The sequence below is a fragment of the Micromonospora aurantiaca ATCC 27029 genome, assembly GCF_000145235.1.
Classification (GTDB): domain Bacteria; phylum Actinomycetota; class Actinomycetes; order Mycobacteriales; family Micromonosporaceae; genus Micromonospora; species Micromonospora aurantiaca.
The window spans coordinates 3,971,105-4,085,350 of record NC_014391.1; the positions used below are offsets into that span (position 1 = coordinate 3,971,105).

At 73.8% G+C, this 114,246-nt stretch carries 108 protein-coding genes and 1 riboswitch (2 of these 109 only partly in view); of the genes, 41 read left to right on the forward strand and 67 right to left on the reverse strand.

Features of this window, described 5'->3' with window-relative positions:
• The 7 genes from uxaC to MICAU_RS17680 all read left to right on the forward strand — a co-directional run.
• Positions 1–694 carry the end of a glucuronate isomerase gene (uxaC, locus tag MICAU_RS17650; protein WP_013286699.1) on the forward strand. Its footprint begins 740 nt before the window's first position, so the window shows 694 of its 1,434 coding nt (coding positions 741–1,434); its start codon lies off the left edge, out of view; its stop codon occupies positions 692–694.
• Complete coding sequence (locus MICAU_RS17655) at positions 691–1,992, forward strand: enolase C-terminal domain-like protein (protein ID WP_013286700.1); 1,302 nt, start codon at positions 691–693, stop codon at positions 1,990–1,992. The genes uxaC and MICAU_RS17655 overlap by 4 nt, the downstream gene beginning before the upstream one ends.
• Positions 1,983–3,467, forward strand: a complete 1,485-nt coding sequence (locus tag MICAU_RS17660) for a mannitol dehydrogenase family protein (RefSeq protein WP_013286701.1) — start codon at positions 1,983–1,985, stop codon at positions 3,465–3,467. Before MICAU_RS17655 ends, MICAU_RS17660 begins: the two co-directional genes overlap by 10 nt.
• A 52-nt stretch (positions 3,468–3,519) precedes the next feature.
• Positions 3,520–4,686 (forward strand): Gfo/Idh/MocA family protein, encoded by a 1,167-nt coding sequence (locus MICAU_RS17665; protein WP_013286702.1) that lies wholly within the window; start codon positions 3,520–3,522, stop codon positions 4,684–4,686.
• Positions 4,687–4,715: 29 nt separating this feature from the next.
• Positions 4,716–6,059 carry a pectate lyase family protein gene (locus MICAU_RS17670; protein WP_013286703.1) on the forward strand — a complete coding sequence of 448 codons (1,344 nt, stop codon included), beginning with the start codon at positions 4,716–4,718 and terminating at the stop codon, positions 6,057–6,059.
• Between the two features lie 286 nt (positions 6,060–6,345).
• Entirely contained in the window at positions 6,346–6,804 is a 459-nt protein-coding gene (locus MICAU_RS17675) for an ATP-binding protein (RefSeq protein WP_041799039.1), read from the forward strand.
• 7 nt (positions 6,805–6,811) lie between these two features.
• A complete protein-coding gene (locus tag MICAU_RS17680; protein WP_013286704.1) occupies positions 6,812–7,537 on the forward strand; it encodes an HD domain-containing protein in 726 nt (241 codons plus the stop codon).
• A 514-nt stretch (positions 7,538–8,051) separates the two neighbouring features.
• Here MICAU_RS17680 and MICAU_RS17685 read toward each other — a convergent pair.
• From MICAU_RS17685 to MICAU_RS17720, 8 genes are all read right to left on the reverse strand, one after another.
• Positions 8,052–8,480, reverse strand: coding sequence for a barstar family protein (locus tag MICAU_RS17685; RefSeq protein WP_013286705.1), 429 nt, complete (start codon positions 8,478–8,480; stop codon positions 8,052–8,054).
• Positions 8,481–8,541: 61 nt separating this feature from the next.
• The gene (locus tag MICAU_RS17690) at positions 8,542–8,982 is read right to left on the reverse strand and encodes a ribonuclease domain-containing protein (RefSeq protein WP_013286706.1); all 441 of its coding nucleotides are present in this window, start codon (positions 8,980–8,982) and stop codon (positions 8,542–8,544) included.
• Positions 8,983–9,168: 186 nt separating this feature from the next.
• The gene (locus MICAU_RS17695) at positions 9,169–12,078 is read right to left on the reverse strand and encodes a M36 family metallopeptidase (RefSeq protein ID WP_240638059.1); all 2,910 of its coding nucleotides are present in this window, start codon (positions 12,076–12,078) and stop codon (positions 9,169–9,171) included.
• A gap of 276 nt (positions 12,079–12,354) precedes the next feature.
• Positions 12,355–12,753, reverse strand: a complete 399-nt coding sequence (locus MICAU_RS17700; RefSeq protein ID WP_013286708.1) for a hypothetical protein — start codon at positions 12,751–12,753, stop codon at positions 12,355–12,357.
• A complete protein-coding gene (locus MICAU_RS17705) occupies positions 12,746–13,744 on the reverse strand; it encodes a hypothetical protein (protein WP_013286709.1) in 999 nt (332 codons plus the stop codon). The genes MICAU_RS17700 and MICAU_RS17705 overlap by 8 nt, the downstream gene beginning before the upstream one ends.
• A 41-nt stretch (positions 13,745–13,785) precedes the next feature.
• The gene (locus MICAU_RS17710) at positions 13,786–14,964 is read right to left on the reverse strand and encodes a hypothetical protein (RefSeq protein ID WP_157547413.1); all 1,179 of its coding nucleotides are present in this window, start codon (positions 14,962–14,964) and stop codon (positions 13,786–13,788) included.
• Between the two features lie 172 nt (positions 14,965–15,136).
• Complete coding sequence (locus MICAU_RS17715) at positions 15,137–15,982, reverse strand: alpha/beta fold hydrolase (protein ID WP_013286711.1); 846 nt, start codon at positions 15,980–15,982, stop codon at positions 15,137–15,139.
• Between the two features lie 56 nt (positions 15,983–16,038).
• Complete coding sequence (locus MICAU_RS17720; protein ID WP_013286712.1) at positions 16,039–16,278, reverse strand: winged helix-turn-helix domain-containing protein; 240 nt, start codon at positions 16,276–16,278, stop codon at positions 16,039–16,041.
• A 294-nt stretch (positions 16,279–16,572) separates the two neighbouring features.
• On the opposite strand from MICAU_RS17720, the gene MICAU_RS17725 reads away from it, so the two are divergent.
• Positions 16,573–16,848 (forward strand): DivIVA domain-containing protein, encoded by a 276-nt coding sequence (locus MICAU_RS17725; protein WP_013286713.1) that lies wholly within the window; start codon positions 16,573–16,575, stop codon positions 16,846–16,848.
• Positions 16,849–16,850: 2 nt separating this feature from the next.
• A complete protein-coding gene (locus MICAU_RS17730; RefSeq protein WP_013286714.1) occupies positions 16,851–17,156 on the forward strand; it encodes a hypothetical protein in 306 nt (101 codons plus the stop codon).
• Here the strand turns inward: MICAU_RS17730 and MICAU_RS17735 are convergent.
• Positions 17,084–17,629 (reverse strand): hypothetical protein, encoded by a 546-nt coding sequence (locus MICAU_RS17735; protein ID WP_013286715.1) that lies wholly within the window; start codon positions 17,627–17,629, stop codon positions 17,084–17,086. The genes MICAU_RS17730 and MICAU_RS17735 overlap by 73 nt on opposite strands.
• 339 nt (positions 17,630–17,968) lie before the next feature.
• Here MICAU_RS17735 and MICAU_RS17740 point away from each other — a divergent pair, with 339 nt between their 5' ends.
• A complete protein-coding gene (locus MICAU_RS17740; RefSeq protein WP_013286716.1) occupies positions 17,969–18,871 on the forward strand; it encodes a hypothetical protein in 903 nt (300 codons plus the stop codon).
• 181 nt (positions 18,872–19,052) lie between these two features.
• On the opposite strand, the gene MICAU_RS17745 is transcribed toward MICAU_RS17740, so the two are convergent.
• Positions 19,053–20,843: an ABC transporter ATP-binding protein gene (locus MICAU_RS17745; protein WP_013286717.1), complete on the reverse strand. Its 1,791-nt coding sequence runs from the start codon at positions 20,841–20,843 to the stop codon at positions 19,053–19,055.
• Between the two features lie 80 nt (positions 20,844–20,923).
• Between MICAU_RS17745 and MICAU_RS17750 the strand changes: the two genes are divergently transcribed.
• Positions 20,924–21,340 (forward strand): MarR family winged helix-turn-helix transcriptional regulator, encoded by a 417-nt coding sequence (locus MICAU_RS17750; protein WP_013286718.1) that lies wholly within the window; start codon positions 20,924–20,926, stop codon positions 21,338–21,340.
• 78 nt (positions 21,341–21,418) lie between these two features.
• Here MICAU_RS17750 and MICAU_RS17755 read toward each other — a convergent pair whose 3' ends face one another.
• From MICAU_RS17755 to MICAU_RS17790, 8 genes are all read right to left on the reverse strand, one after another.
• Positions 21,419–22,045, reverse strand: a complete 627-nt coding sequence (locus MICAU_RS17755; protein WP_013286719.1) for a TetR/AcrR family transcriptional regulator — start codon at positions 22,043–22,045, stop codon at positions 21,419–21,421.
• A gap of 95 nt (positions 22,046–22,140) precedes the next feature.
• Complete coding sequence (locus MICAU_RS17760; RefSeq protein ID WP_013286720.1) at positions 22,141–23,412, reverse strand: ABC transporter substrate-binding protein; 1,272 nt, start codon at positions 23,410–23,412, stop codon at positions 22,141–22,143.
• 50 nt (positions 23,413–23,462) lie between these two features.
• Positions 23,463–24,608, reverse strand: a complete 1,146-nt coding sequence (locus MICAU_RS17765; protein WP_013286721.1) for a branched-chain amino acid ABC transporter permease — start codon at positions 24,606–24,608, stop codon at positions 23,463–23,465.
• On the reverse strand, positions 24,605–25,483 hold the full coding sequence (locus tag MICAU_RS17770) for a branched-chain amino acid ABC transporter permease (protein WP_013286722.1): 879 nt from the start codon (positions 25,481–25,483) through the stop codon (positions 24,605–24,607). The genes MICAU_RS17765 and MICAU_RS17770 overlap by 4 nt, the downstream gene beginning before the upstream one ends.
• 13 nt (positions 25,484–25,496) lie before the next feature.
• A complete protein-coding gene (locus tag MICAU_RS17775) occupies positions 25,497–26,213 on the reverse strand; it encodes an ABC transporter ATP-binding protein (RefSeq protein WP_013286723.1) in 717 nt (238 codons plus the stop codon).
• Entirely contained in the window at positions 26,210–27,028 is an 819-nt protein-coding gene (locus MICAU_RS17780) for an ABC transporter ATP-binding protein (protein WP_013286724.1), read from the reverse strand. Before MICAU_RS17780 ends, MICAU_RS17775 begins: the two co-directional genes overlap by 4 nt.
• Before the next feature lie 140 nt (positions 27,029–27,168).
• The gene (locus MICAU_RS17785) at positions 27,169–28,374 is read right to left on the reverse strand and encodes an RNA polymerase sigma factor (RefSeq protein ID WP_013286725.1); all 1,206 of its coding nucleotides are present in this window, start codon (positions 28,372–28,374) and stop codon (positions 27,169–27,171) included.
• On the reverse strand, positions 28,371–28,721 hold the full coding sequence (locus MICAU_RS17790; RefSeq protein ID WP_013286726.1) for a YciI family protein: 351 nt from the start codon (positions 28,719–28,721) through the stop codon (positions 28,371–28,373). Before MICAU_RS17790 ends, MICAU_RS17785 begins: the two co-directional genes overlap by 4 nt.
• Here MICAU_RS17790 and MICAU_RS17795 point away from each other — a divergent pair.
• The 7 genes from MICAU_RS17795 (at position 28,713) to MICAU_RS17825 (ending at position 34,458) form a co-directional block, all read left to right on the forward strand.
• A complete protein-coding gene (locus tag MICAU_RS17795; RefSeq protein ID WP_342341507.1) occupies positions 28,713–30,167 on the forward strand; it encodes a flavin monoamine oxidase family protein in 1,455 nt (484 codons plus the stop codon). The two genes, MICAU_RS17790 and MICAU_RS17795, sit on opposite strands and share 9 nt — an antisense overlap.
• Positions 30,168–30,293: 126 nt before the next feature.
• A complete protein-coding gene (locus MICAU_RS17800; RefSeq protein ID WP_013286728.1) occupies positions 30,294–31,040 on the forward strand; it encodes a lysozyme in 747 nt (248 codons plus the stop codon).
• A gap of 88 nt (positions 31,041–31,128) precedes the next feature.
• Positions 31,129–31,803, forward strand: coding sequence for a peptidoglycan recognition protein family protein (locus MICAU_RS17805; protein WP_013286729.1), 675 nt, complete (start codon positions 31,129–31,131; stop codon positions 31,801–31,803).
• Between the two features lie 104 nt (positions 31,804–31,907).
• Complete coding sequence (locus MICAU_RS17810) at positions 31,908–32,273, forward strand: ArsR/SmtB family transcription factor (protein WP_013286730.1); 366 nt, start codon at positions 31,908–31,910, stop codon at positions 32,271–32,273.
• A complete protein-coding gene (locus tag MICAU_RS17815; protein ID WP_013286731.1) occupies positions 32,270–32,911 on the forward strand; it encodes an SRPBCC family protein in 642 nt (213 codons plus the stop codon). The genes MICAU_RS17810 and MICAU_RS17815 overlap by 4 nt, the downstream gene beginning before the upstream one ends.
• Positions 32,912–33,317: 406 nt before the next feature.
• Complete coding sequence (gene ybiA / locus MICAU_RS17820; RefSeq protein ID WP_013286732.1) at positions 33,318–33,914, forward strand: riboflavin biosynthesis intermediates N-glycosidase; 597 nt, start codon at positions 33,318–33,320, stop codon at positions 33,912–33,914.
• Between the two features lie 34 nt (positions 33,915–33,948).
• The gene (locus MICAU_RS17825; protein ID WP_013286733.1) at positions 33,949–34,458 is read left to right on the forward strand and encodes an NUDIX domain-containing protein; all 510 of its coding nucleotides are present in this window, start codon (positions 33,949–33,951) and stop codon (positions 34,456–34,458) included.
• Positions 34,459–34,608: 150 nt separating this feature from the next.
• Here MICAU_RS17825 and MICAU_RS17830 read toward each other — a convergent pair whose 3' ends face one another.
• On the reverse strand, positions 34,609–35,775 hold the full coding sequence (locus tag MICAU_RS17830) for an LLM class flavin-dependent oxidoreductase (protein WP_013286734.1): 1,167 nt from the start codon (positions 35,773–35,775) through the stop codon (positions 34,609–34,611).
• A gap of 143 nt (positions 35,776–35,918) precedes the next feature.
• Between MICAU_RS17830 and MICAU_RS17835 the strand changes: the two genes are divergently transcribed.
• The 6 genes from MICAU_RS17835 to MICAU_RS17860 all read left to right on the forward strand — a co-directional run bounded on the left by MICAU_RS17835 (position 35,919) and on the right by MICAU_RS17860 (position 41,846).
• Positions 35,919–36,890, forward strand: a complete 972-nt coding sequence (locus MICAU_RS17835) for a sulfonate ABC transporter substrate-binding protein (RefSeq protein ID WP_013286735.1) — start codon at positions 35,919–35,921, stop codon at positions 36,888–36,890.
• The gene (locus tag MICAU_RS17840; protein WP_013286736.1) at positions 36,887–37,723 is read left to right on the forward strand and encodes an ABC transporter permease; all 837 of its coding nucleotides are present in this window, start codon (positions 36,887–36,889) and stop codon (positions 37,721–37,723) included. The genes MICAU_RS17835 and MICAU_RS17840 overlap by 4 nt, the downstream gene beginning before the upstream one ends.
• Positions 37,696–38,421, forward strand: a complete 726-nt coding sequence (locus MICAU_RS17845; protein WP_013286737.1) for an ABC transporter ATP-binding protein — start codon at positions 37,696–37,698, stop codon at positions 38,419–38,421. Before MICAU_RS17840 ends, MICAU_RS17845 begins: the two co-directional genes overlap by 28 nt.
• A gap of 16 nt (positions 38,422–38,437) precedes the next feature.
• Positions 38,438–39,844, forward strand: a complete 1,407-nt coding sequence (locus MICAU_RS17850; protein ID WP_013286738.1) for a selenium-binding protein SBP56-related protein — start codon at positions 38,438–38,440, stop codon at positions 39,842–39,844.
• Positions 39,841–40,479, forward strand: coding sequence for a hypothetical protein (locus MICAU_RS17855; protein WP_013286739.1), 639 nt, complete (start codon positions 39,841–39,843; stop codon positions 40,477–40,479). The genes MICAU_RS17850 and MICAU_RS17855 overlap by 4 nt, the downstream gene beginning before the upstream one ends.
• A gap of 83 nt (positions 40,480–40,562) precedes the next feature.
• Positions 40,563–41,846 carry a sulfite oxidase gene (locus tag MICAU_RS17860; RefSeq protein WP_013286740.1) on the forward strand — a complete coding sequence of 428 codons (1,284 nt, stop codon included), beginning with the start codon at positions 40,563–40,565 and terminating at the stop codon, positions 41,844–41,846.
• Positions 41,847–41,853: 7 nt separating this feature from the next.
• Here MICAU_RS17860 and MICAU_RS17865 read toward each other — a convergent pair whose 3' ends face one another.
• From MICAU_RS17865 to MICAU_RS17875, 3 genes are all read right to left on the reverse strand, one after another.
• Positions 41,854–42,396: an RNA 2'-phosphotransferase gene (locus MICAU_RS17865; protein ID WP_013286741.1), complete on the reverse strand. Its 543-nt coding sequence runs from the start codon at positions 42,394–42,396 to the stop codon at positions 41,854–41,856.
• Positions 42,397–42,680: 284 nt separating this feature from the next.
• Positions 42,681–43,730: an aldo/keto reductase gene (locus MICAU_RS17870; RefSeq protein ID WP_013286742.1), complete on the reverse strand. Its 1,050-nt coding sequence runs from the start codon at positions 43,728–43,730 to the stop codon at positions 42,681–42,683.
• 77 nt (positions 43,731–43,807) lie between these two features.
• Positions 43,808–45,748 (reverse strand): ABC transporter ATP-binding protein, encoded by a 1,941-nt coding sequence (locus MICAU_RS17875; RefSeq protein WP_013286743.1) that lies wholly within the window; start codon positions 45,746–45,748, stop codon positions 43,808–43,810.
• Between the two features lie 247 nt (positions 45,749–45,995).
• Here MICAU_RS17875 and pgi point away from each other — a divergent pair, with 247 nt between their 5' ends.
• On the forward strand, positions 45,996–47,630 hold the full coding sequence (gene pgi, locus MICAU_RS17880) for a glucose-6-phosphate isomerase (protein ID WP_041799264.1): 1,635 nt from the start codon (positions 45,996–45,998) through the stop codon (positions 47,628–47,630).
• Between the two features lie 46 nt (positions 47,631–47,676).
• Here the strand turns inward: pgi and MICAU_RS17885 are convergent, their stop codons facing one another.
• Positions 47,677–48,087 carry a hypothetical protein gene (locus MICAU_RS17885; RefSeq protein WP_013286745.1) on the reverse strand — a complete coding sequence of 137 codons (411 nt, stop codon included), beginning with the start codon at positions 48,085–48,087 and terminating at the stop codon, positions 47,677–47,679.
• Between the two features lie 37 nt (positions 48,088–48,124).
• Positions 48,125–48,667, reverse strand: coding sequence for a GNAT family N-acetyltransferase (locus tag MICAU_RS17890; protein WP_013286746.1), 543 nt, complete (start codon positions 48,665–48,667; stop codon positions 48,125–48,127).
• A 59-nt stretch (positions 48,668–48,726) separates the two neighbouring features.
• Between MICAU_RS17890 and MICAU_RS17895 the strand changes: the two genes are divergently transcribed.
• Positions 48,727–50,061, forward strand: a complete 1,335-nt coding sequence (locus tag MICAU_RS17895; RefSeq protein ID WP_013286747.1) for an SWIM zinc finger family protein — start codon at positions 48,727–48,729, stop codon at positions 50,059–50,061.
• Positions 50,058–52,607, forward strand: coding sequence for a hypothetical protein (locus tag MICAU_RS17900; RefSeq protein ID WP_013286748.1), 2,550 nt, complete (start codon positions 50,058–50,060; stop codon positions 52,605–52,607). The genes MICAU_RS17895 and MICAU_RS17900 overlap by 4 nt, the downstream gene beginning before the upstream one ends.
• A 76-nt stretch (positions 52,608–52,683) precedes the next feature.
• On the opposite strand, the gene MICAU_RS17905 is transcribed toward MICAU_RS17900, so the two are convergent.
• Positions 52,684–53,928 carry a hypothetical protein gene (locus MICAU_RS17905; protein WP_013286749.1) on the reverse strand — a complete coding sequence of 415 codons (1,245 nt, stop codon included), beginning with the start codon at positions 53,926–53,928 and terminating at the stop codon, positions 52,684–52,686.
• Positions 53,929–54,109: 181 nt separating this feature from the next.
• Between MICAU_RS17905 and MICAU_RS17910 the strand changes: the two genes are divergently transcribed.
• From MICAU_RS17910 to MICAU_RS17930, 6 genes are all read left to right on the forward strand, one after another.
• Positions 54,110–55,585 (forward strand): NAD(P)/FAD-dependent oxidoreductase, encoded by a 1,476-nt coding sequence (locus MICAU_RS17910; RefSeq protein ID WP_013286750.1) that lies wholly within the window; start codon positions 54,110–54,112, stop codon positions 55,583–55,585.
• 108 nt (positions 55,586–55,693) lie between these two features.
• Entirely contained in the window at positions 55,694–56,344 is a 651-nt protein-coding gene (locus MICAU_RS17915; RefSeq protein ID WP_013286751.1) for a hypothetical protein, read from the forward strand.
• 55 nt (positions 56,345–56,399) lie between these two features.
• A riboswitch (SAM riboswitch) is annotated at positions 56,400–56,510 on the forward strand.
• Positions 56,511–56,543: 33 nt separating this feature from the next.
• Positions 56,544–56,669: a hypothetical protein gene (locus MICAU_RS33480; protein ID WP_013286752.1), complete on the forward strand. Its 126-nt coding sequence runs from the start codon at positions 56,544–56,546 to the stop codon at positions 56,667–56,669.
• Between the two features lie 109 nt (positions 56,670–56,778).
• Positions 56,779–57,633: an ABC transporter substrate-binding protein gene (locus MICAU_RS17920; RefSeq protein ID WP_013286753.1), complete on the forward strand. Its 855-nt coding sequence runs from the start codon at positions 56,779–56,781 to the stop codon at positions 57,631–57,633.
• A 38-nt stretch (positions 57,634–57,671) separates the two neighbouring features.
• Positions 57,672–58,442, forward strand: coding sequence for an amino acid ABC transporter permease (locus MICAU_RS17925; protein WP_013286754.1), 771 nt, complete (start codon positions 57,672–57,674; stop codon positions 58,440–58,442).
• Positions 58,439–59,176: an amino acid ABC transporter ATP-binding protein gene (locus MICAU_RS17930; protein WP_013286755.1), complete on the forward strand. Its 738-nt coding sequence runs from the start codon at positions 58,439–58,441 to the stop codon at positions 59,174–59,176. Before MICAU_RS17925 ends, MICAU_RS17930 begins: the two co-directional genes overlap by 4 nt.
• Positions 59,177–59,189: 13 nt before the next feature.
• Here MICAU_RS17930 and MICAU_RS17935 read toward each other — a convergent pair whose 3' ends face one another.
• The 24 genes from MICAU_RS17935 to MICAU_RS18050 form a co-directional block, all read right to left on the reverse strand.
• Positions 59,190–60,110, reverse strand: a complete 921-nt coding sequence (locus MICAU_RS17935; protein WP_013286756.1) for a carbohydrate ABC transporter permease — start codon at positions 60,108–60,110, stop codon at positions 59,190–59,192.
• Positions 60,107–61,132, reverse strand: coding sequence for an ABC transporter permease (locus MICAU_RS17940; RefSeq protein ID WP_013286757.1), 1,026 nt, complete (start codon positions 61,130–61,132; stop codon positions 60,107–60,109). Before MICAU_RS17940 ends, MICAU_RS17935 begins: the two co-directional genes overlap by 4 nt.
• Positions 61,129–62,808, reverse strand: a complete 1,680-nt coding sequence (locus MICAU_RS17945) for an extracellular solute-binding protein (protein ID WP_013286758.1) — start codon at positions 62,806–62,808, stop codon at positions 61,129–61,131. The genes MICAU_RS17940 and MICAU_RS17945 overlap by 4 nt, the downstream gene beginning before the upstream one ends.
• Before the next feature lie 107 nt (positions 62,809–62,915).
• Positions 62,916–63,605 (reverse strand): RibD family protein, encoded by a 690-nt coding sequence (locus MICAU_RS17950; protein WP_013286759.1) that lies wholly within the window; start codon positions 63,603–63,605, stop codon positions 62,916–62,918.
• Positions 63,602–64,231: a GTP cyclohydrolase II gene (locus tag MICAU_RS17955; RefSeq protein WP_013286760.1), complete on the reverse strand. Its 630-nt coding sequence runs from the start codon at positions 64,229–64,231 to the stop codon at positions 63,602–63,604. Before MICAU_RS17955 ends, MICAU_RS17950 begins: the two co-directional genes overlap by 4 nt.
• Positions 64,232–64,300: 69 nt before the next feature.
• Positions 64,301–65,242, reverse strand: a complete 942-nt coding sequence (locus MICAU_RS17960) for a lysylphosphatidylglycerol synthase transmembrane domain-containing protein (protein WP_174361799.1) — start codon at positions 65,240–65,242, stop codon at positions 64,301–64,303.
• Between the two features lie 102 nt (positions 65,243–65,344).
• Positions 65,345–66,154, reverse strand: a complete 810-nt coding sequence (locus MICAU_RS17965; protein ID WP_013286762.1) for a small ribosomal subunit Rsm22 family protein — start codon at positions 66,152–66,154, stop codon at positions 65,345–65,347.
• Entirely contained in the window at positions 66,151–67,188 is a 1,038-nt protein-coding gene (locus tag MICAU_RS17970) for a glycosyltransferase family 4 protein (protein WP_013286763.1), read from the reverse strand. The genes MICAU_RS17965 and MICAU_RS17970 overlap by 4 nt, the downstream gene beginning before the upstream one ends.
• 4 nt (positions 67,189–67,192) lie before the next feature.
• Positions 67,193–67,591 carry a 6-pyruvoyl trahydropterin synthase family protein gene (locus tag MICAU_RS17975; RefSeq protein ID WP_013286764.1) on the reverse strand — a complete coding sequence of 133 codons (399 nt, stop codon included), beginning with the start codon at positions 67,589–67,591 and terminating at the stop codon, positions 67,193–67,195.
• A gap of 2 nt (positions 67,592–67,593) precedes the next feature.
• Positions 67,594–68,613, reverse strand: a complete 1,020-nt coding sequence (locus MICAU_RS17980; protein WP_377625499.1) for a zinc-dependent alcohol dehydrogenase — start codon at positions 68,611–68,613, stop codon at positions 67,594–67,596.
• A 49-nt stretch (positions 68,614–68,662) separates the two neighbouring features.
• On the reverse strand, positions 68,663–68,935 hold the full coding sequence (locus tag MICAU_RS17985; RefSeq protein WP_013286766.1) for a hypothetical protein: 273 nt from the start codon (positions 68,933–68,935) through the stop codon (positions 68,663–68,665).
• 95 nt (positions 68,936–69,030) lie between these two features.
• Positions 69,031–70,083 carry an ABC transporter ATP-binding protein gene (locus tag MICAU_RS17990; protein WP_013286767.1) on the reverse strand — a complete coding sequence of 351 codons (1,053 nt, stop codon included), beginning with the start codon at positions 70,081–70,083 and terminating at the stop codon, positions 69,031–69,033.
• Positions 70,080–70,877: an ABC transporter permease gene (locus MICAU_RS17995; protein WP_013286768.1), complete on the reverse strand. Its 798-nt coding sequence runs from the start codon at positions 70,875–70,877 to the stop codon at positions 70,080–70,082. Before MICAU_RS17995 ends, MICAU_RS17990 begins: the two co-directional genes overlap by 4 nt.
• Entirely contained in the window at positions 70,874–71,656 is a 783-nt protein-coding gene (modA, locus tag MICAU_RS18000) for a molybdate ABC transporter substrate-binding protein (RefSeq protein ID WP_013286769.1), read from the reverse strand. The genes MICAU_RS17995 and modA overlap by 4 nt, the downstream gene beginning before the upstream one ends.
• Positions 71,653–72,060 carry a TOBE domain-containing protein gene (locus MICAU_RS18005; RefSeq protein WP_013286770.1) on the reverse strand — a complete coding sequence of 136 codons (408 nt, stop codon included), beginning with the start codon at positions 72,058–72,060 and terminating at the stop codon, positions 71,653–71,655. Before MICAU_RS18005 ends, modA begins: the two co-directional genes overlap by 4 nt.
• Positions 72,061–72,154: 94 nt before the next feature.
• Complete coding sequence (locus MICAU_RS18010) at positions 72,155–74,236, reverse strand: heavy metal translocating P-type ATPase (RefSeq protein WP_013286771.1); 2,082 nt, start codon at positions 74,234–74,236, stop codon at positions 72,155–72,157.
• Positions 74,237–74,303: 67 nt separating this feature from the next.
• On the reverse strand, positions 74,304–74,687 hold the full coding sequence (locus MICAU_RS18015) for a DUF1622 domain-containing protein (RefSeq protein ID WP_013286772.1): 384 nt from the start codon (positions 74,685–74,687) through the stop codon (positions 74,304–74,306).
• Positions 74,688–74,813: 126 nt separating this feature from the next.
• Positions 74,814–76,184 (reverse strand): cellulose binding domain-containing protein, encoded by a 1,371-nt coding sequence (locus tag MICAU_RS18020; RefSeq protein WP_013286773.1) that lies wholly within the window; start codon positions 76,182–76,184, stop codon positions 74,814–74,816.
• Positions 76,185–76,204: 20 nt separating this feature from the next.
• Positions 76,205–77,563 carry a pectinesterase family protein gene (locus MICAU_RS18025; protein ID WP_013286774.1) on the reverse strand — a complete coding sequence of 453 codons (1,359 nt, stop codon included), beginning with the start codon at positions 77,561–77,563 and terminating at the stop codon, positions 76,205–76,207.
• Between the two features lie 186 nt (positions 77,564–77,749).
• Positions 77,750–79,900: a sigma-70 family RNA polymerase sigma factor gene (locus MICAU_RS18030; protein WP_013286775.1), complete on the reverse strand. Its 2,151-nt coding sequence runs from the start codon at positions 79,898–79,900 to the stop codon at positions 77,750–77,752.
• A 120-nt stretch (positions 79,901–80,020) separates the two neighbouring features.
• Complete coding sequence (locus tag MICAU_RS18035) at positions 80,021–80,686, reverse strand: TcmI family type II polyketide cyclase (protein ID WP_013286776.1); 666 nt, start codon at positions 80,684–80,686, stop codon at positions 80,021–80,023.
• Positions 80,687–80,724: 38 nt separating this feature from the next.
• On the reverse strand, positions 80,725–81,951 hold the full coding sequence (locus MICAU_RS18040; protein ID WP_013286777.1) for a cytochrome P450 family protein: 1,227 nt from the start codon (positions 81,949–81,951) through the stop codon (positions 80,725–80,727).
• Positions 81,948–82,268 (reverse strand): putative quinol monooxygenase, encoded by a 321-nt coding sequence (locus tag MICAU_RS18045; protein WP_013286778.1) that lies wholly within the window; start codon positions 82,266–82,268, stop codon positions 81,948–81,950. Before MICAU_RS18045 ends, MICAU_RS18040 begins: the two co-directional genes overlap by 4 nt.
• Positions 82,265–84,544 (reverse strand): FAD-dependent oxidoreductase, encoded by a 2,280-nt coding sequence (locus MICAU_RS18050; protein WP_013286779.1) that lies wholly within the window; start codon positions 84,542–84,544, stop codon positions 82,265–82,267. Before MICAU_RS18050 ends, MICAU_RS18045 begins: the two co-directional genes overlap by 4 nt.
• A gap of 181 nt (positions 84,545–84,725) precedes the next feature.
• Here MICAU_RS18050 and MICAU_RS18055 point away from each other — a divergent pair, with 181 nt between their 5' ends.
• Complete coding sequence (locus MICAU_RS18055) at positions 84,726–85,484, forward strand: class I SAM-dependent methyltransferase (RefSeq protein WP_013286780.1); 759 nt, start codon at positions 84,726–84,728, stop codon at positions 85,482–85,484.
• A gap of 64 nt (positions 85,485–85,548) precedes the next feature.
• Here MICAU_RS18055 and MICAU_RS18060 read toward each other — a convergent pair whose 3' ends face one another.
• Positions 85,549–88,236: a helix-turn-helix transcriptional regulator gene (locus MICAU_RS18060; protein WP_244879617.1), complete on the reverse strand. Its 2,688-nt coding sequence runs from the start codon at positions 88,234–88,236 to the stop codon at positions 85,549–85,551.
• A 123-nt stretch (positions 88,237–88,359) separates the two neighbouring features.
• Positions 88,360–89,250 (reverse strand): alpha/beta hydrolase family protein, encoded by an 891-nt coding sequence (locus MICAU_RS18065; protein ID WP_013286782.1) that lies wholly within the window; start codon positions 89,248–89,250, stop codon positions 88,360–88,362.
• Positions 89,251–89,390: 140 nt separating this feature from the next.
• On the opposite strand from MICAU_RS18065, the gene MICAU_RS18070 reads away from it, so the two are divergent.
• A complete protein-coding gene (locus tag MICAU_RS18070; protein WP_013286783.1) occupies positions 89,391–90,716 on the forward strand; it encodes an aminotransferase class V-fold PLP-dependent enzyme in 1,326 nt (441 codons plus the stop codon).
• Between the two features lie 13 nt (positions 90,717–90,729).
• On the opposite strand, the gene MICAU_RS18075 is transcribed toward MICAU_RS18070, so the two are convergent.
• Together MICAU_RS18075 and MICAU_RS18080 are read right to left on the reverse strand one after the other, a co-directional pair.
• Complete coding sequence (locus MICAU_RS18075; RefSeq protein WP_225319552.1) at positions 90,730–90,897, reverse strand: YwqG family protein; 168 nt, start codon at positions 90,895–90,897, stop codon at positions 90,730–90,732.
• Positions 90,898–90,998: 101 nt separating this feature from the next.
• Positions 90,999–92,231, reverse strand: a complete 1,233-nt coding sequence (locus MICAU_RS18080) for an RNA-guided endonuclease InsQ/TnpB family protein (RefSeq protein ID WP_145753481.1) — start codon at positions 92,229–92,231, stop codon at positions 90,999–91,001.
• Positions 92,232–92,265: 34 nt separating this feature from the next.
• On the opposite strand from MICAU_RS18080, the gene MICAU_RS18085 reads away from it, so the two are divergent.
• Positions 92,266–92,442, forward strand: a complete 177-nt coding sequence (locus MICAU_RS18085) for a hypothetical protein (protein ID WP_225319553.1) — start codon at positions 92,266–92,268, stop codon at positions 92,440–92,442.
• Positions 92,443–92,729: 287 nt separating this feature from the next.
• On the opposite strand, the gene MICAU_RS18090 is transcribed toward MICAU_RS18085, so the two are convergent.
• The 7 genes from MICAU_RS18090 to MICAU_RS18120 form a co-directional block, all read right to left on the reverse strand.
• Entirely contained in the window at positions 92,730–93,884 is a 1,155-nt protein-coding gene (locus MICAU_RS18090; RefSeq protein ID WP_013286787.1) for a glycoside hydrolase family 26 protein, read from the reverse strand.
• On the reverse strand, positions 93,878–95,746 hold the full coding sequence (locus tag MICAU_RS18095) for a glycosyltransferase family 2 protein (RefSeq protein ID WP_013286788.1): 1,869 nt from the start codon (positions 95,744–95,746) through the stop codon (positions 93,878–93,880). The genes MICAU_RS18090 and MICAU_RS18095 overlap by 7 nt, the downstream gene beginning before the upstream one ends.
• Positions 95,747–95,859: 113 nt before the next feature.
• Entirely contained in the window at positions 95,860–96,966 is a 1,107-nt protein-coding gene (locus MICAU_RS18100) for a glycosyltransferase family 39 protein (RefSeq protein WP_013286789.1), read from the reverse strand.
• A 206-nt stretch (positions 96,967–97,172) separates the two neighbouring features.
• A complete protein-coding gene (locus MICAU_RS18105) occupies positions 97,173–99,497 on the reverse strand; it encodes a beta-xylosidase/alpha-l-arabinosidase (protein ID WP_013286790.1) in 2,325 nt (774 codons plus the stop codon).
• 39 nt (positions 99,498–99,536) lie between these two features.
• A complete protein-coding gene (locus tag MICAU_RS18110) occupies positions 99,537–100,403 on the reverse strand; it encodes a carbohydrate ABC transporter permease (protein ID WP_013286791.1) in 867 nt (288 codons plus the stop codon).
• The gene (locus tag MICAU_RS18115) at positions 100,400–101,398 is read right to left on the reverse strand and encodes a carbohydrate ABC transporter permease (protein ID WP_013286792.1); all 999 of its coding nucleotides are present in this window, start codon (positions 101,396–101,398) and stop codon (positions 100,400–100,402) included. Before MICAU_RS18115 ends, MICAU_RS18110 begins: the two co-directional genes overlap by 4 nt.
• The gene (locus MICAU_RS18120; protein WP_013286793.1) at positions 101,395–102,705 is read right to left on the reverse strand and encodes an ABC transporter substrate-binding protein; all 1,311 of its coding nucleotides are present in this window, start codon (positions 102,703–102,705) and stop codon (positions 101,395–101,397) included. The genes MICAU_RS18115 and MICAU_RS18120 overlap by 4 nt, the downstream gene beginning before the upstream one ends.
• A gap of 135 nt (positions 102,706–102,840) precedes the next feature.
• Here MICAU_RS18120 and MICAU_RS18125 point away from each other — a divergent pair, with 135 nt between their 5' ends.
• A complete protein-coding gene (locus MICAU_RS18125; RefSeq protein ID WP_013286794.1) occupies positions 102,841–103,845 on the forward strand; it encodes a LacI family DNA-binding transcriptional regulator in 1,005 nt (334 codons plus the stop codon).
• A gap of 210 nt (positions 103,846–104,055) precedes the next feature.
• Complete coding sequence (locus tag MICAU_RS18130; protein WP_013286795.1) at positions 104,056–105,249, forward strand: endo-1,4-beta-xylanase; 1,194 nt, start codon at positions 104,056–104,058, stop codon at positions 105,247–105,249.
• A 69-nt stretch (positions 105,250–105,318) separates the two neighbouring features.
• Here the strand turns inward: MICAU_RS18130 and MICAU_RS18135 are convergent, their stop codons facing one another.
• The 4 genes from MICAU_RS18135 to MICAU_RS18150 form a co-directional block, all read right to left on the reverse strand.
• Positions 105,319–105,879, reverse strand: a complete 561-nt coding sequence (locus tag MICAU_RS18135) for a DUF5872 domain-containing protein (RefSeq protein ID WP_013286796.1) — start codon at positions 105,877–105,879, stop codon at positions 105,319–105,321.
• Between the two features lie 37 nt (positions 105,880–105,916).
• Positions 105,917–106,435: a hypothetical protein gene (locus MICAU_RS18140; protein WP_013286797.1), complete on the reverse strand. Its 519-nt coding sequence runs from the start codon at positions 106,433–106,435 to the stop codon at positions 105,917–105,919.
• 67 nt (positions 106,436–106,502) lie between these two features.
• On the reverse strand, positions 106,503–107,216 hold the full coding sequence (locus MICAU_RS18145) for a hypothetical protein (RefSeq protein WP_013286798.1): 714 nt from the start codon (positions 107,214–107,216) through the stop codon (positions 106,503–106,505).
• Positions 107,209–107,820 carry an RNA polymerase sigma factor gene (locus tag MICAU_RS18150; RefSeq protein ID WP_013286799.1) on the reverse strand — a complete coding sequence of 204 codons (612 nt, stop codon included), beginning with the start codon at positions 107,818–107,820 and terminating at the stop codon, positions 107,209–107,211. The genes MICAU_RS18145 and MICAU_RS18150 overlap by 8 nt, the downstream gene beginning before the upstream one ends.
• A 40-nt stretch (positions 107,821–107,860) precedes the next feature.
• Here MICAU_RS18150 and MICAU_RS18155 point away from each other — a divergent pair, with 40 nt between their 5' ends.
• On the forward strand, positions 107,861–109,435 hold the full coding sequence (locus tag MICAU_RS18155) for an FMN-binding glutamate synthase family protein (protein ID WP_013286800.1): 1,575 nt from the start codon (positions 107,861–107,863) through the stop codon (positions 109,433–109,435).
• Here the strand turns inward: MICAU_RS18155 and MICAU_RS18160 are convergent.
• The 3 genes from MICAU_RS18160 to MICAU_RS18170 form a co-directional block, all read right to left on the reverse strand.
• Complete coding sequence (locus MICAU_RS18160) at positions 109,432–110,334, reverse strand: hypothetical protein (RefSeq protein ID WP_013286801.1); 903 nt, start codon at positions 110,332–110,334, stop codon at positions 109,432–109,434. The two genes, MICAU_RS18155 and MICAU_RS18160, sit on opposite strands and share 4 nt — an antisense overlap.
• A complete protein-coding gene (locus MICAU_RS33485; protein WP_013286802.1) occupies positions 110,331–111,446 on the reverse strand; it encodes a WxL protein peptidoglycan domain-containing protein in 1,116 nt (371 codons plus the stop codon). The genes MICAU_RS18160 and MICAU_RS33485 overlap by 4 nt, the downstream gene beginning before the upstream one ends.
• 92 nt (positions 111,447–111,538) lie before the next feature.
• Positions 111,539–113,032: an HtaA domain-containing protein gene (locus MICAU_RS18170; protein ID WP_013286803.1), complete on the reverse strand. Its 1,494-nt coding sequence runs from the start codon at positions 113,030–113,032 to the stop codon at positions 111,539–111,541.
• A gap of 193 nt (positions 113,033–113,225) precedes the next feature.
• Between MICAU_RS18170 and MICAU_RS18175 the strand changes: the two genes are divergently transcribed.
• A complete protein-coding gene (locus MICAU_RS18175; RefSeq protein ID WP_013286804.1) occupies positions 113,226–114,053 on the forward strand; it encodes a neocarzinostatin apoprotein domain-containing protein in 828 nt (275 codons plus the stop codon).
• A protein-coding gene (locus tag MICAU_RS18180; protein WP_244879618.1) for a heme/hemin ABC transporter substrate-binding protein crosses the window boundary here: on the forward strand, positions 114,050–114,246 show its 5' end (the start). Its footprint extends 838 nt past the window's final position; 197 of the gene's 1,035 nt are visible here — the first part of the coding sequence; its start codon is at positions 114,050–114,052; its stop codon lies beyond the right edge, outside the window. The genes MICAU_RS18175 and MICAU_RS18180 overlap by 4 nt, the downstream gene beginning before the upstream one ends.

Consider the following 114,246-nt stretch of genomic DNA (forward strand, 5'->3'; position numbering starts at 1 on the left):
CACCTCGTCCGACCACGGGCACCCCACCGCCCGTACCCTCGATCTCAGTCCCGCGCAGGCCGCGGCGCTGTACGACAAGGGCCGGCGCGGCCTGGCCGACGCCGCCGACGCCGAGGCGTTCCGGGCGCACATGCTGCTGGAGTTCGCCCGGATGTCGCTCGACGACGGCCTGGTCATGCAGCTGCACCCCGGCGCGGTCCGCAACCACAACCGCTGGCTGCACGCCCGGCACGGCCGCGACGTGGGCGGCGACGTGCCGCAGGCCACCGAGTACGTGCACGGCCTCGCGCCGCTGCTCGACGCGCACGGCAACGACCCCCGGCTCACAGTGGTGCTCTACACGCTCGACGAGGACACGTTCACCAGGGAACTCGCCCCGCTCGCCGGCGGGTACGCGGCGCTGCGCCTCGGCGCGCCCTGGTGGTTCCTGGACTCCCCCGAGGTGCTGCGCCGGTTCCGCGAGGCGGTCACCGAGACCGCGGGCTTCTACAACACCGCCGGGTTCGTCGACGACACCCGCGCGTTCTGTTCCATCCCGGTACGCCACGACGTGGCCCGCCGGGTCGACGCCGGATTCCTCGCCCGCCTCGTCGCCGAGCACCGGCTGACCGAGAACGAGGCCGCCGAGACCATCGTCGACCTGGCGTACCGGCTGCCGAAGCAGGTCTTCAAGTTCGGAGGTGGGCCCGCATGACCACAATCGTCGACGTCGAGGTGCACGACGTGCGCTTCCCCACCGCCGCCAGCGGCGACGGCTCGGACGCGATCAACAGGGGCGACTACTCGGCCACGTACGTGGAGCTGACCACCGACGGCGGGCCGACCGGCACCGGGTTCACGTTCACCAACGGCCGGGGCAACGAGATCACCTGCGCGGCGGTCCGCGCACTCGCCCACCACGTCCGGGGGCGCACCGTCGCCGAGATCGCCGCCGAACCCGTGGCGTTCTGGCGCTCGCTCACCGCCGACGTGCAACTGCGCTGGCTCGGCCCGGAGAAGGGCGTGATCCACATGGCCACCGGCGCGCTCGTCAACGCCGTGTGGGACCTGCGCGCCAAGCTCGCCGGCAAGCCGATGTGGCGGTTCCTCGCCGAGGCGCCCACCGACGAACTGGTCGCGACAGTCGACTTCCACCACATCACCGACGCGCTCACCCCCGACGAGGCGGCGGCCATCCTGGACAAGGGACGCGACGGGCTCACCGACCGGCTGGCCGCGCTGGAACGCGACGGGTTCCCCTCGTACACCACGTCGGTGGGCTGGCTCGGCTACCCGGACGAGCAGGTGCGCGCGCTGACCCGCGACGCGTACGCGCAGGGGTGGCGCGCGATGAAGATGAAGGTCGGCGGGCGGATCGAGGACGACCTGCGGCGGGCCCGGATCATCCGGGCCGAGATCGGCCCGGACGCGCTGCTCATGATGGACGCCAACCAGGTGTGGGACGTGGACGAGGCGATCGCCGCGATGGGCGTGCTCGCCGAGGTCGACCCGTACTGGATCGAGGAGCCCACGCACGCCGACGACGTCCTCGGGCACGCCCGGATCGCCCGCGCGGTCACCGAGCTGACCGGCGGCCGCTGCCGGGTCGCCACCGGCGAGGTCGCCGCCAACAAGGTGATCTTCAAGCAGCTGCTCCAGGCCGAGGCGATCGGCGTCATGCAGGTCGACGCCTGCCGGGTCGGCGGGGTGGACGAGGTGCTCGCCGAACTGCTGCTGGCCGCGAAGTTCGGCGTGCCGGTGTGCCCGCACGCCGGCGGCGTCGGCCTGTGCGAGTACGTGCAGCACCTCGCGATCTTCGACTACCTGCGGGTCGGCACGAGCCTGGACGGCCGGATGGTCGAGTACGTCGACCACCTGCACGAACACTTCACCGACCCGGTCCGCACCCGGGGCGGGCGCTACCTGCTGCCCACAGCGCCCGGATACAGCGCCACCATGCGTCCGGAGTCGATCGCGGAGTTCCGCTTCCCGGAGGGACCGGCATGGCGCTGACCCCCGACCGGCTCGGCCTGGCCACGCTGCGCCACCTGCCGCCGGAGTCCCGGCCGCTGGTGCGCCCCGGCACCGTGCCGGCCGGCATCGTCCACCTCGGTCTCGGCGCGTTCCACCGCGCCCACCAGGCCGTGCACACCGAGGCGGCGGTCGGCGCGGCCGGCGGCGACTGGGGCATCATCGGCGTCGCGCCGCGCAGCACCGACGTGGTCGAGGCCCTCGACGCACAGGACTGCCTGTTCAGCGTCACCACGCTCGCCGCCGAAGGCGCGGCCACGCGGGTGGTCGGCGCGCTCGCCGGGGTACGGCACGCCGCGAGCGACCCGGACGCGGTGGTCGGCCTGCTCGCCGACCCGGCGATCCGGGTGGTCACGCTGACGGTGACCGAGAAGGCGTACCGGCTGGACCCGGTGACCGCCGCGCTGACAGTGGACGCGGACCTGACCGCCGACCTGACCACCGGCCGTCCCCCGCGTACCGTGCCGGGTCTGCTGGTCCGCGGGCTGCTCGCCCGCGCCGCCGCCGACGCCGGGCCGATCGCGCTCGTGAGCTGCGACAACCTGCCCGCCAACGGACGGCGGCTGCGCGGTCTGGTCGAGCAGTGCCTTGCGCTGGCCCGGGTGCCGGACGCGACAGCCGAGCGGGTGCTGGCGGCGGTGACCTGCCCCGGCACCATGGTGGACCGGATCGTGCCGGCCAGCACCGACGAGACCCGGGACACCGCCCGGCAGGCGCTCGGCGTGACCGACCTCGCGGCGGTCGCCGCCGAACCGTGGTCGCAGTGGGTGATCGAGGACGACTTCCCCGGCGGCCGTCCGGCCTGGGAACGCTCCGGTGCGATCCTCACCGGCGACGCCGGGCCGTGGGAGCGGCTGAAACTGCGGGCGCTCAACGGCGTGCACTCCGCCACCGCGTACCTCGGTGCGCTCGCCGGCGCGGAGACGGTGGCCGAGGCGCTGACGCTGCCGCACCTGGACGCGGTGCTGCGGCGGCTGCTCGCCGAGGAGATCGCGCCGAGCTTCACCCCGCCGCCCGGCGCCGACGTGGCCGACTACGGGGAACAGGTACTGGCCCGTTTCGCCAACCCGGCGATCCGGTACCGGACGACGCAGGTCGCCATGGACGGCTCGCAGAAGCTGCCGCAGCGGGTGCTGCACACCGTCGCCGACCTGCGGGCCGCGGGCCGGTCGGCGCGGTGGAGCGCGCTCGTGGTGGCCGCGTGGCTGCGGTTCCTGCTCGGGTACGCCGACGACGGGCGGCCGCTGCCGCTGGACGACCCGCTCGCGGACCGGCTGCGCGCCGCGCTGGCCGCCGGAGCGCACACCCCGGCCGGGGTGGTGGACGCGGTCTTCGCACTGCGCGAGGTGTTCCCGGCCGACCTGGCCGCCGACGACGAGTTCCGCGCCGACGTGACCGGCTGGCTCACCGCGCTGGAACGCCACGGCGTCCGGGCCACGCTGGCGGGCGCCCGGTGACCGGCGGCGTGCCGGGGACGCCCGGCGGGCGGCGACCGGGCGGGGGCCGCTGGTGAGCGCCGGCGGCCCGCCGCGGGTGGCGCTGATCGGGGCGAACGGGCACGGCCGCTGGCACCGCCGGGCCATCGCCGAACTGCACGCGGCCGGGCGTGCGCGCCTTGTCGCGCTGGTCGACGTCCGCCCGCTGGAGGCCGAACCGGACGCGCCGGTCCCACCGGAGGCGGCCGTCCTCACCGATCACCGGGTCATGCTCGCCCAGTCCCGGCCCGACGTGGTGGTGATCTGCACGCCGCCGCACACCCACCTGCCGATCGCGCTCGACGTACTCGCCGCCGGGGCGGACCTGCTGCTGGAGAAGCCGCCGGTGCTCGACCTGGTCGAACACCGGACGCTCGCCGAAGCCGCCGCCGCTGCCGGCCGGGCCGTGCAGGTCAACTTCCAGGCGCTCGGCTCGGCCGCGCTGACCGAACTGACCGGCGCGCTCGGACGGCTCGGTCCGGTCACCGGCATCGCCACGCTCGCCGCCTGGCAACGCCCGGACGCCTACTACGCCCGCTCCCCCTGGGCCGGGCGACTGTCGGTCGACGGCCGCCCGGCGCTGGACGGCGCACTCGCCAACCCGCTCGCCCACGCGCTGATGCAGTGCCTCGCCGTCGCCGAATCGGTCACCGGCGCGCCGGTCCGCCCGGCCCGGATCGAAGTGGAGCGCTACCGCGTCCGCCCGATCGAGGTGGACGACACCAGTGTGCTGCGGCTGACCCCGCACGCCGGGCCGCCGGTGCTGGCCGCGCTCACCCTCGCCGCCGAGGAACACGTCCCCGGGGAGGTGCTGGTCACCGGCGAGCGGGGCCGGGCGGTGCTGGAGTACCCGACCGACCGGCTGCGGCTACCCGGCGACGACGCGCCACGCCCGGTGCCCGGCCGCCGCGGGCTGCTGGCGAACCTGCTCGACCACCGCACCGACGGCACGCCGCTGATCGCGCCGCTGGCGCGCACCGAGCCGTTCACCGCGGTGCTGGACGCGCTGCGGGACGCACCCGTTCCGACGCTGCTCGACGGGGACCTGGTGCGCGAGGCGGGCGACGGCCCGCAGCGGGTGCGGATGGTGCGGGGCGTCGGCGCGGTGCTGCGGACCGCCGCGGAGACCGGTGCGCTGCCGTCGGAGGCGGGCGTGCCGTGGGCGGTCAAGCCCTATGTGGTGGATCTACCCGTGCAGTGAATGTCCCTCCAGGAGAACGGAAACGAGTCATGCGTACCCGAACCGCAGCCGTCGCGGCGCTGGCCGCCGCGCTCGTCCTCACCACCGCCGCGCCCGCGCCGGCCGCACCTGGTAAGCCGTCCCGGGCCGCCGAGCTGATCGGCCGCCAGACCCTCCCGGCGAACGACGGCTGGGCCGCCGCGGGCACCGGCACCACCGGCGGGTCGGCCGCCGCGCCGGACCGGGTACACGTCGTGCGTACCCGCGCCGAGCTGGTCGCCGCGCTCGGCGGCGACAACGCCACGAACGCCGCCGACGCCACCCCCAAGATCGTGTACGTGGCCGGGACAGTCGACGGTTTCGAAGGACCGGACGGCACCCTGCTGGACTGCGCCGACCTGGCCGACCCGGAGTACTCGCTGCCCGCCTACCTGGCCGCGTACGACCCGGCGACCTGGGGCCGGGTCAACCCGAGCGGACCGCTGGAGGCCGCCCGGGTGCGTTCGGTGGCCGAGCAGACCCGGCAGACGCAGATCAACGTCGGCTCGAACACCACTATCGTCGGGCTGCGCGGCGCGCGGCTCACCGGCCTGACGCTGATGATCGACCGGGTGGCCAACGTGATCGTGCGCAACATCGAGTTCGCCGACGCCCGGGACTGCTTCCCGGCCTGGTCCCCTGCCGACGGCGACACGGGCAACTGGAACTCCCAGTACGACCAGATCTCGGTGCGCCGCAGCGAGCACGTCTGGATCGACCACAACACGTTCACCGACGGCGACAACCCGGACAGCGCCCAGCCCGTCTACTTCGGGCGGCCCTGGCAGGTGCACGACGGCTCGGTGGACGTCACGCACACCGCCAGCCTGGTCACCGTGTCGTGGAACCGGTTCACCGGCCGGGACAAGGTGATGCTCATCGGCTCGTCGAACACGGTCGGCCCGGACGTGGGCCGGCTCAACGTCACCGTGCGGCACAACCTGTTCGACGGCACGCTGCAACGGCTGCCCCGGGTCCGGTTCGGCCAGGTCGACGTGCACGAGAACCACTACCGGCTCGGCGGGCCCGGCTTCGCGTACGCCCTCGGCGTCGGCGTGCAGTCCGCGCTGTACGCGGAGAACAACTTCTTCACGCTCACCGGCGACACCGGCCCCGCCGACCTGCTGTACGACTGGGGCGGCACCGCGCTCACCGAGCGGGGCAGCTGGGTCCGGCAGGGTGACCGCCTGCCCCGGCCGGTGGACCTGCGCGCCGCGTACAACGCCGCCCACGACCCCGACCTCGGCGGCGACGCCGGGTGGACGCCCACGCTGCGCGCCGCCCGGCCGCTGCCGGCCCCGCTGGTCCCGTTCGTCGTCGACGCCTTCGCCGGCGCCGGGCGGCTGCCGCTCTGACCTGCGCCCGAGCCCGCACGCGCACCAGCTCGACGCCGTCGGGGCAACCGCGACCGCTCGTCCCGGGCCGGCGTCCCCTCGGGGGGGGTCGCCGGCCCGCCGCGTTGCCGCCTCTGCCGGGCCGCAGGCTGACACGCCGCCCCCGATGCGCAATGATCACGTTTGACGGACACCGCCGCCGGGGGAATGAATCGGCGGCCACCGGGGACAACAGGGTGAGAATCAGGCGGTGACAGCGCGAGTGGGCGCCCAGGTCCGGGGACGGGCACGGGACGGAGGGCCGGACGTGACGGGTGGGACATCCGGCGACGTCGGCCCGGTCCTCACCATCGACCTGCCGGCCGACCCGGCCCGGCTCGCCGCCACCCGGGAACGGTTGCGCGGCTGGCTGCACGACCGGGGCGTGAGTGAGTGGGACGTCGACACCGTCCTCATCGCCACCGGTGAGGCGTGCGCCAACGCCATCGAGCACGGCTACCGCTTCGCCCGGGAGGGCATCACCACGCTGCGGGCCGAGCTGCGCGGCGACCGGCTGGAGATCGAGGTACGCGACCGGGGCGGCTGGCGCGCGGCCGACGGCGACGACACCGGCGACCGCGGCCGGGGACGGCTGATCATGGCGCGGGTGATGGACGAGGCCACCATCGTCGGCACGCCGGAGGGCACCTGCGTACGCCTGGTCAAGCGTCTCACCGGCGACGTGAGCGGCCCGGCGGACGCCGGATCTAGCGAAGATCAGCTATAAGGGACGCATGGAGTTCCCCGCGTACCTCGCCACCATGCCGATGCACGCGATCACCGAGATCCACGGTGAGCCCGGGCTGCTGGCCCGGTTCCGGCTGGAGATCGAGGCGTTCGACGAGGCCGCCCGCGACCGGCTGACCGAGGCGCTCGACCTGGCTGCCGACCTGCACCGCGACGACCGCCGGGTACGCGAGCCGTACCTCAACCACCTGCTGCGGGTGGCGATCCGGCTGATGCACCACTACCAGGTGCGGGACGTGGACGTGATCGTCGCCGGGCTGCTGCACGACGCGGTCGAGGACCACCCCGCCGAACTCGCAGGGCTCGACCCCGAGTCGGCAGCGGACGCCACGCCGGCGGCGCTAGACGCGCTGTCCGACCGGTTCGGCGCGCGGGTCGCCCGGCTGGTCGCGGCGGTCACCAACCCGGCGTACGACCCGGGGCGGGACCGCGACGAGCAGTACCGGGAGCACGTGGCGGCCAGCCTGGAACGGGAACCCTGGGCCCGCGTGATCAAGGTGTCCGACTTCACCGACAACGGCGTGGGCGTGATCCACACGATCGGGCCGAAGGTGACCCGCGCCGCCACCAAGTACCGCCCGCTGGTGCCGGTCTTCCGCGACCTGGTCGCCCGGCCTGACACGCCGCTGTCGGCACCGGTCAAGCAGCACATCCTCGCCCAGCTGGACCTGGCCGAGGAGCGCTTCAGCGCCATCCTCGACCAGCCCGCCTGACCCCACCCGGTCCGGCGTGTCCCGCCCAGGCCGCCGACGCGACCCGCGCCCTCACCACCCGGCTCGCACTCACCCTCACCTTCGCCACTTCCCCGAACCGGCGCCCGGCCCACCACCACCGCGAAGTGGCGACAACCTCACCCAGCGGACCCCGCCACTCCCCCGAACTGGCGACCGCCCACGCCACCACCCCGAACTGGCTGCATCCCCACCGACCGGACCTCACCACCACCCCGAACTGGCGCCCGGCCCGCCACTACGGCGAAGTGGCGGCATCCCTCCCCACCGAACCCCACCACCTCCCCGAACTGGCGATCGGCCCACCACCTCCCCGAAGTGGCCGCATCCCCACCCACCAGACCCCCACCACCACCCCGAACTGGCACCCGGCCCGCCACTACGGCGAAGTGGCCGCATCCCCACCCACCAGACCCCCACCACCTCGCCGAGCTGGCGGCCATGCTCACCGCACGAGGTCGCCGCTTCGGGGAGGTGGCGGCGAAACGGCACCCGGTCAGCCGGTTGCGGGAGGCGGGGCGCCCACCCGCCCGCCGAGCACGGCGGCCACGCGGTCACGCAGGGCGCGCAGTCGGTCCGGGTCGTCGCGCAGGACCACCCGCAGCGTCTCGTGCCCACCGGCGGCGACCGCGCCGAGCACGTCCAGCAGCGTGCCGAGCTGGGCGGGCGGCTCGTCGGCGAGCAGGTCCGCCGCGTCGGTCACGACCAGCGTCAGCGGACCGGAGTCGAGGCGGTCTGCGAGCGCGTCGGCGAGGGCGTCCCAGTTGCGGCCGTACCAGCCGGGCAGCGCCAGTGACCCGGCCAGCGTCTCGTGCAGCCCGGCGCGGGTGCGGCTGGCCGCGCCGGAGACCGGCACCCCGTGCGGCTCGGGCGGCGCGCCGTCGTACACGAGCCAGGCCGGCGGCTGCGGGGACGCTGCGCCCATGATCCGTCCTTTCCCGACGGCGCCGACCGGGCGTAGCGGGCCCGGCCGGCGCCGAGGCTGCTCAGAGCCGGTAGAAGTTGGCGTAGTGGTCGGGCGAGAACCAGGTCGCCCCGGTGCTCTTGTTGACCACGATCCGGTACGCGTCCCGGGAGGCGTTGCAGGCGCGCGGGTAGACGTCGTACTCGTAGTAGGTGGCGCCGGCGGGCAGCTGACCCTCGTAGTTGTAGAACCGGCCGCCGGCGAAGTTGCACTGGCCGCCGCTCCACGAGTACCAGCCACGGCTGGTCGGGAAGCTCTTCGCGGACCAGCCGGACCGCGCGGTGCGCGCGTCGGCGCAGCGGGACTGCGTGCAGGAGCCGTAGACGGCGGCCGCGGCGGGTTCGGCGAGGCGGGTGGAGACAGTGGACGGTGCGACGAGCGCCGCGGCGGCCACGGCGGTGACCAGGGCGGACGCGGCGAGGGCGCGGCGCACGCGGGTGACGGCGGCACGGAACGGGGTCAAGGGATCCTCCTTGAGCGAGCCGGCAGGGCATCGACCAACGTCGTTCGCTGGTCGCCGCTCAGTCTGTCGAGGATCCTGCCCGCGGTACAGCCCCGATCCGGCGACGGCGCCCCGAACCCCGGGTGAACACACGATGGCGGGTGCGGACGGACGACCCGAGCCGCCCGTCCGCACCCGCCGTGTGGGTCAGCGCGTGAACGCCTGGAACTCGGCGATCCGCACGTTCTGCGCCTGCGGGCTGGCGGTGGCGCAGTCGGTCGCCGCCCGCGGGTCGTCGTCCTGCTCACCGGCGTAGTCCGGCGCGCCCGTGCACTGGTTGGTCAGCACCTCGACGCGCAGGTGCGTGGCCTTGGTACGCGGAATGTCGAACGACCGCATGATCAGCTCGGGCGCCCGGGGACGCGGCGCCACAGCCGGGAACGCGTCCGGCCGGCTGGTGTAGACCGGGCGGAAGTCCGCCGCGTCCGCGCAGGTCACCGGCCCGGTCGCGGTGCACGCGAGGACCCGGAACTGCCGCACCGCGGAGTACCGGCTCTGGGTGCCGGCGTCCGCGTCACCGGCGACCGCCGGACGCAGCATGGCGCTGACCTGCACCCGGCGTACCTGCTGGACGTCGCCGGCCAGGTCGACTGTGACCTGCCGGCCGGCGACCGGCGCGCCCAGCGAGGCCCAGTTCGTGGCCTCGTCGTCGTCGGCGATCTGCGGCAGGTTGATCCCGTCGCCGGTGACCGCCGCACCCGCGGTGGCCGAGGCCAGGTTGGGTCGCAACGACACCGCCAGCGTCCGGTTCTGGCCCGCCTTGACCTTCACCGGGCCGATCCGGGTGTGCCCGTAGCCGGGTGCCCGCACCACGAACTCGTACGTGCCGGGCACCAGATCCACCCGGTCGGTGAGCGGGGTGGCCGCGTCGGTGTCCGCCACCGGCACCGCCCGGGCCTGGTAGCGCCCGACGAACAGCTGCGCGCCCGCCACCGGCCCGCGCTCGCCGACCGGGAGGAACCGCAGCGAGCCCTCCCGCGCGTACGGCGAGGTGAAGCCCGGCGTGGGGTTGGCGTCGGTGTGGCCGACGCTGGCCGCGGTCTCGCCGAGGCCGCGCCCGGCGAACGCGTTCCAGAGCAGGTCCTGGTTGGCGCCGCCGAAGCGGATCCGGTCGGCGGCGAGCATCGCGTCTCGGGCGTCGACCATGCTGACCTGGCTGACCGACATCAGCAGGAACGAGTCGAAGACCAGTTGGATCCAGCGCCGGTTACCCGGGCAGGCGGTCACGTCGCGGGCGCCGGTGGCGCACGCCTTCTGCACGGCCGGGGTGCCGCTGCCCCACCGGCGCATCATGGCCGCGCGGATGTCGGTGTTGGTGGCGCTCCACACCTCACCGGAGGCGTGCACCTGGAGGCCGACGAAGTCGTAGTCGACCGAGCTGTAGTTGAGCGGGCTGTCACTCATGTTGTAGTTGCGGATACCCGCGTTCGGGTCCTGGGTGGTGTACTCGCCGATGGTGAACCCGCGCCGGCCGGGCGCGGCGTATCCGTGCTCGAACAGGTACTCCATGGCGAGCTGGTCGGACCAGCTCTCGCTCATGCCCTGCGGCGAGCTGACCCCGGCGCTCGGGCCGGCGATCATGCGGTTGGTGACCGCGTGGCCGTACTCGTGGGCGATCACCGACATGTCGAAGTCGCCGTCGACGCACGGCGCGTAGAACGAGCCCGCCATGGGCTGCCACAGGTACATGTTGGTGGTCGGCGCGACGCCGTCCGGCGGGGTGATCTGGTTGGCGTTGTTGCGGGCCGCGAAGTTGGGCGGGCCGCCGCTGGCCCCGCCGGCCTGGGCGTTGCCCTGCTCGGGGTCGTTACCGAGCCCGCCGCGGCCGAGGTTGTCCTGCTGCATGTTCCAGGTCTCCTCGGTGAACCCGAGGTGATAGGTCCAGTCGTGCATCCGGTTGTGCATGGCGAACAGGTTCGCCCGCGCCGCGTCGATGTCGTTCGCCTGCGGCGACGTGAACACCTCCGGGTTGCAGCGCTGCTCCTGCCACTGGTTCGTCCACGGGTAGTCGTACCGGCGGTCCGGGCGGGGCGTCGCGGTCTCGGTGCCGACGCTGAACGGGTCGTTGCTGAACCAGTTCTGCACCGCGATCGCGTTGTTGCCCTTGGTCGTGGTGGTGGACTGGCCGGTGGCCGGGTCCACGTCCCACGCCGGGTGCCCGGGCACACCCACCACCTCGGCGCAGCCGCGCGCCGGCACGGCGCACCACCGCTTGCGGGTGTCGACCGAGGACCTGTCGACCCGCGGCGAGTTCGGGAAGACCTCCCACGAGGGGTGGTCGGCGTCGTGGTCGATCAGGTCCTCACGGACCAGCACGGCGCTGTCGCGGGCGTCCACGTAGGTGGCGTAGGCGGCCGGGTCCGCGCCGGTGGTGTCCGCCCCGAGGACCACCTCCCACGCCGCGCGCGGCCCCCGGTCCGCGGTGGGCACCGCGACCAACGAGGTACGCACGACCTGCGCGTCGGAGCGGCCGGCGTCGGCGACGGCGGCCTTGCGGGCCTGCTCGGCGCTGATCGTGGCCGGGGCCGGCGTACCGGCGTCGCGGGCGAGCGAGGAGCTGACGTGCCACACCGCTCCGTCGCGTACGCCGATCGACAGCATGCCGTCGACGGCAGCCGGCAGGTCACCGAAGCGCTGCCGGAACAGGACGGTCGCGCCCTGCCCCATCGGCGCCACTGTGAGCAGTTCCAGCGCGGCGGCGCCCTCGGCGGTCAGGCCCAGCACGTCCCGGTTGGCGGCCACGTACGCGCGCGCGGCGGCGGCCGGGTCGGCGGGCAGGCCGGTGGCGAGGGGCTTGCCGGTCGACGTGAGCGTGGCGGGCGTACCGAAGTCGGTCCAGCGCACGCGCGCGCCGAGCGCGGCGGCCCGGTCCCGCTGCCGGTCGCTGGCGGCGACGCGGCCCTTGCGGTTGTCCTTGGCCTTGGTGTCGTGCCGGTCGCCCGGCAGGTGGTCGGGTGGCGCCTGGGTACGGGTCTGTTCCCGGGGTGCCGCCTGGCCGCCGCCAGCGGCGGTCAGGACCAGCCCGGCTGCCAGCAGCAGCGCGGTGGTCCCCGTCAACGCACGGGATGGTGTGCGCACGGTCCCTCCTGTCATCGTCGAACGGCGATGTCCGTTCCGCCATCCGACCAGGACGATCAACCGTCCGACACCATCCGAACATCCATAAATGTTGCTGCGTCGATTTCTTTGCGACTCAGAGGAGGTGCGTCACGCGGACGGGCTCCGCGAGGATCGCTTCTGCTCCCGGAAGGTCGGCGAGACGAGAGGCCAGGTGACCAGGGTCAGCCGGTGCGGCAGGGTGGCGCGAGGCCACACGCTCCGGGCATTCGAGTGCTAGATCTCGATCACGGCGTCCGGGTCCGCCCAGACGGAGCGCAGTTCCACGATGTCGTTGAGCGGCGAGTGCTTGGCGACCTCGACGATCCCGGTCACACAGGCGCGGATGGTTTCCGGGTCGCGGTCCTCGATGGCCTTGTCGAGCCGGGCGAAGAAGCCCTGATGCAGTTCCCGGCGCTCGGCGAAAACGCGATCCAGATAATCCCGCAGGCCCTGACTCGCGGCGCTGATCCTGGCGATCTCCTTGTCGCGTTCCGCCACGATTCGGGCGCGTTCGGTCAGGTTCGCGTCGACGCGCTTCGCCACGTCGACGATCGCCATGAGGAATTGTGCGGCGTCCGGCGTCGTGGCCAACCAATCGACCTTTTCGTCGGCACTCCTGCGGGTGTCAGGCATGGGCGCTCTCCGGGTCGTAGTCGCGGTACTTGATGACGAGGAATTCGCCACTGGGGTCGAGCGTCAGATCGTCGTTCACGACGGGCGCCGCGCTGACCTCGGCGACGCCCTTGACGACGAGCAGCGCGGTCTGGAGGAGGTGCGCGTGGTCGTCACGGGCGAGATCGAACCCGCCGGGCTCGCGTTCGACCTGCTCCAGGCTGTCGATCGTCTCGCCTGCGCGCCGCACGAGATCGGCCAGCACGTCCCGCATCTCGTCGACCCGGTCGTCGATGCCGCGAAGAAGTTCATCCTGGTGGTGGTATTTGGCGATTGCCGTCTTGACGTCCGCGTCGTACTTGGCGATCGCCGTGTCGGCGTCGGACTTTGACTTGATCATCAAGCCGATACTGAGCGCGACCGCCGGGACCGCGGTGATGATGTTGAGCCGGAGCGCGCCCGCCGCGATCCCCCCACCTCCGGCGACCTTGGCACCGCCTCCGATCGCCGCGAGGGTGGCGTTTTTCGCCGCCGCGCCGCTCAACGCGTTGATCGCAGTGCCGGTGGACGCCGTGGCCACTTTCGCCACTGTGGTGTAAGCGGCGACGCTGAGGCCGTTGCCCGCGGCGGCGGACACGATGCCGGCCATCGCGGCTGCGACTTCGCCGGGACCGGAGACCTCGGGGGACGCCTCGATCTCGCGATTCTCGGGCGCCTCACCGTCCTCGACGATCTGGCGCCCACGCATCCGCAACTGGCGCTCGTTGCGCTCGGCGAACGCCTTCATGCGGGGGATCACGGAGTCGAGGGCCGCCTGCTGGCACTCGCCCAGCCCTCTCAGCTTCTCCGAGGTGGAATCGGCGGCTGCCCGGTGCTTCGCGTACTCCTCGTCGTGCTCGCTGGTTATTTCTTCCAGCTTTTTCTTGGCCTGATTCTCAATGATCTTATTTCCGATAAAGCTGACCGCCGTCGTTCCCGCGGCGACGGCGACCAGGACTATGGGGAACGGCACGGCCCACCTCGAAATTCATAGTTGCTTCCGCGAGCGACACCCTAGCAAGCACTTTCCCCTAAGCGCACCGGCCAACGGTCCCGGCAAATTTGTCCGACTGCCGCCGTCATGAGCTTCGCGCGCCAGGCCGGCTCGTCCTCGCCGGTCAGCAGCAGCACTCCGCTACCGGCGCAGACGGCCGGCCAGACCGGGTCCGTGCACCGCGAGACCAGCAGGACCGCGGCGACGGCGACACCCCGGGCGGCCAGCCGGTGCCGGTACTCCAGCACCTGCCCGAGGCCGAGCCGGAGCTGCTCGACCTCGTTGCCGCCGACCACGCTCTTCACCTCGGCGATGAAGCGGCGTCCGTCCGCGTCCCGCCACGCCACGTCGACGTTCACCCCGGCCAGCCCGGCTCCCGCTGTCAGGTCCGAGCGGGACAGGTGGGCGATCAGCGCCCGGCAGAGGCGGTCGTGCTCGTCCACGCCGGCCCGGTAGGCGTCGGCGTCGAACGACCGCTGCGCCGACAGGTCGCCCGCCGTCGTCACACCGGTGTACGGCCGGTCGAAGCCATCTCCGCCACCGGTCAGCGCATCCAGGCCGTCGCCGTCCAGCAACTGCGACGCCTGCCACGCTCGTGCGACGACCTCCGGTCGATACCGGCCCTCGAACGAGTACGGTCCGGCGGCCACCCAGCAGGACAACAGTCGTACACCGGCGATGACCGGCGGCTGCCGCAGCAGCCAGTGCGCCGTGGCGAGATCGGGGCAGGTGAGGAGGACCTTGTCTTCCGCGAGGGTCCTGGTGCGGTCGTCCGCCACGTCGATCCCGCGGCGCTCCCACTCCTGCAGATCGATCGCACCGGCCTCGATCGCCGAGAGGATCGGCGCGGCGTGGGAACGGAGCCAGACCTCCTCCCCTGTCTCGTGCAGGCCGAGGATCTCCAGCACGCCGACCGTCAGCCGCAACACGGCGGGTGCGGCATCATCGAGGTGGGACAGGATCCAGTACCTGCCGGCGGTGCCGGTGGCTTCCGGTACGACAGTGCGGGCCACCCAGCCGGCGAGCGCCCAGGCCTGACGGCCCGTCTCGTCGAGGCCGGCCGTCCAGTCACCGTCGACGGCACCGGGCACCGGGTCGAGCGGCGACGGCGCGGGAGCCTGGAAGACCCAGGCGGCCAGGTCGGCGGGAGTCGTGACCTGCCAGAGACGGGAACGGCGCGCGGCTAGCATCTCGGTCACGTCCGCCACATCGTCCGCGTTCCACCACCTCCCGCCCGCATCGGGCTCGGCCAGGTCGGACACGTGCAACCTCCAGTTCTCGTCGCAGAGAGGCTTCCTCAGCGCGTTTCTCGTGCGGCCCCACGTAGGTGTGCGTTCGGGTAACTTGCGCTCCACGATCTGAAAGGAGCGCTCATGCCGGCCCGTCGAGGAAGACGGCCACGGCCCGATGGAAGTCGTGTGGATTCTCGACCCACGGCAGGTGGCCGGATCCGGGGAGGCTGACCCGCTCACAATTGGGCAGCGCCTTCTCCAGCGAGTCGACGCCCCAGCGGGGACGGATGTCATCGGGGCCGTCGATGATCAGCACGGGCAGGTCGAGCGTCCGGCACCGCGCCGCGATCCCGGAGGTACGGAGTTCCCGCTTGACCTCGGCGTTGACGGCCCGGTTGCAGTCGTGGTTGATGCCCAGCCACGGCGTGGCCATGTCCTCGGCGTGCGTCATGGCGGCGTCGGGGTCGGCGTAGTCAGCCGACCACTGCAGAACCGCCCGTTCCCGTTCCTCCGCCGGGTTGAGCGCTCGTGCCCCAAGCGCCTCCCACCGGTGCAGATGGGGCCCGAGCCGCCGCCGGAGATTCCGTTCGTAGTGCGGATGCCAGCCGCGTTCGGGGTCGATGCCGGTGCCGGAGACGTAGATCAGGTGACTGACCCGCTCCGGGTGTTCGATCGCGTACCGCAGCGCCAGGTGCGCGCCCCACGAGTGGCCCAGCAGTGCCGTCCGCGGTCCGGCCAGGTGTTCGCGTACCGCGTCGAGGTCGGCGACGAAACGGCCGATCGTGTACGGGCCGCGCCGCTCGGAGCGCCCGCAACCACGCTGGTCCCACCGGATGACACGGGCGTGCCCGTCGAGCAGCCGGGCGACCGGGCCGAGGTAGTCCCAGATGCCCGGACCGCCGTGACAGAGCACCAGCGGCGCCCCGGCGCCGACCTGGTCGGCCCACAGGCGACAACCGTCTTCGGTACGCACGTCCGCAGTCATCTCCGACAGTATGGCGAGTCGGACGACGACCGATGGGCCTGCTGGACTGACGCCGGTTACGGCTCTCTCATCCAGGTCTTCGGATCGGTCACGAAGACACCCTTGCCCTGCTGCCGCCGGATCACCCGCAACGCTTCGAGACGCGCATACGCCATCTGCACGGTGCCGTGACTCACGCCGTAGCGATCGCGCAGCGCAGCGATCGAGGGCAGCTTGTCCCCCGGCTTCAGCTTCTTTCCTCTGACGTCGGCGATCACATCGTCGGCGATGCGCCAGTAATCCGGCACTTCTCGCATGGCACTCCTCGCGTGGCGACCCGATTCGATCACACCGCGACGCGCCTAACAAGCAGCGTTGACTCATCTGACATGTCTAGATAAGTTGATTCCGGGCCGCTCCTCGCGTGGCAACGAGTTCGGCCCCTCCCCCGGTCGGGGCGGGTGCGCGTACCCGTCCCGACCCTCCGGACTGCTCCGCCTCCGTACCGCCGATCCGGGCTGCGGTGGGCGGAGCGGGCGGGTCGGCCGCGGCCGACGTGCGGACGGCCCGCCCTTCCACCGCACCTGTCCCCTGCTCCTGGAAGGACCGAAGTGACGCTGCATCGATCCGGCCGCCTCTACCTGAGCGGCCTGCCGGCCCGGCCGACCCCGCACGAGGTGCGCACGCACGCCTTCGACGCCCGCAGGAGCGGCGTCGACCCTGATCAGGTACGCGAGTTCCAGGCCCGGGTCGCCGACGAACTGGCCGAACTGCACCGCCGGGTACGCCTGCTCGCGCAGGAGAACGACAGGCTGAAGCGCGCCCTGCGGGACTGGCAGGCCATGCACGCCCGGGAGTGCCGCCCACCGAACGACGGCCACTGGTAGCGGTGCGCCCGCAACCCGGTGACCTGCTACGGGTCGACGGCCGCGCGTCGGTGCAGTTCGGCGGCGGTCGGGCGCTCACGTTCCGGGTCGTATCGGTCGGGCCCGAGGTGACGTACACCGGGTGGATCTGGCTGACCGGGTACGTGGTCAACAGTCGCGGCACCGCCACTGCGAAGCGGGAGATCTTCGTGCAGCTCGCCGGGCTGCGCCGAGCCGGCGAACCGTTGCCGCCCGATCAGTCCTGGGTGCCGGCGAACAGCGTCCAGGCGTCGATCTCGGTCGGCGCCAGCGGCCGCGCCGGCAGATAGGACGCCAGATCGCGGAAGTCCGCCACGGCGTTGTGGACGCACACCGCGAGCGAGAAGTGCAGCAGTTCCCGCACCGCCTGCGCGTCGGGGGCCGTGACGTCGTCGAGCAGCGGGCTGCGGACATCCAGCGCGAACACCACGTGGCAGGCGCTCTGGTCGGCCTTCACGACGCAGTAGTAGCGCCCGGCCTCGGCCAGCCGGTTGCGGATGTTCGCCCAGGCCATCGCCCCGGAGATGTCCGGCACGTCGGCGCCGGCCACGCAGGCCATCCGGAACACCCAGCGGGCCGGATCGTCCGGCGACACCGCGCCGTAGACCAGCACCAGGCCGCCGCGGTGGAACACGGCGAAGCCCTGCACGTCCGGGCTGAGGTGCAGGAAGTCCGGGGTCCAGACCCGGTCGTACTGCCGTTCGGCCAGGGACCGCAGGAAATTCACGGTCTGGCCGGCGGCCTGACGAGCGTCTACGCCCATGCGTTCTGGTCCTCCCCGAAGGATCGCGGAGCCTCACGCTACGAAGCGCTTCGATCACGGATCAAGGCGCGCCGATCGACTCTGGATGGTCGGTCCCGTGAACGGGACCGAAACCGCCCGAGTCCCACGGATAGGACTACGGGACGGCTCGTCCGATCGGTCAGCGCCCGCCCCTGGGCCGGGCGGAACCGCCGCGCGCGGCTGCGCACGTACACCGGCCCGGGTTGTTAGCGTGGATCGCGGACCGCCACGGCGGTCCGGCCACCCCTCGCCCGACGGCCCGCGCGTCCCGGTGACGCCGCGGGACGCGGTGCTGCGATCCGGCATGGAGGGGGTGCGATGACCGCGGTGCCGGAAGGGCCCGAGCCGGGCGGCGGCCGGCCGAAGCCCGGCGCGCCGGTGGACAGCAGGCGGCGGCGGTGGGCCGGACGGGCGCGGGCGCTGGGCGAGGCGGCGCGCGTGCGGACCCGGCGCTTCTGGGACGGCGCGCAGCCGACGCTGCGGCAGCTCTGGTGGACCGAGGAGCCGGTGACGCCGGTGACCACAGTCGACCGGCGCGTCCCGGAGCCGCTCGCGGTGCCGGCGCAGGGCCAGGTGTACGTGTTCCTGGTCCGCGCCACCTACACCTGGTCGTCGGAGACGGCCCGGCCGGAGCTGTTCGGCTGGTACGTCGACTACTTCCAGCAGCAGGCCACGCAGCGCCTGCACCGGCTCGCGGTCCGGCACGCGGTGGAGGTGCCGCCGCACCGCCCGCGCGACCTGCACGCCGCGTTGACCGCGGCGCTCGCCGACGACGACCCGCCGCCCTGGACGTACGCGCGCGGCGAGGTGACGTTCGCCTGCGAGCCGGACGTCACGGTGCACCTGGACGAGCGGGTGCGCAAGCTGCTCCAGCCGTACTGGGAGCAGCGCATCGCGCTGGAGTGCGAGCGCGACCTGGCCCGCCGCCGCGCCGAGTACGCGGAGGAACGCGACCGCCGTGATCGGCCGACGGCGGCGCGAGCCGGGAAGGACGGCGAGCCGGCCGCCACGGCACCGCCGGCCGACGGGCGCGGGCCGGCGGGCGCGGCACGGGACGCGCGAAAGATGCCCGGCGGGCCGGGGCGGGCGCGGCGTGGATCGCGGCCGGACGGACCGGTGGAGTCGTTCACCCCGCTGGAGCCGCTGCTCCCCCCGCCCGCGCCGCGCCCGGCCCCGGGACAGCGGCCCCGCCGGGGCGAGCCGGAGCCGCCCCAGGTCTGAGCCGGGACGGGCCCAGGTCTGAGCCGGGACGGTCAGCCCGGGACGGCGGCCTTCTCGGGCGGGCGTTTCTGCCCGGGCGGCCTGCGCGGGCTGCTGCACGCCCAGCATCGCCCCGGCGACGACAGCGGTCGTGCGCAGCGCCGGCACGCGCCACCGGGCGGCGGTGGTCACTTTCCTACGCTCAGCCGACCAGGGCGGCGTAGCGGCCGCGCCGGTCCAGCAGTGCGTCGTGGGTGCCGGATTCGACGATGCGGCCGTGGTCGAGCACGGCGATACGGTCGGCGTCGCGAACAGTGGAGAGCCGGTGCGCGATGGTCACCACGGTGCGACCCCGGGCCAGTTCGTCCAGCGCCCGCTGGACCGCGCGCTCGGTCTCGGTGTCCAGCGCGCTCGTCGCCTCGTCCAGCACCAGGATCCGCGGGTCGCGCAGCAGGGTCCGGGCGATCGCCAGGCGCTGCTGCTCGCCGCCGGAGAACCGGTGGCCGCGCGAGCCGACCATGGTGTCGTACCCGTCGGGCAGCGCGGTGACGAGGTCGTGGATGCGGGCGGCGCGGGCGGCGGCCTCGATCTCGGTGTCGGTGGCGTCCGGGCGCGCGTACCGGAGGTTGTCCCGCACGGTGCCGTGCAGCAGGTACGTCTCCTGGCTGACCACGCCCACGACGGCGGCCAGGTCGGCCGGGCGCAGGTCGCGCAGGTCGATCCCGTCGATCGTGATGCGGCCGGCGTCCGGGTCGTGCAGCCGGCTGATCAGCGCGGCGAGCGTGCTCTTGCCGGAGCCGGTCTCCCCCACCAGGGCGAGGCTGGTGCCGGCCGGGACGTCCAGGCTGACGCCGGCGAGGGCGGCGGTGTCGCTGCCCGGGTAGCTGAAGGTGACGTCCTCGACGCGCAGGTGGCCGCGGGCGGTGGCCGGGTCGAGCGGGACCGGGCGGGCCGGCTCGGCGACCTCGACGGGCAGGTCGAGGTATTCGAAGATGCGGGCGAACAGCGCCAGCGACGCGGTGAGCGTGACGCCGACGTTGAGCAGGCCCATCAGCGGCCGGAACAGGTTGCCCTGGAGCGCGGTGAACGCGACGAGCGTGCCGATGGTGAGCGTGCCGGCGGTGCCGGGCAGGCCGGCGCTCAGGTAGATCACCGCGGGGATGGCGGCGAAGACGATGCTCATGGCGGCCATCCGCCAGCGGCCGGCGAGTTCCGAGCGCAGTTCCAGGTCGACCAGGCGGGCCGAGGAGGCGGTGAACCGGTCGACCAGGGCCGGGCCGGTGCCGAGCGTCTTGGCCAGCCGTACGCCGCTGACCGACAGCCCTTCCTCGATGGTCACTGTGAGGTCGGCCAGTTCGCGCTGGCGCTGGGCGGTGATCTCCCGGCGTAGCCGGGCGACCCGGCGGGTGAGCCAGAGCGCGGGCGGCAGCACGACCGCCGAGACGAGGGTGAGGCGCCAGCTCAGCGCCAGCATGGCGATGGTGGTGGCGACCACTGTGGTGAGGTTGGCGGCGATCGAGGTGGCGGTGGAGGTGACCACCGCCTGCATGCCGCCGATGTCGTTGGTGATGCGCGACTGGACCTCGCCGGTGCGGGTGCGCACGAAGAAGCCGATCGACTGGCGCTGGAGGTGGGCGAAGACGTCGGCGCGCAGCCGGTGCATGACCTCCTGGCCGACGCGGGTGGAGATCCAGGTCTGCGCGACGCCGAGCACCGCGGTGACCGCTGCGACCGCGACCATGCCCGCGACCAGCCAGGCCAGCAGGGTCAGGTCACGCTCGGGCAGGGCCCTGTCGATCACAGTACGCAGCAGGAACGGTGTGGCCATCGCGATGATCGAGGACGCCACGATGATCGCCACCACTGTGGCGAGCGGGCCGCGGTGGGCGGTGAACAGGCCGCCGATCCGGCGCAGGGACACCTCACGGGCCTGGGCCTTCTCGGCGGGGGAAACGGTCCGGCCGTCACGGCGGCCGTCGGGGATGCGATCCAACTGTGCTCCTCGTGCAGGGGACAATGCTGAGGTTACCTCAACATGAGGGAACAACACGAAAGCCTGTTACCGTATTCCCCGTGAACGGCAGCGACGAGAGCCTGGCCGAGACGTTCTGGGCGGTGACCCGCCGCCTGCGGCACCAGACCAAGCGCGCGCTGGAGCCGTGGGAGATCAGCCCCGGGCAGGCGCGGGCGCTGGGCGTGCTCATGCGTCACGGCGCGCTGCGGCCCGGCGCGCTCGCCGAGCACCTGCGCATCGCGCCGCGCTCGGCCACCGAGGTGGTCGACGGGTTGCAGGAGCGGGGCCTGGTCGAGCGACGGCCCGACCCGGGCGACCGGCGGGCCACGCTGGTCGCCCCCACCGCCGAGGGCGAGCGGGTGGGCACCGCGATCCGGCAGGCGCGGGCCACCGAGGCGGAACGGTTCTTCGGCGCGCTCGCACCGGACGACCGGGCCGAACTGACCCGCATCCTTCGCCTGCTGCGCGAGGACTGAACGAGGGCCGGCCACCTGGACCGGCGCGGAAGGCGGCCGTCGGTGCCAAGTCGGCCGGAAGACCGGCCGCCGGCAGCGTCAGCGCAGGCCGGCGGCGATCGCGTCGACCAGCAACGCGCCGAGCGTACGGGCCATCACCGCGCGGGCCGCGTCGACGTCGAGCCCCATCGAGTCACGCATCATCGACCACGCCGACCAGGTGCCGGCCACCGTGAGCGCGTCGAGCAACTGCTCCCGGCCCGGCCCGGCGTGTGCCAGCTCCGCGCCGAACACCGACTCGATCTCCTGGCGTACCCGGGCGATGGCCGCCTCCCGGTTGCGCCGCAACTGCGGGGAGAACGGCTCCCGCAGCGCCGACGCACGGGCCGAGGGCGCCAGCACCTCCAGCAGCCGGGCGCGCTGGTCGCAGAACGCGGCGATCCGGGCGGTCAGCGGCAGTTCCGGCGACACGGGCTGCCAGAGCGTGGCCTGCCGCTCGCCGACCCGCCGTCCGGTCGCGGCGAACAGCGTCTCCATGTCCTTGAAGTTGGTCCAGAGCGTGCGCAGCGACACCCCGGCCCGCTCGGCGATCCGTTCCCCGGTGGGCCGCAGGTCACCGGAGTCGATCAGGGCCAGGTGCGCCTCCACGATCGCGGCCCGGGTCCGCTCGGCCCGCGCCGCCCGGCCGTCCACCCGCTCCGGCGGGTCGGTCTCCAGCTCGATCATGGGTACGGGCTCTCCTGTTGCTCGTCTGCCGGCGGCCACTCTACGTGCGTGCCGCCGGGCGACCGGCACCCGGCCGCCCGGCGGCAGCACGGCGGTCAGGACGTCGGAACGGCGTCCGCCGGCGGGTTCGTCGGCGGCTCGGTGAACTCGGTGACCGCGCCGTCGCCGTCGTCGGTGGTGTACGCGGGACCGAAGTACGCCTGCGCGCCGTTGCTCACCTTGGTCAGCCGGACACCGCCGTAGCCGGCGTGCACGCCCTCGGCGTACCGGAAGGGGGTCAGGCCCGGGCCGCGGAAGCCGCCCTTGCGCACGGCCTCGACCAGCTTCTCCCGGGTGGGGTCGGGCCCGGCGGCGAGCATCGCCTGGACGAACGTGTACGCCATCGAGTAGCCGTAGATGGCGTTGCCGTCGACCGGGTTGCCCGCGTTGTACTTCTGGTGGATCTTGGTGAACTCCTGGATCCACGGGTTCGCGGTGTCACCCACCATCGGCAGGTAGTTGTCGGCGATCATGCCTTCGAGGATCACCTTCTTGTCGCCGAGCTGGGCCGACAGCGTGGTGTAGTCCGCGCCCACGTTGGAGACCACCCACTGCGCCTTGAAGCCCTGCCCGGCGGCCTGGCCCATGGCGAGCGCGGTGAAGCCGGGGATGGTCGCCGAGATGACCACCTGGCAGCCAGCCGCGCGCAGCGCCCCGATCGCCGGGCCGACCTGCTGGTTCGTGGTGGTGTACGTCTGCTTCGCCGCGACCGGGCCGAGGACCTGCTCGACCCCGGCCAGCGAGTCCCGCCCGAAGTCGTCGTTCTGCCCGAAGTGGCAGACCTTCGCGCCGGGGAACTCCCGCTTGACGTAGCTGGCCAGGATCTTGCCCTCGACCGTGTAGTCGGGCTGCCAGCCGAACGTCGTCGGGTACTTGTCCGGCTGGTTCCAGTTGCGGCTGCCGGAGGAGACGAACAAGTCCGGCACCTTCTGCGTCTTGACGAACTCCAGCACGTTCGTGTGCGTCGGCGTGCCGAGGCCGCCGAGCAGCGCGAAGACCTTGTCGTCGAGCACCAGCTTGCGGACCACGTTCTCGGTGTTGGCGGGGTTGTAGCCGTCGTCCATGACCTTGTAGACGATCTTCCGGCCGTGCACGCCGCCCTTGCTGTTGACGTGCTCGAAGTACGCCTTGGTGGCGGCGGAGATCTTCGAGTAGCCGGGCGCGGCCGGTCCGGTGAGCGGTTGGTGGGTGCCGATGACGACCTCGGAGTCGCTGACGCCGGGGACGTTCTCGGCGGCCTGCTTCTCGTCGTCGGCGCAGGCCGGCAACGCGGCCAGCAGGGCCAGGCCGGCGGCGGCCGCGAGAACGCGGCGGGTGGTGGGGCGCATGGTTCTCCATTCCGGTGCGACGGTGCGAACGGTGGGTGGAACCGGTGAGGTCAGCGGTCCGGCGACCGGCGGGTGGCGGGACGACGGCGGACGGCCCTGCGCAGGCGGGCGCCGACGGCACGCACCCCGCCCTGGAGGCCGCCCGGGGCGGCGAGCATGACGACGATGAGGATCAGGCCGAACACGGCGAGCGCGAGGTTGCCCTCCAGCCGCTGGGCCAGCCCGGCGGAGAGGCTGAGGTGTTCGGTGAGCAGGCCGGGCAGGTCCTGGAGCGCGACCAGCAGCACCGCTCCCCAGACCGCGCCGGCCAGGCTGCCCAGCCCGCCGATCACGATCGCCATGAGCAGGAACAGCGACAGGTCCAGCGGGAACTTGCCGGGTGCGACAGTGGCGGTGAGCATGGCGTACACGCCGCCGCCGAGGCCCGCGCAGGCGGCGCTCACCACGAACGCGAGCACCTGCGTGCGGGCCACCGGGATGCCGGCGAGCCGGGCCGCGACCTCGTCGTCGCGGACCGCCCGCAGCGACCGGCCGAAGCGGCTGCGTACCAGGTTGGCCAGCAGCAGCATGGTGAGCAGCGCGGCGCCCAGCGCGATCCAGGCGAGCCAGCGTTCCGGCTGGAAGTAGGCGCCGAGCGCCGCCGGTGGCGTCTGCGCCGGGAACCGCAGCCCCTGCTCGCCGTTGAACACGCCGGTGAAGATCGTGGTGACCGCCGGGACGAGCGTCGCCACCGCGAGCGTCACGCCGGCCAGGTAGGGACCGCGCAGCCGGGCCGCCGCCAGCCCGACGACAAGCCCGCCGAGCGCTGTCACCGCGACGGCGACGAGCAGTGACGCGGGCAGCGTCCACCAGCCGCGTACGGCCCGCTCGTCCAGGGCCTGCTGGGTCAGCGCCACGGTGTACGCGCCGGTGGCCATCAGCGCGCCGTGCCCGAGCGAGAGCTGGCCGTTGAGTCCGACCAGGACGGTGTGCCCGGCGGTGACGCAGAGGAACGCGCAGACGCGCGCCACCTGGAGGTTCTGGTACGGCGCGAGCTGGTTGGTCACCAGCACGACGAGCGTGCCGGCGAACACGGCCACGGCCAGGTGGCGCAGCAGCGTGGAGCCGCGCGCCTCGCGTCCGGCGGGGGCGCCGGGAAGCAGCCGCCGCAGCGGGGACGGCGCAGCGGGCGCGATCTCGGTGGGGGTGCTCGTCACACGTGCCTCGCTCTCGCCGCGGAGAAGAGCCCGCCGGGGCGGACCAGCAGGACGGACAGCAGCAGCACCAGGACGGCCAGCGGGGTGGTGTCCGGTCCCAGGTAGCCGGTGACGTAGGACAGGATCAGCCCGACCAGCAGGCCGCCCACCACCGCGCCCACAGGGCTGTCCAGGCCGCCGACCACGGCGGCGGTGAACGCGACCACGAAGACCAGGTCCATGGCGTGCGAGTGCAGGCCGAGTCCGGTGGGGACGACGAGCATCCCGGCGAGCGCGCCGACGCCGGCGGCGAGCGCCCAGCCCAGCGTGAGCATCCGGCCGACGCTGACGCCGAGCAGCCGGGACACCTCTGGCGCGAAGGCGGCGGCCCGCATCCGCAGGCCCACGGGGGTACGGGTGAACAGCAGCGCGAGCAGCGCCACCACAGTCAGCGCCGCGCCGAGCACCCACAGGTCGTACGGGGACAGCGCGGCCACCCCGCCGATGGTGAGCGCGTCGGTGTCGAACGGCGCCGGTGCGGGCCGGTAGTCGTTGCCGAAGACCATGCCGAGCACCGCCTGGATGACCAGCACCAGCCCGAGCGCGACGATCACCTGGTTGAGCGGGCCGCCGGGGCCGGCGAACCGCATCAGCACCCGCTCCACGAGCGCGCCCAGGGCCAGCCCGGACAGGATCGCGGCGGCCAGGCCCAGCCAGTACGAGCCGGTGGCGGAGACGACCGCGTACCCGACGTAGGCGGTGGCCACGGCCATCGCACCCTGGGCGAAGTTGACCACCCGGGCGGCCCGCCAGATGAGCACGAGCGCGAGCGCGAACGCCGCGTAGACCGCCCCGGCGGCGAGCCCGTCGAAGGTGAGGAACCAGAACCGCTCCATCCGCGACCCCTTCCTAGAATCCGAGGTACGCGTGCCGGAGCTGGTCGTCGTCGCGCAGCCGGGCGGCCGGCGCGGCCGTCACCACCCGCCCGAGCGACATGACGATGCCCTGGTCGGCGACTGACAGCGCGGTGCGCACGTTCTGCTCGACGAGCAGCACGGTGAGCCCCCGTTCGTCGCGCAGCCGCCGCAGCAGCGCCATGATCTGCGCGGCCACCTTGGGCGCCAGCCCGAGCGACGGCTCGTCGAGCAGCAGCAGCCGGGGCCGGGCGATCAGCGCCCGGCCGATCGCGAGCATCTGCCGTTCCCCGCCGGAGAGCTGGTGCCCGGCGTGGTCGCGGCGGCGGGCCAGGGCGGGGAACAGCTCGTACACCTCGTCGAGCGCGCGGCGGGCGTCGGCCCGGTCGCGCCGCCACAGCCCGCCCAGGCGGAGGTTCTCCGCCACTGTCAGCTCGGTGACCACGCCGCGCCCCTCCGGCACGTGCGCCAGGCCGCGCCGGACCAGGTGTTCCACCCGGACGCCGCGCAGGTCCTCGCCCGCGTACCGGACGCGGCCGCCGGTGGGCCGCAGCAGACCCGAGAGGGTACGCAGCAGCGTGGTCTTGCCCGCGCCGTTGGCGCCGAGGACGGCGGTGACGGTGCCGGCCGGGACGGTGAACGCGACGTCGCGCAGCACCGGCACGGGTCCGTAGCCGCAGCTGAGCGCCTCCACCTCCAGCACGGCTGTCACGACGCGCTCCCGGTCGGCTCGGCGGGCACGTCCGCGCCCAGGTACGCCTCGGTGACCCGGGGGTCGTCGCGGATGCGGTCCGGCGGCCCGGCCGCGATCACCTTGCCGAAGTCGAGCACCACCAGTTCCTGGCAGACGGACATGACCAGGTCCATGTGGTGCTCGACGAGCAGCACGGCGCAGCCGTCATCGCGTCCGGGCAGCGCGCGGACCAGGTCGGCCAGCTCGGCCACGTCGTCGGCGCCGAGACCGCCGGCCGGTTCGTCGAGCAGCAGCAGCCGGGGTCGGGCGATCAGCGCGCGGGCCAGCGCGACCCGCTTGCGCACCGGATAGGGCAGGGTGGCGGGCGCCGCGTCGGCGTACTTCTCGATGCCCAGCTCGGTGAGCAGGTCCAGGGCCCGGACGCGCAGCCGCCGCTCGTCCCGGTCGCTGCGGGGCAGGCCGAACAGCGCGGCGGCGAATCCGGCGCGGGCCGTGTGACTGGCGCCTGCGACCACGTTCTCCAGCACGCTCAGCCCGGCGAACAGGCCGACGCCCTGGAGCGTGCGGGCGATGCCGAGCCGGGTGAGGGCGTGCGGGCGGGGCCGGAACGACCGGCCGTCGAGGGTGAGTGAACCCTCGGTCGGCCGGACGAAGCCGCAGACCACGTTGAACAGCGTGGTCTTGCCGGCGCCGTTGGGGCCGATCACGCCGACGATCCGGCCGGGCGGCACCCGCAGCGAGACGTCGTCGAGGGCGACCAGGCCGCCGAAGCGTACGCCGACGTGGTGCAGCGCCAGGCCCGGTTCGTCGGCGGCTTTGGCCGGTGGGCTCATCGTCACCTCGTGCCGGTCGACGGAGCGCGGAAAAACTAATTACATCGGGAGTGTACTTTTCTCTGCCGCCGCGTCAATGCCCCGACGATCACCGCTCGCTTACGAGGGTTACCGCCCTCCTACGTGCACGGTCGGTGCGATCATCCCGGCATGCGGTCGCGGGCGCGGCGCAGGAACGTCTGCTCCGCCGCGTTGCCGGTGCCGGCGATCGCCGCGTCGTACGCGACCCGTGCCTGCTTCGGACGGTCCAGCCGGCGCAGCAGGTCGGCCCGGATCGCGTGCCACACGTGGTAACCGGCCAGGTCCAGACGCTCCACCTCGGCCAGTCCCGCCGCCGGTCCGCGTACCTCGGCCAGCGCGACCGCCCGGTTGAGCGCCACCACCGGCCCGGGCGCGACGGCGGCGAGCTGGTCGTAGAGCGCGAGGATCTGGGTCCAGTCGGTGACGGCGGCGGTGGGCGCGTCCGCGTGCACAGCGCCGATCGCGGCCTGGATCTGGTACGGCCCGGGCCGGTCCCGGCGCAGGCACCGGCGGACCAGGTCCTGTCCCTCCGCGATCAGCTCCCGGTCCCACCTGCCGCGGTCCTGCTCGGACAGCGACACCGGCACCCCGTCCGGGCCGGTCCGGGCGGCGCGGCGCGCCTCGGTGAGCAGCATCAGCGCGAGCAGGCCGAGCGCCTCCGGCTCGTCCGGCATCAGCGTCACCAGCAGGCGGCCCAGCCGGATCGCCTCGGCGCCCAGCTCGGCGCGGCCCAGCCGCTCCCCCGCGCTCGCCGTGTGGCCCTCATTGAAGATCAGGTACACCACTGCCAGCACCCCGCGCAGCCGGTCCGGCAGGTCCGCGTCGCGCGGCACCCGGTACGGGATACCGGCGTCGCGGATTTTCGCCTTGGCCCGGACCAGGCGCTGCGACATGGTGGGCTCCGGCACCAGGAAGGCCCGCGCGATCTCGGCGGTGCTCAGGCCACCGAGCAGGCGAAGCGTCAACGCCACCCGGGCGGGAGCGGCGAGCGCCGGGTGGCAGCAGGTGAAGATCAGGCGCAGGCGGTCGTCGGGCACGGGCCCCTCCTCGGCGGGCGGGTCGGCGGCGTGCAGCAGGGCGGCCTCGGCGTGCCGGGCCGCCCGGGTCGCCTCGCGCCGCAACCTGTCGACCGCCCGGTTCCGGGCGGTGGTGATGATCCAGCCGGCCGGGCTGGGCGGCGGCCCGTCGGCGGCCCACCGCGACACGGCGACAGTGAACGCCTCCTGGACCGCCTCCTCGGCGAGGTCGATGTCGCCGAGGAGACGGACCAGGACGGCAACCGCACGGCCGTACTCGGCCCGGAAGACGCGTTCGACGTCGGTCATCCCTCGCCCTGGAACGGGCGGACCTCGATCGGCAGCGTGGTGGCGAGGGCGTACCGGCGGCCCCAGTCCAGCGCGGCGTCCAGGTCGGGCGCCCGGATGATGGTGACGCCGCCCAGGTACTCCTTGCCCTCGGCGAACGGCCCGTCGGTGACCAGCACCTCGTCCCCGGCCGGGCGCAGCACGGTGGCGGTCTGCGGGTCGTGCAGGCCGTTGCCGAACACCCAGCACCCCGCCTCCCGCAGGTCACGGCCGATGGCCTCGACCTCGCGCATCACCCCGGCCAGGAACTCCGGGTCCGGGCGGCCCTCGCCGGCCGGCTGGTACATGCTGATCAGGTACTGCTTCATCGGCTTCTCCTCGTCACCGGACGGCCCCGCGCCGCCCTCTCACCCTCCACACGAACGACTGATGCCCGTTTCGACACGCCGGGCCGGGTGAATCCGGCCGGGAGCGGGGTACGCCGCCGCGTGCGCCGTCACCGGATCGTCGTCGTGGGCGCCGGGTTCTCCGGTCTGGCCTGCGCGCTCGCGCTGGACGCGGCGGGCGCCGAGGTGCGGGTGCTGGAGGCCCGGGACCGGGTGGGCGGCCGGACGCTGAGCCGCCCGTTGGCCGGCGGCGGCTGGCTGGACCTCGGCGCGCAGTGGATCGGCCCGACCCAGGACCGGATGTACGCGCTCGTCGCCGCGTACGGCCTGACCACGTTCTCCTCCCCCGCGCACGGCGCGGCGGCGCTGCTGCTCGGCGGACGCCCGGCCGCCGGTGAGCCGCCCGGGCTGTCCGCGCTGCTGGGCACGCTCGACGAGATGGCGGGCGGGCTCGACCCGGCCGCGCCGTGGCGGGCGGACGACGCGGCACGGTGGGACCGGATCACGTTCGGCGGCTGGCTCGACGCGAGCGCTGCCGACCCGGTCACCGCCGGGTACGCGGGCCGGATGCTCGCCGGTGGGCTGCTGGCCGCATCACCGGACGAGGTCTCGCTGCTGCACATGCTGTTCTACCTGCGCAGCGGCGGCGGCACCGGGTCGCTGCTGCGCATGGCCGGTGGCGCCCAGCAGGACCGGCTGGTCGGTGGTCCGGCCGCGCTGGCCGAGCTGATGGCCGCCGCGCTGCCGCCGGGGAGCCTGTGCCTGCGCGCCCCGGTGGACGGCGTCGCGCAGGACGGCGACGGCGTGCGGGTGCGCGCCGGCGGCGAGACGTACCGCGGCGACGCGGTGGTGGTCGCGCTGGCGCCGACGCTGGCCGGGCGGATCCGGTACGACCCGCCGCTGCCGCCGCTGCGCGACGGGCTGACCCAGCGGATGCCGATGGGTGTGGCGCTCAAGGTGCACGCGCTCTATCCGGAGCCGTTCTGGCGGGCCGACGGCCGCTCCGGCGTGTCCAGCACCGACACCGGGCCGCTCACCGAGACGGTGGACAACTCGCTGCCGGACGCGCCGGGCGGGGTGCTCGCCGCGTTCAGCTACGGCGCGCAGGCCCGAGCGCTGCGCCGGCTGCCGGAGGACGCGCGCCGGGACGCGCTGTGCGAGGCGCTCGCCGCGATCTTCGGCCCGGCCGCCGCGCGCCCCGACGACCTCGTCGAGTACGACTGGTCGGCCGACGAGTGGACGCGCGGGTGCTTCTGCGGCGTCCTGCCACCCGGCGCGTGGTGCGCGTACGGCCCGGAACTGCGCACGCCAGTGGGCCGGGTGCACTGGGCCGGCACCGAGACCGCGACCCGGTGGAGCGGATACCTGGAGGGCGCGGTGACCGCCGGCGAGCGCGCCGCCGCCGAGGCGCTCGCCCAGCTCGGCTGAGCACCCTGTCCAGTGAGATTCTTCGATGGAGTCTATTGAAAAGTTTCTCCGCCCTGTGCCCTAATGACGACAGTTCCTTTCGTCATACTCCCGCCGCCGGAACGCGGCAACCCCCAGGGAGGACAGATGCACAGTTCGATCCGATCGGCGCTGCGCGCGGCCGGAGCCACGCTGCTCGCCACCGTCACCGTCGCCGCCGCGACCCTGTCCGGGGCGGCACCCGCCTCCGCCGCCCCGGCCGGACTGCCCGGCATGGACGTCTCCAGCTACCAGGGCAACGTGAACTGGTCCGGGGCGTGGGCCAACGGCGCCCGGTTCGCGTACGTCAAGGCGACCGAGGGCACGTACTACACCAACCCGTACTTCGCCCAGCAGTACAACGGCTCGTACAACGTCGGGATGATCCGCGGCTCGTACCACTTCGCCCGCCCCGACACCACGAGCGGCGCCACCCAGGCCAACTACTTCGTCGACCACGGCGGCGGCTGGTCGAAGGACGGGCGGACGCTGCCCGGCGCGCTGGACATCGAGTACAACCCGTACGGCGCGACCTGCTACGGCCTGAGCCAGGCGTCGATGCGCAGTTGGATCGCCTCGTTCGTCAACCAGTACTACGCCCGCACCGGCCGGTGGGCCACCATCTACACCACCACCGACTGGTGGAGCACCTGCACCGGCAACACCTCGCAGTTCGCCGCCAACAACCCACTGTGGATCGCCCGGTACGCGAGCAGCGTCGGCACGCTGCCCGCGGGCTGGGGCACGTACTCGTTCTGGCAGTGGTCGTCCTCCGGGGTCTTCCCCGGTGACCAGAACGTCTGGAACGGCTCGCTCGACCGGCTGCGCGTCCTGGCCTGCAACGGACCCTGCTGACCCCGGCCCGGGCGTGGCGGGCGGTGCCGGTCCCGCCACGCCCGGCGTACCGGCCGATCCGGCGCTCCCCTTCCGCGAGGAGGTTGCGATGTCCGTTCCCGTACCCCGGCGGACCGTGCTGCGCGGCGCGGTCCTGCTCGGTGCCGCCGCCGGCGTCGGCGCGCTGACCCAGATCGGCTCCGGCCCCGGCGCCCGGGCCGCCGCCACCAGGGTCGACCAGCCGACCATCGCCAACTGCGCGACCTGGGGCGCCCGCCCGCCCTCGTCGCCGGTGAGCGTGGTGACCAGCCGGCCCAACAAGATCATCGTCCATCACACGGCGTTCCCGAACACCACCGACTACAGCCTCGCCCAGGCGTACCGCAACTCCCGCGACATCCAGAACCTGCACATGGACGGCAACGGATGGCTCGACTCCGGGCAGCACTTCACCAACAGCCGGGGCGGCTACCTGACCGAGGGCCGGCACGGCAGCCTCTACGCGCTGCTGCACGGCCAGACGATGGTGCAGGGCGCGCACTGCGTCGGGCAGAACAGCCAGGCCATCGGCATCGAGAACGACGGCATCTACGTGGACGTGCAGCCGCCCCAGGCGCTCTGGAACAGCCTCGTCACGTTCTGCGCGTTCACCTGCCAGCAGTACGGCATCGCGCCCACCGAGATCTACGGGCACAAGGACTTCAACAACACGCAGTGCCCGGGGCTGCTGCACGACCGCCTGCCGGAGCTGCGCCGTACCGTCGCCGCCCGTCTCGGCGGCTGACCACGGGGGTACGCGGGGCGCCCGGGTGCGACGGGCGCCCCGCGTTGCGCGCGCCCACTGGGTCAGCGCTCGCTTATATAAGCTGAGTCTGATACAAAGGGGTCGTGCACGCCTTCGACGTTCTCGGCGACCCGGTCCGCCGCCGGATCCTGGAACTGCTCGCGGACGGCGAGCAACCCGCCGGCACGCTCGGCGAGACCGTGCGGCGCGAGTTCGGCATCAGCCAGCCCGCCGTCTCCCAGCACCTCAAGGTGCTGCGCGAGCACGGCTTCGCCACTGTGCGCGCCGAGGGCACCCGCCGCCTCTACGCCGTGGATCCCGGCCCGCTGCGCGAGATAGACGCGTGGCTGGACGGGTTCCGCCGCTTCTGGACGCCGCCACTGGCGGCGCTCGCCACCGAGCTGGCCCGGGGCCGCCGCGAACGACGGCTGCGTGAGGACACCACCGACGACGAGAGGACCGAACCATGATCGACGTGACCGGACAGATCAGCGCCGTCGAGCGCCGCATCGGCGACCGTACGCTCCCCGCAGGGCGCGCGCGGGTGCTCACCATCGCCCAGACGTACGACGCGCCGGTGGCCGACGTCTTCGACGCGTGCACGAACCCGGAACGGATACCCCGCTGGTTCCTGCCGGTCTCCGGCGACCTGAGCCTCGGCGGCCGGTACCAGCTGGAGGGCAACGCGGGCGGCACCGTCGAACGCTGCGACCCGCCGCACGGCTTCGCCGCCACCTGGGAGTTCGGCGGCGAGGTGAGCTGGATCGAGGTACGGCTGCGCGAGGCGGGACCGGGGCGTACCCGCTTCGAGCTGGAACACGTCGCGCACGTCGACGACCAGCGGTGGGCCGAGTACGGTCCGGGCGCGGTCGGCATCGGCTGGGACCTGGCACTGGTCGGTCTGGCCTCCCACTTCGCCACCGACGGCACGGGCGTCGACCCGGCCGCCGCAGCCGACTGGATGGCCTCACCCGAGGGTCTGCGCTTCGTCACCGAGTCCAGCAGAAGCTGGACGACGGCAAGCATCGAGGCCGGCACTCCCACCGAGCAGGCCCAAACGGCAGGCACCCGAGTAACCGCGTTCTACACAGGCGCCCCCACTCCCTGACCACCCCACCCCTCCCCTCCCCGCCCCCCCGCCCCCTCCCCGTCGATCTTGCACTTTGCGCCCACAGAATGTCCGATAGGCACGTTATGAGGGGCACCAAAGCGCAAGATCGACGATGAGGGCGGCTCAGGTCTTGGAGATCTTGGTAGGGAATGGCCCTCATGAGGGCCCGTTCGCTCCAAGATCTCTCGGGATCTCGTGATGCGGGACGGCCTTCTCTGCAGTCAAGATGCGCGGCCGGCTCGGGCAGGCGAATGTGGCTCGACGTCGCGAGGCGCGCGTGGTCGGAATGTCGACGTGAGCGGACGAGCCGAGGCAGCGGGCGGGGAGAGCGGGGCCGGACGGAGATGTCCGTGGTGGACGGTGACGCCGGTGTGCCGTCCCCGGGGTGAAATGCGGCGGTGGGATGTCGGTGGGGTGGGGCAGACTGCGGGGCATGCCGATCCGCTCCGTCACCGACCTGACCACTGCACTCGACGCCGGGCAGACGGTCAAGTACCTGCACTTCTGGGGGCACCGGCCACGGCCTGACGGCAGCGTCGGCGCGAGCTGCCTGAGCCAGTGGTGGCCGGCGGCGTTCACAGTCGACGGCCGGGAGTTCGCCACCGCCGAGCACTGGATGATGTGGCACAAGGCCACGCTCTTCGGGGACCACGCGATCGCTGAGCGGGTGCTGGCCGCCGGGCATCCGCACCGGGCCAAGGCGCTCGGCCGGCAGGTCCGCGACTTCGACGAGGCGACCTGGACGGCCCGCCGCTACGAGATCGTGGTGGCCGGCAGCGTCGCCAAGTTCGGCCGGCACGAGCCGTTGCGGCGGTTCCTGCTCGGCACAGGCGACCGGGTGCTCGTCGAGGCCAGCCCGACCGACCGGATCTGGGGCATCGGCCTGACCGCCGACGATCCACGGGCTGCCGACCCGGCTACCTGGCGGGGCGACAACCTGCTCGGGTTCGCCCTGATGGAGGCGCGCGCCACGCTCGCCGGCCGAGGGGGTGACGCCTGACCCCGGGCCGGGGGTCCGGGTAACGTGCTGCGGCGTGACCGCGTACTCGCACTGCTCGTTCTGCGGCGCTGCCTACCCGGCGGACTCCGGGTGGCCGCGTGTCTGTTCCTCCTGCGGCGAGACGGTGTGGCGCAATCCGCTGCCGGTGGCGGTGGCGGTGCTGCCGGTCCGCATGCCGGAGGGGCTCGGCGTGGTGGTGGTACGCCGCGACATCGAACCGGCCCGGGGGCAGCTCGCGCTGCCGGGCGGCTTCATCGAGTACGGCGAGGAGTGGTCCGAGGCGCTCGTGCGTGAGCTGCGCGAGGAGACCGGGCTGCGGGCCGAGGCCGGCGAGGCGCGACTGTTCGCGGTGCACGGCGCTCCGGCGGGCGGCACCATGATGGTCTTCGGCGTGCTGCCCGAGCGGCCGGTCGGTGACCTGCCGCCGTCGGCGCCGACCGAGGAGGCCACCGAGTGGCTGGTGCTCACCGATCCGGTCGAGCTGGCCTTCTCCACGCACACCCGGGTGCTGGCCGACTTCCTCGCCGAGCAACGCCCGATCTGACCGGAACCGGGGGCCGCCCGATCTGACCGGAACCCGGGGGCCGCCCGATCTGACCGAGGCGACCCCGGGCAGCGCCCGGCCCTGACCGCGACGAATCCGGCAGCGCCGGACGGCCCGGCACGCTCCAGCCCGGAAACGGGCGCGGCGGGGTCAGACGCGGGCCGGGACCGGCTGGGGTGAGAACGGCACGGCGGCCGGCGCCTCGGTCTCCGGCTCGCCGGCCGGGTGCCGCCACAGCCCGCGCCGCCGCAGGATCGGCAGCACGCCCTCGCCGAACCAGTACGCCTCCTCCAGGTGCGGGTGGCCGGAGAGGATGAACTCGTCCAGGCCGAGCGCGTGGTACTCGGCGATCCGGTCGGCGACCTCGGTGTGGCTGCCGACCAGCGCGGTGCCCGCGCCGCCGCGTACCAGGCCGAATCCGGCCCACAGGTTCGGCGAGACCTCCAGCCCGTCGCGGGAGCCGCCGTGCAGGTCGAGCATCCGCCGCTGCCCTTCGGACTCGCTGCGCCGCAGCCCTTCCTGCACGGCGCGCACGTCGGCCTCGGGGATGCCGTCGAGCAGTTTGCGCGCCTGGGCCCACGCCTCCTCGGCGGTGTCCCGGCTGATCACGTGCAGCCGGATGCCGTACCGCAGCTCGCGGCCGGCCTCGGCGGCGAGCCCGCGGATCCAGTCCAGCTTGCCGGCCACCTGCGCGGGCGGCTCGCCCCAGGTCAGGTACACGTCGCTGTGCCGTACCGCCACCGGCCCGGCCGCGCCGGACGAACCGCCGAAGTAGACCGGCGGCACCGGGTCGGGCACCCGGCCGAGCCGGGCTCCCTCGACCCGCACGTGGGCGCCGTCGTGGTCGACCGTCTCGCCGCGCCACAGCGACCGCACCACGTGCAGGAACTCGTCGGTACGCGCGTAGCGGGCGTCCTTGTCCAGGAAGTCGCCGTACGCGCGCTGCTCGGCGGACTCGCCGCCGGTGACCACGTTGAGCAGCAGCCGCCCGCCGGACAGGCGCTGGAACGTGGACGCCATCTGCGCGGCGAGGGTGGGTGAGAGCAGGCCGGGCCGGAACGCGACGAGGAACTTCAGCCGCTCGGTGACCTCGGTGAGCATGGCGGTGGTCAGCCAGGCGTCCTCGCACCAGGCGCCGGTGGGGGTGAGCGCCCCGGCGAAGCCGAGCTGCTCGGCGGTGCGGGCGATCTGCCCCAGGTACGCGACGCTCGCGGGCCGTGCGCCGCCGGCGGTGCCGACCGGTACGCCGTGGCCGCCGCCCACGATGTCCCGGCTGTCGCCGTAGGTCGGCAGGAACCAGTGGAAGGTGAGCGACATGGTGTACCTCCGGTGCGGGATCGGGCGGGTCGCCTCCTGAGTGGTGGGACGACCACGCCGACACACTACCCATAAAACCTATCGGGTTGGTAGGTTGCTGTCGCCCGCCGACGGCCGGGCCCATCCCTCCCCGAGGAGTCGCCATGCGTACCCCCAGATCGCGCCGCCGGCCGGTGGCCGCGCTGCTCACCACCCTCGCGCTGCTCGCCGCGACGGCGCTGACGGCCTGCGGCGGCGAGGCGGCCGACGCCAGTGGCGGCGGCGACGGCCCGCTGCGGATCGGCTATCAGCGCTTCGGCGGGCTCAGCCTGGTCAAGGCGCGCGGCGACGCGAAGAACGTCACCTGGTCGCTGTTCGAGAGCGGCCCGGCCCTGACCGAGGCGCTCAAGGCGGGTTCGATCGACATCGGCCAGGTGGGCGAGGCGCCGCCGGTGTTCGCCGCCGCCGGGAAGATCCCGTTCTCCGTGGTCGGCACCTCCCAGCCGATCCCGCAGGGCGAGGCGGTTCTGGTCAAGGCGGACAGCCCGTATCGTGGATTCGCCGACCTGCGCGGGAAGACGGTAGCGCTGAACAAGGGCTCCAACGTGCACTGGCTGCTGGTGAAGCTGCTGGAGGCGAACCGGATGACGCTCGCCGACATCAAGGTGAAGTACCTCAAGCCCGCCGAGGGACGGCCCGCGTTCGACAACGGGCAGGTCGACGCGTGGATCATCTGGGATCCCTACTTCGCGCTGGCCGAGCAGCCCGGCGTACGGGTGCTCGCCGACGCGACCGGCCTGGCCGGCAACCGCGAGTACGTGCTGGCCGCGCCGGATGCGGTGAAGAACCGCACCGACGACGTACGGGCGTTCCTGGACACGTACCGGCAGACCACCGACTGGGGCATCGCCCACCCGGCCGAGCGGGCCGCCGTCCTCGCCCCGGAGCTGAAGATCCCCCTCGACGTGACCACCCGGGCGCTGGCCCGCAGCGCCAAGCCGCTCGCCCCGGTCACGCCGGAGATCGGCGCCGAGTTGCAGGCCATCGCGGACAGCTTCGTGGAGCTGAAGCTGGTGCCCGGACCGGTCGACATCGCCGGGCGGGTGGACGGCCGGTTCAACGAGGCGTTCCAGTGAGCGGTCCGGCGCTGGCCGAGGCGAGTCCTGCGGTCGTACCCGATCGGGTGACGCCGCGGCGGTCGCGGGCCCGCGCCCCGCGGCGGTGGCGGCGCACGGCAAGCCCGGTCGTGCTGGTCCTCGCCTGGGAGGCCGCCGCGCGGACCGGGCTGCTCGCGCCGGAGAAGCTGCCCGCGCCCAGCGCGGTGCTGGCGACCGGGTGGCGGCTGGCGAGCGACGGGACGCTCGGCGTGCACCTGCTCGACTCGCTCACCCGCGCCGCGCTCGGCCTGCTCATCGGCGGCGGCCTGGCGCTCGTGCTCGGCGCGGCGGCGGGGCTGCTGCGCCTCGGCGACGATCTGGTCGACCCGCCGGTGCAGATGGCCCGGATGCTGCCGCACCTGGGACTGGTCCCGCTGCTGATCATCTGGGTGGGCATCGGCGAGTCGTTGAAAGTCACGCTCGTGGCGCTCGGCGCGTTCTTCCCGATCTACTTCAACACGTACGCCGGCATCCGCGACATCGACGAGCGGCTGGTGGAGGCGGCGCGCACCTGCGGTCTCGGGGCGGTGGCCCGGCTGCGGCACGTGGTGCTGCCCGGCGCGCTGCCGGCGCTGTTCCTCGGGCTGCGGCTGGCCATCGGCGCGGCCTGGCTCAGCCTGGTCGTCGGCGAGCAGGTGAACGCGCAGACCGGCGTCGGCTTCCTGATGATGGAGGCGCGCGAGTTCAGCCAGACCGACGTGGTGGTGCTCGGCCTGCTCATCTACGCGCTGCTGGGGCTGGCCTCCGACCTGCTCATCCGGTACGCGGAGAGGAGGACGCTGGCGTGGCGACGCGGACTGCGCGCGACCTGACCGGGCCGGTGCTCACCGCACGCGCGGTGACCCGGTCCTTCGGCCCGTCGGTGGTGCTGGCCGGGGTCGACCTGACCATCGGCGACGGCGAGACGGTGGCGCTGCTCGGCGGCAGCGGATCCGGCAAGAGCACGCTGCTGCGCGTGCTCGCCGGGCTCGACGGCGACGCGGGCGGCGAGCACGTGCTGCACGGCACCGCCGCCGTGGTGTTCCAGGAGCACCGGCTGCTGCCGTGGAAGCGGGTGGCAGACAACGTGGCGCTCGGGCTGACCGGACCGGACGTGGGCGACCGGGTCGGCCGCGCGCTGGCCGAGGTGGGTCTCGCCGACCGGGGCCGGGCCTGGCCGGCCGAACTGTCCGGCGGGCAGGCGCAGCGGGTCGCGGTGGCCCGCGCGCTGGTCCGCGAACCGGACCTGCTGCTGCTGGACGAGCCGTTCGGCGCGCTGGACGCGCTGACCCGGCTGCGCATGCAGGGGCTGCTGCGGCGGCTGCGCGCCCAGCACGGCTTCGCCGCGCTGCTGGTCACCCACGACGTGGAGGAGGCGCTGCTGCTGGCCGACCGCGTCCTGCTCCTCGACGACGGCGTGATCGCCGAAGAGGTGCCGGTACGCCTCGGCCCGTCCCCGAGCCCCGACGACCCGGCCCTCGGCGCGCTGCGCCGCCACCTGCTCGACCGCCTCGGCGTACCCGCCGGCTGACCGCGAGGGAGAACCCATGACCCGCTGGACACCCGACCCGACCTTCTATCCCTCCCCCGCGCTCGCCGCCGCCGCGCCGGCCGAGAAACTCGCGTACGTCGCCGCGTTCGACCGCGCCGGGCAGCGCCCCGACGCCATCGCGGTGCTCGACACCGACCCGGACTCCGGCTCGTACGGCCGGGTGGTGGGCTGGACCGAGCTGCCGGACACCGGCGACGAGCTGCACCACTTCGGGTGGAACGCGTGCAGCAGCGCACTCTGCCCGACCGCGCCGCACCCGCACGTGGAGCGCCGCTACCTGATCGTGCCGGGCCTGCGCTCGTCCCGGATCCACGTGCTCGACACCAAGCCCGACCCGCGCCGCCCCGAGCTGGTCAAGGTGATCGGAGCGGAGGAACTCGGCAGGCGTGCCGGGTACTCCCGCCCGCACACGGTGCACTGCGGGCCGGACGGCATCTACGTCTCCGCGCTCGGCGGCGCCGACGGGCAGGAGGGGCCGGGCGGCATCGCCGTGCTCGACCACACCACGTTCGAGGTACGCGGCGCGTGGGAGGCCGACCGGGGGCCGCAGTTCCTGGCGTACGACTTCTGGTGGCACTACACGCAGGACGTGCTGGTCACCAGCGAGTGGGGCACGCCGTCGATGATCGAGGACGGCATCGTCGGTGAGCTGCTGCTGGGCCGCCGGTACGGGCACGCGATCCACTTCTGGGACCTGGCGAGGCGCCGGCACGTGCAGCGCGTCGACCTCGGCGACCAGTACCAGATGCCGCTGGAGCTGCGTCCCGCGCACGACCCGACGAAGTCGTACGGCTTCGTCGGCGTGGTGATCAGCGTCGAGGACCTGTCCGCGTCGATCTGGCTGTGGCACCGCGACGGCGACGCCTGGGCGGTCACCAAGGTGATCGACATCCCCGCCGAGCCGGCCGACCCGGCCGACCTGCCGGAGCTGCTCAAGCCGTTCGGGGCGGTGCCGCCGCTGGTCACCGACATCGACCTGTCCGTTGACGACAGGTTCCTGCACGTCTCCTGCTGGGGCACCGGCGAACTGATCCGCTACGACGTCAGCGACCCGTTCCACCCGGTACGCGTCGGCTCGGTACGCCTCGGCGGCATCGTCAACCGCACCCCGCACCCGGCGTTCCCGGACGAGCCGCTGGCCGGCGGGCCGCAGATGGTCGAGATCAGCCGCGACGGCCGCCGCGTCTACGTCAGCAACTCGCTCTACGGCGCCTGGGACGACCAGTTCTACCCCGACGGGGTGGGCGCCTGGGTGGCGAAGCTCGACGTCGACCCGGAGCACGGCGGCCTCGTGCCGGACCCGCGGTTCTTCCCGCGCGGCGAGGAGTTCCGCGGCCTGCGCGTACACCAGACCCGGTTGCAGGGCGGCGACGCCTCGTCCGACTCGTACTGCTTCCCGTGACCGGCGCGACCTGGGCGGCGCTGGCCGGCCTCGGCGCGTTCCACGGCCTGAACCCGGCGATGGGGTGGCTGTTCGCGGTGGCCCGGGGCCTGCAGGAGCGCCGCCGGGCCGCGCTGCTGGCGGCGCTGCCGCCGATCGCGGCCGGTCACCTGGCGTCGGTGGCGGTGGTCGCCGCGCTGGTCAGCGCCACCCGGTCGGTGACGGCGAGCACGCTGGTCGCGGTGACCGGCGGGGTGCTGCTGGTCGGGTTCGGGCTGTGGCGGCTGCTGTCCGAGCGGCACTTCCGGTGGGCCGGGATGCGGCTGTCGGCGGCGCAGCTCACCGCCTGGTCGTTCCTGATGTCCGCGGCGCACGGCGCGGGCCTGATGCTGCTGCCGGTGCTGCTCGCCGAACCGGCGGCCGGCGCCGGCCCGCACGCCGGGCACCTCGCCGCCGCGCCGGCCGGCGCGCTGACCGGCCTGCTCGCCGCCGCCGTGCACACAGTCGCCATGCTCGCCGTCGCGCTGGTCGTGGCCCTGCTGGTGTACGAGGTGCTCGGCGTCGGTGTGCTCCGCCGGGCCTGGTTCAACGTCGACCGGCTGTGGGCCGGTGTGCTCGTGGCGGCCGGCGTGGTGACGCTGATCGCTACGGCGTGAGGTCGCCGCCACCTGCGACGGATCGATGAAAAGTCCTACTGATTGAATAGGAAAGGCAGCGTCGCCTACCCCGGAGGTCAGCCGTGAGTCAGTCCCCGTCCCCCGCCGAAGCCGTCCACGACGCCGACCGCAGCCGGCAGTGGCTCGCCGGGCAGGCGCACGGGCCGGGCGTCGACCGCGACCGGCTGCTGGAGGTGGGCGCGGCCATGGCCGCGGTGACCGCCGCCGCCGCGGAACGCGAGCCGGTCGCGGTGGCGTCCGCGCCGGTCGGCGTCGACCCCGGCGCGCCGATCGTCAAGCCGCTGCCGGCGGACCTGCTGCGCCCGCTGGACACCAACGCCGAGATGCGCTGGCCGTCGATGGCCGGCCAGGGGTACGTGGTCCCGATCGACCGCTTCTTCGTCCGCAACCACACGGTCACGCCGCACCTGGACGCGGCCACCTGGCGGCTGCGCCTGTTCGGCGACGGCCTGCGCGGCGCACCCACCCGGGACAACCCGGTCGAGTTCGACCTCGACGAGCTGCGCCGGCTGCCCGCCGAGGAGCACGCGGCGCTGCTGGAGTGCGCCGGCAACGGGCGGCGCTACTTCGCCGAGCAGCAGGACGAGCCGACCCCGGGCGTGGCGTGGGGGCTGGGCAGCGTCGGCGTGGCGCGGTGGCGGGGCGTGCGGCTCGGCACGGTGCTGCGCCTGGCCGGGCTGCGCGACGAGGCGGTCGACGTGATGCCCGAGGGCCTCGACCCGGACTACGTCTCCGGCGGGGTCAACCTCGGCCGGGTACGCCGCCCGATGCCGGTCGCGAAGGCGCTCGACGACGTGCTGCTGGCGTACGAGATGAACGGCGAGCCGCTGCCCCCCGACCACGGCTTCCCGGTGCGGGTCGTGGTGCCCGGCTGGGTCGGCATCTCCTCGATCAAGTGGGTGGGCGCGATCGAGGTCTCCACCACTCCCCTGTTCTCGCCGTGGAACACGCAGTTCTACCGGATGTTCGGCCCCGGCCACCCGGCCGACGGCACAGTGCTCACCGCCCAGCCGGTACGCAGCGCGTTCGAGCTGCCCTGGGACGCCCGGGTGCCGGCCGGCGAGGAGATGCTGCTGACCGGCCGTTCCTGGTCCGGCAACGGCCCGATCGCGCACGTCGAGGTGGACACCGGCGACGGGTGGCGCCCCGCCGACCTGGTCGCCGCGGACCGGGGCGGAGCCTGGCAGCGCTGGACCGTCAGGTGGTGCCCCCCGGCAGCGGGCCGGCACGTCCTGCGCGCCCGCGCCACCGACTGCACGGGCGCCGTCCAGCCCGACCGGGCCGCGCCGAACGACCTCGCGTACCTGTTCGACGCCGTCGTGGCCCACCCGGTGACCGCCTGCTGACCGCCGCTCAGGTGGTGCTGAGGTAGGGCGGCGGCACGGTGTCGGTGAGCCACACCCCGTTGGCCGAGCGGTAGAACAGGTACCCCGCCTCGGCCATCGCCGCCGCGTCCACGGTCAGCACCACCACCGCGCCGCCCCGGCGCGCACCGACGCGCCGGGCCGTCGCCACGTCAGGCGACAGGTGTACGTGGTGCCGCCCGCCCCGGCGCAGCCCCTGCGCCCGGATCGCGTCCAGCACGGCCTCGCCGGTGCCGTGGAACAGCCGGGGCGGCGGCGCGGCCGGGGTGAGGCCGAGGTCGACCGGAACGGAGTGCCCCTGGTTGGCGCGGATCCGGTCGGCCCCGTCCGGACCGGCCTCCACGGCGAAGCGCTGCTTGTCGTTGCCCGCGACCACGGCGTCCAGCTGGGCGCGGCTGATCCTCAGCCCGGCGAGCACGTCCGCCACCGGCACCCAGCCCGCCCGGTCGAGTCGCAGCCCGAACGTGTCGGGCCGGTGCCGCAACGCCAGCGACAGCCGCTTGCTCACCCGAACGAGATCGCGATGTTCCACCCGCCCAGTCTGATTCCGCCCTCGTCCCTTGTCGACGCAGTTCCCCTGCCCGCTCTCCCTCTCAGCCCTCGCCCTCCCGGCCTCGCCTCCCCCCGCCGCTCCCGCGTCGCCTGGCCTCGCCCCCGCCTTTCCCGCGTCGCCTCGCCCCGCCTCGCCCCGTCGATCTTGCGGTTTCTGCCCCTCGGATGCCCGGTTCGCACTCTTTGCCGGGGCAGGAAGCCCATGATCGACGAGCCGGGGAGCCGAGGGTCGGGACGGAGGCGGGAGGGCGGGAGGGGCGAGGGTCAGGCGGCGGCCCGCTCCGGGAGGGGGCGGCGGCGGTGGGACGGGTCGGTCAGCGTGGGCGGGGACCAGGCGCCGTCGGGCTGGTAGAGATTCGTACCGGGCGGGACGATCTCGTCGATCCGGTCCAGCACCGCGTCGTCGAGCGTCAGCTCCGCCCCGGCGAGCAGCGCGTCCAACTGCTCCATCGTGCGCGGTCCGATGATGGTCGAGGTGACCGCCGGGTGCGCGGCGGCGAACGCCACGGCGAGTTGCGGCAGCGTGCAGCCCACCTCGTCGGCGAGCGCGACCAGTTCCTCCACGGCGGCGTATTTGGCGGTGTTGCCCGGCAGCGCCGGGTCGAACCGGGCCGGGGTGAGCGCCGGGCGGCCCGCGCCGAGGTCGACGGGCCGGCCCTGCCGGTACCGGCCGGACAGGAACCCGGAGGCCAGCGGGCTCCACACCAGCACACCCATCCGGTAGCGGCGGCAGACCGGCAGCACCGACGTCTCGATGCCGCGCGCCAGGATCGAGTACGGCGGCTGCTCGGTGCGGAAGCGGCCGAGCGCCCGCCGTTCGGCGACGTGGTGCGCCTCCACGATCTCCTCGGCCGGGAAGGTCGAGCAGCCGAACGCGCGGATCTTCCCGGCCCGGACCAGGTCGGTCAACGCGCCGAGCGTCTCCTCGACGTCGGTGGTGTGGTCGGGACGGTGCACCTGGTAGAGGTCGATCCAGTCGGTGCCGAGCCGACGCAGGCTGTCCTCGACCGCCCGGACGATCCAGCGTCGCGAGTTGCCGCCCCGGTTGGGCCCCTCCCCCATCGGGAAGTGGACCTTCGTGGCGAGCACCACGTCGTCGCGGCGGCCGCGCAGGGCCTTGCCGACGATCTCCTCCGACTCGCCGGCCGAGTACATGTCGGCGGTGTCCACGAAGTTGATCCCCTGATCGAGTGCCTTGTGGACGATCCGGACGCAGTCGTCGTGGTCGGGGTTGCCGACCGCACCGAACATCATGGTGCCGAGGCAGTGGACGCTGACCTCGATGCCGGTGCCGCCGAGGACGCGATAGCGCATGTGAACTCCCTGGGTTGCACCGCGCCGGCCGGGTGGCGCGCGGTCCGGTCACGGTAGGAGTTCGAGTGCGCTGGAGGTCAACTCTCGGCCGCGGGTTCCGCGCTGCCGGCGAGGTAGCCGGCCGCCTGCAACTCGAACAGCTCTCGGTAGAGCCCGCCCTGGGCCATCAGCGTGTCGTGGTCGCCTGACTGCACGAGCCGGCCGTGGTCCATCACGAAGATCCGGTCGGCGTGCCGGACGTTGGCGAGCCGGTGGGTGATCAGCACGACGGCCCGGTCCGGGTGCCGCCGCAGGTGCTGGAAGAGGGCGTGCTCGGCACGCGCGTCAAGCGCCGCGGACGGCTCGTCGCAGATCAGCAGCCGGGCGTCACGGTAGAGGCCGCGTGCGGCCACCAGCCGCTGCCACTGCCCACCGGACAGGTCCTGGCCGTCCTTGAACTGCCGGTCCAGCAGCGTGTCGTACCCGAACGGCAGCTCGCTGATCATGTCGTGCGCGGCGGCGTCGCGGGCGGCGGTCTCCACGCTGGGTCCCTGCGCGCCGGCACGGTCGTGGCGGCCGACGCGGATGTTCTGCCGGGCGGTGAACGGGAACCTCCACCAGTCCTGGCTCATCACCGCGACCTGGGCGGCGGTCTGGCGTGGATCCAGTTCGGCGGCGTCCACGCCGTCCCAGCGGATCGTGCCGCCGGTGGGCCGGTAGAGGCCGGCGATCAGCTTGGCGAGCGTGGTCTTGCCGGAGCCGTTCTCCCCCACCAGCGCGATCACCTCACCGCGCCGGACCGTGAGGCTGACCTCGTCGACCGCCGCGCTGTCGGTGTCCGGGTAGCGCAGGCTGACCCGTTCGACGTCGATGCGCGTGAACCCGTCGACCGGCAGGTGCCCGCCGGCCGGGATCCGCCGGGTCGCCCGGTCGAGGAAGTCGCGGTAGTCCTGGTAGTAGAGGGCGTCCTCGTAGAGCGAGTTGGTGGCGAAGATCGCCGTGCGCAGGCTCGTACGCGCGGACTGGAGCGCCAGCAGCGCGGTGGCCGCCGCCGCGAGCGCCACCACGCCCCCGACGAGCAACGTCCCCAGAACCGCGTAGAGCCCGAACGTGGCGATCCCAGTGACGGACAGGCCGATCGCCCGGGTGATCGTCTGCGCCCGGGCCAGGCGCAGCTCGGCGCGGGTCTCCAGGCGCGTCATGAGGTGGTACTCCGAGAGCAGGAAGTCGCGCATCTGGTAGGCGCGGATCTCGGCCGCGGTGTGCCGGTTGGCCATCAGGTCGCCCAGCATCCACTTGCGTCGCCGCCGGGTGATCCGGGCGAGCCAGTCGACGTGCTGGCGGCGGGCCATCCGTACCGCCGTCACCGCCTCCGGCGCGGCGGCGACGACCAGGCAGGGCAGCAGAAGCGGGTGGATGATCGTCACCGCGGTAGCCGTGGCGATCACGCCGACCACACCGGTGACCAGGTTGACCGTGTCGTTGACCAGGGAGCCCGCCTCGACCAGTCCCCGGTCGCGGGCGCGGTCCATCTCCTCGGCGAAACCGGCGTCGTCGAAGGCGGCCAGCTCCACCGCTGAGGTCGTCTCGAACAGCCGCCGCTCCACTGTGAAGTTGATCTGCGGTACGAGCCGGGCCTGCGCCCATCCGGCGGCGATGGTCAGTGCGCCGCGCCCGGCGACGGCGGCCGCCGCCAGCGTCAGGGCGGGCAGCGCCGCCCGGATGCGGTCCGGTGTCGGGCCGGCGGCGAACAGCTGGTGGAGCACTCCGGTGGTGGCGAGCAGGCCCAGCGTGGTGAGCACACCGGCGGCGACGTTGAGACCCAGCGATGCGGCGGTGTCCCGGCGGCTGGTCGCCCAGGCGAGGGTGATCGCCTCGCGGATCAACGCGGGCAGCCGGCGTGCCACCGACCAGAATCCGGTGTGGGCCAGCTCGGTGGCCCGGTGCATCCAGTGCGGATCGACCAGCTCGGGCAGGGTCGTCTCCCCCACCGGCTCCTCCGGGTCGGACGGTGGACGAGGGTGGATCACCCCGGCCATGGCACCCCCTCGACGCGTTCGGGCAGCAACGCTGGATACTACGTTCCGCTATCGAAATATGTCATTCAGTAACCGGCGTGTCGTACAGACGTCCCAACGGCGTGTCCCGCGGCGGTGACCGGAAAGACCCGCCCGCACGGTGGTCGCCGCCGGGTCGCGTCGCGCGCGACCGGTCCGGGTGGCAGGCTTGTGAGGTTCGCCGGCGCGCGCCGGCCGACCGCCCGTCGTGAAGGAGAAGATCGACCCGATGGCTGTGGACGTCACCACCACCGACGAATGGCAGGCGCTGCGCAAGCACGCCGAGGCGATGCGCGCCACGCACCTGCGCGACCTGTTCGCCGCCGACGGGCAGCGGGGTGAGCGGCTCACCGGTGAGGTCGCCGACCTGCACGTGGACTACAGCAAGAACCTGGTCACCGACGAGACCATCGCGCTGCTCGGCGCGCTCGCCGAGCGGGTCGGCCTGACCGACCGGATCGCGGCCATGTTCGCCGGCCGGCACATCAACGTCACCGAGGACCGGGCGGTGCTGCACACCGCGCTGCGCCTGCCGGCGGACGCGTCGCTCACCGTGGACGGCCAGGACGTGGTCGCCGACGTGCACGCCGTGCTGGACCGCATGTCGGCGTTCGCGCAGCGGGTGCGCTCCGGCTCGTGGCGGGGCCACACCGGCGAGCGGATCACCACCGTCGTGAACATCGGCATCGGCGGCTCCGACCTCGGGCCGGTGATGGCGTACGAGGCGCTGAAGGCGTACCGCGACGCGGGCATCAGCTGCCGGTTCGTGTCGAACATCGACCCGACCGACATCCACGACAAGACCGCCGACCTGGATCCGGCGAGCACGCTGTTCGTCGTGGTGTCCAAGACGTTCTCCACCCAGGAGACGATCGCCAACGCCGACCAGGCGCGGCGCTGGCTGCTGGCCGGGCTGGACGCCGACGACGACGCGATCGCCCGGCACTTCGTCGCGGTCAGCACCAACGAGCAGCGGGTCCGCGACTTCGGCATCGACCCGGAGAACATGTTCGGCTTCTGGGACTGGGTGGGCGGACGCTACTCGCTGCCGTCCGCGGTCGGCCTGTCGGTCATGCTGGCGATCGGGCCGGACCGGTTCCGCGAGATGCTGGCCGGCTACCACGTGGTCGACGAGCACTTCCGGTCCGCCCCGGTGGAGCGCAACGTGCCGGCGTTGCTCGGCCTGCTCAACGTCTGGTACACCGACTTCCTCGGCGCGGAGACCCACGCGGTGCTGCCCTACTCGCAGTACCTGCACCGGTTCCCCGCCTACCTCCAGCAGCTCACCATGGAGAGCAACGGCAAGTCGGTACGCGTCGACGGCTCGCCGGTGACGTACCCGACCGGGGAGATCTTCTGGGGCGAGCCGGGCACCAACGGGCAGCACGCGTTCTACCAGCTCATCCACCAGGGCACCCGGCTGATCCCGGCGGACTTCATCGCGTTCAGCCGGCCCAACCACGACCTGGGCGACATGCACGACCTGTTCATGTCGAACTTCTTCGCCCAGACCGCCGCGCTGGCGTTCGGGCGGACCCGGGAGCAGGTGGAGGCCGAGGGCACCGCGCCCGAGGTGGTGGCGCACCGGGTGATGACGGGCAACCACCCGACCACCTCGATCCTGGCGCCGAAGCTCACCCCGGCGACGCTGGGTCAGCTGATCGCGCTCTACGAGCACATCACGTTCACCGAGGCCGCGATCTGGGACATCAACGCCTTCGACCAGTGGGGTGTGGAGCTGGGCAAGGTGATGGCCAACCAGCTCGCGCCGAAGCTCACCGGGCCGGATCCGGACCTGGCCGACGTGGACACCTCGACCGCCGAGCTGATCCGCCGCTACCGGGCCGAGCGCGGCCGGAGCTGACCGCGCGCCCGTGGCGTCCCGCGTAGACCGGGCGGGACGCCACGGGTCAGCGGCGCAGCAGGTCGGCGTGCGCGGCGCGCAGCCGGGTCAGCGCCGCGTCGCCGGCCGGCGCGCGGCGGTCGAGTTCGGCCCACGCCTCGGCGAGCGCGTCGGCCAGCGCCCGCAGCTCGGCGGCGTGCCGCCGGCTGGACTGCCGGTGCAGCTCCTCCAGGCGGCGGGCCCAGCCGGCGCTGATCGCGGCGACGCGTTCGGCGTCGGCGCGGGCCTGGGCGCCGGTGCGGGCGGCGGACGCGGGCACGATCGCGGCGACCGGCCGGGGGTCGCCGTCGCGGGTGACGACTGTGACGGTGTCGGTCAGCTCGGCCAGGGAGACGAGCTGGGTGAGCCGGGTGCGGACCTCGCGCAGCGGCAGGGCGCGCGGCTGGGGGGACCGGTCGGCCAGTGCGGGGACAGCCATGGACAGATGTTCACGTCCGGGTACGACAATTTCCCGGTCAGGCGGTCCACTCCGGCGCCAGCACGGACCAGACCTCCAGGTCGGCGCGGCCGTCGGGCGTCGGTGCGGCGCCGCGCATGACGCCGTCGCGGCTCATGCCGAGCCGCCGCGCGACGGCGATGCTGCGGTCGTTGCCGGCCTTCGTGACCCACTCGACGCGGTGGATGCCACGCTCCCGTACCGCCCAGTCGATGACGAAGCGGGCGGCGCGGGTGACCAGGCCCTGTCCCTCGGCGCCGGGTTCCAGCCAGCAGCCGGCCTCGCACACCCCGCGTTCGGTGCTCAGCGACACGAACAGCACGCCGCCGACGAGCGTGCCGCGCTGCCAGATGCCCCAGATGCCGCCGTCGTCGCGGGCCCACCGGTCGGCGTACGCCTGGAGGACCTTGCGTGCCGACTCGGCGTCGGTGGCGACGAAGGACGCGCCGACCCAGGGCGAGATGTGGTCGCGGCAGCGGTCGAGGTTGGCCAGGAACTCGTCGGCGTGCCAGGGCGACAGTGGACGCAGCTCGGCGTCGTCGGTGAGGGCGTGGGCGAACATCAGGGGAAGCTAGCAGGACCGTCGCGCTTTTGTCGGTCGGTCCCTCTACGGTCTGCGCCGTGAACGCCGTCCAGACGTACCGATATCTTCAGCCGTCCGCGCTGCGCGCCGCCGGTCTCGACCTGCAGACCTGCGGCGGCCCGGCGGCCAACCCGCGCTTCTTCGCCGGTTTCCTCACCGCTCCCGCCGCGGCGGCGGCCGGGCTGCTCGCCGTCGCCGAGGTGGCCCGCACCCGCTACCACCAGCCGGTCAACCCGGCCAGTCTGGACCCGGTGGTGACCGGCAGCCGCGGCCGCCTGCGGTTCGAGTCGTTCTCCGGCTGCTGCGGGGTGTACGCGCGGATGGACGTGCTGCCGGCCGGGCTGGACGGGGAGATCAGCGGCCACGGCACCACGAACGTGGACGTGAACCCGCCGCTGCGGGAGGCGCTGGCCCGGGTGGGCGGCATCGAGCCGCTGCACGTGGCGGTCGGCCCGGACGACCTGACCGTCTCCACCATGGACGGCTCGGTGGTCGAGCGGAAGGTGCCGCTGCCCGGCCGCTGGCTGCGGGGCTTCGCCGAGGTGCACGTGCTCACCGCCGGCTTCGAGCCGCGCGCCGAGATCGCGGCGGCGGAGGCGGCGGCGTTCCTGCGCCGGCTGCCCGCCGCCGGCGACCGGAGTGTGCTGTGGGCGGTGCCCGCCGGGCGTACGCTGCGGCTGACCTCCCGCCCGGTGCCGGGCGCTGTCTGCCTGGCCGGCGCGGGCCGGCTCGCGGCGCTGCGCGGCGTGCTGCGGCACACGCGCACCCTGCGGGTGTACGGCCCGGCGGTGCGCGCCGGTTCCCCCGCCGTGCCGAGCACGTGGGAGCTGGACACCGGGGCGTTGCGGCTGTCGCTGACGCTGTCCCCCGAGCCGTACCGGGGTTTCTCCGGTGAGGGCGCCGCCCTGGCGGCGCTCGCCGGTGACGACGTGGTCGACGACGCGGAGCTGGTGGGCGCGCTGCTCAACTGGGATCCGGCGATCGACGTGGCCGCGCTGGCCGACGCCGCCGCGCTGCCCGACGAGCGGGTGCGTGCCGCGCTCGCCCAGCTGGGCACCGCCGGGCGGGTCGGGTACGACGTGGCGGACGGGGCGTACTTCCACCGGGTGATGCCCTACGACGCGGGCCGCGCGGAGCGGGACAACCCGCGGCTGGTCGGCGCGCGTGCGCTCGTCGAGCGCGGCGCCGTCGAGCGCGACGGCGAGAACGCGACGGTACGCACCGATGCCGAGACCTACCGGGTACGCCGGCACCCGGACGGCGCGTACTCCTGTTCCTGCCGCTGGTGGGCGCGGCACCGCGGGCAGCGAGGGCCGTGCCGGCACGCGCTGGCCGTGTCGATGGTCGCGGCGCCGGTGGGGGCGCTGTCGTGACCGGCTTCGTCGAGGCGGTGGTGCGCGGCAGGATGTCGCAGGTCCGGTCGGCCCTGGCCGGGTTGGACGAGCCGGCCCGGCGGGCACTCGGCGACGAGCTGGTCGCCGACGTGCGCCGCAGGCGGGACGCCTGGTGGTGGCAGGGCGAGGCGGCGACGCTGGCGGTCGCAGCGGTGGGGACGCTGAGCACCCCGACGAAGGTGGCCGCGCTGCTCGGCCGCCGCTCGGTCTGGCTGAACGGCGTCGACGCGGCGCCGGTGGTCGACGTCGCCCGGGAACGCGGGGTGACCTGGCTGGCCGACGTGGCGTACAAGCTGGCCGACCGGCTCCCCCGGGACCGGATGGTCGCGGGCTGGCGGTTCGTCGCCGGCCTCCTGACGGCCGAGAAGGCTCCGCCGCCGACCGGGGACGACTTCGTGCGAGGCTGGGCCGCGGCGCAGGGCTGGCCGGACCCGCGCGGGACGCGACCGCCGACCGTGGACCGGCTGCGCGCGGACCCGTTCCTCGACGCGCTGTTGCCGCGCCTGTTCGAGGTGGACGGGGTGGGCACCGAGCTGGCCCGCGGCGACGGTACGGGCACGGAGGCGGTGCCCCGGGCACTGGTGGCGCTGGCCGCGGAGGGCCGGCTCGACCGGGCGGTCCTGCTCAACGGCGTCCTGGGCCGGCTGTTGCGTGGCGACCGGCCGGGCGCGCTGCGCCCGTTCCTGGTCCTGCACGACCTGCTGGCGCCGACCCCGGACGAGGTGGCCGTGCGGTCGAGCGCCTACCTGCGGCTGCTCGCCGACGGCCCCGGGCCGGTGGCCCGCGCCGCTCAACGGACGCTGCGGCAGGCCGGTGACGTCGCCGAGCCCGAGGCACTGTGGGAGGCCGCCCGGACGGTGCTGGCCCGGCCGGAAAAGGCGCTGGTCCGGGCGCAGGTGTCCTGGCTCGACCGGCTGGCCCGGCAGCACCCGGACCGGGCCCCGGACATCGGTGCGGTGCTCGCCGTGGCGGCCGGCCATCCGGACGCCGGCCTGCGTGAGCGCGCGCTGACGCTGGCGCAGCGCCACGGTCATCGGCCGGTGGCCGTCGCCTCAGTGGCCGAGGCCCGCGACGACCTGCCGCCGCCGCTGCCGGCAGCGGCCGCGCCGCCGCCGATCCAGGACGTGGACGAACTGGTGGAGGAGGTCGCGGCGTCGCTCGGCCGACGCTGGCCCGCGCTGACGGCGGAACGCGTCATGGACGGGCTGGTCCGGCTCGGCACCGCCGACCGCGAACGGCTCGCGGCGGCGCTCCTGCCTGTGGTGCGCCGCGAGCGGGTCGGCGCGTACGACCATCCCTGGTCGGTGTTCAACATCTCGGTCCAGATGCACGGGCTCCTGCTGGCCGTCTGCGGCGCGGCCGAGGCGGCGACCCGCCGCGACCAGTGGAGCACGCTGCTGGCCGAGTCCCGCCCGCGCGCGCCGCTCCCGTTCCGGGGTGGTCCGCCGGTTCCGGCCACCCGCCGGCCCGCGCCCGTCCAGCTCGCCTGCACCCGGCTGGCCGAGATCGGGCAGCGGCTGGACGGCCGCGACGATCCGGGCCTGCTGTCCGCGCCGACCTCGGTCACCGGGGCGATCGAGCCGGTGGCGCTCTACGAACGGCTGGCGGCGCTGGGTGACCGTCCGGTGTGGCGCTGGGATCTCGCGCAGGCTCTGCTGCGCCTGCCGGCCGGCGTCGACGGGCCGCTGGCCGAACGCGCCGCGGCGCTGCGCACGCCGGCTGGTGACGAGCTGGCCCGCTGGCTGCGCGGCGACGCCGTGCCGGCCCCCGCGCAGCAGGTGGTGACGGTGGGCCGGCGGGCGCGGTCGGCCGGGTACGACTGGGGCTACGACCAGTTGCCCGAGGGCCGGACGCTCGTCGCGCTCACCCCGCCGGACGGCGTCGAGGACCGGCTCGGCCTGCTCACCCTGACGCCCACGCCGATCGGCCGGTGGACCGACGGCTGGGGTGACGTCTGGCCGGCCGTCCTGCCCGGCCACCGGGGCGTGGTCGCCGCTCACCTGCTGCCCGAGGTGGCCGGCGCGGCGCAGGAGGACACCCTCGGGCACGCCGCGGCCCTGCCGGTGCTGGCCGAGTGCACGGGCGCGGGCGGACCGGCCCTCGATCTGGCGCTGGCCTACGGGTTGTGCGCCCGCCACGAGGCGGACCGGGTGGCCGCGCTCGACGCGGTGCTGATCCTGGCCGCCGCCGGTGACCTGGACGCGCCGGCGACCGGCGGGCACCTCGGCGCGCTGGCGTCCGGCGGGCAGGTGACGCTGACCCGGGCGGTCACGCCGCTGCGCGACGCGGTGGCGGCGGGCGCCCCGCTGAGCGTGTGGCGGCTGCTCGCCTCGGCGTTGCCGCCGCTGCTCGGCGCGCCGACGCCGCCCCGGGGCACGCCGGACCTGCTGGCGCTGGCGGCGGACACGGCGACCGCGACGGGCGTGCGGATCGAGGTACCGGGGCTGGCCGACGTGGTGGCCCGGGGCGGCGGCAGCCGGCTCGTCGCCGAGGCCCGCCGGCTCACCACCGCCCTGGCCGCCTGAGCCGGCACGTCGTCGCACGGGCTGGCGTCGTCGGGTGTCAACCGCCGGGCAGCGCCCACGGCCACAGCCACGGCGGTCAGATGATCAGGTGGGTCCAGTACGTGAGCCAGACCGCGAACAACGCGCCCTGGAGCAGCGCCAGCGCGGCGGTGAGCCAGCCGTCGAGGCCGGGCCGCCGCGACCAGCGGGCCAGCACGAACGCGACCGGGAAGGCGGCGAGCAGGTAGCGCAGCAGGCTCTTGTACACCGGCGGCCCCATCGACAGCGGCACCAGCACCATGACGAGCGTGTAGACCAGGTACGGCCAGTCGGCGCGGCGGCGCAGCCCGACGACCGCCACCGCCAGCGTCGCCACCGCGATCCAGACCCGCAGCGCGTCGGCCGAGTTGCCGCCGGTCAGCGCGGACGCGGCCGTCGCGATCGGGTTCTGCAGCCGGATCCCCCAGCCGGTCTCCTGGGCGTGCTGGTAGGCGAACCAGTCGCCGCTCTGCCAGCGGCAGAAGGCCATGAACGTCAGCCAGCCCGCCGGGACCAGCAGCAGCGGCCAGCCCTGCCGCAGCAGCCGCGGCCACGCCCGGGGTCCGGCCCGCCAGCCGTGTTCACGCAGCAGCACCAGCGCCAGCGGCACCACCACGAGGAACCCGACCGAGCGGCTCATCGCCAGGAAGTAGCCGACGACGCCGACGAGCAGCCAGCGGCTCCGCTCGGCGTACCAGAAGGCGGCCAGCGCGAGGCAGACGAACAGCGACTCGGTCAGCGCCGCCTGGAACAGGAACGCCGTCGGCAGGAGCAGCAGGTACCGGACCGCTCGCCGGCCGTCGGCCGCTCCCGCGCCGCCGAGCAGCCGGCCCCCCAGCCGGTACGCGTAGTAGAGCTGGAACACCAGCGCCACGTTGCTCACGAGCAGCAGCGCCCATGCGGTGTGCCCGCCGAGCAGCGGCGCGAGCGGCCGGGCCAGGAACGGGTACAGCAGCGGGAAGCCGAAGTCGGGCCAGGGCCGGTCCAGCGGCAGCCGGGCCAGGTGCTCGTAGAGGAACGAGTCCCAGGCGAACCAGAGCGAGAACCAACGGTGGGACGAGATCGCGTCCTGCTGGGCCCGCATCGCGGTCTCGTCGGCCGGCGGCGCGCCCGGCACTCCGTCCCAGGCGGTGAGCACCAGCACGCCGATCAGGCTGAGCACGAGCTTCGAGCCGGCGAAGACGGCGAGCACGAATCCCCACGGCTCGGGCAGCCGGCGGGCGACCGAGACTCCCCGCGACCACCACCGGGTACGCCCGGCGCGCGCCCCGCCGCCGGGGTCGACCCGCCGTTCGTCCGCCATCGCGCTCCCACCGTCCGGCCCTCGGGCCGACTCGCCCGGCCGCAAAACCCGGTGCGCGTTCCCCGTCCGGACCGGTCCACACCCGGCGCAGCCGTCGCGGATCGGCGCTGATCGGCAGGTGAGGACGCCGCCAGGGTGGGTATGCGCGCTGCCGCATCGGCAGGCGGGGGGCGCGTACGGCATGGGCGACGGCGACGGGACCGTGATCATCGGGGCGGGGCCGGCCGGGCTGACCGCCGCGTACGAGCTGCTGCGGCACGGCGAGCCGGTCCGGGTCTACGAGGCCGACGACGTGGTGGGCGGGATCAGCCGGACGGTGGAGCGCGACGGCTGGCGCTTCGACATCGGCGGGCACCGCTTCTTCACCAAGGTGTCCCGGGTCGAGGACTTCTGGCACGAGATCCTCCCCGACGAGGACTTCCTGCTCAGGCCACGGATGAGCCGGATCTACTACCGGGGCGCGCTGTTCGACTACCCGCTCAGCGCCGGCAACGCGCTGCGCAACCTCGGCCTGCTGGAGGCGGCGCGCTGTCTGGGCTCGTACGGCCGGGCCCGGCTGCGCCCGCCGAAGGACCAGTCGCACTTCGAGGGGTGGGTGTCGGCGCGGTTCGGCTGGCGGCTCTACTCGATCTTCTTCAAGACGTACACGGAGAAGGTCTGGGGGATGCCGGCGGACCGGTTGCAGGCCGACTGGGCCGCCCAGCGGATCAAGAACCTGTCGCTGGCGACGGCGGTGCGCAACGCGCTGCTGCCCCGGCGCAACCGCACCGACGTGACCAGCCTGATCGAGGAGTTCCAGTACCCGAAGCACGGCCCCGGGATGATGTGGGAGCGCTGCGCCGAGGAGGTGGCCAAGCGCGGCGGCACCGTTCGTACCGGCGTCTGGGTGACCGAGGTGCACCGGGATCCGGCCGCGCGGCGGGCCACCGCCGTGACGGTGGCCGACGCGGGCGGGGAGCGCACCGAGCCGGCTGCGCACGTGATCTCCTCGATGCCGATCTCCGCGCTGGTGCGGGCGATGCGCCCGGAGGCGCCGCCCGAGGTGCGGGCCGCCGCCGACGACCTGCGGTACCGGGACTTCCTGACCGTGGCGCTGGTGGTGCCGGAGGAGTTCTCGTTCCCGGACAACTGGATCTACGTGCACGACCCGGCGGCCCGGGTGGGCCGGATCCAGAACTTCGGCTCCTGGTCGCCGTACCTGGTGAAGGACGGGCGGACCTGCCTGGGGCTGGAGTACTTCGTGTTCGAGGGCGACGAGATGTGGCGGACGCCGGACGCCGAACTGATCGCGTTCGCCACCGCCGAGCTGGAACGGCTGGGCCTGGTCAAGCCCGGGTGCGTGGAGGCGGGCTACGTGGTCCGGATGCCGAAGGCGTACCCGGTCTACGACGAGCGGTACCAGCGCAACGTCGACGTGATCCGGGACTGGCTCGCAGCGAACGTGCCGAACGTGCACCCGGTCGGCCGCAACGGCATGCACCGGTACAACAACGCCGACCACTCCATGCTCACCGCGATGCTGACCGCGGAGAACATCGCGCACGGCGCGGAGCACGACGTCTGGACCGTCAACGTCGAGCAGGACTACCACGAGCAGCGCAGCCCGTCGCGGCACGGCACCGGCCGGGACGCGCCGGTCGTCCCGGCCCGGCGGTGAGGCCCCGGGCGTGAGGTGGTCGTGACGGGCGGCGTTGTGCCGGTCACCTAGCGTGGACCGGGACCGGCCCCCTTCCGGCGTCGCCACCTCCGGGCCCTGCGAGGACTGATGACCTTCAGCATCGGCATCTTCGACCTCTTCACCTACCTCACCCCCGGGTCGCTCTACCTCACGCTGTCCGCCTACCTCGCGGTCCGGCAGGACTGGGTGCGGCTGGACGACCTGAGCCGGCAGCCCACGCCGCTGCTCCTGCTCCTGGCCCTGCTGCTCGCCTACGTGCTGGGCAACGCCACGTACGGCCTCGGTCGTGTCGTCGACCGGGCACTGCCGTTCTGGAACTGGGGCCGATTCGACGCCCGCCGGGTGTTCGCGGAGCAGGCCCTCGGCGCGGCCGGCTCGCGGATGCTCACCGCGCCCTGGGGGGTGCTGCTCGCAGCGGCCGAGTTGCACAACCGGGAGGTGGCCGCCGAGGCGACACGGATGCGGGCGATCGGGCTGATGATGCGGAACGCCACGGTGCCGCTGCTTCTCGGCGCGGTCCTGGCCGTTGTCGAAGCCGGTCGCGGGTTCGGCGGGACCGCGGCGGTCCTCGCCGGGCCGGCTCTGCTCGCCGTCGCGGGTGGCGCCGCCTGGCGGAGCGTCGTGCTGCGGTTCTGGGCCGAGTTGAAGACGTTGGAGATCTGCTTCGTCATCCCGGACATCGAGGACCGGCTCCGCGGTCCGGCCGGAACGGAACCGGCTGAAGGCCCCGGCGCGTGAGGGTGGTCATAACCGCTGGACGACCGCCGCGGCGGTGCTGCTAGCCTTCTGGGCAGGTCATGAGCGCCAGCGCGAAGCCCCGGCTCGCTGGCCGGCAACCCTCCTCCGCGGTGGGGTGCCCCGGGTGAAGACCAGGCACCGGCAGCCGCCGGTGCAAGCGTGGCCTGGCACCCAGGTCAGCACCAGACCAGGGAGACCGATGTCCGCACCACCCTCCACCCCATCCGGCGACGTCGCCGCGTACCCGGCCCGCTTCGCGCTGGTCAAGCGCCGCCATGTCGACCTGATGCGGGTGTGCAGCGACGCCTGTCGCCTCGCGCGCTGAGCGAACGCCACCCTCCTTTCCCCGATCCACCCTTCTCCGGCCCGGCCGTCCGTCCGGCGGGCCGGCGCCGACGCGCACCCCGCGCGTCCATCCACTCTGGAGAGACATCGTGCGTTTCCGTACCGTCCTGACCCGTGCCGTCGCCGTCGGCGCGGCCGCCCTGCTCGCCGTCACCGCGCTCACCGCCTGCGGCAACGACGACACCACCGCGGCCGACAACCCGTACGGCCTGCTCCAGCCCGGCGTGATCCGCGCCGGCACGCTCACCGACGCCCCGCCGAACGTCTTCCTGAAGGACGGCAAGTTCACCGGCTTCGACAACGAGCTGCTGCGTGCCGTGGCCGCCAAGATCGACCTGAAGGTGGAGTTCGTCGGCACCGACTTCTCCGGCCTGCTCGCCCAGGTCAACAGCGGCAAGTTCGACGTGGGCAGCTCCTCGATCACGATCACCGAGGCGCGGAAGAAGACAGTGGACTTCGGCAACGGCTACGACTTCGGCTACTTCGGCCTGGACGTGCCGGCCGGCTCACCGATCACCGGCTTCGACCAGCTCGCCGGCAAGCGCGTGGTGGTGGTCCAGGGCACCGTGCAGGACGACTACGCCACCAAGCAGAACCTCGACCCGGTGCGGGTGCCCGACTACAACAGCGCGATCAACCAGCTCAAGGCCGGTACCGCCGACGCCTGGATCGCCCCGGCCGAGATCGGCGACAAGTCCGCCGCCGACAGCAACGGCAAGATCAAGGTCGCGGCGAAGCAGCTCAGCCCCACCCCGACCGCGTACGCGGTGGCGAAGGGCGACGACAAGCTGCGCGAGGCGCTGAACAAGGGCCTCGACGAGGTCATCGCCGACGGCACGTGGAGCCGCCTGCAGGCCGAGTACTACCCGGGGCGGCCGGTCCCGGCCGACTTCAAGCCGGGCAGCGGGTCGGTGGCGGTGCCGTCGCCGTCGGCCGCCTCCTGAACCGGTAACCGAGCACGAGCGGGGCGGACGGAGCGGACATGGATCCACTGAGCACGCTGTGGGAGACGTTCTTCGACTGGGACTCGATGCGCGAGGCGCTGCCCGAGATGCTCACCGTCGGGCTGCCCAACACGCTCACCCTGGCGGTCTCCGCCGCCCTGCTCGGCTCGGTGCTGGGCATGCTGCTGGCCGTCGCCGGCATCTCGCGTACCCGATGGTTGCGGTGGCCGGCGCGGGTCTACACCGACGTGTTCCGCGGCCTGCCGGCCGCGGCGACCATCCTGCTCATCGGCGTGGGCCTGGCGCCGCTCGGCATGCAGGTGTGGGGCCCGAACCCCTATCCGCTCGGCGTGCTGGCGCTGTCCCTGATCGCCGCCGCCTACCTCGGTGAGATCTTCCGGGCCGGCATCCTGAGCGTCGAGGCCGCCCAGTTGGAGGGCGCGCGGGCGCTCGGCTTCTCGTGGGGTGAGGCGATGCGCCTGGTGATCATCCCGCAGGGAGTACGCCGGGTGCTGCCCGCCTGGGTCAACCAGCTCATCGCGCTGATCAAGGACTCCAGCCTGGTCTACTTCCTCGGCCTGCTGGCCAGCCAGCGGGAGCTGTTCCGGATCGGGCAGGACTACGCGGCCAACACCGGCAACCAGTCCGCGCTGCTGCTGGCCGGGTTGTTCTACCTGGTGCTGACCGTGCCGCTGACCCACGCGGTCAACTGGCTGGACCGGCGCCTGCGGCAGGGCCGCCCCGCCGCGCCGCCCGAGCCCGACACCGAGCCGGCCGACCTCACCCCGTCCGGAAAGGACCCGCGATGACCACCACGACCTCGGTCAGCCTGGCCGTCCGCGACGTGCACCTGGCCTTCGGCGCGCACCGGGTGCTGCGCGGCGCGGACCTCGACGTGGCCCGGGGCCGCGCGGCCTGCGTCATCGGCCCGTCCGGCTCCGGCAAGTCGACGCTGCTGCGCACCGTCAACCGGCTGATCGAGCCGGACCGCGGTGACGTGCTGCTGGACGGGCGCAGCGTGCTGCGCGACGACCCGGACGCGCTGCGTCAGCGCATCGGCATGGTGTTCCAGCAGTTCAACCTGTTCCCGCACCTGAGCGTGCTGCGCAACATCACGCTGGCGCTGCGCAAGCTCAAGAAGCTGAGCGAGGACGAGGCGGTGGCGCTGGCCCGCGCCCAGCTCGACCTGGTCGGCCTGGCCGGCAAGGCGGACGCGCGGCCCGCGCAGCTCTCCGGCGGCCAGCAGCAGCGCGTCGCCATCGCACGGGCGCTCGCGCTGCGCCCGCAGGTGATGCTGTTCGACGAGGCGACCAGCGCGCTGGACCCGGAGCTGGTCAAGGGCGTACTGGCGGTGATGGCGGACCTGGCCGCCGCCGGGATGACGATGGTCGTGGTCACCCACGAGATGGGGTTCGCGCGCAGCGTCGCCGACACGGTGGCGTTCATGGACGCGGGCGTGGTGCTGGAGGCCGGGCCGCCGGAGGCGGTGTTCGAGGCACCGGAGCACCCGCGGCTGCGGCGCTTCCTGTCCCAGGTGCTCTGACGGACCTGCGGCCTCAGCCCTTCACCGCGCCGATCAGCACGCCCTTGACGAAGTGCCGCTGGATGAACGGGTAGACAGCGACGATCGGGGCGACCGTCAGCACCACCACCGCCATCTTGATCGCCTCGGTCGGCGGCATGGTCACCCCGCTGCTCGCGCCGGAGGTGTGCGGGGCCTGCCCGGCCAGCAGGTAGCTCTGGAGCACCCGCTGGATCGGGTACATGTCGTTGCGGTCGATGAACAGCAGAGCGTCGAACCAGACGTTCCAGTAGCTGACCGCGTAGAACAGGCCGACCACGGCGATCACCGCGCGGGACAGCGGCAGCACGATGCGCGCGAGCGTCCGGAAGTCGCTCGCGCCGTCGATGCGGGCGCTGTCCAGCAGTTCCGACGGGATGCCCTGGAAGAACCCGCGCACCACGACCAGGTTGAACACGCTGATCGCCGGCGGCAGGACCAGCGCCCAGATGGTGTCCTTCAGGCCCAGCCCGGTGACCACCAGGTAGCGCGGCACCAGCGGCGGATAGACCAGGAACGGGATCAGGAAGTACGCCAGCAGCCAGCGGTGGCCCAGCGAGCCCGGCCGGGACAGCCCGTACGCGGCGAGCACGGTGACCGTCAACGCGATGGCGGTGCCGATCACGGTGACGAGCGTGCTGATCCACAGCGCCCGGGTGACCGCGCCACCGGCGAAGATGGTCTCGTACGCGGACGTGTCGATCCCCCGGGGCACGACCACCAGGCCGCCGGCCCGCGCGATGGTCTCCCGGGAGGAGAGGCTGGTCACCAGGATCACCCAGAGCGGGAACAGCACGCCCGCCACCAGCAGTGTGAGCGCGACGGCCTTGAGCCCCTGGCCGACCGGGGTGGGCGGTTCCTGCCACACCGGCCGGCGGGATCGGGTGCCGGACGCCCGGCGGATGAGCGTGGTCATGACTTCGAGTAGATCCCTCGTTCGCCGAGCATGTGCGCCACGCGGTTCGCGGCCAGGATCAGCACCAGCCCGATGACGGCCTTGAAGAGTCCGGCCGCCGCGCCGTAGCCGTAGTTCCCGGTGGCGATGGAGAAGTGGTAGACGAAGGTGTCGAGCACCTCGGCGGCCTGCCGGCCGACGGCGTCGCGTTGCAGCAGGAACTGCTCGAAGCCGACCGAGAGCGCGTCGCCCAGGCGCAGGATGAGCAGCAGCACGATCACCGGGCGCAGGCCGGGCAGCGTGATGTGCCACAGCCGCCGCCACCGGCCGGCGCCGTCCGCGGCGGCGGCCTCGTAGAGATTCTGGTCGATGGTGGACAGCGCGGCGAGGAAGACGATGGTGCCCCAGCCGACGTCCTTCCACACCGCCTCGACGGTGACCAGGACGATGAACGTGTCCGGGTTGGTCATCACGTTCCACGGTTGCATCCCGGCCTCGCGCATGCTCTGGGCGAGCAGCCCGGCGCCGCCGAGCATCGCGACGAAGAACGTGACCACCAGCACCCAGCTGAAGAAGTGCGGCAGGTAGACGATCGTCTGGATCAGGCCGCGCAGCCGGCTGGACATCAGGTTGTGCAGCGCGATGGCCAGCAGGATCGGCAGCGGGAAGAAGAAGACGAGCTGGAACGCGGTGATCGCCAGCGTGTTGCGGAACGCGTCCCAGAACGCCGGGTCGTCGAACAGCAGCTGGAACTGCCCGAAGCCGATCCAGTCGCTGTGCAGGAACGCCTGCCACGGGTTGTCGCCCAGGTACGGGTTGTAGTCCTGGAACGCGATCACGTTGCCGGCGATCGGCAGGTAACTGAAGATTAGCAGCACGAGGAAGCCGGGCACCACCATGGCGAGCAGTTGCCAGTCCCGGCGCAGCCGGGTGCGCAGCGGCACCCGGCGGCGGGACGGGCGACGGCGGGGCGGACGGCCCGGTGGGGCCGGCGCGTCCGGCCGGGCCCGTTCGGGCCCGGCCAGGACGGCCGGCTCGTTCACCGGCCCTCCTTGGGCAGCGAGTCGGCGAGCAGTTTGCGGGCCTCCTCGCCGCCGTTCGCCTTCCACTCCGCGACGATGGCGTCCACGTCGCTCAGCGGTCGGCGACCGCGCAGCACGTCGGTGAACTTGTCCTCGGTGGGCACCTGGTTGGCCTTGTAGGCCGCGGGCATCTCCAGCTTCACCCCGGCCCAGGGGTTGGGCTCCATGTGCTTGACCATCTCGTTGGAGTACGCGAGCACGTCCGGCACGAAGCGCGGGGTGTCCGGGAACGGCCCGATGGTGGGGTTGCGGCCGCTGATGAAGAAGTACTGGTTGGCGATCTCCTTGAACGCCAGGTCGGTCTTGACGGGACCGTTCGGCGACGGGGTGTGGTGTTTGCCCGCGACGCCGAAGTCCCGTAGCTGGGCCTCCTGGCTGCCCAGCGGCGCGGAGCACCAGTTGATGATCCGCAGCAGTTCCTGAACCCGGTCCTTGCCGAGGCCCTTCTTGACGAAGGTGTAGGAGATCGGCTCGTCGTCGCCCCAGACCAGCGGGTCGCCGCCGGTGGCGGAGAAGATCGGCACCGGCTGGATGTTCAGCCTGGGGTTGGTCTTCTGGTGCTCGGCCTGGGCGCCCTGCCAGAATCCGACGCCGTCCTGGTGGAACACGATCGCGCCGTTCTTGGCGAACAGCTGCTTGGCGTCCGCGCCCTTGCTGGCCACGATGTCCGGGTGGACCAGGCCGTCCGCGTAGATCTTGGCCATGACCTCCAGTGCGCGGCGGAACTCCGGGGTCTCGTACTTGAACTCGGGGGTGCCGTCGGGCTTGACCCGCCACCCGCCCTTGTGGCCCGGCACCTTGTGGAACATCTGGATCATGGCGAAGACGTCGTTGAACGCCCACACCTTGCGCGCCGGGTCGGTGACCTGCTTGGCCACGGCGAGCAGGTCGTCGAGGTTCGCCGGCACGGCCAGGCCACGCGCGTCGAGCAGGTCCTTGCGGGTGAACAGCGCCCAGGGGAACGGCCCGTCCGTGGGGTTCGGCACGGACATGATCCGCTCGTTCCAGACCGCGCGCCGCCAGGCCCCGGTGGGGAAGCTCGCCAGCATCGGGTACGCGCCGGCGGCGTCGCCCTTGAGGTGGTCGGTCAGGTCCTCGAAGAGCACCTTGATCGCCTCGGCGAAGCGCGGGATCTTCTCCACCTCCCACCCCGGCACGCACAGCAGGTCCGGTACGTCCCGCGCGCCGAGCATCGCGTTGAGCTTGTCGGCGTACGTGGCGCCGTCCTGGATGGTGAAGTTGACGGGCACGCCCAGCTCGGCGTTCACGGCCTGGAGGTAGGCGCTCTGCGCGACTCCGGGCGGCGCCGGCCCCCAGGCGGGGGTCATCGCGGTGACCTGCTTGCCGCTGGTGCCGGGCTTGTCGGTGATGGCGTCGACGAGGTTCGCCGGATAGCGGGTGTAGCCGTCGGGCACCGGACGGGTGCCCACGATGTCGGGCTTGACGGCGCCGGGCAGGTCCTTGCGGGTGGGCAGCAGGCCGGAGACGGCGTCGAGGTCCTGGGCGGTGCCGGAGCCGGCCGGCTTCTCCGAGCAGCCGGCGAGCAGCGGGCCGGTGGCGGTGGCGGCCACGCCGAGGCCGACCAGGCCGAGGAAGCGGCGGCGGGAGGAGCCCGGGTCGGGGTGGTGCGCGGTCATCGGTCCCCCTTCGGGAAGGGAAGCGCAGTGGATTAGTTCGTATGGATGGTCAACAAACTAATCACGTCGATGAGCTTGCACAAGGGCGGACCGGATCGACACGGCGGTCAGGCCGGGCAGCGGTCGGACAACGCGTAGCGGGTGAGGACCACATCGCCGATCTGGCGCACCTCGACCACGCGCGCGCGGCGCCCCGGGTGCCACGGGAAGTGGCCGTCCCCGACGAAGCGCGGCGCGCGCCCGTCCCCCACGAAGAACGGCGCCACGACCAGGTGCAACTCGTCGGCCAGGCCGGCGGTCAGGAACTGGCGGTGCACCGAGCCGCCGCCCTCCACCATCAGGCGCGCCACCCCGCGCCCGGCCAGGTCGGCCACCACCGCCTCCGGAGTGGCCGGATCACCGGCGTCCACCACCGTGGACACCGCGCCCACCTGCTCGCGGGCCTTGTCCACCACGCCGCTCGGGCAGTACACCAGCTTGAGCCCGTCACCGGCGGTGAAGAACCGGGCCTGCGGATCGAGGTCGCCGCTGCCGGTGACAGTCACCTTCACCGGCGACGGCGGCAACCCGCGCGCCACCCGCTCGGCGCGCCGGCGCTCGCTGCGCACCAGCAGGCGAGGGTCGTCGCGGCGGACGGTGGCCGCGCCCACCATGATCGCGTCGCACCCGGCCCGGGTCGCGTCGACCCGGTCCAGGTCGTCGTCGTTCGACAGCAGCAGCCGCTCGGTCGTCGCGTCGTCGATGTAGCCGTCGATCGACATCGCGCAGCTGAGCAGCACGTACGGGCGGGTCGTCACGGCACGAACGGCAGGTCGAGGGCATGGTCGGCGCGGGTCACCTTGGCCGCCAGATAGCCCGCGTTCGCCGGTGACAGGTGCACACCGGTGGACACCCGGTCGGCCACCGTCACGCCCAGCCGTTCGAGCTGCGCCGCCTTGTCCGGGTTGTTGCTGAGCAGGGCCACCCGGTCCACGCCCAGCGCGGCGAGCATCTGCGCGGCCACCGTGTAGTCGCGCTCGTCCGCACCGCGCCCGAGCGCCAGGTTCGCCTCGTACGTGTCGAGGCCGCCGTCCTGGAGGGCGTACGCGTCGAGCTTGGCGTACAGGCCGATGCCGCGCCCCTCCTGCCGCAGGTAGAGCAGGTAGCCACCGGCCTCGGCGATCCGCTCGACCGCCTCGCGCAACTGCGGGCCGCAGTCGCAGCGCTGGCTGCCGAACACGTCCCCGGTGAGGCACTCGCTGTGCGGGCGGACCAGCGGCGGGTCGGCTTCGGCGTGCTCACCGAGCCCGAACGCCAGGTGCTCGCGGCCGTCGACGAGACCGTGGAAGGTGTGCACGCGGGCCGTGGTCACGTAGCCGTCGGGGAACCGGAGCGGAACCGTCACGCGGGTCCGGACCGTCGCGGTGGGCAGCGTTTCGTCCATGGTTCTCCTGTCCTCCGGTCGCCGGGCGGACCCGGCGACGCACACCTCGCTCCCCCACCGTAGGCGGGATCACCGACAGTTGCCGGGCTCGCGCCGAGGCATCCGCCGTGCCAGCAGCACCGCGGCGCCGGGAAGGCTGGCCACGAGGACCAGCGCGCCGTACACCGTGCCCGTCGCCACACCCTGCGCGGCGGTCAGCCCGGCCGAGGCGAACGCCCACGCGGCCACTCCCTCGCGCGGCCCGAAACCACCGACGTTCAACGGCACCGCCATGGCCAGCAGGGCGAGCAGCGTCAGCGGCAGCAGGTGCGACAGCGGTGCCTCCGCGCCGGCCGTGCGGGCCGCCACCACGAACGTGGCCAGGTGACCGGCGAACACCACGGTCGAGGCGACCACCACGCCGGCCCAGGTCCGGCGGCCGAGCACCCCGGAGCGGACGTCGGCGACAGCCGTCCGGGCGGCCCGGGCGAGCCGGGACGCCCCGGAGCGGGGCACCGCGCGGGCGGCGAGCACCAGCGCCAGCGCGACCACGGCGAGCACGGCCGCGAGGGCCGGCAGGTACCGGCGCACCGGCGACGGGAACGCGGCGAGCAGCGCCACCGCGATGACCACCTGCACCACCTGCCCGGCGGTGCGCTCCCACACCACCGCCCGGACGCCGCGGGCCACGTCCCCGGCGTCGCGGCCGTGCCGTACCGCCCGGTGCACGTCGCCGAGCACGCCGCCGGGGAGCGTGGAGTTGAGGAAGACCGCCCGGTAGCAGTGCGCCACCGCGGCGCGCATCGGCAGCCGTACGCCCAGCCCACCGGCTACCAGCGACCAGCGCCAGGCGCAGCAGACGGTGGTGATCACGCCGATGCCGAGCGCGGCGGCCAGCGCCGGCGCGTCGATCAGCCGCAGCCCGGCCAGGAACGGGCCGGTGCCCACCGAGGCGACGAGCGCGGCGAGCACCGCCAGCCCGAGCAGCGGGCGTACCCAGGCTCCGTTCAGCCGGGCCCGGCGTGGCCGGATCGGTACGGATGCGACGGCCGGTACGGGTCCGGCGACGGCGACGTGTGACAAACGGTCCTCCCTTGTTCCCACCGGTTGTCACGTGCCAGCAGCCGGTACGGTTCAGCCGGCGAGCAGGTCGGCGTGGTGCAGCACCACCTCGAGCCGGCCGGCGGCGGCCTCGGTGAGCCGCCACTTCTGATACGTCGCGGCGGGCCCGGACAGATGCGGTCGTTCCTCGACCGCCGCGTCGACCCAGCCGGTGAGCCACTCCGCGGCCAGTTCCGCCTGCTCCGGGCCGAGCCGCCACGGGGTCGGCCGCACGAGCGTCTCGACGCCGTGACGGCGGAACGCGGCCACCGTGACGTCCACGGCGTCCGGCCCGAGCAGGACCCGGCCGTCGACGGTACGACGCTGGTGGGCGTTGAACGCGGCGGTCAGCTCGCCGTCCAGCGGGTCCGGCGGGGTGAACTCGGCCCGTCCGGTCACGGTGAGCGCGAACAGCGTCGGGTGGCCGGCGCAGGCCGCCGCCATCCGCTCGACCTCCTCGGCGGTGAGCATGTCCAGCAGCGCGGACGCGGTGATCAGGTGGGCGTCGGCCAGGTCGGCGGCGGTCAGCCGGGTGACGTCGGAGCCACGCGTGGTCACCGAGACCTCGGTGCCGTCGGCGGCGGTGAGCCGTCCGGCCCGGGCCAGCGCCAGCAGGTCCGCGTCGCGTTCGTGCAGCACCCAGCGCTGCGGGCCGGGCAGCCGGGGCGCGAGCCAGCGGGCCATCGAGCCGGTGCCGCTGCCCAGGTCGTGCACGACGATCGGCCGGCCGGCGGGCAGCCGGTCGCGGACCGCGTCGGCCAGCTCGGCGCTGCGGGCCGCCGCGTCGGCGGGCTCGCGCAGTCGTAGCCAGTCCGCGAAGCCGGGCGGGAGTGAGGTGGTCATGCCGCGGTCGCCTCCTTGAGTGCCGTCGCCAGCCGGTCCACGGTGACCGGCCAGCCGGTGAGGGTGTGCCGCCGCTGCCGGGCGGCGCGGCGCAGCCGGTCCCGCAGGCCCGGGTCGGTGAGCCAGCGGCGCAGCGCCGCGGCGGTCGCGCCCGGGTCACCCGGCGGCACCAGCAGGCCGGGTCGCTCGCCGCCGGGGGCGTGTCCGAGCGTGTCCGGCAGGCCGCCGGTGTCGCTCGCCAGCACCGGTACGCCCCGGGCCAGCGCCTCGGTGACCACCATCCCGTACGTCTCCCGCCGGGAGGGCTGAACCAGCAGATCGGCTGCCGCGTACGTGGCGGCCAGGTCGGGTCCGGTGCGCGGACCGGTGAGCCGGACCCGGCCGGCGAGACCGGTAGCGGTGAGCCGTCCGCGCAGCCGGTCGGCGAACGCGCGGTCCCGGTCCGTCGGACCCACCCAGTCGCAGGTCCAGTCCAGGTCGGCCATCTCGGTGAGCGCGGCGGCGAGCACGTCGTGGCCCTTCACCGGGGTGACCGCCGCGACGCAGAGCAGCCGTCCCCCGCCGGGCGTGCCGTCGGCGACGGGCGCCGGGTCGACGCCGGGTGGCGCGACGGTCACCCGTTCGGGGCGCAGCCGGTAGCGGTCGAGCAGCCGGTCGCGGGTCCACGCGCTGGTGGCGACCACTGCGGTGGCCGCCGCCAGCGACCGTGCCTCCGTCTCGCCCTCGATCGGCAGGTGCACCAGGATCACCAGGCGCAGCCGCGCGGCGTGCGGGGCGAGCACGTCCGGCACGGTCGAGGCCACCAGGCCGTCGAGCAGCACCGGGACGCCGTCGGGCAGCCCGCCGAGCAGTCCGGCCAGGTCGGCGCGTTCCCGTGGCCCCGGGTGTGGCCAGCCGCCGGGAACCTGGTGTTCGCGTACCGTCCACCCGCGCGCGGCCAGGCCCCGGCAGGCGTGCCGGTCGTAGGCGTTGCCGCCGCTGGGGTCCGCCGGGTCGTCGATGTCGCCCGGCAGCACCACGTGGACGGCTGTCATCCGGTCAGAGCGACCGCTCGTAGCTCGCCCACGCGATGTGCGACTCGTGCAGGGTGACGGTGATCCCGGCGAGCCCCCGCGCGCCCTCCCCCAGCCGGCCGGCGTGCACGGCGTCGGCGAGCCGGTCGGCGATCGTCCGCGCGAGCACCTCGGTGGTGGTGTTCACCCCGGCGAAGGCGGGCTCGTCGTCGAGGTTGCGGTAGTTCAGCTCGGCGAGCACGGCCTTGAGCTGCTCGGTGGCCAGCCCGATGTCGACCACGATCCCGTCGTCGTCCAGCTCGGCGCGGCGGAACGTGGCGTCGACGACGAACGTCGCCCCGTGCAGCCGCTGCGCCGGGCCGAAGACCTCGCCGCGGAAGCTGTGGGCGACCATCATGTGGTCCCGGACGGTCACGCTGAACACGATCACTCCTCGCCGTAGGTGATGAGATGACACAGCGCCGGCAGCTCGCCCGAGGCGAGCCGGTCCAGCACGTCGGGCAGGTCGTCGAAGCGGGACCGGCCGGTGAGCAGCGCGTCGAACGCCGGGTCGGCCAGCAGGTCGAGGGCGAGCGCGAGCCGGTCGGCGTAGCTGCGGTCGGCCCGCCGGGGCGACACGGTGCCGACCTGGCTGCTGCGGATGCCCAGCCGTCGGGAGTGGAACGCGCCGCCCAGCGCCAGCGTGACCGGCCGGTCGCCGTACCAGCTCAGCTCCAGCACCGTGCCCTCGGGGCGCAGCAGCTCCAGGCCGCGTTGCAGCCCGTCGGCGGTGGCGCTGGCGTGCACCACCAGGTCGCGCTCGCCGGTGGCGTCGGCGGGCGTGGCGAAGCCGGCGCCGAGCGCGGCGGCCACCCTGGCGCGGGCCGGATCGGCGTCGACGAGTTCGACGCGTACGCCGGGGAAGCGGGCCAGCAGCGCGGTCACCGCGCAGCCGACCATCCCGCCGCCGATCACGGTGACCCGGTCGCCGACCAGCGGAGCGGCGTCCCAGAGCGCGTTCACAGCGGTCTCCACGGTGCCGGCCAGCACCGCGCGCTCGGCCGGTACGCCGTCCGGCACGACGGTCACGGCGTCGGCCGGGACCACGTACGCGCTCTGGTGCGGGTAGAGGCAGAAGACGGTACGGCCGAGCAGCCGCTCGTCGCCCGCCTCGACGGTGCCGACGCTGAGGTAGCCGTACTTGACCGGGGCCGGGAAGTCGCCCTCCTGGAACGGCGCGCGCATGGCGTCGTGCTGGTCGGCCGGGACGCGGCCGGTGAACACCAGCGTCTCGGTGCCGCGGCTGACGCCGGAGAAGCGGGTCCGGACCAGCACCTCGCCGGGGCCGGGGGCGGCGAGCCGGACCGGCCGGATCTCGCCCTCGCCGGGGGCGCGGAGCCAGAACGCGTGGGCGTCGACCGTCACGAACTCTCCTCTTCCCCGCATTCCGACCGAGTTGTCGATCATAAACACGGAAGCGGGGCGTCCGCGGTTCGAACCGCCCGCGACCCGATGCTCAGGCGGCGCGCCGGCGCTGCTCCGTACGCCAGGTCTCCGGATCGGCCCGGTCGGCGTGGCGGTCCCCGGCCAGTTCCATTGCCCGGTGGGCAGCGGTCAGCGCGTCACACGGCGCCACCTGACCGTCACACAGCAGGCTCTCGCACCGGCCGGCCTCGTCGGGCCGGTGGGCGACTGCAACGTCGTACGCGGCCCGCCAGAGCAACGGGTCGGTGACTCCCCGTGGCAGGTCGGCGTCCAGACTGGACCTGTTGCGGATCGTGTCGGGCACCGTGTCCCCCTTTGCGTCGTCGCTACCGTCCCAGTGACCGGTTGAGCGCAGATCAAACCTCTCACCTGCGGACACGTCGCGACCAGCGGTGTTTGTCACGCCGGATAGGCGCGCGTCTCGGCTGCCTTCACCGCCGCCCAGACCGCGCGGCCGGGGATCAGTCCGAGATGGGCCGCGGCGGCGGGCGTGACGTCGGCGGCGACCTCGACCGGCCCGGCCAGTTGCACGCGCAGGTTGTCGCCGTGGCGTTGCACGCCGCTCACGGTGGCGGCCCACACGTTGCGCGGGCTGCCCTCCGGCCGGGACGGGTGCAGCGCGACGGCGGCCGGCGGGTACGCGACGAACGCCTCACCGTGGACGGTGTCGGCGGTGGTGAGCGTCAGCTCACCGACGGTCACGGTGTGTCCGTCGGCGCGGCCGCGGTGCAGGTTGAGGCCGACCAGCCGGGCCACGTAGTCGGTGCGCGGCCGGGCCGTGACGGTTGCGGCGTCGCCCTCCTGCACCACCCGGCCGTGCTCCACGATGACCAGTCGGTCGGCGAGCACCAGGGCGTCGAGGGGGTCGTGGGTGACGAGCAGCGTCGCGCCGGGGTGCGCGCCGAGGTGGCGCTGGAGTTCGGCGCGGGTGTCCAGCCGGGTCCGGGCGTCGAGCGCGGCGAGCGGCTCGTCGAGCAGCAGCAGCGCCGGGTCGACGGCGAGCGCGCGGGCCAGCGCGACCCGCTGCGCCTGCCCGCCGGAGAGCTGCCGGGGCCGGCGCCGGGCCTGGTCGCCGAGGCCGACCCGGTCCAGCCACTCCTGGGCCCGGGTGCGGGCGGCGCGCTTGTCGGCGCCCCGGCGGCGCGGCCCGAACGCCACGTTGTCCAGCGCGCTGAGGTGCGGGAACAGCAGGTAGTCCTGGAACACCACGCCGACCGGCCGCCGCTCCGGCGGCGTCCACACCCGGCGGTCCGGCCGGTCCAGGTCGGCGCCGCCGAGCGTGAGGTGACCGGCGGTGAGGGGGTGCAGCCCGGCGAGCACCCGCAGCGCTGTGGTCTTGCCGGCGCCGTTGGGGCCGAGCAGCGCCACCACCTCACCGGCGGCGATGCGCAGCCGCACGTCGAGGGTGAACCCGTCCCGCTCGGCGACCAGATGCGCGTCCAGCACACTCATGTCGTCCCGACCCATTTGTCGCGCAGGGCGGCGAGGATGACCACGGAGACGGTGAGCAGGATCAGGCTCAGCACGATCGCGGCCTGCAGGTCGGTCTCCAGCGCCAGGTAGACCGCCAGCGGCATGGTCTGGGTGCGGCCGGGATAGTTGCCGGCGAACGTGATGGTGGCCCCGAACTCCCCGAGCGCGCGGGCCCAGCAGAGCACCGCCCCGGCCGCCACGCCCGGGGCGACGAGCGGCAGCGTGACCCGGGTGAAGGTGGTGAACCGTCCGGCGCCGAGCGTGGCGGCGGCCTCCTCGTACCGGGGGTCGGCGCCACGAAGCGCCCCCTCGACGGCGATGACCAGGAACGGCATGGCCACGAACGCCTCGGCCAGCACCACCCCGGCGGTGGTGAACGGCAGCGTCACCCCGAACGTCTCGTCGAGCCACGACCCGACCAGCCCGCGCCGGCCGAAGACCAGCAGCAGCGCCACGCCGCCGACCACCGGCGGCAGCACCAGCGGCACCGTGACCAGCGCCCGGACCAGCCGCCGGCCGGGGAACTCCACCCGCGCCAAGAGCCAGGCCAGGGGTACGCCGAGCGCCACGCAGAGCAGCGTGGCGACGGTGGCGGTCTCCAGCGACAGCCGCAGCGCGGTGAGCACACCCGGCTCGGCCAGCCGCTGGGGCAGCGTGGTCCAGGGCGCCCGGAGCAGCAGGCCGGCGAGCGGCAGGACGAGGAAGGTCAGGCCGAGCCCGGCGGGCACGAGCAGGGCGATCGGCACCCGCTGCCGGCGTACGGTGCGGCTCATGCGCCGGGCGGCGCCTGGAACCCGGCGGCGGTGAGCACGGCGAGCCCGGCGTCGGAGCGGACGAAGTCGACGAAGGCGCGGGCGCCGGCCGGGTTCCCGGCGGCGCGCAGCACCACGATCGGGTAGTCGTTCACCGCGCGCGCCGACTCGGGGAACTCGACCGCGTCGAGCCCGGGTGCGGCGCGGACGTCGGTGCGGTAGACCAGTGCCGCGTCGACCTCGCCGAGACGCAGCTTGGCCAGCGCTCCCTTGACGTCCTGTTCGAGCGTGGCGGGGGTGAGCCGCACGCCCGCGGCGTCCAGGGCGGTACGCGCGGCGGCGCCGCAGGGCACCTGCTCGGCGCAGAGCGCCACCTTGACGCCGGGGCGGGCGAGGTCGGCCAGGCCGCCGACCCGGGCCGGGTTACCACGGGGTACGGCGACGACGAGCTGATTGCGGACCAGCACAGCAGGTTCGCCGTCGGCGTCACCGGCGTCGGTGACCGTCTTCATGGTGGCCGGGGACGCGGCCGCGAACACGTCGGCGGGTGCGCCCTGGGTGATCTGGGTGGCGAGGCCCGAGCTGCCGCCGAAGTTGAACGTGACGCTGCTGCCCGGGTGGGCGGCCTCGTACTCCTTGCCGAGCGTGGTGAACGACTCGGTGAGCGAGGCGGCGGCGAACACGGTCACCGGGCCGGCACCGTCGGGACCGGCCGGTTCGTCCGCGCCGCCACAGGCGGTCAGGCCCAGCGCCCCCACCAGCGCGGCGGCGAGCGCGGCGCGGATCCACCGTACGGTCACGGACTTGTCCTTCCCCTGGGGGTGGTGGCGGGGGCGCGCTCGACCACGACGGTGGTCGACTTGATCACCGCGACGGCGACGGAGCCGACCTGGAGGTCGAGGTCGTCCACGGCCTCGCGGCTCATCAGCGACACCACACGGAACGGCCCGGCCTGGATGTCCACCTGGGCCATCACGGTGTCCTTGACGACGGCGGTGACGATGCCGCGCAGCCGGTTGCGGGCCGAGGACAGCTCGGGGTGGCCGGGCGCGCGGACGAACGCTGCCACGTCGGCGCCGTCGAGCACCCGGTGGCCGTGCTCGTCGCGGGTGGCCGGCAGCTTGCCGGCGTCGATCCAGCGGCGGACCGTGTCCGCGCTGACCCCGAGCAGTTCGGCTGCCTCACCGATCCGGAACACCGTCACGCGCTCACCCTAGCGGCCCGCAGGTGCAAGCCGGAAGGGGCATGGTGGCTCGCATCCGCGAGCCGTGATGCGCCGCGGGAACCGGAACTGCGGTTCAGTCGGCCGGGGTGATCCGGACCCGCCGCAGCAGCTGGGCGTTGAGCGCCACCACGATCGTCGAGGCGGACATCAGCACCGCACCCAGCGCCGGACTGAGCGCGACCCCCGCCCAGGCGAGGACACCGGCGGCGAGCGGGATCGCCACCACGTTGTAGCCGGCCGCCCAGGCCAGGTTCTGCCGCATCTTCCGGTACGACGCGCGGGACAGCCGGATCACGCCGCCGACGCCGCGCGGGTCGGAGCCGGCGAGCACCACCCCGGCGGACTCGATCGCCACGTCGGTGCCGGCGCCGATGGCCAGCCCGACGTCGGCGCGGGCGAGCGCCGGTGCGTCGTTGACGCCGTCGCCGACCATCGCCACCGTCAGTCCCCGGCCGCGCAGCTCGGCCACCGCCTTGTCCTTGTCGGCCGGGAGCACCTCGGCGAAGACCTCGTCGACGCCGGGCCGGAACCCGAGGTCGGCGGCGACCGCCTCGGCGACCGGGCGCGCGTCGCCGGTGATCATCACGATCTTGCGTACGCCGAGGTCGCGCAGCTCGGCCACGGCGGCCCGCGCCTCCGGGCGGACCTGGTCCTCCAGCCCGAACGCGGCGGTCACCTCCGGCGGGCCACCCTCGGGCAGGCGGACCAGGTGCAGCACCGCGGCGCCCCGGCCCGACCACTCCTGCGCGGCCCGGGCCAGGTCGTCCGGCACCGCGGCGTCGAGTTCGCGCAGCAGCGCCGGACCGCCGACCGCCCAGTCCACGCCGTCCACAGTGGCGCGCACTCCCCGGCCGGTCAGTGCCCGGAAGCCGCGCGCGGCGGGACGGGCGCCGCGGGCGTCGGCGGCGGCGACCAGCGCCCGGGCCAGCGGGTGCTCGCTGTCGGCCTCCACCGCGCCGGCCAGTGCCAGGGCGGCCGTCTCGTCCGTCCCGCCGGTGGTGGCCACCCCGGTCACCGTGTGCCGGCCGGTGGTGAGCGTGCCGGTCTTGTCGAACAGGACCGTGTCGACGGTGCGCATCCGCTCCAGCGCGAGCCGGTCCTTGACCAGGATGCCGGCGCGGGCCGACAGCGCTGTGGACAGCGCCACCACCAGCGGGATGGCCAGGCCGAGCGCGTGCGGGCAGGCGATCACCAACACGGTCACGGTGCGTACCACCGCCTGGTCGGGGTCGCCGAGCAGCGCCCAGACCGCGAACGTCGCGAGGCCGGCGAACGCCGCCAGGTAGAACAGCAGCGCGGCGAACCGGTCGGCGAGCACCTGCGCGCGCCCGCCGGAGGCCTGCGCCTCGGCGACGAGCCGCCCGATGCCGGCCAGCGCGGTGTCCGCGCCTACCGCCTCGACGCGTACCCGGAGGGTGGAGTCGGTGGCGACGGTGCCGGCGACCACCCGGTCCCCGGCGGCGCGGGCCACCGGCCGCGACTCCCCGGTGATCATCGACTCGTCCAGCTCGGCGGCGCCCTCGACGATCCGGCCGTCGGCCGGCACCCGCCCGCCGGGGCGCACCAGCACCAGGTCGCCCACCCGCAGCTCGCCGACCGGCACCGGATGCGGCCGCCCGGCGTCGTCCAGGCGCTCGGCGTCGTCGGGCAGCAGCGCCGCGAGGGCACCGAGCGCGCCGCGCGCCTGCCCGACCGCCCGCATCTCCTGCCAGTGCCCGAGCAGCATGATGGTGACCAGCGCGGCCAGCTCCCACCAGAAGTCGAGGTCGAACAGGCCGAGGCTGGTGGCGGCCGAGGCGAGGTACGCGACGACGATCGCCATCGAGATCAGCAGCATCATGCCGGGGGCACGTTCGCGCAGCTCACGCAGCCCGCCGGTGAGGAACGGCCAGCCGCCGTACGCGAACACCACAGTGCCGAGCACCGGGCCGACCCAGCGCACGCCCGGGAACTCGAGCGAGTAGCCGAACCAGTCCATCACCATGTGGCTGGTGGCGACGATCGGTACCGTCAGCGCCAGGCTGAGCCAGAATCGGCGGCGGAACTGCTCCGGGTCGTGCCCGGCGTGCGCGCCGTGCCCGCCGCCGTGGTCGTCCTGACCGCCGCCGTGGCCGCCGGTGTCGTGGCCTCCGTGGTGGCCGGTTCCGTGCTCCATCGGGCGTCACCTCCACCCGCCACCATACCCCCTGGGGGTAACCGCCGGCGTCCGGTCGGCGCGGTGGTCAGCGCTGGGGGCGGGCGCCGACGCTCGGCCGGTCCGCCGGAGGACGGCCCTGCCAGGGCCAGCGGCCGTCCAGCTCCACCTCCAGCGAGAAACTCAGGAACGTGCGGACCAGCACGATCAGCGCCAGCACGCCGACGCTGGTGAAGGTGGGCGACACCGCCACCGTACGGATGATGTCGCCGCCGACCAGGAACTCCAGGCCGAGCAGGATGGCCCGGCCGACCCCCTGCCGGTACGCCCGGTAGTGCGCGACCACCTGGCGGGTCCGGGCGCAGCGCACCGCGAACACCGCCGTGGCGACCGCGACGCCGACCGCGATGACGAGCACCCCGGCCAGGTCGAGCAGTGCCCCGACGTGCTGGACGATCTCCTTCGTCGGCACCCGGCACCCCCGCACCAGCCTGACCCGTCGGCCACGCCCGCGAGCGGGTTTGCCGGTCGGGCAGCCGGTGGGGGGACGTCCGGCCGGGACGGCGGGGCGGGTGCGCCGCCGTCCCGGCCGGCCCGGTCACTGCCCGATGGCGGCCTGCGGCCCGGCGTACGTGCGCAGCAGTGCGGGAACCTGCGCGGCGGGGTCGAGGCGGTAGGAGTAGAAACTCGACGGGGTGAACGCCGAGCCGCCGGTCTCCCGCTGACCGGTGCAGCCGACGCAGACGCTGCCGCTCTGGCGTAGTTCCGCGGTGTCGTCCCGGTAGTAGGGGTCCTTCACGTTCTCGTAGTAGCTGTTCTCGATCACCAGCTTGGTACGGCCCCGGGAGTAGTTGCCGTACCCCCTGATGTTCTGCAGGTAGTTGTTGAAGAAGTGGGCGTACTGGACGTTGTCGGTGCTGGGATTGCGCACGTTGGTGTCGTGGATCCAGTTGTGGTGCATGGTGATCCGGGCGGTGACGTTGTCCGTCCAGCCGATGCCGAACGCCTTGTTGCCCTCGGCGATGACGTTCCAGGACACGGTCAGGTTCGTGGTGTCCTTCCGGCTGTCGATAAGGCCGTCGTTCATCCGCGTGATCGTGTTGTGGTCGATCCAGATCCGGTTCGCGGTGTCCATCTGGATGCCGTCGTAGTCGAAGTCCTTGTCGTCCGGGTCGTCCGAGGCCACCCGGGTGTCGCGGATGGTCAGGTTGCGGATGATGACGTTGGCGGTGCCGGCGCCGAGGTGGAATCCGCCGTTGACGATCTGCCCGTTCCGCCCGACTCCGACGATCGTCTTGTTCGAGCCGACCGGGATCTCCCGGCCGTACGGGCTGACCGTGATCGCCGCGCCGACCCGGATGACGTACGGCGTGCTGGACGCCGCGTACCGCTCCAGGTCGGCCTGGCTGGTCACGGTGACCGTGGCGCCGGCCGCCCCGCCGGTGGTGCCGGCCGCGCCGGCGAACCCGTCCGGCGCGTTCGAGTACGGCACACCGGCCGGCGGCGTGGTCGGCGTCGGGGACGGCGCGCCGGTCGTCGGGGTGACCCCGCCGGTGCAGGCGGTGCCGTTGAGCGTGAACACCGTGGGCGCCGGGTTCGTGGCGCCGCGCGAGCCGGTGAAGCCGAACGAGACGCTCCCCCCGGCCGGCAGGGCGGCGTTCCAGTCGACGTTCGTCGCGGTGACGCTCGACGTCCCGGCCGTAACGGTGGCGTTCCACGACTGGGTGACCTGCTGGCCGGCCGGGAACGTCCAGGCCAGCCGCCAGCCGTTCACCGCGTCGCCCAGGTTCGTGATCGTCACGTCGGCGTTGAAGCCGCCGCTCCACTCGCTGCTGACCCGGTAGTCGACCCGGCAGCCGGCCGCCGCCTGGGCGGTGACCGCGGTGACCGCGCCGAGCGCCGCCAGGGCCGCGGTCGTGCCGAGCACCAGCGCGGTACGCCAGGGCCGGCCCTTCTTCGTGACAGTCATGCCGTTCTCCAACATCGTGATCACAACGGGTTCCACCCGTCGGTGCCGGCGAGGTATCTCTGCGGTGTGTAGGTGGCGGCCTGGGCGTCGCTGAGCTGCGGCCGGTTGCCGTTGACCGTCGCGCCGGGGCCGGTGTTGCGGTATTCGGAGAAGCGGGCGTTCTGCCAGGTGGCGTCGCCCATGTTCGTCCACGGCTGGGCGTTGCGGACCGTGCCGCTGAGCGTGGACTCCCGGTAGAGCACCTGCGCGCCCTGGCGCCACGGCCGGCCGAGGGTGGTGTTGTTGTTCCCGGTGCCGGTGATCGTCGACCGGTAGAACAGGAAGCCGTACGTCTTGGCGGCGTCCGTGCTGGCGGCGGTGACGGTGCCGCCGCTGGAACGCTTCTCGTGGATGGTGCAGGCGTGGAAGACGATCGTGCCGCCGCCGAAGATGAAGTCGGTGGTGCCCTCGACGTAGGAGTCGACCACGTACGCCCGGGTGCGGTCGTTGACCAGGAAGGTGTCCTGATCACCGAGGAGGCGTACGTTGCGCAGCACCGCACGGTCGGCGTTGAGGTGCAGCGCTACCGCCTGCTGGCCGCTGGTCACCGAGCCCTCGTCGAAGTCGTTGGCGATGGTCAGGTTCTCCGCCACGAAGTCGGACCCGTCGACGAACATGCTGGCGCTGCCGGAGGTGCCGCTGCTGTTCGCCGAGTTGTTGAAGACGATCACGGTGTTCGCCGGCGACGTGCCGAGTCCCCGGAAGGTGATGTGGGGTTTGTTCGACGGCACCCGCACCACCTGGCGGTAGGTGCCCGGCTTGATGGTGACGACCCGCCGTGTGGTGTTGTTCGCCGGCACCGCGTCGACGGCCTCCTGCACGGTGCGGTAGGTGCCGGTGCCGTCGGCCGCCACGGTCGCCGTGCCGGTCGGCGGCGGTGACGTCGGCGCGGCGGTGGGCGTGGGCGAGCCGGACGAGCCGGTGCAGGTGACGCCGTTGAGCGTGAACGTGGCCGGGCTCGGGTTCGTGACGCCGTTCCAGGTGCCGTTGAACCCGGCCTCGACGCTCGCGCCGGTGCCGATGGTGGCGTTCCAGTCGACGTTGGCCGCGACCACTGACGCGCCTGTCGAGCTGGTGGTGAAGCCCCACGCCTGGGTGACTGACTGCCCGGCCGGGAACGTCCAGCCGAGACGCCAGCCGGTGAGGCTGTCGCCGAGATTCCGGATGGTGACGGCGGCGGTGAAGCCGCCGGCCCACTGCGCGGTGACCCGGTAGCCGACCTGGCAGCCCGCGGCGGCCTGGGACGGGCCGGCGGTGGCGACGCCGACGGCGGCGGTCGCGGTGGTGGTGACGAGGACGGCGAACAGGGCCGCCGCCCGTCGTCGGACGAGATGTCTCACGGTTCTCCCCGGGGATCCTGGGTGTGCGGTGTGTCGGCCTCCGCCGTCACCGCCATCGCTGGCGGCGGCCCTCACGGCGGCAGCCGGTGCCCGGTGACGGATGCTGCCCGGCTACCCGTCACCACACAGACGGGGCGGTCCGGCCGCGACAACGCTTTTTCTCGCGCCGGTTTTCCGCCGGGCGCCTCAGCGGGCTGTCAGGTCGGCGCCGACCCGGGTGCCGGTGCCGAGGTAGCCGGTGGACGGCAACGTCCCGTCGGCGCGGCGCGGGCCCTCGGCCGTGCGCGGGTCGGTGGACCGCAGCCGGGCGGCGCTCCAGCCGTCGTCGTCCCACGAGTTTCCGGTGGCGGCGACGCGCTCACCGCCCCGGGCCGGCGTCCGGTTGTCCAGGGCCAGGTTCCACCGGGTCGTGCCGCCGGCGCCGGTCAGGTCGAAGCCGGCGCCACCGTTGCGGAACGCGGTGTTGCCGGTGAGGTCGATCCGGCCGGCGTTGGCCTCCACACCGAATCCGTGTCCCCGGTTGCCCCAGGCGGCGTTGTCCCGCACCCGGTGACCGGCCGGGACCGGTTCCCCGCCGCCGAGCGAGAAGCCGTACCCGTTGCTGTCCCAGCCGGTCACGCCCCACCGGTTCTGCCCGTTGCCGTAGGACCAGTTCCGCTCCACGGTGACCGGGTCGGCGAAGCCGCCGAGGTCGATGCCGTCGTCGGCGTTGTGGAAGGTCCGGTTGCCGCGCAGCACGTTGCCCGCGCCGTCGCCGAACTTGACCGCGAGCCCCACGCCGGCGCCGCCCGGGTCCGCCGGGTCGTAGCTGCGGAAGAAGTCGCTGTCGAGCACCTGGTTGCCCACTGTGCCCGGGTCGCGCAGCGTCAGGCCGGAACGGGCGTTGTCGTGCACGGACAGGCGACGGAACACGGTGTGGGAGCAGGCCCGGCAGACCCAGGCGTGGCTGCGGGAGCCGCGTACCTCGATGTCCTGCACGGTCCACCAGGCGGTCCGCTGGGTGACGGCCCAGGCGTCCGCGGGCACCGCGGCGGCGTCGAGCACCGGCCGCTCGCCCCGGTATGCGCTGAGCACGATGCGCCGGTCCGCCGTGCCGTCCGTACCGATGGTCACCGGTTCGGTCATCCGGTACGTGCCACCGCGCAGGGCGATGGTCTGGCCGGGCCGGACCACCTCGGCCGCCCGGTTCAGCGTGGCGTACGGACGGCGGAGGCTGCCGTCGCCGTCGTCGCTGCCGTCCGGGGCGACGACGATGTCGGCGTCGGTCACGCCGGTGAGCGCACGCGACGGACGCGGCGACGGGACGGCGGACGGGGCGGTGGACGGCGTTGCGGCGGCCGACGGCCCGTCCCGGACCGGGAGCGTCGGCGCGGCGGCCACCACACCGTCCCGGCCGTCCGGCTCGTGGCGCACGGCAAGGGTGAGCGCGGTGACGGCCAGGACCGCGACCGTGCCGGCGGCGACCGCCGCCTTCGACGACAACGCCCGCCGCAGGCCGCCCACCGCGGCCGGCGCCACGGGCGGGACCGCCACCACCGCCGGTTGCGCTTCGAGCGCCGCGCGCAGTCCGGCGGCCAGGCCGGCCGGCACCGCCAGCCCGGCCAGGCCGGGCAGGATCTGCTCCGGCGTGCCGCGGCGTTCGCCCGCGGCGAGGCAGGCCGGGCAGGCCAGGACATGCCGGCTCAGCCGTTTGCGCCACAGCGGCACGAGCGTGCCGTCCCACGCCCGGGCGGCGACGGCCAGGCCGGGGCAGCGCGGCCGGGCCCGCCACGCGGCCAGGACGGTGTACGCCTGCGCGAGCCGGGAGCGCATCCGCTGGATCCGGACCGCCGCGTGGGAGGCGCCGACCCCGAGTGCCTCGCCCACGTCGCCGCGGGTCAGCTCCCCGTCCAGCTCCCGCCACCACAGCGCGAGCACCTCACGGTCGTCGGCGTCGAGCCAGGCGACCGCGGAGAGCACGTCCCGTCGCCGGGCGTCCCGGTCCACCTCGGACAGGGCCGCGTCCGCGGTGTCCGCGTCCGGATCCGGCATCTCCGCGTACGGATCCAGCGGCACCTGGCGGGCCCCGGCCCGGCGGCGGGCGTGTTCGCGGACCTGGCGGATGGCGATGGTGACCAGCCAGGCGCGGAACCGGTCCGGCTCGCGCAGCGTGGGCAGCCGCTCGACGACGCGGAGCATGACCTCCTGCACCACGTCGTCGACGTCGGCGTGCCCGGCCAGCGCGCGTCCGACCACGTTGTACACCAGCGGCAGATGGGCGGCGAGAAGCGCGGTGAGCGCGGCCCGGTCACCCTGGCGTGCCGCCGTCACCAGTTCGACGTCCACCGCCGCCGTCACGGCGCACCGCCCTCCGGCTCCCGGGAGACGTGCCACCGCCGGCGACCGTGGGAGCGCGCCCACGAGGCTGGCACAGGGTCACCGGGTTGTAAACCCCGCTCGTGGTCGCGTCCGGGGCGCTCAGTCCTGGGCCTGCCAGCGGTAGAAGACGGTGGCCACCGAGTCCTGCGGGCCCTGCCACCGGTCCGGCCGGTACGGCTCGATGTACGGGCCCAGGTCCTGCATCACCTTGCCGAACGCGGGCTTGTCACCGTGCTGGTCCCGGGTGGCCTCGGCCGCCGACGACTCCTGTTCGAGCAGGTGCACGTAGACGTCGTCGATCGAGTAGAGCCAGCGCCCGGTGACCCCGAGGTCGGCCGGGAGCGACCCGGCGTCGGACTCGGCGAAGACCCGTGCCACGTCCGGCTCGGCGCCCGGCTTGATCCGCCCGACGATCACGGTGAGCGTGGTGTCGGCTGGCGGCTCGCCCTCGGGCGCCCAGTGGTAGAACTCCTTCGCCACCGAGTCCGACGGGTTCTTCCAGTAGCGCGGGTAGGGCGTGACGTACGGGCCGATCTCCTCGGCGATCTTCTGGAAGGCGGGCAGGCCGCGGGTCTGCCCGGAGATCCGCGGGTCCTGCTCCCGCTCGATCACGTGGATGTAGAGGTCGTGGTGCGACAGCAGGTACCGGCCGATGACGCCCAGGTCCTGCGGCCGGGTGGCCTGGTCGTAGTGGCCGAACACGCCGCCGACGATCTGCTCGCTGCCGGGGACCATGTGACAGACGATCACGTTGCGGAAGACCATGACTGCTCCTTGGTGGGTGGGTTCGGACGGCGGCGCCGTCACGCGGTGAAGGTGACAGGCAGTTCCAGCAGGCCGCGGAACGGCGAGGCGGCGGGGAGCCGGCGCACCTCGGCCAGCGGCACGCCGAGACGCAGCCCGGGCAGCCGGCGCAGCAGCGCGCCGAGCGCGAGTTCGGCCTCCATCCGGGCCAGCGAGACGCCCAGGCAGTAGTGGACGCCGTGACCGAACCCGAGGTGCGGGCCCCGCACCCGGCGCAGGTCCAGCCGGTCCGGGTCGGCGAAGTGCGCCGGGTCGTGGTTGGCCGCGTTGATCGCCACCCCGACGATCGCGCCGCGCGGGATGCGTACGTCCTGGTAGTCGACGTCCTCGGTGGCGATGCGCGGGCTGGCCACGGGCAGCGGCCCGTCGAAGCGCAACAGCTCCTCGATCGCGGCGGGCAGCAGGCGGGGCGTGGCGCGCAGCAGTTCCATCTGCTCGGGGTGGGTCAGCAGGGCCAGTACGGCGTTGCCGAGGAAGTCGGCGGTGGTCTGGTGCCCGGCGAACAGCAGCAGGAACGTGGTGGTGACCAGTTCCGCCTCGGACAGCGTCCCGTCCTGGTCGACCGCCTTGATCAGCGCGCCGATGATGTCGTCGGCCGGGTCGTCGCGTTTGGCGCGGACCAGCCCGGCCAGGTAGTGGTGCAGCCGGAGCTGGGCCTCCTGCACCGCCGCCCGCTCCTCGGCGGGGGGCCGGCTGGTGGAGCCGGAGGTGCGGATGACCTGGGTCCAGTCGAGCACCCGGCCGTGGTCGGCGGGCGGCACGCCGAGCAGTTCGCAGATGACCGTCATCGGCAGCGGGATGGCGAAGTCGTGCATCAGGTCCGCCTCGCCGTGCGGCGCCATCTTGTCGATGAGCTGGTTGACGATCGACGCCACCCGGGGGCGCAGCGCCTCGATCCGCCGGGGCGCGAACGCCTGCGACACCACCCGGCGCAGCCGGGTGTGCTCGGGCGGGTCGGAGTTGAGCATGTTGCGGTTCAGACCCTCGGAGTTCGGGCCGAAGATCTTCAGGTAGTGCTGCTCCGGTCCGTACAGGTCCTTGGACAGGCGCGGGTCGGTCAGCGCGGTGCGGGCGTCGTCGAAGCGGGTGATGAGCCAGGAGTCGAAGCGCGGCGAGCCGACCGGGCAGACCGGCCGCTCGGCGCGCAGCCGGGCCAGGGTGGGGTACGGGTCGGCCGCGAACGCGTCGGTGTAGAGCTCGCTCGCCGGCACCACGTCGTCGGTCATCGCCCCTCCCCCGGCTCGCCGGTCACGCTGTGCAGCACCTGGTAGGTGTGCCGGTCGGCGGACTCCCGCAGCTCACGGATGATGCTCAGCAGCCGGTCCCGGTGCGAGCTGCGCCCGAACGCGTCGAGCCGCTCGCGGTCCGCCCAGTCGCTGATGATCAGATAGCTGCGCGGGTCGTCGGCGTCGCGGACCAGGTCCTGGTGCAGGCAGCCGTCCAGGGTGCGGATCTGTTCGGCGGCGGTGAGCCACTCCGCCTCGAAGCGCTCCTCGCAGCCCTCCCGGGTCCGCATCGACAGCACGGTCCGGACCCGGCTCACCGGGCGCTCCCGAACACCAGGTGCAGGTGCTTGCGCAGCGCGTCGGGGTCGACCGGCGCGCCCCGGAACCCGATGTGCCCGTCCGGGCGGATCAGGTACAGGCCGGTGCCGTCCAGCCCGTACGCGGCGCGGAAGCGGCGCTCGGCGTCGCGCACCACGGGCGGGTCGAGCAGTCGCGGTTCGTCGGCGTCCGGGTCGAGCAGCAGGTACGCCTCGACTTCCCCGCCGGCGAGCCGGCGCGCGTCGGCGCACAGGCCGGTGAACGCGGCCAACTGCCCCGCGTCGGCCGTGCGGTCGGCGTAGAGCAGCAGCGTGTGCCGGGTGCCCCGGGTCAGGTCGCGCAGCCGCAGCGGGTGGCCGACGCCGCGCCGGCGCAGCCCGTCGACGTCGGGCGCGATGTCGCCGGGGCGGGGCGCGTCACCGAGCGCGGCCGGGTCGGCGACGGTCTCCCCGACCAGCGGGCTGCCGGCGTAGCTGAGCAGCATGGACATCTCCTGGAGGAACTGCCGTTCCAGGTCGGCGCGGTCCACCTCCTCGGTGCCGGCCATCCGTACCGCCCGGCCGACGATCTCCTCGCCCTCCGGCCGCCGCTCGGTCTCGTAGCTGTCGAGCAGGCCGGGCGCGGCGAGACCGCGTACCGCCAGGGCGAGCTTCCAGGCGAGGTTCCAGGTGTCCTGGATGCCGGTGTTCATGCCCTGGCCGCCGGCGGGCGGGTGCAGGTGGGCGGCGTCCCCGGCGACGAACACGCGGCCGTCGCGGTAGCGGTCGACGATGCCGTGGCTGATCCGGAACACCGACGACCAGCGCAGGTTGCTCGCCCGGGTGCCGGGCGGCGCGAGGCGGTCCAGCGCGGCCTGCACGTCCTCGATCGTCGGTTCGTCGAGTTCCTCGCTGAATCCGGGCGGGGCGTCGCGCCCGCCGGTCTGGGCGAAGAACCGGGGCGGGGCGAGGGTGGCGATGCGGTAGCGGTGCTCGCCGCGCAGCGGTACGCAGACGAGCATCCCGTCCATCTGCCCGTCGGTCATGTGCAGGAACCGCAGCAGGTGCCCGTCCGGCATGTCCCAGTCCACGTCGACGTCCACCAGCATGAACAGTTGCGGGAACCGGCCGAGCCCGCCGGTGAAGGTGAGCCCGAGCCGCTCCCGTACCCGGCTGTGCGCGCCGTCGGCGCCGACCAGGTACGCCGCGCGTACCGTCTCGGTGCCGCCGTCGGCGGTGCGGACTGTGGCGGTCACGCCGTCGGCGTCCTGGGTGAAGTCGACGAGTTCGGCACCGCGCTGCGGGCGGACCCCGAGCGTGGCCAGCCGGGCGGTGAGGATCCGCTCGGTCTCGTACTGCGGCAGGCCGAGGTGGGCGTACGGCAGGCCGGGCAGTTCCCAGCTCATCCGGTGGGTCTGCTCGCCGTTGACGAAGACCGTGTTGCCGGTGAGCCAGATGCCGGCGTCCATGGCCTCGCGGACGACGCCCTGCTCCTCCCAGATCTCCATGGTGCGGCAGTGCACACCGATCGCCTTGTCGGCGTGGCCGGGCGGGGTGGCCTGCTTGTCGATCACCAGGCAGTCGATGCCCCGCCGGGCCAGTTCGACGGCGGCGGTCAGCCCGGTGGGCCCCGCCCCGACGACGAGTACGTCTGTTGTCCTGTGCACGTCGGCCTCCCAGCCCGTGGTGGGTTGTCGGCGGCCGTCCGCGTCGGGCACGACGTGGAACAGCCGGCGCCGGATGTCGAGAAGGAACGGCGCGATCGGCCCGGCCTGCGCCGAGGCGTGGGCCGGGTCGCCGATCCAGGCGAGGAACGGCGCGGCGCCGTCCCACTCGGCGAAGATGTGGTGGATGTCCGAGCCGGGCTCCCGCAGCAGTTGTTCGCGGCGGTAGCCGGGTATCGCCGCCATCCGCCGGACCACCTCGGGGTAGCCGCTGTGGAACTCGGCGAGCCGGTCGAGCGGCACTGTCAGTTCGACGTCCACGTAGACCGGACCCGTCCCGTCCCCGGTCTCGCGCATCAGCGGGTAGCCGGGGTCGCCGTCCGGCTCGGTCAGCGGCCGGAGCAGGTCGGCCAGGCGGGCCGCCACCGGCCCCCGCCGGTACGCGCGCAGCGCCGCCTCGTCGGCCCACTCGGTGACGACGACGAAGCCGCGCGGGTCGAGGGCGTCGCGCAGCAGCTCGTGCCGCAGGTTGCCGGCCAGCGCGCCGAGCTGCCCGGCGACCGTCTCGAAGGCCGGCCCGACCGCGGGCTCGCAGCCGGTGCGCGCGCGCAGCCGGAGCATCGTCCTGATCATGCAGCCCCCTCGAACGGTGCCGTCGTCGTGCCGCGACCCTGCCGCAGCGCGCGTCACCCGCTCGTCACCGTCGACCCGCCGCACGTCCGGTCCCGGTGACGCCGCCGGGACGGCGGCGCTTATTGCAAAACTTTGGCAACAAGCCTCGACAGGTCCATCGGCGGTAACTATCGTGAGCGGCATGACTCCTTACGATTTAGATGTGCGGGCCTGGCAGGAGAGCTGGGACCGGCAGCAGGAGGCGTACCTGCCCGACCGGGAGCACCGCTTCGCGGCGATGCTCGACGCCGTCGAGGCGGTCGCCGGCGACCGGCCGCCACGCGTCCTCGACCTCGCGGGCGGCACCGGATCGATCAGCCTGCGGACGCTGGCCCGCCGGCCGGACGCCGAGGTGACGGTGCTCGACCTCGACCCGGTGCTGCTCACACTCGCCGAGGCGGCGCTGGCCGGGCGGGCCACTGTGGTGACCGCCGACCTCAACCGGCCCGACTGGGCCGCCGCGCTGCCGCACCGCGACTACGACGCCGTGCTCACCGCGACCGCCCTGCACTGGCTCGACGGTCCGCGCCTCGCGCGGTTGTACGGCGAGATCCGCGACGTGCTGCGCCCCGGCGGGGTGTTCGTCAACGCCGACCACATGCCCGACGAGGGGATGCCGACGCTGACCGACCGGCTGCACACGCGGGCCGGCGAGCAGCGGGCGGCCCGGCACCGCGCGGGCGCGGCGCTGTCCTGGTCGGACTGGTGGGAGCAGGCAGCCGACGATCCGGTGCTCGGGCCGCTGGTGGAGAAGCGGCGGCAGATCTACCCGACCGGGCACAGCCCGGAGTGGAACCCGCCCGCGACCTGGCACCTGGACGCGCTGCGCGCGGCGGGCTTCACCGAGGCCGGCGTGCTCTGGCGCGGCGGCGCGGACGCCGCGGTGGCCGCACTGCGCTGACCCCGGCGGCGCAGCCGGCTCGGCGGCGACCGACGCCGCGCGGGCGCCCGAGGGCGGCGGGCGGTCAGGACAGCAGTCGGGCCAGTTCGGTACGCGAGCGCACGCCCAGCCGGTGGAAGACGTTGCGCAGATGGTGGTCTACGGTCCGGGTGGACAGGCACATGCGGGTGGCGATCTCCCGGTTGGTCGCCCCTTCCGCGACCAGCCGGGCGATGTGCAGTTGCTGCCCGGTCAGCAACTGCTCCGGGCCGTGCCGCACCGGCCCGACCGACTCCCCCGCCGCGCGCAGCTCCTCCCCCGCCCGGTCGGCCCAGACGGCGGCGCCGAGCAGGGTGAACGCCTCCCGGGCCCGGTGCAGGTGCGCGCGGGCGTCCCGGGGCCGGCGCCGGCGGCGCAGCTCGCGGCCGAACAGCAGCTCGGTGCGGGCGCGCTCGAACCGGTCGGTGTCGGCCGGGTGCAGCCGCAGCGCCGCGTGGAACTCCCGTTCGGCCTCCGGACCGCCGCGCGGCGCGAGCAGCGCCCGGCAGCGCGCGGCGAGCGCCCGCCGCGACGGGCTCGCCGTGCTGCTGGCCCAGTGGTCGAACACGGCGAGCGCGGCGGCCGGCCGCCCGCCGTCGTGGGCGGCGGCCTCCACGAGGTACGGCGTGGCCATCACCTGTACCAGCACCTGCCCCCGGCCGGTGCGGGTACGGGCCAGCGCGGACAGCCGGGCCACCGCGTCGGCGTACCGGCCGTCGATCAGGTCCAGCACGCCGAGCGCCCAGCGGGCGTAGGCGTCCGGCCGGCTCCCCGGCGCGGCCCCGTCACCGATCTCGGCGATCCGGGCCAGCGCGGCGTCCCGGTCGGCGCGGACCGCGGCCAGCACGGCGAGGATGCCGAGGTGCACCTGGGCGCACACGTGCTGGCCCGTGGCGCGGGCCGCGCGCACGCCCTCGCGGGCGGTCTCCGCCGCGGCCTCGTGCCGGCCCAGCCAGTACTCGGCGACCGCCCGCAGCTCCAGCGCCCGGGGCAGCAGGGACAGCTCGCCGCGTGAGCGGGCCACCTCGGCCGCCCGGCCGGCGAGCCGGTGCGCGGGACCGTCTACTGCGACCAGCAGTGCGGCCGCGGCGGCGCAGACGAGCGCGCCGGGGGTGAGCGCGGGCCCGGTCAGCCGGCCGCCGAGGACGACGACCCGGCGCAGCGCCGGGCCGCCGCGCGCGTGGTCGCCGCGCAGCGTCGCCCCGACGCCCGAGGCGAACGTGGCCAGCAGGTCGAGCTCGGGCGGGTCGCCGGGCCGCCGCAGCGCCTCGGCCCGGCGGGCCACCTCGGCGTACCGGTACTGGTCGCCGGTGACGCAGATGGCCTCGCCGGCCCGGACCAGCGCCAGCAGCGCGGCCCGCCGGTCGGCCGGCGCGACCGCGTCGGCGGCGGCCAGCAGCGTGGCGACCGCGTCGGCGGGCGCGTCGCAGCGCAGCTGCATGTCGCCGCGGAGCAGGTCGGCCCGGCCCTCGGCGGGCGACGCGGCGGGCAGGCGTCGCAGCAGCCCTCGGGCCTGGTCCGGGTCGCCTGCTGTCCAGGCGCACCGCGCGGCCGCGACTGTCAGTTCGGCGGCGCGGCCGGGGTCGGGGCTCAGTTCGGCGGCGCGGCGCAGCACGACCGCGGCGGCGGCCCGGTCCGGCACCTCGTCGACAGCCGCGGTCAGCTCGGCGGCGAGCACGTCGGAGGGACAGTCGGCGGCGGTGGCGTGGCGCAGCGCCCGGCCCAGGGTGCCCTCGGCGAGCGTGCCGGCCAGCAGCAGGTGCGCCGCGCGCAGGTCGGCGAGCGGCGCGACGGCGGTGATCATCGTGCGGGCGAGCGGGTGCGGGAACGTCACCCCGCCCGGCCCGGTGCGCAGCAGTCCGGCGGCCTCGGCGGGGGCGAGCGCCTCGACGGTCAGCCCGGCCGCCCACGCGGCGCGGACCAGGGTGCCCGGGTCGTCTCCGGGATCGAGCGCGGCGAGCAGCACCATCCGCCGGGTCGGGACCGGCAGCCGGTCCAGGCGGGCCCGGTACGCGGCGGCGAGCGCGCCGTCCACGGGCGGCGCGTCGGGCAGCGGCGCCTCGCCCCGCCACTGGGCGGGGGTGAGCGTGCCGGCCAGGTCGGTCAGCGCCGCCGGGCTGCCCCGGCTGAGCGCGGCCAGGGCGGCGGCGACCGGCGCGGGTGGCCGCTCGCGGAGCCCGGCGAGCATCGCGTGGCACTCGTGGGCGTCCAGCGGGCGCAGCCGGTGAGCGGGTACGCCGTCGACGGTGGCCGGTGCGGTCGCGGTCAGCAGCATTGCCACCGGCAGCCGGCGCAGCCGGCGCGCCACCACGGCGAGCGTCCAGGCGCTCTGCGGATCGCCGGTGTCGAGGTCGTCCACCGTGCACAGCATCGGCCGGTCCGCGGCTACGGCGGCGAGCAGGGAGCGCACCGCCGCGGCCAGGGCCAGCCGCTGCTCGGCCGGGCACCCGTCGCCGCCCAGCGCCCGGCGCAGCAGCCGGCGTTGCCGCACCGGGAGTGCGGTGTCCGCGTCCAGCACCGGGTCGAGCAGGCGGTGCAGCCCGGCGTAGGGCAGTGTCGCCTCGTCGGCCAGGCCGCCGCCGGCGAGCACCGCGCGCTGCCCGGCCCACCTGCGGGCGTACGCCAGCAGCGCACTGCGCCCGGAGCCGGGCGGCCCGTGGAACAGCAGGGCGCCGCCGTCGTCGCGGTCGAGGAGCCGGCGGATCGCGTCGCACTCGTCGTCCCGGCCCCGCAAGGCTATATGCACTGTCGATGCAGAAACCATGCATGCAGTGTCACAGATGGGCAACCCGTCGGAAAAGAGGCGGACACGCTCCCGGGGTGGTCGCCGCGGCGACCACCCCGGGAGCGGAGGGGATCAGGAGCTGGGGCAGGTGTTGCGGTACTCCTCGATCGCCGACCCGGTCGGACCGGGGCAGAGGAACTGCTCGTAGCGGGTGTCGTCGTCGACGAACCGCTTCAGCCACGCGACCGTCTGCTTCGCCGTCGGCGTGTTCACGGTCTGCGGGAAGAAGTGGCTCGCGCCGTTCAGCTCCAGGTACGCCTTCTCCGAGGACGCCGGGATGCTGTTGTAGAACGGGATCGAGTGGCTCGCCACCGGTGCCACGCTGTCGCTCTCGCCGCCGATGATGAGCGTCGGCACCCGTACGTCGGACCAGGTCTTGTCCAGGTTCCACGGCGCGAGCGGGACGGCGGCCTGCAACGACGGCCGGGCCGCCGCGGCCTCCAGGCTGCCGCCACCACCCATCGAGTGCCCGGCCACTGCCAGCCGGGAGGAGTCGATCCGGCCCCGGACCGAGCTGCGCTGGGTCAGGTAGTCCAGCGCGGCCAGGAGCTGGCGGCCCCGGCTGTCCGGCTGGTCCAGCCGCGTATTGGTCTCGATGCCGATCACCACGAAGCCGTGCGAGGCGATCCGCGGCCCCAGCCAGCTCAGGCTGGACCACGAGGCGGTGTAGCCGGGCGAGATGGCGACCGCGCCGAAGGTGCCCTCGGCGGTGCTGGTCGGGTAGTAGATGACGCCGCCGCCGAAGCCGGTGACGCTCAACGAGGAGACGTTGATCGAGGAGGTGGCGAACGGCCCGCGACTGGCCTCCAGGATGGCGTTCGTGGGCGCCGGGCCGCGCTCGTAGGGGCTGGCCGCGTTCGCGGCGACCGGGACGGCGAGGGCGCCGCCGGTGGCGAGCAGTGCGGCCACGGCGAGGCGGGCCAGGGCACGGACGGAGGTACGGGAACGGATGGTGGTGGGCACGTCGGTCACTCCTTGCGCCGGAATTACATCGACATGCGTCAGCATCCGCGCCCGGACCGCCGACGCGCATCGGTGAAATCACCGGTCCCCCGGCACCGACGGTGACCCGGCCGTGACATGCACGGCGGACGATTGACCCCATGCATCCGACCCGACGGCGCCTGACCCGGCGGCACCTGCTCGGCGCCACAGCGGCGGCGGGCGTCACCGGCCTGGCCACCGGCTGCGACCCGGACCGCCCGGCGGCCGGGACCGCGGTGTCCGACGACGCGCCCGCCCTGGATCCGGCCAGCTGGGACAGCGTCCGCGCCCAGTTCGCGCTCGACCGCTCCCGGGCGCACCTGGCCACGTTCGTCTTCGCCCCGCACCCGGCCCCGGTACGGGCCGCCGTGGCCACCCACCGCGCCGGCCTCGACCGGGACGCCTCCGGCTACCTGGCCGCGAACGAGGAACGGCTGGACCGGGCGGTGCTCGCCGCGGCGGCCGGGCACCTCGGCGCGCGCTCGGACCACATCGCGCTCACCGACTCCACGACCATGGGCCTCGGCCTGGTCTACAGCGCGATCCGCCTGCGACCGGGCGACGAGGTGCTGACCACCGAGCACGACTTCTACGCCACCCACGAATCGCTGCGGTTGCGCGCCGAACGCGACGGGGTGACAGTGCGCCGGGCCCGCCTCTACCGCGACGCGGCCACGGCCGGGGCGGACGAGATGGTCGCGGGACTGACCGCGGCGCTCACGCCGCGTACCCGGGTGGTGGCGCTGACCTGGGTGCACTCCAGCACCGGCGTGAAGCTGCCGGTACGCCGGCTGGCCGAGGCGGTCCGCGAGCGCAGCCCGGAGGCGTTGCTCTGCCTCGACGCGGTGCACGGCTTCGGCGCCGACGCGTCCACACCGGAGCAGCTCGGCTGCGACGTACTCGTCTCCGGCTGCCACAAGTGGCTGCTCGGGCCGCGCGGCACCGGCCTGGTCTGGGCCGCCGAGCGGGCGTGGGCCCGGATGACGCCGGTGATCCCCAGCTTCGACAGGCGCGGCATCGGTCGCTGGCTCGCCGGCGGCACCGGTGGGCAGCCCGTGCCACCGGGCCCGGCGCACACGCCCGGCGGCTACCACAGCTTCGAGCACCGCTGGGCGCTCGCCGACGCGTTCGCGTTCCACCGGCGCATCGGCCCGGCCCGGGCCGCCGGGCGCACCCGGGAACTCGCGGACCTCCTCAAGGAGGGGCTGGCCGGGATCCGGGGCGTCCGGCTGGTCACGCCGCGCGACGCCGACCTGTCCGCCGGGGTGGTCTGCTGCGAGGTGCCGGGCGTGCCGGCGGACCGGGCGGTGGACCGGCTGCGGTCGGCCGGCGTGATCGCCAGCAGCACGCCCTACCGGCCGTCGTACCTGCGCTTCGGCGCGACGATCGCGAACGGCGAGCAGGACGTGGAGGCGGCGCTGCGGGCGGTCCGCACGCTGGTCTGAGCCGCTCCGGCTGTCACTCGGTGAACTCGCAGAAGGACAGCACCCTGTCGAACCGCCGGGCGGCGAGGTCGTCGTGGCGGATCAGGAACCGCGCGTTGACGTACTCCTCGTCCGGTACGCCGAACTGGGCCAGTGGCACCCACTCGCGCATCACCCGCTGCTCCTCCTCGTACAGAGCCACCATCTGCTCCTGGCGGGGTAGCGACCTCGCCTGCCGCTCCCGCTCCATCATGATCACCTCGGGCGGGTCCTGCGCCGAGATGGTTTGACATCCTCTCCGCCCTAAGGGACGGAGATTCCCTCCACGCTGCGCGTGGAACACGCGGCGTCCGGGTGGGTTCCCGCTTCGTTGCGCGCCGCCGGGACGAGCCCCGGTCTTACGTGCGCTCCACGGGCGTTGAAGTCCGCCTGCCCGGCGGCCTTGACGTTCTTCGCGGCGTTCACGTCCCGGTCGTGGGCTGCCCCGCAGGGGCAGTCCCACGCTCGGACGTTGAGCGCCATCTTCTCGTTGATCCGGCCACAGTCGGAGCACATGCGGGTGGACGGGAAGAACCGATCCACCCGGCCGAAGGTGCGTCCGTACCGGGCGGCCTTGTACTCCATCATGGCGGTGAAGCTGGCCCAGCCCGCGTCGTGCACGGACTTCGCGAGCCGCGTCCGGCCGAGACCGACGACGCACAGGTCCTCGACGTACACCGCTTGGTTCTCGCGGATGATCGCCGTGGACAGCTTGTGCTGCCAGTCCCGCCGCATGTCGGCCACCCGGGCGTGCGCCCGTGCGACCTTGACGACGGCCTTCTTGCGGTTGGCCGAGCCCTTCTGCTTGCGGGACAGGTCGTGTTGCAACCGCTTGAGCTTGCGCGCGGCCCGGCGCAGGAACGTCGGCGCCGCCACCTTCGTGCCGTCCGAGAGCACCGCGAAGTGGGTCAGGCCCAGGTCGATCCCGACCTCGGAGTCGACCGGCGGTAACGCCTCGTCCTCGCCCGTCTGCACGACGAACGACGCGAAGTACCGTCCGGCCGCATCCCGGATGATCGCCACCGATGACGGGTCTGAGGGCAGCGTCCGGGACCAGCGGACTGCGAGGTCGCCGATCTTCGGCAACCGCAGCCGGTCGTTGTCGAGGACCTTGAACCGGGAGTTCTTCGTGAAGCGGATGGCCTGCCGGTTGTCCTTGCGGGAGCGGAACCGGGGAGGTGCGACCTTGCGGCCCTTGCGCTTGCCCGTGATCGAGTTGAAGAAGTTGCGGTACGCGGTGTTCAGGTCCGCCAGTGCCTGCTGCAACACCACGGTGGAAACCTCTCCCAGCCACGCGCGTTCCGGCGTCGCCTTCGCCTCGGTGATCAGACGCCGGGACAGCTCCCCGTCGGAGATGTACTTCTCCCCCGCCTCCCGGGCCTGCTGACGCAGGCGCAGCCCGTCGTTGAACACAACCCGCGCGCACCCGAACGCCCGCGCCAGCTCGATCTGCTGGCCAGGCGTCGGGTACACGCGGTAGTTGTACCGGAGCTGCACACACACAAGTGTACACAAGGTTACGATGGCGACTATGAGTGACACCCGCGAAAATGAGATCAGCGTCCGCGAGCTGCGCAAGACGCTCGCCGGAGCGCTCAACGGCGTCGCCGTCTACGGCAAGACCCTTTACGTGACCAACCACGGACGCCGGATCGCTGCCATCGTGCCGGTCCCCGTGGCCGAGCAGAACGAGCGGGCGCGAGGTTAAGGCACTGCTCGGGCCTTGGCGGCCCTCCCAGCGCGGGCCTTCCCCGGCCTGAAGGCCGGAGCACTGGCCCGCACTTCGGTAGCCGCCGATGAAGACGTCCTCCGGCAGCCACGACTGCCGCTCCGGCCAGAGCTGCTCGGCCAGCGCACTCATTGAGGTGCGGCATGTCGCGCAGCAGCCGGATCTGGGTGGCGCTGAGCCACTCCTCCGAGCGGTCCAGCCAGTCCGGCAGGTCCGCCTGGACGGCGGCGTACATCTCGTGCTCGGGGGCGAGGAACGGCTCCAGGTCAGGGGCCTTCGCGTGGCCGCACCGCCGGTGACCAGGTCACGTCGTAGCGCTCGGCGGCCACCGCCTCGGCGAACGCGGTCGCCGCCGCCGGCGAGCCGGCGATGCGCCAGTCCTTCTCCTTGTCCACCTCGAACCAGATCAGCCCGATCAGGTTCGGATAGCGGGGCAGGGCGCGGAACGTGTCCCGGATCCACCGGGCCTTGTGCCCGGCGGCGTCGGCGGCGCCGGTCTCGGTGACCACGAGCGGCTTGCCGGTGACCTTGCGGATCTCCGCGATCGTCGGGCCGAAGATCTGGTCGAACGACCAGTACGTCTTGGTGAAGGCGCCGCTGCCGTAGTAGCCGGTGACACCGACCCAGTCGACGTACTCGTCGCCCGCGTAGAGGCCGGTGAGCCCGGCGGTCGTCTTGTCCCAGCGGGCGTTCGGGCTCCACACCCAGGTGACGTTCGTGGCGCCGGCCTCGGCGAAGACGTCGTGCACGTGCCGCCAGGCGCGGACGTAGTCGCCGGGGCGGTTGCCGTTGGCCCGCTCGCACCAGGGGTACCAGTCGCCGTTCATCTCGTGCGCGAAGCGGATCGCCACCGGGTAGCCCAGCGACCGGACGCCGTCGGCCCAGGAGCGCAGGTACGCGTCGAAGTCGCCGCGCGCGATCCGGGACAGCCGGTAGTCCGGCTGGGTGGCGCGCAGCCGGTCGATCTGCCTGTCGGTCAGCTCGGTGCGGCGGGCCGCCTTGTCGACCGTGTGGTCCCACGGCTCCCAGCCGAGCATCGGCATCATGCCCCGCTCGGCGATCCGGTCGAACAGGCTCCGGTCGAACGCGGCCGACACCCAGTCCGCGCCGAAGAGCATCACCTGCGGCGACCGCCCGGCCGCGTCGGCGAACCGGTCGACCGGCGCGAAGTCGTACGGTCCCTTGTCGGTCATCACCCCGAAGAACGCCTGCCCGGCCGGCGGGAACGGGCCGCCGCGCGGGCTCGGCACGACCGCCGCCGGCACGTCGGTGCTCGCCTGCGGCGTCGCCGGGGCGGGCCGCCGCACCGCGGCGTCGGTGGCCGGGTCGCGCCACGCGCCCGGCGCCACCACGAAGGCGTACGCGAGCAGCAGCACTCCGGCCAGCGCCAGGCCCATCCGGGGCAGCGTCGGCCTCAGCACGGCACACCACCCTCGGCCACGGTCCGGGGCACCACCTGGGGCTCCCGGGTCACGCCGGCTACCCGGTCCCGGCGCGCCCGCAGACTCTCCACCCAGGAGATCAACGGCGGCGCGAGCCCGGTCAGCAGCGTCAGCGCCGGCCATACCCGCAGCAGCGGGTAGTCGTGGTCCAGCGCGAAGCTCGCCGCGAGCAGTCCGGCGGCGGCAAGCGCCCAGCACAGGTGCAGCCGGAACGTACGCGGCGACTCGACGGTGCGCAGCGCGCCCTTGGCGGTGACCACGAAGCCGAGTTTGCGGCGCAGCAGGGCGCCCACCGCCGCGGCCACGTAGACCGGTCCCGCGAACAGCGCGAGCGCCATGCCGGCCATGCCCACCTCCTCCCGCTCGTGCGGGGCGATGTTGAAGCGGCGCAGCCACAGCCAGAGCAGGAACCAGGTGCCGATGGTGGACCCCCACAGCGTCGCCCAGACCTGCGGGTCGAGGCGACCCGCGTCGACGCCGGTCAGCAGGTACAGCGCGGTGGCCGCGTTACCCAGCAGCAGGCTCACCGCCACGCTCGGGTAGTAGAACTGGAGCAGCCGGTACTGCCAGCGACGACGGGACGGCAGGTCGCGCGGTGTGCGCAGCTCGCGCCGGAGCAGGATCTCGCAGATCCCGGCCGCCCAGCGCTTCTGCTGGTTGAAGTAGTCCGCCCAGGAGGTCGGTCCCTCGCCGAGCGCCACCACGTCCGGGGTGTAGACGCCCTTCCACCGGTTGCCGGTGGCCGGGTTGACGGCGGCGTGCACGCGGATGCTGGTGAGGTGGTCCTCGATGATCGAGTCCTGGTAGCCGCCGATGGTCCGCCAGGCCGCCGGCCGGTAGAGGTGCCCGGTGCCGGTCAGCAGCGGCGCGTCCAGGCCGTTGCCGCCACGGGCGATCAGCCCGTTGTAGAGGTACTGCTGCACCGAGGCGCCGTGGGCGACGAAGTTCTGGTGCATGTTGCCGTACACCTGGGGGGTCACCACGAACGCGACGTCCGGGTCGCGGAAGTAGCCGAGCGTGCGTTCCAGGAAGTTCGGCAGCGGCACGTGGTCCGGGTCGACGTTGGCGACCACGTCGTAGCGGTGCTCGTGCTCGGCCCGCCAGGCGTTGTGGTTGCCGGACTTGGTGCGGGCCCGGAACTCGCCGCCGGGCCCGTTGTACTCGGGCCGGCCCTTGCGGGTGAAGTGGCGTACGCCCAGCCGCGCGGCCATCGCCCGGACCGCCGGGTCGTCGCCCTCGTCGAGGATCCACACGTCGACGTGCCCGCAGTAGACGATCTCCCGCAGCCGGCGCAGCGTCCGCTCGGCGACCTCGATCGGCTCCTTGCTCGGCACGATGGTGGTGAGCAGGGCGACCCGCAGGCCGACCGGCGGGTCGACCGGCACCGGATCCCGGGCGTGGAAGGCGAAGACCCAGACCACCACGTTCTGCGCCAGGCGGATCAGCTCGACGCCGACGACGACGCAGAACGCGAGCCGGGCGGCGACTGTCTGCCAGCCGCCGAGCCCGACGACGCCGGGGCCGGGTACGTGCTGGGGCAGCAGCAGCCAGCCGACGAAGACCAGCCCGGCGGCGCTGTTGACGAGCACCAGCAGCGTCAGCACCAGCCGCGCGGTGACCGAGGCGGTGGGCCGGAACTCGACCGCCGCGTCGGGGCGCCGGGGCGGGCGCAGCGGACCGGCGGTGGCGCCGCAGCGCGCGTACGCCAGGCGGGCGCGGACGTTGCGCTGCCGGCGGTCCGGATCGGCCGGCGTCCCGGGCGGGACGGGTGCGATCGGGCGGGCGCCCGGCGGCCCGGCCGTCGTGGCGCGGGACGGGCGTGTATCGGCGGCGACGGCCACGTTTCCCCCATGGTCTGCTTCCGGCTCAGGAGCCGACCGAATGCTAAGCCGACAATCAACCGCAAAAAGGGCGAATCAGGCAGACATCGCCCGTTCGTCGACCGGTCACGCGGTCAGCCGGGAAGCTGGGCCGCCACGGCGAGCAGCGCGACGAGCACCAGCACGGCGACGACCCCGGCGGCACGCGCCCGGGACAGGGCCACCCCGCCGAGCACCGCCCAGGCCGGCACCGTGAACAGCAGGTTCACCGCCGACCAGACCGGCACTGCCTGCGCCAGCGCCAGCAGCCCGAGCGCCGGCACCAGCGCCCAGGCGGTGCAGATCGCGGCGGCGTACCGCAGCGGGAGGCTGAACAGGGCCAGCCCGGCCAGCACGCCGCCGAGCGCGGCGACGCCGAACAGGTCCCCGGGCGTGGCCGCGAGCACTGCGGCACCGGGACGGGCGCCGGACGCGAGGCGCCCGCCGTCACTCAGGCCGGAGGCGAGCAGCGCGGCGACCGGGAGCAGCCCGAGGGCCACGGCGGCCAGCCACCGGAGAGCACAGCGGCGACGGAACGCCAGCACGACCCAGCCGTGGCCGGCGAGCAGCAGCAACGCCACCGGCTGGCACACGCCCAGCAGCAGCACCGCGCCCGCGTAGGGCACGAGCCGGCGCGCGCCCGGCCGGTCGAGCGCAGGCACCAGCAGCCAGGTGGCGAGCACGGCGGCGAACACCGCCAGGGCGTACGGCTGCGCCTCCTGCGCGTACCGGATCGAGGCCGGCAGCACCGCGAAGATCACGCCGGCGAGCAGGCCGGCGGCGGGCGTGGCGATCCGGGCGGCGAGCGCGCCGACGAGCGCCGCGGCACCGACCATGGCCAGCAGGGACGGTACGCGCAGCGCGAGGTCCGCCGCGCCGAACAGCGCCGCCCAGCCGCGCATGAGCAGGTGGTACGGCCCGAGCGCGAGGTCGTCGCCGGTCAGCGTGACGCCGATCCCCGGCCAGGGCGACGTGGCCGCGCGCCGGGTCGCGAGTTCTCCGGCGCTCGCCCCGGATTCCGTGATCCGCGCGGCGCCGAGCGCACCCATCAGGACCGCCGGCACCAGCCACGCCACGATCCGCCACCGGAGCACGCCGGTCGCGGCGCGGACGGTGACCCGGCGCGGCCGGTCCTCGCCCCACGGATCCTCGACCGTGGCGTCCCCGAGCCGGGGCAGGACCATTGTGTCCGCGTCCATCATCGTGACTCACGCATCCCTGTGGGTGCCGGCGACGGGGATCCAGCCGACCGGGCGGCGAGGCGCGATCCGCGCGTGGCGGGCGGCACCGGAAGCCCCGGGTCACGGGCTGGATGACATCCTGGAGCCTACTGAGTCAAAAACGGCATAACGCCAATATGCACTGAAAGGGTCCGCCGGCCGCCCCGTGGACGACCGGCGGACCCGGCTCAGCGAAGGTCGGTCGTCGTCCAGCGGGGCGAGGCGGCGGTGATCGCGGCGGTGTCGCCGGTCAGCGTCGTCCGCGCCTGGGCGTCGCGCCGGGCGCTCGTGCCGACCCAGACGTCGACCTCCCCGGGCTCCACCACCCGGGTGAGCGTGCGGCCGGTGAACGCCAGCCGCGTGGTGGGGACGGTCAGCTCGACGGTCACCGAGGCGCCCGGCTCCAGGCGCACCCGCCGGTAGCCGAGCAGCTGCGCGACCGGCCGGGTCACCGAGGCGACCAGGTCGCGGCCGTAGAGCTGCACCACGTCGTCACCGGCGACCGGGCCGGTGTTCGTCACGCGCACCGACACCCGCAGCGCCCCGTCGGTCGGCACCTCGGCCGGCACGGTCAGATCGGTGTACGCGAACGTGCTGTAGGACAGCCCGTGCCCGAACGGCGCCACCGGAGTCGCCGGCAGGTTGGTCCCGTTCATGCCCTCCCCCAGCTCCGGGTGCAGGTACGAGTACGGCTGCGCGCCGGCCGAGCCGGGCAGGCTGACCGGCAGCCGGCCGGACGGGTTGACCCGCCCGGAGAGCACACCCGCGATCGCCCCGGCGCCCTCCTCGCCCGGGAAGAACGTCTGCACCACCGCCGCGCACCGGGACAGCGCCCAGCCGAGCGCGTACGGGCGGCCGGTGAGCAGCACGAGGACGACCGGGGTGCCGGTGTCCAGCACCGCCTCGACGAGCTGCCGCTGCACGCCGGGCAGCTCCAGGTCGTCCCGGTCGCAGCCCTCGCCGACGGTGCCGCGGCCGAACAGGCTCGCGTGGTCGCCGACCACGAGAACTGCCACGTCGGCGGCGGACGCGGCGGCGACCGCCTCGTCGAACCCGGACCGGTCCGCCGAGTCCACCTCGCAGCCGGCCGCGAAGGTGACCCGGTCGGCGCCGAACTCGGCACGCACCGCCTCCAGCACTGTCGGCACCTCGAACCCGGTCTCCACGCCCGGGTGGTGGGCCAGCACGTGGTTGAGGAACGAGTAGCAGCCGAACAGCGCGCCCTGCCGGTCGGCGTTCGGGCCGACCACGGCCACCCGCCGGCCCGCCGGCAGCGGGAGCACGCCCTCGTTGGCGACCAGGACGACCGACTCCTCGGCGAGCCGGCGGGCGATCGCCCGGTGCTCCGGCGAGTCGAGGTCGATCGCGCCCGGCGGCTCGTCGTCGAACGTGGCGTCGAGCAGTCCGAGTTCCTGCTTCTGGCGCAGGACCCGCAGCACCGCCCGGTCGACCAGCGCCTCGTCGACCTTGCCGGCCCGCACCGTCTCGGTCAGGGTCAGGTAGGCGTCGCCGGTGGGCAGCTCGATGTCGAGGCCCGCGCTCAGCGCCTGCACGGCCGCGTCCGCGTTGTCGGCCGCGACGTGGTGCAGCAGGTTGAGGAAGGCGACCCCGTAGTAATCGGCCACCACGGTCCCGTCGAACCCCCACCGGTCCCGCAGCAGGTCGGTGAGCATCGTCGGGTCGGCGGCGACCGGCACGCCGTCGATCTCCGCGTACGAGTGCATGACGCTGCGCGCGTCACCGTCGAGGATCGCCATCTCGAACGGAGGCAGCAGCACGTCGGCGAGTTCCCGGGGACCGGCGTGCACCGGGCCGAAGTTGCGCCCGGCCCGCGAGCCGGAGTAGCCGGCGAAGTGCTTCAGCGTCGCGAGCACGCCCTGCGACTGGAGCCCTCGCACGTACGAGGTGCCGATGGTGCCGACGAGGTACGGGTCCTCGGCGATGCACTCGTCGACCCGGCCCCAGCGGGGATCCCGGATCACGTCGAGCACCGGGGACAGTCCCTGGTGGATGCCGAGCGCGCGCATCGAGGCCCCGATCGCCGCCGCCATCTCGGCGACCAGATCGGGATCGAACGCGGCGCCCCAGGCCAGCGGCGTCGGGAAGGTGGCCGCCTTCCACGCCGACAGGCCGGTCAGGCACTCCTCGTGCACGATCGCCGGGATGCCCAGCCGGGTGCCGGTCACCAGGTCCCGCTGGAACTTCCACAGCCAGGCCGCGCGGGCCGCGGCGTCGACCGGGCGGGTGCCGTAGGCGCGGGTGAGGTGACCCAGCCCGTGCCGGGAGAAGTCCTCGAGCCGGCCGGTGTCGGCGAACTCGCCCTGCAGTGGCGCGACCGCCTCACCGTCCTCCTTCTCCCAGAACCCGACGAGCTGCGCGACCTTCTCCTCGATCGTCATGCGAGCGAGCAGTTCCCGTACGCGCGCCTCGGCGTCGTGCCCGTCCGGCCGGTCGTGGTCCGAACCTGCCTGAGCCGGTACCGGCCCGTCCACCACCGCGTGGACCTCTGTCATGGTGTGCCTTTCCACTGGTTGTGCTGGTACCGCTGCCGCTCAGCCCTTGACCGCGCCCTGGAGGCCGCCCACGATCTGCTTCTCCGCCAGGGTGAAGAACAGCAGCGCCGGCAACATCGCCAGCGACGTGAAGGCGAGGACGCCCGCGGTGTCGGTGGTGTACTGGCTGGAGAAGTTCTGCACGCCCAGCGGCAGGGTGTGCAGGTTGACGTCCCCCAGGACGAGCAGCGGCAGGAGGAACGCGTTCCAGCTCGCCACGAACGCGAGGATGCCGACGGTGACGACCGCGGGCCGCGACAGCGGCAGCACGATCCGCCAGAGAAAGCCGAGCCGGCCGGCGCCGTCGATGGCGGCCGCGTCCTCCAGCTCCCGCGGGATGGCCGACAGGAACGGCCGCAGGATGACGATCGTCAGCGGCAACGAGAAGGCCACCTGCGGGAGGATCACCGCGTAGTAGGAGTTGATCAGGTTCAGGTCGCGCAGCATGAGGTACAGCGGCAGGATCGCCGCGCCGGCCGGGAACAGCAGGCCGAGGGTGAAGAAGGTGTAGAGCCCCTCGCGGCCCCGGAACGTGTACCGGGCGAGCACGAACGCGGCGGCCATGCCGAGCACCACCACGCCGAGCGTGGTGCCGAGGGCGACCACGGCGCTGTTGAACGCCTGTTTCCAGAAGCCGCTCTGCGTCAGCACCCGGTAGTAGTTCTCCCAGACCCACGGGTCCGGCAGGCCGGCCGGGTCGTTCACGATCTGCGGCGTGGTCCGGAAACCGCCGACGACGACGTACACGACGGGTGCGATCGAGACGGCCGCGACCGCGAGCGCGAGCGCGTACGTCAGCGGCGCGCTCCACTGGACCGGCCGGCGCCCGGCCGAGGGGGCGGGTACGGAGTTCACGGCCACTGTCACTTCCCCTTCCGGGTGATGGCGCCCTCGATGTCACGGCGGAGCAGGAAACGCTGGAACAGCAGCGCCGCGACGAAGGAGATGGCGAACAGGATCACGGCCACCGCGTTGCCGTAGCCCCAGAGCCGGGCGAAGAAGCCGTTGTCCACCATGTACGTCGCCATGGTGGCCGAGGCGCCGAGCGAGCGCACGGCCGGCACCGAGGTCACCCAGACCATGTCGAAGACCTGCAACGAGCCGATCATCGACAGGAACATCCAGATCCGGATGGTGGGGCCGAGCAGCGGCAGCGTGACGTGGCGCTGGATCTGCCACCAGCTCGCGCCGTCGATCTCCGCGGCCTCGTTCAACTCCTGCGGCACGTTCGACAGGCCGGCGAGCAGCAGGATGATGGCGAAGCCGACGTACTTCCAGGTGAGGACGAACAGCAGCGTCCAGATCACCACGTCCAGGTCGGCCAGCCACGCCTGCACCAGCCCGCCGAGCCCGATCGACTGCAGCAGCGCGTCGAGCGTGCCGTTCTCGGTCAGGATCAGCTTCCACATGATGCCGACGGTGACCTCGGCCAGCACGTACGGCACGAACACCAGCAGGCGGAACGCCGAGCGCCCGCGGAAGCGGCGGTTGAGCAGGAGGGCGATGCCCAGCGCGACCGGGCCCTGGATCAGCAGCGACCCGAACACGATGATCGCGTTGTTGCGCAGCGCGTCGAGGAAGATCGGGTCCTGGAAGGCGAGCGTGTAGTTGCGGAAGCCGACGTACTCGGTGGGCGGGCCGACGCCGCGCCAGCGGAACAGGCTGTAGTAGAACGCGAAGCCCATCGGCACCAGCACGAACATCACGTAGATGACGATCGCGGGCGTGGTCAGCCCGATGATCTCGTACCACTTGCGACGGGTCTCGGCGCGGCGGGAGGCGGCCCGTGCGCCGGGCCGGAGGCCCGCCGGCGGCGCTTGCGCACCGACGGCGGGCGTACGGGTCTGCGATGCGGACGTCACTTGCTTGCGGCCGCCTTCATGGCCGAGACGACCTTCTCAGGTGTCCCGTTGCCGGCGAAGATCGCGACGATCGCGTCGTTCATCGCGGTGCCGACGGTGCTGCCGTAGGCGGTGTCCAGCCAGAGCTGCACGTAGGTGGCGTCGGACGTGGCCTGGAGGATCGACTTCAGGGCCGGGTCGGTGACGCCGTCGGCCGCGCCCTTGGCGACGGGCAGGCCGGTGCCGGTGGCGGCGTAGCCCTTCTGCACCTCGGGGCTGACGAGGTACTTGAGGAACTCGACGCACTCGGCCGGGGCGTTCTTGGAGCAGGCGAACCCGTCGCCGCCGCCGAGGGCCGCCTTCGGGTCACCGGCGGAGCCGGAGATCGCCGGCACCGGGAACCAGCCGAGGAACTTGCCCAGGGCCGCCTTGTCGGTGGCGACGGTGTCCAGGGTGCCGCGGTTCCAGTCACCCATCAGCTCCATCGCGGCCTTGCCGTTCGCGAGCAGGCCGTTGGCGCTGGTCGGGTCGTTCTGACCCGGCGTGGCGATGAAGTTGTTCTGGAACGGCTTGGTGTCGATGAAGGTCTTGAGGTCCTGGCCGGCCTTGACGAAGCACGGGTCGTCGAAGTTCCGGTCCTTGGTCGCCTTCTTCAGCGTGTCGACCGAGCAGGCACGCAGCGCGAAGTTGTACCACCAGTGCGCGGCGGGCCACTTGTCACCGGCGCCGAGGGCGATCGGGATGACGTTGATGGTCTTGAGCTTGGTGACCGCGGCGTTGAGTTCCTCGAAGGTGGTCGGCGGCGCCGTGATGCCCGCCTTCGCGAACATGTCCTTGTTGTACCAGATGCCCTCGATGCCCATCCGGTACGGCAGGCCGTACTGCTTGCCTTCGACCTGCCAGATCTCGGCGGCGTTGCCGATGTCGGCGACCTCGCCCTTCACCTGGTCGGTGATGTCCTTGAGGTAGTCGGCCTCGACCTGCTCGCGCATCTCGCCGCCGCCCCACGCCTGGAAGATGTCCGGCGGGTCGTTGCTCAGCAGCGCGGCGGGGAGCCGGGTGCGCTGGAGCTGGTTCGTCTCGATCGCCTCGATCTCGATCTTGACGGTCGGGTGGGCCGTGGAGAAGTCCTTGGCGACCTTCTCCCAGTACGTCTTGCCGGGCCCGTCCTGCGACGCGTTGTGCCACCAGGTCAACGTCACCGGGTTCTTGTACAGCTCACTCTCGGCGGCCTTCTCCTCGTCGCCACCACCACTGCACGCGGAGGCCAGCAGAGCACTTGTCACAAACAGTGCCAGGACGGCGCCAGCACGGCGCTTCATCACCATAGATGTCTCCTCGACCACTCAGTCGGGTTACCTGCCGGGGAGTTTTACAGGGCCGTAACGTGAAGTCAATCGGTATCGATAACGTTTTCGACATCGTCTTCGATCGACCTGAGAGAGCCCTCTATCATCGTCGGCGTGGTGTTCCAGGAGCGCGTCAAGATGTCGGACGTGGCACGTACGGCCGGCGTCTCGGTGGCAACCGTATCCAAGGTTGTCAATGGCCGATACGGCGTCGCGCAGGCCACCGTCGAGCGCGTCCAGCAGGTCATCCACGAGCTCGGGTACGAGGCCAGCCTGGGGGCGCAGAGCCTGCGCAGCCACCGCACGAACGTGCTGGGCATCCTGGTCGCCGAGTTCGAGCCGTTCTCGACCGAGCTGCTCAAGGGCGCGTCCCGGGAGGTCGCCGGCAGCGGCTACCAGTTGCTCGCCTACTCCAGCGGTGACGGGGAGGGCGCGGCCATAGGGTGGGAGCGGCGCTCGCTGGCCCGGCTGTCCGGCACACTCATCGACGGCGCGGTGATCGTGACGCCGACAGTGGTCGAGACCAAGCACGGCTTCCACGTGGTGGCCGTCGACCCGCACACCGGCCCGTCCGGTCTGCCCACCGTCGACTCCGACAACTTCGCCGGCGCGGTGCTGGCCACCGACTACCTGCTGTCGCTCGGGCACCGGCGGATCGCGCACATCAGCGGCCGCCCCGACCTGGAGTCGGCCCGCCTGCGCGAGGCCGGGTTCCGCAAGGCGATGGCCGACGCGGGCCTGACGGTGGACGAGCGGCTCGTGCGGGTCGGCGGGTTCCGCACCGAGAGCGCCGCGAGCACGGCCGCCGAGCTGCTCGCGCTCCCCGACCGGCCCACCGCGATCTTCGCCGGCAACGACCTCTCGGCCATCTCCACGGTGGACGTCGCCCGCGGCCTCGGCCTCGGCGTACCGGACGACCTGTCGGTCATCGGCTTCGACAACATCCCGGAGTCGGCGCTCGTCGACCCTCCCCTCACCACGATCCGGCAGCCGCTGCAACGCATGGGCGCCGAGTCACTGCGTCTGCTGATCGACCTCATCGCGGGCGTCGAGCGGGACACGCACATCCGGCTCCCCACCGAGCTGGTCGTCCGGGCCTCCTGCCGCCCGCTGCGCTGAGGCGCCACCTCACCCTCCCGGCCCGGGTGATTGACGGACGGCTATCGGCGTCCGTAATGTTTCGGGCTACTTCCGGAAGCGAGACCGGAAGTTTCGGAAGCCCGCACCGTCCGTCCACCCGGGCGCCCGCCGGTCCGTTCCACGCCGCGGCGTTCCCGGCACCGCCACCGCCGGCCTCCGGCCGCGCGCACCCTCCCGAAAGGAACGACCATGAAGCTGAGACGTTGGCTCGCCGCCGGCGCCGTCGCCGTCGCGACCGCCACCGCCCTCAACGTCGTCCCCGCGACGGCCGGCCGCCCCTACGACCCGGCCGCGCAGAGCCTGCGCGAGCTGGCCAAGCGCCACGGCCTGTACGTGGGCACCGCCGTCGACATGGCCGCCCTCAACGACGCCGCCGAGCCGCGGTACCGCGAGCTGGCCGCGTCCGAGTTCTCCACCGTCACCGCCGAGAACGTCATGAAGTGGGAGAGCCTCGAACCCACCCGGGGCACATACAACTGGGGGCCGGCCGACGAGCTGATCGACTTCGCCCGCAAGAACAACCAGCGGGTCCGGGGCCACGTGCTGGTCTGGCACAACCAGTTGCCGGCGTGGCTGACCAGCGGCGTCGCGGACGGCTCGATCAGCAAGGCCGAGCTGCGCCAGATCCTGCGCAACCACATCACCGCCGTGGTCACCCACTTCAAGGGCAAGATCTGGCAGTGGGACGTGGTGAACGAGGCGGTCAGCGACCCCTGGGACACCCCGTCCACCCTGCACTACAAGGGGTTCTGGGCGCAGAACCTCGGGCCCGGCTACATCGCCGACGCGTTCCGCTGGGCCCGCGCCGCCGACCCGAAGGCGCTGCTGTTCTACAACGACTACAACATCGAGGCGTTCGGCTCCGGCAACCCGGCCGACGACAAGACGCAGTTCGTCTACGACATGGCCCGTGACCTGCGGGCCAAGGGCGTGCCGATCGACGGCGTGGGCGCACAGGGCCACCTCGGCACCCAGTACGGCAACTTCAGCACGCTCCAGGTGGCCGCGGCCCTGCGCAAGTTCGCCGGGCTCGGGCTGGCCACGGCCCTCACCGAGGTGGACGTGCGCAGCCAGATCACCGAGGGGGTGGAGGCCGGCGACTCCGCGGAGATCAACCCGCGTCTGCAGGCGTCCGCGGCGAACTTCAGCGTGCTGATGCAGGCCTGCCTGGCCGAGCGGCACTGCCTGTCGTTCACCCTCTGGGGCTTCACCGACAAGCACTCCTGGGTACCCGGCGCGTTCTCCGACCCGCCGGAGGGCCTGGCCACCGTCTACGACGAGAACTACCAGCCGAAGCGGGCGTACCACGAGCTGAAGGCCGACCTGATCTTCTCCGGTCCGCCATACGTGCTGCCGCGCATCCCGCAGCACCCGCGCCGCTAGACGACCGGCGCACCACGGCGGGGCCGGTCCGGTGACCGGCCCCGCCGCCTGTGCCCGGCCGGCACACGCTCACGCCGCCCGGCGCCGGCCCAGTTCCGACTCCAGCCGCCCGATGAGCGTCTTGCGGGCCTTGCCGCCGCGTTCCCGGCGCAGCGCCGCGTCGAGCTGACGGGTGTCGAGGTCACGGACCAGCTTGACCGCCTCGGTAACCGGCAACTCGTTGATCTGCTCGGCGGCCGTGGCGTCCCGGCGGGCCCGCTTCGCCGGGCCGGTGTTCGGCACGTACTGGCGGCCGGAGCGCGACGCGCGGCGCTTGCGGGTGTCGGTGGCGCGCCGCTCGTTCTCCGACAGCTCCTCCCACGCCTGTTTGGGCAGGTAACGGCGGGTTTCGCCGCCGTTGCGGGCGCGCGTATCGCCGCTGCGGGTCTGCCACTTCTCGCCGCCCCAGCGTTGCAGCGAGCGCTGCCGTGCGTCCTTCGGGCCCTCGAATCCCCCGCCGGCCTTCTTGTACTCGTTCGTCAGCAGCTGCGACTTGCGGGCCGACCACTGCCCCGGCCGTCCGCCCTTGTCGGAGGCGCGGATCTCGGCCTTGAGGCGCTCCCGCAGTTCCGGCTCGGTGTACTTCGCCATGACGCAGCGTTACCCGGACCGGGAGCGGCCATGCCGGTCAGCCGAGCGCCGGTCGATAGACCAGATCCATCGTGTCGGTGCGGCCCGACCAGTCCAGCCGCAGCCGCCAGCACCCGGCGGCCGGCAGGTCGACGATGGACGGCCCGGGTCCGCCGGGCACCTCCCGGACGGCCCGGGCACCCGTCCCGTCGAGCGTCGCGGTGATCACCAGGGGGCTGAGTTGCGCCGGTTCGGACCGGCCGGGATCGGGGCGGGCCACCCAGAGGATCTTGTTGTTCGCGCCGTCCCCGCGCGCCTGCACCAGCGGGTACGCGAACAGGATCGCCACGATGTCGCCCCCGGTGCCGAAGACGTGCCGCACCCGGGTGTCGCCGGTGAACCCGGCGTCCGCCCAGTCCGGTAGCCGGCCGGTCTCCAGCCGCTCGGCACAGGCCGACGGCGCGGCCGGGCCGGTGGCGGGCGTGGTGCCCGGGGCCGTGTCGGGCACGCCGGCCGGGCCGGTGCACCCGGCCAGCAGCAGGACCGACACCAGCAGGACTCTTCTCGGAACGGACATCCGGCCTCCCCCGTCGACGACTCTCGTCAACAGGACACCGCCCGGCGCCCCGGGGTTCCCGGCGCCCTCACTCCAACGAGGACGCGACGTCCAGCGCCTGTTCGCGGGTGAGGTCGCCCTCCAGCCGGTAGCTCACCCCGGCCCGCTCCCAGATCAGCGTGGCGGCGGACAACCGCGCGGTGGCGACCCGTTCCGTCCCGGACCGGTCCACGTACGCGAGCGCGTGCGGCCCACCGACCCAGATCGCGAACTCGCCGCCGACCTGGGTGAGCGTCACGTCCGCCCCGACCGACCGCTTGTGGAACACGATGTCGAGCGAGCCGTCGAACGCGTCCAGCCGGACCGTCCCGCCCCGGTAGAGGAGGCTGACGACCCGGTGGGCGCCGGCACCGTCCGGATCGGCGACCAGCACCCGTTCCGGCACGCCGAGCCGGGCCGGGACGCGGATCGGGAAGCGGACCTGCCGCTGCGCCTCGGCGAGCGCAACCTGGTGCTGCGCGGGCAACGGCGACGGCGTACCGGCCGGTGGCGGCGCGGGTGCGGTGTCGATGACGACCCCGGAGAACCGCAGCAGCCCGGTCACCGCGCCGGCGACCGCGGCCCGCCCCGGCGGCAGCGCCGCCACCAGCAGGGCGGCGAGCGCGCCGGCCAGCACGTATCGCCACCGGCGGCGCGGCGCGGGCGCGTCGAGCCGGGCCCGGACCCGGGCGGTCAGATCCGGCGTCCGCGCCGGCTCCAGCCAGCCGGTCAGCTCCCGCAGCTCCCGTTCCAGGTCATCCACGGTGCGCCACCTCCCGGTCCAGCAGGGCCCGCAGCTTCGCCAGCGCCCGGTGGGTCCGTGACTTCACGGTGCCCCGGGCCACCCCCAGCACTGTCACCGTCTCGTCCTCGCCGAGGTCGAGCAGATAGCGGCAGACGATCACCTCGCGGTCGCGGACGGGCAACCGCCGCAGCGCACCCACCAGCGCGGCGCGGCGCTCGGCCGCCAGCACGGCGTCGAGCCCGTCGTCGCCGGTGACCGCCGCGACCGGCTCCGCCGCCGCCGCGCGCAGCGCCAGCCCGTCCCGCCGGGTGCGGGCACGGTGCAGGTTCCGGGTCTCGTTGGCGACGATCGCGAGCAGCCAGGACCGGAACGACGCCTCGGCCCGGTAGCGGGACAGTTTCCGGTACGCCTTCACGAACGCCTCCTGGACCACGTCCTCGGCGTCCGGACCGGCGCCGAGCAGCACCGCCGTCCGGTACGCGGACGCGGTGTGCCGGGCGACCAGGGCGTCGTACGCCTCCCGGTCGCCGGCGCGTACGCGGGTGACGAGTTCGTCGTCGTCCAGGGCAGCCTCCGCCGTCGGTCCGCTTTCATGACACCGCCCGGGGCGGCCGGGTTCCATCAGGCGTTTGACCGGGTGCCGGGCCGGAAAGAGTGGCGGGATGAGCTGGGCGAGAAGAGCCGTACCCGCAGCCGTCGCCGCCGTCGCCGCGCTGGCGGCCCGGGACCTGCTGCAACGCGACCACGCGCTGCGCCGCAACTTCCCCGTGCTGGGCCGGGCGCGGTACCTGATCGAGTCGATCGGCCCGGAGCTGCGGCAGTACATCGTGGCCGGCAACGACGAGGAGCGGCCGTTCACCCGCGACCAGCGGCGCTGGGTGTACGCCTCGGCCAAGCAGGAGAACAACTACTTCGGTTTCGGCACCGACAACGACATCGAGCACACCTCCGGCTATCCGATCATCAAGCACCGTACGTTCGGCCGGGCGGTCCCGCCGTCGACGCCGACCGCCGGGCACGACGTGACGCTGCCCTGCGCCAAGGTGCTCGGCGCGGCGCGCGGCCGGGCGCAGGCGTTCCGGCCGGAGTCGGTGGTGAACATCTCCGGGATGAGCTTCGGTTCGCTGTCCGGCAACGCGGTGGAGGCGCTCAACCGGGGCGCCGCACTGGCCGGCTGCCTGCACAACACCGGCGAGGGCGGGCTGTCGCCGTACCACCGCAACGGCGGTGAGCTGGTCTTCCAGCTCGGCACCGCGTACTTCGGCTGCCGCGACGAGCAGGGCCGGTTCAGCCTGGAACGGCTCAAGGACCTGGTGGCGTCGGCACCGGTACGCGCGCTGGAGATCAAGCTCAGTCAGGGCGCCAAGCCGAGCCTCGGCGGCCTGCTGCCGGCGGCGAAGGTCTCCGCCGAGATCGCCGCCACCCGGGGCATTCCGGCCGGGCGGGACTGCGTCAGCCCGTCCCGGCACGCCGAGTTCTCCGACTGCGACAGTCTGCTCGACTGGGTGGAGCTGCTCGCCGCCGAGACCGGCCTGCCGGTCGGCATCAAGTCCGCCGTCGGTGACCTCGGGTTCTGGGAGGAGCTGGCCACGCTGATGCGCGACACCGGGCGCGGCGTGGACTTCGTGACTGTCGACGGGGGCGAGGGCGGCACCGGCGCCGCGCCGCTGATCTTCAGCGACTCGGTCTCGCTGCCGTTCCAGCAGGGCTTCTCCCGGGTCTACCGCACCTTCGCCGAACGCGACCTGCACGAGAGCGTGGTGTTCGTCGGCGCCGGCAAGCTCGGCCTGCCGGACAACGCGGTGGTGGCGTTCGCGCTCGGCGCCGACATGGTCAACGTCGGGCGGGAGGCGATGCTGGCGATCGGCTGCATCCAGGCGCAGAAGTGCCACACCGACACCTGCCCGACCGGCGTCGCCACCCAGAACGCGTGGCTGGCCCGGGGTCTGGACCCGGCCCGCAAGTCGGTGCGGGCCGCGAACTACATCCGTACGCTGCGCCGCGACCTGGTCAAGGTGGCCGAGGCGTGCGGCGTCGAGCATCCCGGGCTGATCGGCACCGACGCGGTGGAGATCCTCGACGGCCGGACCTCGTCGATCCCCCTGGACCGGGCGTTCGGCTACCGGCCGGAGTGGGGGATGCCGTCGGCAGCCGACCGGGCGGAGATCGTGCGGCTGATGACGGCCGAGGCGCCGCAGGGCGGCAGCGCGCCGCCCTCCCCCACCGCCGTCGGCTAGCCGGTTCCCTCGCCGGTGCGGTGCCGGCCCCGGCGGCGCGGCGGGCGCGGCCGGAGCACGACCGGCGCCACCACCAGGACCGCCGCCGCACCGAGCAGTCCCCAGGGGTGGCGGCTGGTCTCGATCACGAACGCCACCGGCCGTTCCGGCAGGTCGACGCGGCCGTGGAGTTCGTGTGCCCCGAGCACGGCGACGTCCACCGGCACCGGGATCTCGTACGTCCGGACCTGCCCGGCGCCGATGGTGCCCAGGGGCGGGGCGGCGACGATGGTGTGCGCCCGTCCGGGCCGGCCGAACAGCAGCGTGAACGTCGGGTCGACCACGTCGGCCGGGCCGGGGTTGCGCAGCGCGACGCGTACGGTGAGCGTCTCGGGCAGCCCGAACCATTCCCGCAGCGGGCGGCGGCCGGCGACGCGCAGGTCGTCGAGGTGCAGTCGCGGCGTGGCGGCCGGCGCGGGCGCCGGGGCGGCGGTCACGCCGCTGACCGGCAGCGCGGCGGTGGCCTGGACGGTGCCGGTCAGGGCATGCGCGCGCAGTACGCAGGGACAGGCGACGGGCGGTGCCGCCAGCACGATCGGCACCGCCGTCGTGCCCGCCGGCACCTGGACGGTGGTGGCCTGCTCGTTGGCGCAGTCGAGCGCGCCCCGGTGGGCGTCGTTGCCGCAGACCGTGAGGTGGACCGGGCCGGCCGGCCAGCCGCGCAGCGTGACGGTGACCCGCTGCCCGACAGTCAGCGGGCCGGACGGCACGACGACAGCGGGCCGCGGCGCCGCGGAGGCCGCAGTGGACGAGGGCGCGGCCGGGGCGGCGACGGCGGTGCCGTCCGGGGTGTACGGCGGCGCCGGGGCCGGCGCGGCCAGCGCGAGGATCGCGGCGGCGGCCGGCAGGACCGGGGTCACCGGGCACCGGCCGCCGCGCCGCCCGCCGGGGGTTCGGCCGTCCCCGCGACGGGGGCCCTGGACGCATCCGCCGGCCCGGCGGCAGCGGCCGAGGTGGGACGGCGACGACGGCGACGCAGGTAGAGCCAGGCTCCGGCGGCCGCCAGTGCGGCGATCAGCAGCCAGGGCGGCGCCCACACGCTCGCGGTGCGCTGCACCGGGGGCAGCGCGGTGTCGACGGTGGTGGGTGCGAGGTCGACTGTCGCGGTCAGCCGCAGCGCGGGCGGCACCCCGGTGACCCGCTCGGTGACAGTGAACTCGGCGCCGGGCAGCAGCTCCGGCAGGTCGACCGGGCTGGTCCGGGACAGCGTCCAGCCACCGGGGCCGGCGACGACCACCGCGCCGGTGCCGCCGACGCGGACGTTGCCGCTGTTGCGGATCCGGTAGGTGACTGTGAGGTCGGCGCGGCCGATCGGGTTGAGCGGGGTGTCGTAGCCGACGCGTACCGATTCGACAGTCACGGCGGGGCGGACCTCGCCGGCCACACGGAGGTAGAGCCGGGCGGCGATCCGCTGGTCGAGCCGGACCCGCTGCCCGTCGGCGGTCACGCCGTCCTGGGCGACCGCGGCGATCACGCCGCCGGTGTGGTCGCCCGGCGTGGCGTTGCGCGGCACCGTGAGGCGGAACGGGATGTCCGCGCGCCTGCCGGGCTGGACGGTCCAGCTTCGCCGCTCGACGCCGATCCAGGCGCCGACGTCGGTGGCGGCCCGGTCGGAGGGCAGCAGCGCGAAGGCGCCGTCGGTGGTGGTGTACGCGTCGGTGCCGTACACCGCGAAGGTGAGCGGTCGGTCACCGAGGTTGGTGACGCCGACGTGGTCGGTGACGCTGTCGCCGGGCGCCAGGTCGTACGTGAAGTAGTTGCGCCCGGTCGGCCCGCCGGGCCCGGACGGCTGGACCGCCCAGCGGACGGCACCGGGGTCGGCGGACGGTGCGGGCCGGGGGGCGGCCTCGCCGGCGGCCGGCGGCCCGAGCAGCACCGCGAGCAGCACGGCGGCGAGCGCGGCGCCGAACCGCGCGGCCGGGCCGGGCGTGCGCCGCCGCGGGGTGCGGGTGGAGGGCGTGAGGAGGGGCATTCCGTGCTCCGCTGCGAGGTGGTCGCCGGGAGGCGGCTGGTGGGGCACGGGCGACGTGCCCGCGCCCCACCAGGTCCGACCCGGTCGGTGAATCAGGAGAGGGTCAGGGTGAGCGTGGCGACGTAGTCACCCGCCGCGGCGGACGCCGGCACACCGAGGTTGAGCTCGGCGCCGCAGGCGAAGACGCCGTTGCTGGTCCCGGCTCCGGCCGTGCACAGGGCCCGGGCCTCACCGAGACCGGCGCCGGGAGCGGCCACCGCGCCCGGGGTGACGGCACCGGTCGTGCCGCCCAGCGGGTCGTCCACCACGCTCGCCGTCGGCGCCCAGCCGAGGTAGTTCCCGGCGATGACGCCACCGGCGGCGGAGGTGAATTCGGAGACCTGTCCGACCAGGCTCCAGCCGGTGCCGGCGCCGCGCAGGTCGGCCACCGTGGCCGTGTTCAGCGGCGCCCGGGCGTACTCGCCCTTGCCGACCGGCGGCAGGGCGACTGTCGCGCCGGCGACGCTCAGGCTGAGCGGACCGCCGGTCACGGTGCTGGTGATCCGCTGCTGGGCCGAGTTCCCGCCCGCCCCGGTCCGGGTGAAGGTGATCGGGGTGAACGTGTCCTGGCGGCGGTCGGCCGAACCGCGGGCGGCGAACGTGATGACGTAGCACTGCACCTCGGTGCAGTCCACCTCGTCGCCGTTGCGGTCGGTGTAGACGGCGCTGATCGGCAGCGTCGTGGTGAAGCTGCCGTCGGCGGCCATCCGGTCCCGGGCGTCGGTCGGCTCGTTGGTCTTGTTGACCCACTTGGTGACCTGGAGGACGCCGGCGTTGGCCCAGTGCTCGTCGACCTTCGGTCCGAACGAGACGTAGATGCCGGCCCCGTTGTTGAAGTCCGGGTCGAAGCCGGTGCCGCGTACGGTGACAGTCGCGCCGGCGGGGTCGAGACCCTGGGCCGGGTCGACGGTCACCGCCGGGGTGGCGGGCGCGGTGCCGCCTGCCGTGGTGAACGTGAACGACACCGGGTCCAGCGCCTCACCGGCGGCGTAGAAGCCGTTGAAGGCGCCGGCTCCCACGCTGGTGAGCGCCGCGGCGAGGTTGCTGCCGGTCACCGTGTTCCCGCTGGCGGCGGGACTGCCGGTGAGGGTGGCGACGGTGGCCTGCTTCACCGAGACCGGCTCGGTCATCGTGGTGGCCAGGTCGACGTCCGCCTTCAGCGAGGCGGTGCCGCCGGAGACGGCGACGGTCGGGTTGGCCAGCGTGATGGTCAGCAGGTGCGCCGGGTACGAGAACACCACTGTGCCGCCGTACGTGGCGTTGGTCGTACCGGCGGCGGCGTCGTGCGTGCCGCCGGTCGACGGGAACGTGAACGTGCCGTCGGCGTTGACAGTGGCGCCGTTGCTGACAGCGATCGGCGGATCCCCGTTGCCGGCCTTGACGTAGTTGCGGAAGCTGGCCTTGAAACCCCAGGTCAGGCTGCCACTGGTGATCTCGGCCTCGGCCGCCGAGGCGGGTCCGGCGCCCACGAGCGCACTCGACACGCCGAGGGCGAGCACCGCCGCCCAGCGCATCGACCGGAGGGCTCCGGCTCTGGATCTGAACATGCTGTTCCTCTCGGGAGGGGAAGCGAAGACATTAGGTTAGGCAAACCTAATATCATCGGGTGATCCACGAAGCGTCCCAAGATCTTCAACCGAACGGACCCCTTGCCACCTGCGGGTTTGCCGCTTAGGTTAGCCAAACCTAAGTTGTTGCCCGGTCGGTGCACCCGGCCGGACCTGTCGTGTGAGGAGCCCGATGCGAGCACGGCGCCGCACCATCCTGACCACCGTTCTGCTCACCGCCGCCGTCGTCGCCACGCCCGCGCCGGCCCACGCCGGCACCGCCACCGGCAGCGGCGGTCAGAAGCTCACCGTCACCCCGAGCACCGGCCTGAGCCGCTCGGGCGCCACCGTGTCCGTCTCCGGGCGCGGCTACGACGTCGACAAGGGCATCTACGTCGCGTACTGCGTCGACAACGGACCGGGCGTGGCGGCCACCCCGTGCGGCGGCGGCGCCGACACCACCGGCAGCCTGGGCGCCTCGCAGTGGATCTCGTCGAACCCGCCCGCCTACGCCGAGGGCCTGCCGAAGCCGTACGGCCCGGGCGGCTCCTTCTCGGTGACGGTCAAGGTGACCCCCACCATCGGCGACGTCGACTGCACCGTCCGGCGCTGCGCGGTCGTCACCCGCGCCGACCACACCCGGGCCTCCGACCGGTCCCAGGACGTACGGGTGCCGGTCACGTTCGCCGCCGGCGCCACGAGCGCCCCGCCGAAGGCCGGCCCGGCGCCGAAGGCGACCACGCCCGCCGCCGCGCCCCGGACCACCACCGCGCAGGACGCGCCGGCCCCGGCCGCCTCCGGCAGCGCGCCGGCCGCAGCGGGGGCGGCAGGGGTGACAGGCGCCGCGACCGGGGCCGGGGCGCCGTCGCAGGCCGCGGCCGGCGACCTCCACGTCACCCGGGTCAGCGACACCTCCGGGGCCGGACGCGGATGGACCGCCGGGGTGGTGGCCGCCGCACTGGCCCTGGCCGTCCTGCTCGGCCTCGGCCGGTGGCGGCGCCGTCGCGGTGCCGGCCGGTGAGCCGCCCGCACCGGCGACCAGGCCGGGGACCGCTCGTCGCGCTGCTCGCGGTGACCATGGCGGCGACCGGCTGCGCCGCGCCGGGCCGATCGGGTACGCCGTCCGCCGCCGGCTGCGGGCCGGTCACCGCCACAGTGGACGACGCCGACGTCGACCCGGTCCGCCCGGCGCCCACACCAGCGCTGCCGGCCAC

Bases quoted from the DNA above. Each gene is read 5' to 3' on its own strand.
- MICAU_RS17715 (WP_013286711.1), bottom strand. From the start codon at position 15,982: ATGACTGCGGACGTGCGTACCGAAGACGGTTGTCGCCTGTGGGCCGAC.
- MICAU_RS18150 (WP_013286799.1), bottom strand. From the start codon at position 107,820: ATGGAACCCGGCCGCCCCGGGCGGTGTCATGAAAGCGGACCGACGGCG.
- MICAU_RS33480 (WP_013286752.1), top strand. From the start codon at position 56,544: ATGTCCGCACCACCCTCCACCCCATCCGGCGACGTCGCCGCGTACCCG.
- MICAU_RS18155 (WP_013286800.1), top strand. From the start codon at position 107,861: ATGAGCTGGGCGAGAAGAGCCGTACCCGCAGCCGTCGCCGCCGTCGCC.
- MICAU_RS17740 (WP_013286716.1), top strand. From the start codon at position 17,969: ATGACCGCGGTGCCGGAAGGGCCCGAGCCGGGCGGCGGCCGGCCGAAG.
- ybiA (WP_013286732.1), top strand. From the start codon at position 33,318: ATGTCGGTGGGGTGGGGCAGACTGCGGGGCATGCCGATCCGCTCCGTC.
- MICAU_RS17800 (WP_013286728.1), top strand. From the start codon at position 30,294: ATGCACAGTTCGATCCGATCGGCGCTGCGCGCGGCCGGAGCCACGCTG.
- MICAU_RS17980 (WP_377625499.1), bottom strand. From the start codon at position 68,613: ATGATCGACAACTCGGTCGGAATGCGGGGAAGAGGAGAGTTCGTGACG.
- MICAU_RS17755 (WP_013286719.1), bottom strand. From the start codon at position 22,045: ATGATCGAGCTGGAGACCGACCCGCCGGAGCGGGTGGACGGCCGGGCG.
- MICAU_RS18050 (WP_013286779.1), bottom strand. From the start codon at position 84,544: ATGATCAGGACGATGCTCCGGCTGCGCGCGCGCACCGGCTGCGAGCCC.
- MICAU_RS18135 (WP_013286796.1), bottom strand. From the start codon at position 105,879: ATGGCGAAGTACACCGAGCCGGAACTGCGGGAGCGCCTCAAGGCCGAG.
- MICAU_RS18170 (WP_013286803.1), bottom strand. From the start codon at position 113,032: ATGTTCAGATCCAGAGCCGGAGCCCTCCGGTCGATGCGCTGGGCGGCG.
- MICAU_RS17790 (WP_013286726.1), bottom strand. From the start codon at position 28,721: ATGAAGCAGTACCTGATCAGCATGTACCAGCCGGCCGGCGAGGGCCGC.
- MICAU_RS17905 (WP_013286749.1), bottom strand. From the start codon at position 53,928: ATGGCGGACGAACGGCGGGTCGACCCCGGCGGCGGGGCGCGCGCCGGG.
- MICAU_RS17930 (WP_013286755.1), top strand. From the start codon at position 58,439: ATGACCACCACGACCTCGGTCAGCCTGGCCGTCCGCGACGTGCACCTG.
- MICAU_RS18020 (WP_013286773.1), bottom strand. From the start codon at position 76,184: ATGACTGTCACGAAGAAGGGCCGGCCCTGGCGTACCGCGCTGGTGCTC.
- MICAU_RS18085 (WP_225319553.1), top strand. From the start codon at position 92,266: ATGAGTGACACCCGCGAAAATGAGATCAGCGTCCGCGAGCTGCGCAAG.
- MICAU_RS18100 (WP_013286789.1), bottom strand. From the start codon at position 96,966: ATGATGGACGCGGACACAATGGTCCTGCCCCGGCTCGGGGACGCCACG.
- pgi (WP_041799264.1), top strand. From the start codon at position 45,996: ATGGCTGTGGACGTCACCACCACCGACGAATGGCAGGCGCTGCGCAAG.
- MICAU_RS17890 (WP_013286746.1), bottom strand. From the start codon at position 48,667: ATGTTCGCCCACGCCCTCACCGACGACGCCGAGCTGCGTCCACTGTCG.
- MICAU_RS18130 (WP_013286795.1), top strand. From the start codon at position 104,056: ATGAAGCTGAGACGTTGGCTCGCCGCCGGCGCCGTCGCCGTCGCGACC.
- MICAU_RS18120 (WP_013286793.1), bottom strand. From the start codon at position 102,705: ATGGTGATGAAGCGCCGTGCTGGCGCCGTCCTGGCACTGTTTGTGACA.
- MICAU_RS17815 (WP_013286731.1), top strand. From the start codon at position 32,270: ATGATCGACGTGACCGGACAGATCAGCGCCGTCGAGCGCCGCATCGGC.
- MICAU_RS17760 (WP_013286720.1), bottom strand. From the start codon at position 23,412: ATGCGCCCCACCACCCGCCGCGTTCTCGCGGCCGCCGCCGGCCTGGCC.
- MICAU_RS17780 (WP_013286724.1), bottom strand. From the start codon at position 27,028: ATGAGCCCACCGGCCAAAGCCGCCGACGAACCGGGCCTGGCGCTGCAC.
- MICAU_RS17910 (WP_013286750.1), top strand. From the start codon at position 54,110: ATGGGCGACGGCGACGGGACCGTGATCATCGGGGCGGGGCCGGCCGGG.
- MICAU_RS17785 (WP_013286725.1), bottom strand. From the start codon at position 28,374: ATGACCGACGTCGAACGCGTCTTCCGGGCCGAGTACGGCCGTGCGGTT.
- MICAU_RS17990 (WP_013286767.1), bottom strand. From the start codon at position 70,083: ATGAGTGTGCTGGACGCGCATCTGGTCGCCGAGCGGGACGGGTTCACC.
- MICAU_RS17970 (WP_013286763.1), bottom strand. From the start codon at position 67,188: ATGACAGCCGTCCACGTGGTGCTGCCGGGCGACATCGACGACCCGGCG.
- MICAU_RS17720 (WP_013286712.1), bottom strand. From the start codon at position 16,278: ATGCGAGAAGTGCCGGATTACTGGCGCATCGCCGACGATGTGATCGCC.
- MICAU_RS18070 (WP_013286783.1), top strand. From the start codon at position 89,391: ATGCATCCGACCCGACGGCGCCTGACCCGGCGGCACCTGCTCGGCGCC.
- MICAU_RS33485 (WP_013286802.1), bottom strand. From the start codon at position 111,446: ATGCCCCTCCTCACGCCCTCCACCCGCACCCCGCGGCGGCGCACGCCC.
- MICAU_RS17850 (WP_013286738.1), top strand. From the start codon at position 38,438: ATGACCCGCTGGACACCCGACCCGACCTTCTATCCCTCCCCCGCGCTC.
- MICAU_RS17915 (WP_013286751.1), top strand. From the start codon at position 55,694: ATGACCTTCAGCATCGGCATCTTCGACCTCTTCACCTACCTCACCCCC.
- MICAU_RS17935 (WP_013286756.1), bottom strand. From the start codon at position 60,110: ATGACCACGCTCATCCGCCGGGCGTCCGGCACCCGATCCCGCCGGCCG.
- MICAU_RS17995 (WP_013286768.1), bottom strand. From the start codon at position 70,877: ATGAGCCGCACCGTACGCCGGCAGCGGGTGCCGATCGCCCTGCTCGTG.
- MICAU_RS17805 (WP_013286729.1), top strand. From the start codon at position 31,129: ATGTCCGTTCCCGTACCCCGGCGGACCGTGCTGCGCGGCGCGGTCCTG.
- MICAU_RS18035 (WP_013286776.1), bottom strand. From the start codon at position 80,686: ATGGTCTTCCGCAACGTGATCGTCTGTCACATGGTCCCCGGCAGCGAG.
- MICAU_RS17870 (WP_013286742.1), bottom strand. From the start codon at position 43,730: ATGCGCTATCGCGTCCTCGGCGGCACCGGCATCGAGGTCAGCGTCCAC.
- MICAU_RS17835 (WP_013286735.1), top strand. From the start codon at position 35,919: ATGCGTACCCCCAGATCGCGCCGCCGGCCGGTGGCCGCGCTGCTCACC.
- MICAU_RS18040 (WP_013286777.1), bottom strand. From the start codon at position 81,951: ATGACCGACGACGTGGTGCCGGCGAGCGAGCTCTACACCGACGCGTTC.
- MICAU_RS17885 (WP_013286745.1), bottom strand. From the start codon at position 48,087: ATGGCTGTCCCCGCACTGGCCGACCGGTCCCCCCAGCCGCGCGCCCTG.
- MICAU_RS18140 (WP_013286797.1), bottom strand. From the start codon at position 106,435: ATGTCCGTTCCGAGAAGAGTCCTGCTGGTGTCGGTCCTGCTGCTGGCC.
- MICAU_RS17680 (WP_013286704.1), top strand. From the start codon at position 6,812: ATGGAGTTCCCCGCGTACCTCGCCACCATGCCGATGCACGCGATCACC.
- MICAU_RS17660 (WP_013286701.1), top strand. From the start codon at position 1,983: ATGGCGCTGACCCCCGACCGGCTCGGCCTGGCCACGCTGCGCCACCTG.
- MICAU_RS18010 (WP_013286771.1), bottom strand. From the start codon at position 74,236: ATGGAGCACGGAACCGGCCACCACGGAGGCCACGACACCGGCGGCCAC.
- MICAU_RS17955 (WP_013286760.1), bottom strand. From the start codon at position 64,231: ATGGACGAAACGCTGCCCACCGCGACGGTCCGGACCCGCGTGACGGTT.
- MICAU_RS17655 (WP_013286700.1), top strand. From the start codon at position 691: ATGACCACAATCGTCGACGTCGAGGTGCACGACGTGCGCTTCCCCACC.
- MICAU_RS18175 (WP_013286804.1), top strand. From the start codon at position 113,226: ATGCGAGCACGGCGCCGCACCATCCTGACCACCGTTCTGCTCACCGCC.
- MICAU_RS17685 (WP_013286705.1), bottom strand. From the start codon at position 8,480: ATGGGCGCAGCGTCCCCGCAGCCGCCGGCCTGGCTCGTGTACGACGGC.
- MICAU_RS17770 (WP_013286722.1), bottom strand. From the start codon at position 25,483: ATGGAGCGGTTCTGGTTCCTCACCTTCGACGGGCTCGCCGCCGGGGCG.
- MICAU_RS17830 (WP_013286734.1), bottom strand. From the start codon at position 35,775: ATGTCGCTCACCTTCCACTGGTTCCTGCCGACCTACGGCGACAGCCGG.
- MICAU_RS17700 (WP_013286708.1), bottom strand. From the start codon at position 12,753: ATGCCTGACACCCGCAGGAGTGCCGACGAAAAGGTCGATTGGTTGGCC.
- MICAU_RS18105 (WP_013286790.1), bottom strand. From the start codon at position 99,497: ATGACAGAGGTCCACGCGGTGGTGGACGGGCCGGTACCGGCTCAGGCA.
- MICAU_RS18055 (WP_013286780.1), top strand. From the start codon at position 84,726: ATGACTCCTTACGATTTAGATGTGCGGGCCTGGCAGGAGAGCTGGGAC.
- MICAU_RS17735 (WP_013286715.1), bottom strand. From the start codon at position 17,629: ATGGGCGTAGACGCTCGTCAGGCCGCCGGCCAGACCGTGAATTTCCTG.
- MICAU_RS17875 (WP_013286743.1), bottom strand. From the start codon at position 45,748: ATGGCCGGGGTGATCCACCCTCGTCCACCGTCCGACCCGGAGGAGCCG.
- MICAU_RS17945 (WP_013286758.1), bottom strand. From the start codon at position 62,808: ATGACCGCGCACCACCCCGACCCGGGCTCCTCCCGCCGCCGCTTCCTC.
- MICAU_RS17925 (WP_013286754.1), top strand. From the start codon at position 57,672: ATGGATCCACTGAGCACGCTGTGGGAGACGTTCTTCGACTGGGACTCG.
- MICAU_RS17670 (WP_013286703.1), top strand. From the start codon at position 4,716: ATGCGTACCCGAACCGCAGCCGTCGCGGCGCTGGCCGCCGCGCTCGTC.
- MICAU_RS17965 (WP_013286762.1), bottom strand. From the start codon at position 66,154: ATGACCACCTCACTCCCGCCCGGCTTCGCGGACTGGCTACGACTGCGC.